This is a genomic window from Pseudomonas zhanjiangensis (assembly GCF_041027545.1).
Lineage (GTDB): Bacteria > Pseudomonadota > Gammaproteobacteria > Pseudomonadales > Pseudomonadaceae > Aquipseudomonas > Aquipseudomonas zhanjiangensis.
The window spans coordinates 1-112510 of sequence record NZ_JBFTEG010000001.1 but is presented as its reverse complement, the minus strand read 5'-3'; the positions used below and the strand labels follow the sequence as shown (position 1 = coordinate 112510).

Genomic DNA, 112510 nt, shown 5'->3' with positions numbered 1-112510 from the left:
CACGGTCAGCGGGATCATCAGGATCAAGAGGATGACGAATGGCACCGAGCGCAGCACGTTGACCAGCAGCGAGAGCACGCCATACAGCGCCTTCTGCTCGAACAGCTGGCGCGGTCCGGTGAGGAACAGCAGCACGCCCAGGGGCAGGCCGAGCAGGATGGTGAACAGCAGCGAGCCGCCGAGCATGCTCAGGGTGTCCAGGCTGGCCTGCCAGATTTCCAGCCAGTCGACGTTGGGAAGCAAGGTATCCATTAGCGCAGCACCTCCAGGTGCACGTCCGCCGCTTCGAAGCGGGCGATGGCGGCGTCCAGGTCGCCGCCGGTCAGGGCCAGGGTCAGCTGGCCGTAGGGGGTGTCCTTGATCCGGTCGATGCGCCCGGCGAGGATGCTGTAGTCCACCCCGGTCTCGCGCGCCACGGTGCCGAGCAGCGGCGCATAGGTGGCCTCGCCCTGGAAGGTCAGGCGCAATATGCGCCCGGCCACATGGGCGAAGTCGTCGCGCCGTTCGTGCTCGTCGACATGCTCGGATTCCTGGACGAAGCGCTGGGTGGTGGCGTGCTGCGGATGCAGGAACACCTCGGCCACCGGCCCCAGCTCGACTATCCGGCCGGCGTCCATCACCGCCACCCGGTCGCAGACCCGACGGATCACGTCCATCTCGTGGGTGATCAGCACGATGGTCAGGCCCAGCTCGCGGTTGATTTCGGCCAGCAGTTGCAGAACGGAGGCGGTGGTCTGCGGGTCGAGGGCGCTGGTGGCCTCGTCGCACAGCAGGATCTTCGGCTCGGTGGCCAGGGCGCGGGCGATGCCGACCCGCTGTTTCTGCCCGCCGGACAGCTGCGCCGGGTACTTCTGCGCATGATCCTGCAGGCCGACCCGGGCCAGCAGGGCGGCGACGCGCTGGTCGATCTCGCGGCGCGGCAGCTGGCCGGCCAGCTTCAGCGGCAGGCCGACGTTGTCGGCGACGGTCTTCGACGACAGCAGGTTGAAGTGCTGGAAGATCATCCCGACCCGCTGGCGGAAACGCCGCAGGCCATCGGCGTCGAGGGCGGTGGCGTCTATGCCGTCGATCTCGATGCGTCCGCCGCTGGGCTCTTCCAGGCGGTTGATCAGGCGCAGCAGGGTGCTCTTGCCGGCGCCGGAGTGGCCGATGATGCCGAACACCTCGCCGCGGGCGATGCGCAGGTCGGTCGGCTGCAGGGCGGGGATGGCGTGTCCGGCAACGCGATACGCCTTGTGGACCTGGTGGAAATTGATCACGGGGTAAACCTTGTGGGTTCGTCGAGCGGCCGGGTAGGCGTGGAGGCTGGCTAGTCTACCCGTCGCTGTTTAGGCCGCAAAAATCTTTGTAGACCTATGGTTATAGCTGAATTGCATTAGTGGTGCCGGCGCCCAGGGGGCTTATCGCCATGGCCAACGCAAACGGCCGGGCTAGCCCGGCCGTCTTGGACCCGGGCCGCGTCACGGCTTGGCTTGCGGGCTGAGCACCAGCTGGGGGTCCTGCTGCGGCTTGATCACCCGCTCCAGCTGCGGGCTGAAGCCGGGGTCGAGGCGCTTGATCCGTGCGTTGAGCAGCGCCGCGACCCACAGATAGTCGCGGGCCTCGCGCACTTCGATGCTGACCGTGCAGCGGAACGTCACTATGTCCTGGGCGACCCGGTCGAGCAGGCTGCGCAGGCGCTCGTTGTCCTGGTTGTCCAGCATCGGCAGCGGCACCCGGCTCTTGGCGGCCGTCGGGTCGATCACCTGGGCCCGGGCGCTGGTCAGCGGCTTGAGCGCTTCCGGCGCTTTCGAAGTCTGAGTGGCCTGGATGGCGGCCGCCTGGTGTTCGGCGGCCTGGCGCAGCTGACGGGCCTGTTCCAGGCGTGCCGCCTCGGCCTGCTCGGCGGCCTGGCGGGCGCGCTCGGCGTTGTCCCGTTCGACCTGACGCGCCTGGGTGATGGCGCCCTCCAGGCCGGTGGTCAGCGCGGGTGCCTGGGGCATCAGGCTGCGCGCCTGGCCCAGGGCCGTGGCCGCGCGGTCGAGGTCGCCGGCGCGTAGGGCCCGCTGGCCCTGCTGCAGATAGGCCTCGGCCAGCTGGCGCTGGTACTGCTCCAGGCGGGTGTCGCCGCTGGTACGCCGTTGCAGGTCGGCGAGCTGCCTTTCGGCCTGCTCCAGCTGGCCGGCGCTCAGGCTCTGATCGAGCTGGCGAAAGGCGCTGACCAGCTCGTCGGTGGGCGGGTTGGCGACCTGCGGCGCGCTCTGGCAGGCGGCCAACAGCAGCGACAGGGCAACGATGGACAGACAACCAGAGGCGAACGACTTCATTGCTGCGAGTCTCGAATTGCGCAAAAAACGCGCAAGTCTACACCGCCGGGCACGGCGGTACCAAACTCGCCGACGACGCTCAGGCCGTGCGCCGTGGCAACGCGAAGCTGAGCAGGAACAGGCTGGCGGCGGACACCACGATCGAGGGCCCGGCCGGGGTGTCCTGAAACCAGGACAGGCTGAGCCCGCCGCAGACCGCCAGGATGCCCAGCAGGCTGGCGCCCAGGGCCATCTGCTCCGGGGTGCGCGCGTGGCGCTGCGCCGCGGCAGCCGGGATGATCAGCAAGGATGTGATCAGCAGTACGCCGACGATCTTCATCGCCACGGCGATCACCACCGCGATCAGCAGCATCAGGCTCAAGCGGATCGCGGCTACCGGCAGGCCCTCGACCCGTGCCAGTTCCTCGTGCACGGTGATCGCCAGCAACGGCCGCCAGAGTATGGCCAGCACCACCAGCACCAGGGCGCTGCCGGCGACGATCCAGGCCAGGTCGCCCGGGCCGACGGCGAGCAGGTCGCCGAACAGGTAGCTCATCAGGTCGATGCGCACGTCCTTCATGAAGCTCAACACCACCAGGCCCAGGGACAGGGTGCTGTGGGCGAGGATGCCCAGCAGGGTGTCGGAGGCCAGCGGCTGGCGGGTCTGCAGGGTCACCAGCAGGGCGGCGAGCAATACGCAGCCGACGGTCACCGCCAGGGTCGGGCTGACGTCCAGCATCAGGCCGAGGGCGACGCCGAGCAGTGCGGCGTGGGACAGGGTATCGCCGAAGTAGGCCATGCGCCGCCATACGACGAAGGAGCCGAGGGGGCCGGCGACCAGGGCCAGGGCCAGGCCGGCGAGCAGGGCGTTGAGCAGGAAATCAGCCATGGTTGCAGCCATCTCCGTGGACATGCGGCTTGAGCGGGCCCTTGATGGTCAGGCCGGCAGAGGCTTCGCTGACCACCGCGCCGTGCAAGTCGTGGGCGTGGTCGTGATGGTGGTGGTAGACCGCCAGGCTGCGGGCGTCCTGGCCGAACAGCTCGACGAAGGCCGGGTCGCCACTGACCTGCTCGGGGTGGCCGGAGCAGCACACGTGACGGTTCAGGCAGACCACCTGGTCGGTGGTACTCATCACCAGGTGCAGGTCGTGGGAGACCATCAGCACGCCGCAGCCGTGGCGGTCGCGCAGGCGGGTGATCAGGCGGTAAAGCTCGGCCTGGCCGGCCACGTCGACGCCCTGCACCGGCTCGTCCAGCACCAGCAGTTCGGGCTCGCGCAGCAGCGCCCGGGCCAGCAGCACGCGCTGCAGTTCACCGCCGGAAATGCCCTGCAGCGGGCTGTCGATTACCTGGCTGGCGCCGACCTCGGCCAGCGCCGCCTGGGCGCTGGCGCGATCGACGCCCGGCACCAGGCGCAAGAAACGCAGCACGCTGAGCGGCAGGGTGGCATCCACATGGAGCTTCTGCGGCATATAGCCGATGCGCAGCCGCGGCTTGCGCCAGACGCTGCCGCTGGTCGGCTTGAGCAGGCCGAGCACGGCGCGCACCAGGGTGGTCTTGCCGGCGCCATTGGGGCCGATCAGGGTGACGATCTCGCCGGGCTTTACGCTCAGACGCACGTCCTGCAGTACGTTCTGCCCGCGAAAGCTGACAGCGATGCCGTCGAGGCGGATCAGGGCATCGCTCATTTCGCCTCCTGGCAGCCGGCGCACAGGCCGACCACTTCGACGGTCTGGCTGTCGACGCTGAAGCCGACCGCCGCGGCCGCCGCGACTATCGCCTGGCTGATGGCCGCCTGTTCCAGCTCGATGGCCGCGTGGCACTGGCGACAGATCAGGAACTGGCCCTGGTGCGCGTGCTCCGGCCGGTTGCAGCCGACGAAGGCGTTGAGCGAGGCGATGCGGTGCACCAGGCCGTTCTCGAGGAGAAAATCCAGGGCGCGGTAGACGGTCGGCGGGGCGGCACGGCGGCCGTCCTCCTCGCTCAGTACGGCGAGGATGTCGTAGGCCCCCAGCGGCTTGTGGCTCTGCCAGACCAGCTCCAGCACCCGTTTGCGCAGGGCGGTCAGGCGTACGCCCTGGCGCGCGCAGATGCTTTCGGCCTCGGCCAGGGCCTGGCTGACGCAGCGGGAGTGGTCGTGGGGACGTGAGGCCAGCGGTGTGAGGATCATGGGCGGCGACGGCTGCGGATAGAGACGTTATTATATTACCTGTTCTCTCCTGCCTGGGTGTTGCCGTGTCCCGTCTTTTTTCGCTAGTTGGCCTGCTCTGTGTCGCTTTTTTCAGCAGTTTTCCCGCCCAGGCCGAGGTGCGGCTGCTGACCAGCATCAAGCCGCTGCAGCTGATCGCCGCGGCGGTGCAGGACGGCCTGGGCGCGCCCGAGGTGCTGCTGCCACCAGGCGCCTCGCCGCACCACTACGCCTTGCGGCCTTCCGACGTGCGCCGGGTGCGCGAGGTCGAGTTGCTGTACTGGGTCGGCGCTGACCTGGAGAGCTTCCTGCCGCGGGTACTGGCGGGGCGTGACAAGCCGAGCGTGGCGGTGCAGGACCTGCCCGGCATGCAGCTGCGCCACTTCGGCGAGGAGCATGACGAGCACGGCGATCACGATGAGCACGAGGAGCATGCTCAGGATGCGATCGAGGAACACGATCACGCTCATCGTCCCGGCAGCCTGGACGCCCACCTCTGGTTGCTGCCGGCCAACGCCCAGGTGATCGCGGCGAAGATGGCCGCCGACCTGGCCGCCGCCGACCCGGCCAATGCGCCGCGCTACCAGGCCAACCTGGCCGCGTTCGGCGAGCGCCTGGCCGCCCTCGACCAGCGCCTGCGGGCGCGCCTGGCCGGGGTGGCCGGCAAGCCGTATTTCGTCTTCCACGAGGCCTACGATTATTTCGAGGCCGCCTATGGCCTGGAGCATGCCGGTGTGTTCAGCCTGGCCGGCGAGGTCCAGCCCGGCGCCCGTCACGTGGCGGCGGTGCGTGAGCGCCTGCGCCAGGCCGGACCGAGCTGCGTGTTCAGCGAGCCGCCGCTGCGTCCACGTCTGGCCGACACCCTGAGCGCCGGCCTGCCGGTGACCCTGGCCGAACTGGATGCTATGGGCGCCGATCTGACGGTGGATGGCGGCGGCTACGAGCGCCTGCTGGAGCGTCTGGCCGATGACCTGGCCGGCTGCCTGGAGAGGCTGTAGCAGCCGCCCCGTCGCCAACGGACAAGCGTCGGGGCGCCACGCTACCTCCAGAGACGCTAAGGTGAAAGACAGGCAAGGGTCTTCTCGCCCCGGCGACGGGAGGTCGGCAGATGGCAAAGGCACGCGAATCGGCTCCGGTATCGGCCGCGGGGTCGGGCATCGCCCTGCAGGCGGCCGCGTTGGACGTGTGGGCGCACAAGTACCGCCTGCGCGACCGCGACGGCAAGCCGCTGGAGGCCAGCCTCGATCACAGCTGGCAGCGTATCGCCCGCGCCCTGGCCGAGGTCGAGGCGCCTCCTCTGCGCGAGCACTGGTACCAGCAGTTCCTCTGGGCGCTGCGCAACGGCGCCATCCCGGCCGGACGCATCGTCGCCAATGCCGGCGCGCAGGCCTGCCGGCCGGCGACTTCGACCATCAACTGCACGGTCTCCGGCACCATCGCCGACTCCATGGAGGACATCCTCGGCAAGCTGGTCGAGGCCGGGTTGACGCTCAAGGCCGGTTGCGGCATCGGCTACGAGTTCTCCACCCTGCGCCCGCGCGGCGCCTCCGTGTCCGGTGCCGGGGCGCAGACCAGCGGGCCGCTGTCGTTCATGGATATCTTCGACAAGATGTGCTTCACCGTCAGCTCCGCCGGCGGCCGCCGTGGGGCGCAGATGGCCACCTTCGACGTCGCCCACCCGGATGTGCGCGAATTCATCGCGGCCAAGCGCGAGGACGGACGCCTGCGCCAGTTCAACCTGAGCCTGCTGGTCGGCGATGACTTCATGCAGGCGGTCGAGGCCGATGACGACTGGCCGCTGCTGTTCCCGGTGCATCCCAAGGAGCGCGCCGCCCTCGACCTGAACGACCCGGAGCAGGTGCGCTGGCGCGACTGGCCGCGGCATGCCGAGGGCTACGTCGTCGGCGCCGACGGCCGGGTCGCCTGCAAGGTCTACGGCAGCCTGCGCGCCCGCGAGCTGTGGGACCAGCTGATGCGCTCGACCTATGACTATGCCGAGCCGGGGTTCATCCTGATCGACCGGGTCAACCAGCAGAACAACAACTGGTGGTGCGAGGACATCCGCGCCACCAACCCCTGCGGCGAGCAGCCGCTGCCGCCCTATGGCGCCTGCCTGCTCGGCTCGCTCAACCTGACCGCCTTCGTCGAGGAGCCGTTCGGCGCCAACGCCCGCTTCGACTGGGACAGGTTCCGCCAGGTGGTGCGCGTCTTCACCCGTCTGCTCGACAACGTGGTGGAGATCAACGGCCTGCCGCTGGCGCCGCAGCGTGAGGAGATCTTCGCCAAGCGCCGCCACGGCATGGGTTTTCTCGGCTTGGGCTCGGCCCTGGCGCTGCTCAAGCTGCGCTACGGCAGCCCGGCGGCCTGCGTGTTCACCGAGCAGGTCGCGCGCGAGATGGCCCTGACCGGCTGGCAGGTGGGCCTGGAGCTGGCCGAGGAGAAAGGCCCGGCGCCGCTGCTGACGCAGGAGTTCGAGGTGACGGCGAAGATGTTGCGCCAGCGCCCGGAACTGGCGGCCGACGGACACAAGGTCGGCGATCGTCTGCCCGGCCGGCTGTTGCACGCCAGGTATTCACGCTACATGCAGCACCTGGCCGAGCACGCGCCCGAGTTGGTGCAGGCGCTGGCCGAAAAGGGCGCGCGCTTCACCCATCACAGCTCCATCGCCCCCACCGGCACCATCAGCCTGAGCCTGGCCAACAACGCCTCCAACGGCATAGAGCCGAGCTTCGCCCAGCAGTATTCGCGCAACCTGATCCGCCCCGGACGCAAGAGCAAGGACCGGGTCGAGGTGTTCAGCTATGAGCTGCTGGCCTACCGCGCGCTGGTCAATCCACGGGCCCGGCCCGGTTCGGACGAGGCGGGCGAGCGCCTGCCGGATTACTTCGTCAGCAGCGAGGACATCAGCCCCAGCGAGCACGTGGACATGCAGGCGGCAGCGCAGAAGTGGGTCGACTCCTCGATCTCCAAGACCGCCAACGTGCCGGCCGATTACCCGTTCGAGGCGTTCAAGGACATCTACCGCTACGCCTGGCGCAAGGGGCTCAAGGGCTGCACCACCTTTCGCTTCAATCCGCAGGTGTTCCAGGGCGTGCTGGTCAAGGACGCGGACCTGAGCCGCACCCGCTATCGCTTCGAGCTGGAGGACGGCAGCCTGGTGGAGCTGCGCGGCGACGAGGAGGTGGAGTACGACGGCCAGGTGCATACCGCCGCCAACCTGTTCGAGGCGCTGAAGGAAGGCTATTACGGCAAGTTCTGAGGCGCGCCGGACCGCTCGGGTAGCGGCCGTCGGCGTGCCGGGGAGAGGCTTATGGTGGTGAAGATCGGGCAGCGCATCAAGGGCTTCGAGGTGGTCGACGAGGTCGCGGCGATGCAGCGCGCGGCCGATGCCGAAGCGCCGGCGCCGGTGCAGATGGACGAGACCCTGCAGCGCCCGGAGACCCTGTTCGGGGTGACCTACAAGATCAACTCGCCGTTGTCCGAGCATGCCCTGTACGTGACCATCAATGACATCCTGCTCAATGCCGGCACGCCCCACGAGCAGCGCCGACCCTTCGAGATCTTCATCAATTCCAAGGGCATGGAGCACTTCCAGTGGATAGTGGCGCTGACCCGAATCATGTCGGCGGTGTTCCGCAAGGGCGGCGACTGCACCTTCCTGGTCGAGGAGCTCAAGGCGGTGTTCGACCCGCGCGGCGGCTACCTCAAGCGCGGTGGCCAGTACATGCCGTCGCTGGTGGCGGAGATCGGCGCGGTGCTGGAGCGCCACCTGAGCGCCATCGGCCTGCTCGCGGGGCATGAGCTGGACGCCCAGCAGCGCCGCCAGCTGGCCGAGAAGTGGGCGGTCTACCAGGCCAGCCAGGATGCGGCGGCGGTCGAGCCGGGGGAAGGCTTTCCCCCCGGCGCGCGGCTGTGCGACAAGTGCCAGACCCAGGCGGTGGTGCACCTGGAAGGCTGTGCCACCTGCCTCAATTGCGGCTATTCCCGTTGCGGCTGAGGCTTACAGGGCGAAGGGCAACGGCAGATCGACCTGCTGGCGCTGTTCCAGGCGGCGCTGGAACTCGGCCGGGTCGTGGATCAGTACTTCCTGGCCGGCGAAGGAGTCGGCGGCGATCAGCCGCGACAGCCAGAAACGTACGCAGGCGATGCGCAGCATGGCCGGCCAGAGTTCGGCCTCGGCCGCCGTGAACGGCCGTAGCGCGGCATAGGCGGCCAGCAATGCCTGGGCGCGGTGCGCGTCGAGGCTGCCGTCGGGCTCCGAGCACCAGTCGTTGAGGGCGATCGCCAGGTCGTAGAGCATCGGCCCCGAGCAGGCGTTGTAGAAGTCGATGACCCCGGCCAGGTGGTTGCCGTCGAACAGCACGTTGTCGCGGAACAGGTCGGCGTGCAGGTTGGCCCGCGGCAGGGCCAGCACCCTGGGCTTGAGCCGGTCGATCTCGGCCAGCGCACCGCGCAGCAGCTCCAGCTGCGCCTCCTCCAGTTGCAGCGCCAGGCTCGGGCCTTCCTTGAGCATCCAGTCCAGGCCGCGGTCGCTCTTGCGTTCGAGGGTCCGCTCGCGGGTGGCCAGGTGCAGGTTCGCCAGCAGGCTGCCGACTTCCGTGCAGTGGTGCGGGTTGGGCCAGGCCACGTGCTTACCGGGCAGGCGCGGCTGCAACAGCGCCGGCTTCTGCGCCAGGCTGCGCAGCGCCTCGCCGCTTTCGGTGCGCAGGGCATAGGGCACCGGCAGACCGGCGTCGTGGAGCACGTCGAGCAGTTCGATGAAGAACGGCAGGTCGTCGCTGGGGCCGCGCTCGATCAGGGTCAGGACGTACTCGCCCTGCTCCAGGCTGATGAAGAAATTGCTGTTCTCGCTACCCGCGGCAATGCCCTGGAAGTCACGCAGGCGACCCAGGCCGTAGGGGGCCAGGAACTCTTCCAGTTCATGGCGTTCGAGAGGAGTGAATACCGACATGTCAGGACCGCCAACTTACCATTTGAAGATTTCCCAGGCTGGAATCAGCATGTCCGGCTGATCCGAACGGACGAAATTGCCGTCGCTGCCGTCGGCGCGCACCAGAAAGTAGGGTTTGCCGATTTTCGGCGTGACCTTGATGGCATAGAGGAAGCCATTGACCCGGTATTCCTCGATTGTCTTGTCGCCCTCCTGGCGGATGGTCACATCCGGGTCGGCGGACACCGGATCTTCGGCCTGCGCCGCGAGCGAACCGATTGCCAGCAGACTGGCCAGCAACAGGCGATTGAGTGTGCGCATGGTAACCTTGTCCCTTTGTCGTCAATGGTGCAGTCATTCTAGCGCTGCCTCCGCCGAAAAGGTTGATTCTGCTCATGAGCCAAGCCCCCCTCGTCCTGGTCGACGGTTCGTCCTACCTGTACCGCGCCTTCCATGCTTTGCCGCCGCTGACCACCTCCAAGGGCTTGCCCACCGGCGCGGTGAAGGGCGTGCTGAACATGCTCAAGAGCCTGCGCAAGCAGTACCCGGACAGCCCCTTCGCGGTGGTGTTCGACGCCAAGGGCGGCACCTTCCGCGACGAGTTGTTCGCCGAGTACAAGGCCAACCGCCCCTCGATGCCGGACGATCTGCGGGTACAGGTCGAGCCGCTGCATGCCAGCGTGCGCGCCCTGGGTTTCCCCCTGCTCTGCGTGGACGGCGTGGAAGCCGATGACGTGATCGGCACCCTGGCCCGGCAGTGCGCCGGCGAGGGCCGCGACGTGGTGATTTCCACCGGCGACAAGGACATGGCCCAGCTGGTTTGCCCGCACGTTACGCTGGTCAACACCATGACCGGAAGCGTCTACGACGTGGATGGCGTGAAAGAGAAATTCGGCGTCGGTCCCGAGCTGATCATCGACTACCTGGCGCTGATGGGCGACAAGGTCGACAACATCCCCGGGGTGCCGGGGGTGGGCGAGAAGACCGCGCTGGGTCTGCTGGTCGGCCTCGGCGGCGGCCTCGACGTGATCTACGCCAACCTCGACAAGGTGCCCGAACTGCCGATCCGCGGCGCCAAGGGCCTGCCGGCCAAGCTCGCCGAACACCGCGAGATGGCCTACCTGTCCTACCAGCTGGCGACCATCAAGCTGGATGTGCCGCTGAATATCGAGATCGACAGCCTGCACCCGGGTGCGGCCGATGTGCCGGCGTTGCTCGAGCTGTACGAAGAGCTGGAGTTCAAGAGCTGGCTGGACGAGCTGCTGCGGCAGAACAAGGGCGTTGCACCCAAGGCGGCGCCCAGTGGCGACCTGTTCGCCGGAGATGCCGCAGCGGCCGAGGGCTCCGCCGAGAGCGAGCCGGTGCCGGCGGAGGGTCGCTACGAGACGCTGCTCGAGCAGGCGCAGTTCGACGCCTGGCTGGACAAGCTGAAGCGGGCCGAGCTGATCGCCTTCGACACCGAGACCACCGGCCTGGATGCGCAGCGCGCGCAGCTGGTCGGCCTGTCCTTCGCGGTCAGTGCCCATGAGGCGGCCTATATCCCGGTGGCCCACTCCTACATGGGCGTGCCGACACAGCTGGACCGCGACCAGGTGCTGGCCGCGCTCAAGCCGATCCTCGAGGATCCGCGCAAGGCCAAGGTCGGCCAGCACGCCAAGTACGACATCAATATCCTGGCCAATGCCTCCACCCCCATCGAGGTCCAGGGCGTGGCCTTCGACACCATGCTCGAGTCCTATGTGCTGGATGCCACCGCCACCCGCCACGACATGGACAGCCTGGCCCTCAAGTACCTCGGCCACAGCACCATCCGCTTCGAGGACATCGCCGGCAAGGGCGCCAAGCAGCTGACCTTCGACCAGATCGCCCTGGACCAGGCCGGGCCCTACGCCGCCGAGGACGCCGACGTGACCCTGCGCCTGCATCAGACCCTGTGGGCCAAGCTCGAGGCCGAGCCGAGCCTGGCCAGGGTCCTGCGCGAGATCGAAATGCCGCTGGTGCCGGTACTGGCGCGCATCGAGCGCCAGGGCGCGCTGGTCGATGCCAAGCTGCTCGGCCAGCAGAGCGTGGAACTGGGCGACAAGCTGGTGGCCCTGGAGCGCCAGGCCTTCGATATCGCCGGGGAGGAGTTCAACCTGGCCTCACCCAAGCAACTCGGGGTGATCCTCTACGACAAGCTCGGTCTGCCGGTGCTCAGCAAGACGGCCAAGGGCCAGGCGTCCACCGCCGAGGCGGTGCTCGCCGAGCTGGCCGAGCAGGACTTCGAGCTGCCCAAGGTGCTGATGCAGTACCGCAGCCTGAGCAAACTCAAGAGCACCTACACCGACCGCCTGCCGGAGCAGATCAACCCGCGCACCGGGCGTATCCACACCAGCTACCACCAGGCGGTGGCGGCTACCGGGCGGCTGTCGTCCAGCGATCCGAACCTGCAGAACATCCCAATCCGCACGGCCGAGGGTCGGCGCATCCGCCAGGCCTTCGTCGCGCCCAGGGGCTACAAGCTGCTGGCGGCCGACTACTCGCAGATCGAGCTGCGCATCATGGCCCACCTGGCCCAGGACGAGGGGCTGCTGGACGCCTTCCGCCACGACCGCGACGTGCACAAGGCCACCGCCGCCGAGGTGTTCGGCGTGGCCCTGGACGAGGTGACCACCGACCAGCGGCGTAGCGCCAAGGCGATCAACTTCGGCCTGATCTATGGCATGAGCGCCTTCGGCCTGGCCAAGCAGATCGGCGTCGAGCGCAAGCAGGCCCAGGCCTATATCGACCGCTACTTCGCTCGTTATCCCGGCGTGCTGGCCTATATGGAGCGTACCCGCGAGCAGGCCGCTGAGCAGGGCTTCGTCGAGACCCTGTTTGGTCGCCGCCTGTACCTGCCGGAAATCAACGCCAAGAACCAGGCCATGCGCAAGGCCGCCGAGCGCACCGCAATCAATGCGCCCATGCAGGGCACGGCGGCGGACATCATCAAGCGCGCCATGATCGCGGTGGATGCCTGGCTGGCTGAGTCCGGGCTGGATGCCAGGGTGATTCTGCAGGTCCACGACGAACTGGTGCTGGAGGTGCGCGAGGACCTGGTCGAGCAGCTGCGCGAGCGGATCAAGCCGCTGATGGGCGGTGCTGCAGCGCTGGATGTGCCCTTGCTGGTCGAGGTCGGGGTGGGCGACAACTGGGACGAGGCGCACTGATTCGCCGGGGCGCCGGCGTGTTTAAAACCTTTTTGCCTCAAAATTATTTATTGATAGCAAATAGTTTTTAGCGACGGCTGAACTTTGCCCGACGGGCGCCAGTCAGAGTCTAGGAATGGCCGAAAAGCCCTTCAGTGCTCCTATGTTGTGTTAAGTGTTGGCAGATATCTGAACCCCGCCCTAGCGGTTCAGAGGCTTAAACCCCGAACTTCTCTCTCCCCATACGAAGTTCGGGGTTTTTTTTGTCTGCCAGAAGCGCTCAGGCCTGCTCGTTCTCCAGCGCTTCGCCCAGTTGCAACCAGTCGGCCAGCACCGCATGGGCCTGTTCGATGCCCTGGCGTTTCGGCGCCGAGAACAGCTGGATGCCGATTCCCTCGCCCCAGCGCTTGCGGATGTCCTGCTGGACCTTCAGCAGCGCGTTCTTAGCCGCGCCGAACGCCAGCTTGTCGGCCTTGGTCAGGAGGATGTGCATGGGCATCTGGCTGGCCACCGACCAGTCCAGCATCAGCTGGTCGAATTCGGTCAGGGGGTGACGGATGTCCATCATCAGGATCAGTCCGCGCAGGCTCTCGCGGCTGCCCAGGTAGGCTTCCAGGTGCTTCTGCCAGTGCTGCTTGAGCGGAATCGGCACCTTGGCATAGCCGTAGCCGGGCAGATCGACCAGGCGGCGCTGCTCGTCCAGCTGAAAGAAGTTGAGCAGCTGGGTACGCCCCGGGGTCTTCGAGGTACGTGCCAGGCTGGCGTGAGTCAGGGTGTTCAAGGCGCTGGACTTGCCGGCGTTGGAGCGCCCGGCGAAGGCCACTTCATGGCCGAGGTCGTCCGGGCACTGGTCGACCTTGGCGGCGCTGATGAGGAAGCTGGCCTGTTGGCACAGGCCGATGATCGGGTTCTTGGCGTGCATCGGGGTATCCGGTGAGGGCGGGCGTGAGGGCTGGGCAGCTAGGCCCTTGCGACATTTGCGCGCATCCTGCCCCGCGCTGGGCAGCGCGGCAAGTAGCGTCGTTTCCGTTTCGGTGGGGCCAGTATATAATGCCGCAGATTTTGTGTGCGCTTTGTCCCATCCGCTGGATGAGTATCTTGGGGACGAATCAGACCTTTGTGTGTGAAGAAGGCAGCGCGTTCCCCTCCCTGATGAGGCTGATCTGATGAATAAAATGCTACTCGCCGCCGCTGTATTGGTTTTCTCCTATAACAGCCAGGCTGCTCAGGATCCGGAAGCAGTGTTCAACCGCGCCTGCGGCGCCTGCCACAACGGGCAGCTGCCGATGGCGCCGAAAAAGGGTGACGCCGCCGCCTGGGAGCCACGTCTGGCCAAGGGTATGGATGTGCTGGTTGCCAATGTGACCAATGGTTTCAATGCGATGCCGCCGCGCGGTTTGTGCATGGACTGTACGGCTGAGGATTACCAAGCCGTCATCGAGTGGATGAGCAAGTAGTCCGGCCCATTTTTCTTTTTACCCTTAGCCGTATTGGATTAGCTGATGAACAAAGTACTCATGACTCTGCTGTTGACGCTGGGCATCACCGGCCTGGCCCATGCCGCTGGCGATGCCGCCGCCGGTGAGGGCAAGGTTGCCGTCTGTGGCGCCTGCCACGGGCCTGACGGCAACAGCCTGGCCCCGAACTTCCCCAAGTTGGCGGGTCAGGGCGAGCGTTACCTGCTCAAGCAGCTGCAGGACATCAAGGCCGGCAACCGCCAGGTCGTGGAAATGACCGGCCTGCTGAACAACCTGAGCGAGCAGGACCTGGCCGATATCGCCGCCTACTATGCCAGCCAGAAGATGAGTGTCGGTGCGGCCGATCCGAAACTGGTCGCCCGTGGTGAGGCGCTGTTCCGTGGCGGCAAGCTGGACGAAGGCATGCCGGCCTGCACCGGTTGCCATGCGCCCAATGGCGCCGGCATCGATGCCGCGGGTTTCCCTCAGCTCGGGGGCCAGCACGCCGCCTATGTGGCCAAGCAGCTGACCGCCTTCCGCGAGGGCGACCGTACCAACGACGGCGACAGCAGAATCATGCGTTCGATCGCCGCCAAGTTGAGCAACAAGGACATCGAGGCGGTCTCCAGCTTCGTTCAGGGCCTGCACTGATTCAAGGTGTAAGACGTTGCAAAGAAAAGGGTGGCTTCGGCCACCCTTTTTCATTTTGTCCGCGGCTACAATGTCCGGAACCCGCCCCTACGCCACCGGTCGAACAGTGGTCTGCGCCCCGTATCGTTCGACTGCCAAGGAGTCCTGCATGCGTAACCTGATTCTTTCCGCCCTGTTTGCGACCGTCAGCCTGTTTGGTGTCACCGCCCATGCCGAGGATTTCGAGGCGGGTAAGCAATACGTCGAGCTGAAGAGCCCGGTGCCGGTGTCCAAGCCCGGTCAGATCGAGGTCGTCGAGCTGTTCTGGTATGGCTGCCCGCACTGCTATCAGTTCGAGTCGACCATCAACCCATGGATCAAGCAGCTGCCCGAGGATGTGAACTTCCTGCGCATCCCGGCGCTGTTCGGTGGGGCCTGGAACGTCCATGGCCAGCTGTTCATCACCCTGCAGAGCATGCAGGTCGAACAGAAGGTGCACGAGGCGGTCTTCGACGCCATCCACAAGCAGGGCAAGAAGCTGGCGACCGCGGAAGAGATGGCCGATTTTCTCGCCGCCGAGGGTGTCGACCGCGGCGAGTTCCTCAAGACCTTCAACTCTTTCGGGGTCAAGAGCCAGATGGAGAAGGCCAAGAAACTGGCCATGGCCTACCAGATCAGTGGCGTGCCGGTGATGATCGTCAACGGCAAGTACCGCTTCGACATCGGCAGTGCCGGTGGCCCGGAGAAGGCCCTGCAGGTGGCCGACTACCTGATCGCCAAGGAACGGGCCGCGCAGTAAGCGCCCCGGGCGTGAACTGACGTGCGCCGTTGGCCAGCCAGCCGCCCCATTGGCCTGTGTGATCCGCAGGTCAATCCGCAGTGCCCCGTTGCCGGCGACTGGCCCAGCGACGGTCGCCTGCGCCTGCTCAGCTTCAATATCCAGGTCGGCATCAGCACCGAGCGCTACCGGCATTACCTGACCCGCGGTTGGCAGCATCTGCTGCCCCATACCGGGCGAGCCAACAATCTGCAGCGTATCGGTGAGGTGCTCGGCGGTTACGACCTGGTGGCCTTGCAGGAGGTCGACGGCGGCAGCCTGCGCTCGGGCTTCGTCAACCAGGTCGAGCACCTCGCGCACCTGGGGGCCTTCCCCTACTGGTACCAGCAACTCAATCGCAACCTCGGGCGCCTGGCCCAGCACAGCAATGGCGTGCTGAGCCGCCTGCGCCCCAGCCTGCTGGAAGATCACCCGCTGCCCGGGCCGCCGGGGCGTGGCGCCATGCTCCTGCGCCTGGGCGAGGGGGCCGACGCCATCGTCGTGGTGATGATGCACCTGGCCCTGGGCGCGCGCACCCGCACCCGCCAGCTGGCCTATGTGCGCGAGCTGATCGGTGGCTACCGGCACCAGGTGCTGATGGGCGACATGAATACCCATGCCGCCGACCTGTTGCAGAGTTCGCCGCTGCGAGACCTGGGGCTGATAGCCCCGCAGATCGAGGCGACCTTTCCCAGCTGGCGCCCGCAGCGCTGCCTCGACCATATCCTCTTGAGCCCCGGCCTGGAGCTGGAGCGCGTGGAGGTGCTGGCCCTACCGATCTCCGATCACCTGCCGGTGGCGGTGGAGATCCGCCTGCCACGCACGCGTGATGACAAGCCGCTGTCGCGGCGCTCCCCCTCGGTTCAGGGCAACCTTGCATGAGCGCGGACGAGCAGCGCTGGAAAGACAAGTACCTGGCCAGCCTCGAGCAGCAGGAGAAGCTCGAGCGGCGCTGGGAAAGTCGTCTCGACCTGTTGCGCCGGGGCCTGGTGCGCAGCAGCCTGGCCGCCGAGGGCGCCGACAAGGCGGTCGATCAGTGCATGCAGGAGTTGCGCGAGACCCTGCGTCGCGGCGACATGGACGCCGGCCTCGCCGCCCTGATCCCGCGCCTGGAGAAGACCCTGCTGGACTCCGAGCAGCGCCGCCAACAGCGGGTCGCCCAGGTGGCCGGCGCCTTGCGCGCGCTGGCCGAGCAGCTGCTGCAACAGCAGGTGCCGCGCGAGGTGCGCAAGGCCCTGAAAAGCTATGCCAAGCAGCTCGACGAGCGCGCCGGCCAGGTGCGCGAGTTGCCTGCCCTGTTAGGTCAGCTGAGCCAGCTGCAGGAGCAGACGCTGGCCGTACTGGAGCGCAACGAGCCGCCAAGGCCTGGCCTGCTGCAACGATTGTTCGCCGGTCGCGACACGCCCTCTTCGGCCGCCGGCCCCGCAACCGAGGGGAGTGCGGCCAGCGAACCGGCGCCTGCAGCCGCGTCGCCGGCGCCGAGCGACGCCTCGCCGGGCGACGCCTCGCCGGACGTCACCACGCGGGTCGATAGCGCCCCCGTCGCTGCCGCAGCGGTCGATAGCGTCGTCGCCACGCCAGGCGGCTCAACCCCGGCGCGCGCCATGCCTGCGGTTCTGGACAGCCTGCCGGTACCTGTCGACCTGTTGCCGGCGAGCGACCAGCCGGGCACGCCGGCGCAGCCGGCTGAAACCGCCGCCGCCCGGGACGACGATCCCGACTACGCCCTGCCCTCCGCACCCGAACCGGGGTACAGCGCGATCGCCGACCATGTCGAGGCAACCCTGCTCGGGCTGCTGGCCGAGCTGCCGTTGCCCGAGTACCACCAGGCCCAGGCCGAGCAGTTGCAGCAGCGCATTGAGGCCGGCTTGAACCTCTATGAGCTGGTGCCGGTGCTGGATGACCTGACGGTCCTGCTGTTGGCCATATCGGATGTCGGCCAGCGCGAGTTCGAGGGCTATCTCAAGCAGCTCAACGAACGCCTGGCGACCTTCCAGGGCAACCTGCAGGAGGCCCACGATGGCTATGCCGACTCCGTCAGTGCCGCGCGGGCGCTGGACAGCGAGTTGCGCCAGCAGGTCGACGGCCTGCAGAGCAGCGTGCAACAGGCGACCGACCTGAGCAGTCTCAAGGGGCTGGTGGAGACTCGTCTGGACGGCCTGCTCGGCACCATGCGCCAGTATCAGCAGCAGCGCGACCGGCGCGAACAGCTGGTGGCCGAGCGTCTGCAGACCCTGGTCGAGCGGGTCGCGAACATGGAGCAGGAAGCCAAGGGCTTTCGCCAGCACCTCGAGGAACAACGGCAGAAGGCGCTTACCGACCCGCTCACGGGGCTGCCCAACCGCGCGGCCTGGAACGAGCGTCTGGACCTGGAGCAGGCGCGCTGGCAGCGCTACGGCGGCGAGTTGCTGCTGGCGGTGCTGGACATCGACCATTTCAAGCGAATCAACGACGACTATGGCCACCTGGCCGGCGACAAGGTGTTGAAGATCATCGCCGCTGAATTGAACAAGCGCCTGCGCAAGACCGATTTCATTGCCCGATTCGGTGGCGAGGAGTTCGTCCTACTGATGCCGGCGACGCCCTTGGCCGGAGGGCTGCAGCTTTTGGAAAGTCTGCGCGAGGGGATCGAGGCCTGCCCTTTCCACTTTCGCGGCAAGCGGGTGGTCATCACCCTGTCCGCGGGTATCGCCGCCTTCGCCGGTGGCGAGCGTAGCGAGCAGACCTTCGAACGCGCCGATCAGGCCCTCTACCGGGCCAAGCGCGGCGGCCGCAACCGGGTCGAGCAGGGCTAGCGGCCGCCTGCCCGCGGCGGCCTCAGGCCGCGCTCTGCAGGTAGGGCCGCCAGGTATCCGGGATCCGCTCCAGGCGCGGGTAGTTGAGCGCCTGTAACTGCAGCTGCGACAGCAGGAAGGGCGTGTGCCGCAGATGCTGCGGCAGGTGGCGCAGCTCCGGCAGCCAGAGGCTGACATAGTCCGCCTCGGGGTCGTACTGGCGGGCCAGGCGCAGGGCATTGAACGTGCCCCGCTGGCGCGGGTCGCAGGCCATTCCGGCGAGGTAGGCCCAGTTGCCCCAGTTGCTCGCCGGGTCATAGTCGATCAGGTGTTCTTCGAACCAGGCGGCGCCGTGCCGCCAGTCCTGCTGCAGGTCGTTGATCAGGTAGCTGGCGACTACCTGGCGGCCGCGGTTGGAGATGAAACCGGTGGCCGCCAGCTCACGCATGTTGGCGTCCACCAGGGGCATGCCGGTGCGTCCCTGGCACCAGGCGCCGAAGCGCTGGTCGAGCTGCTGCGGGGCGCGCGCGGTGGCCTTCAGGCCGCCGGCCTCGAACAGGGCGCTGCCATGGCGCATCAGGGTCCAGCGGAAGAATTCGCGCCAGAGCAGTTGCTGCCAGAACCAGCGGGTCGAATCGTTGCGCTCGTATTGCCCCTCGTGGCGGCGCAGTTCGGCGATGACGCGACGTGGCGACAGGCTGCCGTTGGCCAGCCAGGGCGAGAGCTTTGAGGAATATTCGCTGCCGATCAGGCCGTTGCGGCTGTCCTGGCAGCTGCGCACGGCCTGGCTGTTCCAGAGAAAATCACGCAGGCGCGCCTGGCCCGCCGCCTCGCCACCGGAAAAGGGAAAAGCGCTGTTGGCGACCCCTAGGGGTTCGCCCAGGCCCAGCTGCGACAGGGTCGGCAGGGACTGCAGCAGCGCCGCCGCGCCTTCGGGCAGCGGCGGCAGCATGCCGGGGGCCGGCCGCGGTTGAAACACCAGCAGGCGCTGCTCGACCAGCTGTCTGAACTGGCTGAAGGAGTGAGGTAGGCGCTCCAGGGCACAGGGCAGGTCCTCGTCGGCCAGCAGGTTGTTGCCCTGGGCCCGCAGCAGTGGCAGGCCGGCCAGCTGAAAGGCCACGGCGGCCAGCTGGTGGCGTTGCTGCGGGGCGATCTCGTCCAGGGTCAGCACCTGGTGCAGGGCGAATTGCCGGACCAGCCTGGGAATCAGCTGGTCGGCCGCGCCGGGCAGCACCAGCAAACTCGAGCCGCGCAGGCGCAAGGCGCCGTCCAGCGCCGCCAGGCTCTCCAGCAGGAAGCGGGCACGGTGGACGCCGAGGCGGCGCAGACCGAACTCGCCCAGCTGCAGTTGCCGGGGGTCGAAGATATACACCGGCAGCAGGCACTCGGCGTCCAGTCCGGCCTGCAGTGCCGGGTGGTCGTCGAGGCGCAGGTCCTGTTTAAACCAGAGCAGCGCGCGCATGATGTGATCCGCCTAGGGTCAGGGAAAACTGCCAGGGCCGTTCAGGCTGCGGCCCCATTTCGTGGCCATGCCTGGCCCACTGCGCCGATCCGCTCCCTCTATGGCGCTTTGCCAACAGACGAGTGCTTCTTACAACACTAGACTGTGCCTACCTGTTTCGGAGGCTTGCATGGACATTTTTGGTATCGCCGTACTGATCTTTCTGGTGACCGACCCCTTCGGCAATATCGCCATCTATATCGCCGCGCTGAAGAACGTCGCCCCCGAGCGTCGGCTGTGGGTGGCCGGGCGCGAGCTGCTGTTCGCCCTGGCCCTGCTGCTGCTGTTCCTGACCTTCGGCGACAAGATGCTCAGCGGCCTGGGCCTGTCGCGCGAAGCCACGGCGATCGCCGGCGGGATCATCCTGTTCGTCATCGCCATGCGCCTGATCTTCCCCAGCCCCCAAGGCCTGCTCGGCGACCTGCCCGATGGCGAGCCGATGCTGGTGCCGCTGGCCACGCCGGCGGTCGCCGGTCCCTCTGCCCTGGCGGTGCTGATGACCCTGCGCAACACCCATGAAGGGCCGCTCTGGGAGCTCTACCTGGCGTTGATCCTGGCGTGGGCGGCGACCGCCTTCATCCTCTTGCAGGCCTCGTTCCTGCAACGCTTCCTCGGCACCCGCGGACTGACCGCGGTGGAGCGCCTGATGGGCATGCTGCTGATCATGCTCAGCGTCGACATGTTGCTGGACAACCTTCAAAGCGTGTTGCATATCGCCCCATGAGAGTCTTCTGCCTAGCCCTGTTGTTCGCCCTGCTCGCCGGCTGCGCCGGCCCGCGCATCGATGACTCCTACAGCGCCGCCGGCCAGAGCAGCCGGGTGCAATACATCGTCCTGCATTACACCTCCACCGACCTGGCGCGCTCGCTCAGGCTGCTCAGCGAAGGCGAGGTCAGCAGTCACTACCTGATCGGTGACGGCCCGCCGACCATCTACCGCCTGGTCGATGAAAACCGCCGCGCCTGGCATGCCGGCGACAGCCAGTGGCAGGGGCGTACCTGGCTCAATGGCACCAGCATTGGTATCGAACTGGTCAACCAGGGCTACCGGGATGGCCCCGCGGGGCGTACCTGGCAGCCCTATCCGCCGGAGCAGATCGATGCCCTGATCGTGCTGCTCAAGGACATCATGCAGCGTCACCAGCTGGCCCCCGGCAGCATCCTCGGCCACAGCGACGTGGCGCCGCAGCGCAAGGTCGATCCGGGGCCCTTGTTTCCCTGGCAACGCCTGGCCGAGGCCGGCCTGCTGCCCTGGCCGGATGCCCAGGCGGTGGCGCGGCAGCAGGCGCTGTTCGAGCGCAGCCTGCCGACCGTCGCCTGGTTCCAGGCGCAGCTGGCGCAGCAGGGCTATCTGGTGCCCACCCATGGCGAGCTGGACGAGGCGACCCGCAGGGTGCTGGCGGCCTTCCAGATGAAATTTCGGCCGAGCCGCTACGACGGCCAGCCGGATGCCCAGACCGCCGCCCTGCTGCTGGTGCTGAACAGCCCCTGAGCGATGGGCTATACCTGAAAGACCATAGTGGGGGTGTCTGATCATGGCCCATCCGCTGGCGCGAATGGCTAGAGCGGTTTACCACCCTTGGCCGATGGCCTTGCTGGCCGGCGTGCTGAGCGCCCTGCTGCTGCTGGCGGCCAGCCAGCTGTTCGCCAGCCTGCAGGCGCAGCGCATGGAGAGCGCCGAGATGAATGCCCGCGGCGAGCGCTTCCTGCAGCGTATCGAACAGCTCTTCGGCCAGCTGCGCGAGGGCCTCGACGAGCTCGAAGGGCAACCGCTGCGTGGCTGCGACAGGGCCATGGTGGAGGTCCTGCGCCAGGTCAGTTTCAGCCATCGCTTCATCTACGAGGCGGCGTTCATCGGCGGTCGCCAGCATTGTTCGTCCTGGCCCCGGCAGAGCTCCCTGGATGTGAATCGGCCGCCCGATATCAAGGGCACGCGCCACCAGTACTGGCTCAACACCTCGGCCGAGCGCGACGATGACCTGGCCGCGCTGGTGATCGGCCGCGGCTACTTTCGCGTCTCCACCTCCCGCGGCCATCTGGCCGATGTGGTCGACCTGGAGCCGGGCAGCAGCCTGCTGCTGGTGGGTAAGGACAGCGGCCAGGTCCTGCCGTTGCTCGGGCCGCAGCCGATCTGGCCGCCCAAGGGCTGGCCCTCGCCGGAGGACAGGCCGCTGCTGATCGGCGGCGAACAGTTGGTCTACACCATGCCGCGGCCGGGACAGACCTTCCAGCTGGTGCTGGTCGCCCCCCGTGCCGGCCTGCGCCAACGCATCGACGACATCTGGCAGCCGCTGCTGCCGGCCTGTCTGTTGCTGGCCCTGCTGACCGGCGCCCTGGTGTTTCAGCAGGTACGCCAGCGCCAGTCGCTGACCGGTAGCCTGGCCGGTGCGCTGCGCCGCCGCGAGCTGCACGTGCACTACCAGCCGATCATCGACCTGCAGAGCCGCCGCTGTGTCGGCGCCGAGGCGCTGGTGCGCTGGCAGCGCCCCGATGGCACCCTGACCCACCCGGACCTGTTCATTCCCCTGGCCGAGGCCACCGGGCAGATCCGCCGGGTCACCGACTACGTGCTGGAGGAGGTGCTCGAGCAGTTGGGTGATCTGCTGCGCAGCCATCCGCAGCTGTATATCTCGGTCAACCTGGCGCCCTGCGACGTCAGCCACTCGCGTATCGCCGCGGTGGCCGCGCGCCTGTTGCAGCGCTTCAAGGTGGCCCCGCAGCAGATCGCCTTCGAGATCACCGAGCGCGGCATGGTCGACGTCCAGGCCGCCCGGGAGACCCTGAGCGAGCTGCGTGCCCAGGGCCACAAGGTGCTGATCGACGACTTCGGCACCGGCTATTGCAGCCTGGCCTACCTGCAGGATCTGCCGATCGACTACCTGAAGATCGACAAGACCTTCGTCGACACCCTCGGCCACGATGCGGCCAGCAGCGGGGTGGCGCCGCATATCATCCGCATGGCCCATGCCCTGGAGCTGAAGGTGGTCGCCGAGGGCATCGAGGACGATGCCCAGGCGCGCCTGCTGGCCAGCGAGGGCGCCCACTCCGGCCAGGGCTGGCTGTTCGACCGGGCGCTGACCGCGCAGAAGTTTCGCGAGCGCATGGCGGCTCAGGCCGAGGTGCCTTGATCCGCGCTTGAATACGCCCTGCCCCCTAGCCTCTGCCGGCGCGCTATCATCCGCGCACTGACCTGGGGGGAGAACGAGCATGCTCAACGGCCTGTGGCTGGGATTTTTCGTGGTGGCGGCGGTGGCCGGCCTGTCGCGCTGGCTGGTCGGCGACGATCCGGCGGTGTTCGCCGCCATGGTCGAGAGCCTGTTCGCCATGGCCAAGCTGTCGGTCGAGGTGATGGTCGTGCTGTTCGGCACCCTGACCCTGTGGCTCGGCCTGTTGCGCATCGCCGAAAAAGCCGGCCTGGTCGATGCCCTGGCGCGCCTGCTCGGCCCGCTGTTCGCCCGCCTGATGCCGGAGGTGCCGCGGGGGCACCCGGCCCTCGGCCTGATCACCATGAACTTCGCCGCCAACGGCCTGGGCCTGGACAATGCCGCCACCCCGATCGGCCTCAAGGCCATGCGCGCGCTGCAGGACCTCAACCCCAGCAGCACCACGGCGAGCAATGCGCAGATCCTCTTTCTGGTGCTCAACGCCTCGTCGCTGACCCTGCTGCCGGTGAGCATCTTCATGTACCGGGTGCAGCAGGGCGCGCCCGACCCGACCCTGGTGTTTCTGCCGATCCTGCTGGCGACCAGCGCCTCGACTCTGGTCGGCCTGCTCTCGGTGGCGCTGATGCAGCGCCTGCGCCTGTGGGACCCGGTGGTGCTCGCCTACCTGATCCCCGGCGCCCTGGCCCTGGGCGCCTTCATGGCGCTGCTCGCGGGGATGAGCGCCACCGCTTTGGCGGCGCTGTCCTCGCTGATGGGCAACCTGACCCTGTTCGGCATCATCCTGGCGTTTCTGCTGCTCGGTGCGCTGAAGCGGGTGGCGGTCTACGAGCAGTTCATCGAAGGCGCCAAGGAAGGCTTCGACGTGGCCAAGAGTCTGCTGCCCTACCTGGTGGCGATGCTCTGCGCGATTGGCGTGCTGCGCGCCTCCGGAGCGCTGGAGATCGGCCTGGACGGCATCCGCTGGCTGGTCGAGGCGCTCGGCTGGGACAGCCGCTTCGTCGAGGCGCTGCCCACCGCCCTGGTCAAGCCGTTCTCCGGCAGCGCGGCGCGGGCCATGCTGATCGAGACCATGCAGAGCCAGGGGGTCGACAGCTTCCCGGCCTTGATTGCGGCCACTGTGCAGGGCAGCACCGAGACCACCTTCTACGTGCTGGCGGTGTACTTCGGCTCGGTCGGCATCCAGCGCGTACGCCATGCCGTGGGCTGCGCCCTGCTGGCCGAACTGGCCGGGGTGCTGGCGGCAATCGGGGTGTGCTACTGGTTCTTCGGCTGAGTCGGCATCAGTCGGTCACCCGAAAGCGCAGCACGCCGATCATCTGCCCGGCCTCGGTGACGACCTGTACCTGCCACTGGCCGGTGGCGGCGCGGGGAAAGTTCTGCTTGTGGGTCCAGGCCCGGTAGCCTTGCCCGCGGCCGCCATGAATGGTCAGGGCGATGCGCTCGATCTCGCGGCCGTCCTGGCGCCAGACATGGTAGATGCGCTCGTTCAGCCCCCGTGGCGCGTTGATCGCGGTGAAGGCGAACAAGCCCTGGGCGCGCAACTGGGCCACGCTCAGCTGCTGCAGATCGGAGCCCGGGGCGCGGGTACGCGGATCCAGGCCGGTGCTCAGCGCCACCTGATTCAGCCACAGGGTCGCCGGCGGCACCCAGACCCGCGCCAGCCAGCCGCCGCCGGCCAGCGCCAGGCTCAGGCCGAGCAACAGCAGGCCGCGCCACCAGCGCTGCACGGTGATGATGCCGAGCAGGCTGGGCAGCGACAGCAGCGCCGCGGTTCCCAGGGCCAGGCGGTAGCTCTGCGGGGTGGTCAGCTTGAGGATGATCGGCAGTGCGGTGAGCAGCACGGCGAACAGGGTCAGGCTGTGGTAGGCCAGGTACAGCCAGCGCCGCGGCGCCAGCCAGCGGTAGTACAGCGGGTCGATGATCGAGACCAGCGCGGCCAGCGCCAGCAGGCCGCTGAACAGCGCCTGACCGCTATTCCAGGTGGTGGTGATGAAGAAGAACGGCAGGACGAAGAACAGGCTCTCCTGATGGATCATCTGGGTGGCATAGCGCAGCAAGGGCGGCGGCAGCTCGACGCCCAGCCAGCGCGCGACGCGCTCGCGCAGGAGGTTCTCGAGGATCAGCCACAGCCAGCTGAGCAGCATCACCAGGGCCAGGACCTGGGCCAGTTCGGCCTGGCGCTTGACCAGGATGAAGCTGGCCAGCCCGGAGAAGAAGCCGAACAGCGCCAGCAGGCGTGGGTGGCGCTGGATCAGGGCGAGCAGGCGCAACAGGCAGGCGCGGGCGGAAGCAAGGGTCGGCACGGGTGGGCTCGGGGCGCAGGGGGAGATCCAATGGCAGAGGATACTCCCTTGGCCTGCCCCTCGGGGGCCGGCGCGCCTCAGTGACCGTGGCTGCGCTTGCCGCCCCAGAACTGCTCGGCCAGGCCCTGCAGGCGCTCGGCCAGCGCCGCGACCTGGTCGGCGCTGCCGCGGCTCTGGGTGCTGGCCACCACATTGCTTTCGCCGGCCTGGCGGATACCGCAGAGGTTGCGCTGGATATCGTCGCCAACCGCGCTCTGCTGCTCCACCGCGGCGGCGATCTGCAGGCTCATGTCGCTGATCTGGCTGACCCGCTGGTTGATTCCCTCCAGCGCCTGGGCGGCCTGCAGGGCCTGGGCGACGCTGGCCTCGGCCTGTTGCTGGCTGCGGCTCATGGCGGCCACGGCGTCGCCGGTGCCCTGCTGCAGGTTGTCGATGATGGCGTGAATCTGCGCGGTGGAGTTCTGCGTGCGCGAGGCCAGCGCGCGTACCTCGTCGGCGACCACGGCGAAGCCGCGCCCGGCCTCGCCGGCCCGCGCCGCCTCGATCGCCGCATTGAGGGCCAGCAGGTTGGTCTGTTCGGCGATGCTCTGGATCACCTCCAGCGCCTGATTGATCTCGTGGCTGCGCGCCTCCAGTTGATCGATGACCCGGCTGCTCTGCTGCACCTCATCGGCCAGGGCGGCGATCGACTGGCGGGTCTGTTCGACCAGGCGCAGGCCGCTGTGGGTCTCCAGGTCGGCCTCGCTGGCGGCGCTGGCGCTGAGCTGGGCGTGGCGGGCGACCTCCTGCACGCTGCTGGCCATCTGGTCGATGGCGCTGGCGACCTGATCGGTCTCGCCCTGCTGCTGCACGGTCGCCTGGCTGCTGTTGTCCACCGCGGCCACCAGCTCGCTGGCCTCGCGGCTCAGCTGCCGCGCCGAATCGGCAATCCGCCCGACCACCGAGCCGGCCTCGGCCTGCAGGCTGCGCAGGGCGAAGGCAATCTGGCCGAAGCAGTCATGGCGCCCGGTGTAGAGCAGCTGGCTGAGCGGGTTGTCGGCGATCGCCCGGGCCTGCCGAGTGAGTTCGGCCAGTGGCCGCAGCTGCCAATGCAGCAGCAGCGCCAGCACGGCGGCCAGGGCCAGCGCCCCGCCCAGGGCCGGCAGCATGGGTAGGGCGCCGCTGGCGCCGAGCAGGCTGGCAAGCAGCAGCCCGGGCAGGGCGCACAGCAGGCTCAGACGCTGCGCCAGCTGCAGCCGCGGCGGGCGCAACCGGCGCGGGGCCTGGCCGGCGCGCAGCTGGGCGTACAGCCGTTCGGCGCGCTCGATCTCGCCGGCCTCGGCCCGGGTGCGCACCGACTGGTACTCCACCACCTGGCCGTTGCGCACCACCGGGGTGACATAGGCGCTGACCCAGTAGTGGTCGCCGCTCTTGCAGCGGTTCTTCACCAGGCCCATCCACGAGCGTCCGTCCTTCAGCGTGGCCCACAGCTGGGCGAAGGCCGCCGGCGGCATGTCCGGGTGACGCACGACGTTGTGGTTGTGGCCGAGCAACTCGTCCCGGCTGAATCCGCTGATGGCGACGAAGTCCGGGTTGACGTAGCTCACCGCGCCCTTGAGGTCGGTGGTGGAGAGAATATTGACCTCGGCGCCGACCTCGATGGCTCGGCCCGTGACGGGCAGGTTCAGCTTCATGGCATGGCTCTCGTGGCTAGTGGTTCGGAAGGCGTGGGGACGACGTGGCGTGGCGACTCGAGCAGGCACCAGAGGCCCTCGAAGCAGTCTTCGCCGCTGAACAGGCGCTCCAGTTCGGCCGGTGGTCGTGGTCGACTGAACCAGTAGCCCTGCGCCAGGCGACAGCCCTCGGCGCGCAGGAACTCGAGGTGTTCGATGCGCTCCACGCCCTCGGCCACCACCTGCAGGCCGAGGCTGATGCCCAGGCCGATGATGGCGCGGCTGATCACCCGCGAGTCGTTGTCCTCGGGGGCGGCGCCGATAAAGCTCTTGTCGACCTTGAGGATGTGCAGCGGGAAGCGCTTGAGGTAGCCGAGCGAGGAGTAGCCGGTGCCGAAGTCGTCCAGCGCCAGTTGGATGCCCAGGCTGGCCAGCTCGCGCAGGCAGGCCAGGGTCTGGGCGCTGTCCTCCATCAGCTGGCTCTCGGTGATTTCCAGCACCAGGCTGGCCGGCGGCAGGCCGGTCTCGCGCAGGATGTCGGCCACCCGGGCGGCGAAATCGGCCTGCAGCAGCTGGCGGCTGGACAGGTTGACCGAGCAGCGCAGCTGCTGCTGCCCGGCCAGCTGCCAGTGGCGCACCTGGATGCAGGCCTGGCGCAGCACCCAGGCGCCGACCGCGAGGATCGCCCCGGACTCCTCCAGGCAGGGAATGAACTCCAGCGGCGACACCTCCTGGCCGTCGTGTTGCCAGCGCAGCAGGGCTTCGACCGCCACCAGGTAGGGTTGCTCGCGGTCGAGCTGGCAGATCGGCTGGTAGACCAGGCTGAATTCGCCCCTGTCCAGCGCCCGGCTCAGCGCACCCTGCAGTTCCAGCTGGTGCTGGGCCTGGCTCTGCAGCTCGGCGCTGTAGCGGGCGAACTGGGCCTTGCCGGCCGCCTTGGCGCGGTACAGGGCGAGGTCGGCGGCCTGCAGCGAGTCGAGCCCGGCGTTCTCCTCGCTGAGCGCGGCGATGCCGATGCTGATGCTGACCACCAGCTGGTGGGCCTGCACCTGCAGCGGCGGCAGCAGGCTGTCGAGCATGCGTTGGGCGACCCGCTCGGCATCGGCGATATGCGCCAGGTCGTCGAGCAGAACCACGAATTCGTCGCCGCCGAAGCGGATCAGGTGGTCGCCAGGGCGCAGGCAATGACCCAGGCGCCGGGCCACTTCCACCAGCACCCGGTCGCCGATCTGGTGGCCGAGGCTGTCGTTGATCAGCTTGAAGCGATCCAGGTCGATGAACAGCAGCGCCGCCTCGCGGGCGCCCGGGCGGCGCGAGCGCTGGGCCACCTGGCGCAGCAGCTCGTCCAGGCGGGTGCGGTTGGCCAGGCCGGTGAGCGGATCGTGGCGGGCGGCATGCTGCAGTTGCTCCTGGGCGGCGCGACGTTGACTGATGTCGCTCTGCGAGCCGGCCATGCGCCGCTGCCCGGGAGCGACCTGCTCGGCCACCCCGCGTACCAGCACCCAGAGGTAGCTGCCGTCCTGGCGGCGGATGCGGTATTCGTGGTGCAGCGAGGCCGTGGCGCCCTGCAGGTGCGCCTCGATGGCCCGGCGCAGGCCACCGAGGTCGTCGGGGTGGACCCGGGCGAACCAGCCGGCGCTGCCGCTGCCGAGTTGGTCGCGGTGCAGCTCGAGCATGTCCGCCCAGCGTTCGGAGAGGTACAGCTGGTCATGGTCGATGTGCCAGTCCCAGAGGCCATCGTTGGCGCCGCGCAGGGCGCGGGCGAAGCGCGCCTCGCTGTTTTCCAGGGCCTTGCGCTGGGCGGCGCTGTAGGTGTCCAGGGCCAGGCCGATGTCGAAGAACACCGCCTTGAGCAGGCTGGCGAAGCAGGCGCTGGCCGGGTGCTCGCCGAGCAGGCCGTCGAGCATCTCCTGCAGGTACAGGCGATAGGCGCCCAGGTACCACTTGAGGTCGACGCCGATCTTCTGATGTACCCAGCCGATGCGCAGCCGGTTGAGCACGTAGTCGTGGTCGTGGGGGCCGTGCCAGAGGCGCTGGTAGTAGTCGCTCTGGCTGTGCTTGAGGCGGGTGACGGTGGCCGGATTGCCGAGCACTGCCGCCGTCGCGGGAAAGTCGCCGAGGCGCTGATACAGATGGTCGAGAAAGCGGGCGTGCGCCGGCTGCAGGGCGCGGCCATGCGAGCCCAGGCGCTTGATGTCGGCGTGGCCCCAGTCGAGAAAATCCAGGCGCTGGCAGATTTCCTCCCGATCGAGGCCTATCTGCTGGAGCAATTCTTGGAATTCTTGTTCGTTGCCCATGGCGAGTCCCTTGCGTTTTGCGGCGCAAAAAAAAGCGCCGTGGTCAGCCATTTGCAATAAATGACTGACCACGGCGCTCTGTCTTGCAGGCCCCTACGTCCTGCCCGGCAAAGCCGGTCTTCGCCGAAGCGAAACCCTACTTAAAGTAAGTTTTTACCCGATTGGCTTGGCTCCGACAAGCCTTCCAGAGCCTTTGCCAGGGTTTTGCGCAGCGCCGCCAGCTGGGCCGACTTGAACGCCTGGCGGCTGTGCTCCAGCACCTGCACCGCCTCGCTGAGCAGCGCCTGGACTTCGCCGAGCTGCTGCGGCGGCAGCTCCTGCAGCCAGCGGCACAGGGCGGCCTGGCTGCAGTCGCGGGGCTCCTCGAGCACCTCGCAGCCCGGCACCTGGCTTTCCAGCAGGCGCCTGGCGCGGCAGGTCGATTGTGCGTCGGGCAGGGTCACGAGCAGGCGGGGCTTGGGCATGGCAGTTCCGGTATGGCTAATTGCCATTAAGGCTAGCGCAAGAGCCCGGGGGATCCTTTGACCGGTGTCAGTGTCACGCGCTCGGGCGCCGGCGTAGCGCCAGCAGGCCGAGCAGCACCAGGCCGAGTAGCCCGGCGCCCAGCCAGTAGAGGCCGCTGCCACTGAGCAGGGGGCGTTCGATGCGCACATAGCCGGCCTGCTCGAACAGCAGTCGGGCGGCGCGGTTGGCCTGCTCCAGGCTGACCGCCCGCAGCCCCTCGGCCGGGTCGCTGAAGCGGCCGTCGGCATAGTCGCCGAGGGCATTCCAGTAGTAGTCGGCCAGCTCGCTGTTGCCCTGCACCGCCCAGGCCTGGCGGGCCACGGCCGCCTGCTGGAGGCGGCGGAAACTGGCCGGCTCGAGGCCGTCGCGCAGCAGGTCGCGGGCGAGCCGGTGCATGACCTGCTCGGCCCGCGCCAGGTCGCTGCGCTGGACCTCGGCATTGAGGCTGAAGAAGCTGGCGCTGGCGAACTGGCTGCGCTCGCTCCAGGGCCCGTAGGCCAGGCCGCGCTCGATGCGCAGCTGGCGATAGAGCGCCCAGTCGAGGTAATCGCGCAACAGCTCCCAGGTCTCGTGGTCGTGCTCGCCGACCCAGGGCTCGGGGAGGATCCAGTGCAGGCCGGCGTTGTCGCCGAGCAGCCCGTCGACCAACTGGCGCCGCGCCTTCGCCGGGCCCTGGGCCTCGGCCTGGGGCCGCGGCTGTGGCAGCTCGGCCGCCAGCAGGGCGCCATAGCTGCGTTCGAGGTAGGCCGGCAGACGCGGGTCGAGGTCGCCGACCACGATCAGGGTCATGTTGTTCGGCAGGTACCAGTCTTCGCGCAGGCGTTCGAGCTGGGCCAGGCTCAGATGCTCGACCTCGGCGCGCTCGGCGCAGGCCAGGCCCAGTTCCACGGCCAGCTGCTGGTGGGCTTCGCGGCTGAGGTTCTGCTGGTCGAGCAGGCGCTGCAGGTTGGAGTAGTGGCCGCCATTCTCGCGCTCGACCACGCGTTTGGCGGCGGCGAGCTTGGCCTCGTCCAGTTCGGTGTTGATCAGGCTGGCCAGCAGCAGGTCGAGCACCGCGCGCTGGTTGCTGGCCGGCGCCTCGATGACGTAGGCGGTGTCGCTGCTGCGGGTAAAGGCATTCCACTCGCCGCCGAGGGCCTGCATGCGCGCTTCGAGGCCGGCCTCGCCGCTGGCGTCGATGCCGCTGAACAGCAGGTGCTCGAGCAGGTGCGGCAGCTCGCGGTCGGCGCAGGCGAACTGCTCGGTGCCCACGCCCACCAGCAGGCGGATCGCCACATGGCCGCGCGCGGCCGTGGGCTTGAGCAGCAGCTGCAGGCCGTTCTCCAGCGGGTAGCCCTCGACCTGCAGGTAGTCGGCGGCCGAGACGGGAGCGGCGAGCAGCGCGGTGAGCAACAGACAGCGCGCGATCAGGCGGTACATGCAGGTCTTCCAGGCGGACACCGGCCCAGCATAACCGCTGCGGCTGGCGCTCGCGACGGCGCAGGGCCCCTGTCGCGGCTGCCATCATGAACTAGAGTGCAGTCCATGAGGCCTGGCGTGCCAGCTCGCCGGGCAGGCGCCTGCAACGCCGAGGCGCGTCCTGGCCACCCCTGGCGGAGGAGACAGTCGATGAATGGGCGATTACTTGCATGGATTCTCTTGGCGGCGCTGGCAGGCCCTGCCCTGAACGACGCGGCCGTTGCGGCGCCAGCGCAGATCCGCATCGGTACCGGCGGCCAGACCGGCGTCTACTACGTCGCCGGCCAGGCCATCTGCAGCTTGCTCAAGCGCGACCGGCGTCAGCACGGCATCGATTGCGAGGCGCCGGTCACGGCTGGCGGGGTGGCCAACGTCAACGGCTTGCGTCGCGCTCAGCTGGATTTCGCCCTGATGCAGGCGGACCATCAGTACCAGGCGCTCAACGGCCTGGCGCCGTTCGCCGGCGAAGGGGCGCTGGCCGACCTGCGTTCGCTGTTTTCCCTGCACAGCGAGGTCTTCACCCTGCTGGCCCGGCGCGATGCGCGAATCGCCGGCCTCGATGACCTGCCGGGCAAACGGGTCAATCTGGGCAATCGCGGTTCCGGGCAGCGCGCGACCTTCGCCGAGATCATGCGCCTTAAGGGCTGGAGCGAGGCGACGTTCGCCCTCGCCGCCGACCTCAAGCCGGCCGAGCAGGCCGTCGCCCTGGCCGACGACCGGATAGATGCGATGAGCTACTTCGTCGGCCATCCCAATGGCGCCATCCAGGAAGCCACCCTCCTCACCGATGCCGTGCTGGTGCCGGTGCGCGGTGCGGTCATCGACCAGCTGCTGGCGCAGAAACCCTATTACGGTCCGGCCGAGATTCCCGCCGGCCTGTACCGCGGCAATCCGGACGCGACGCCGTCGTTCGGCGTCAGGGCGGTGCTGGCGACCCGTGCCGGTGCCGATCCGCAGGTGGTCTACCTGCTGGTCAAGGCGGTGTTCGAGCACTTCGAGCGCTTCAAGCGCCTGCATCCGGCCTTCGCCGAGTTGCGCGAGGCGGAGATGATCAGCCGTGGCCTCAGCGCCCCGCTGCACGAGGGCGCCGCGCGCTACTACCGCGAGCGTGGCTGGCTGTAGGCGCTCAGGGCTCCAGTGCCGCCAGCAGGCTGCGCAAGCCGGCATCCAGCGCCTGCAGCTGCTGGGTGTCGAGCGGCGCGAGGATGTTGCGCTCGTTGTCCAGATGCGCCGCCACGGCGCGATCGATCAGCTCCAGCCCGGCCGGGGTCAGTTGCACCAGCAGGCTGCGCGCATCTGCTTGGCTCGGTTGGCGGGTGATCCAGCCGCTGGCCTCCAGGCTCTTCAGGCGGTGGGTCATGGTGCCCGAGGTGACCATCAGGGTGGAGAACAGGGCGGTAGGCGCCAGGCAGTAGGGCGCCCCCGTGCGGCGCAGGGTGGCCAGCACGTCGAAGGCCCAGGCACTCAGGCCGAAGGCCGCGAAGGTTTCCTCCAGGCGTCGTCCGAGCAGGGCGGAACAACGTTTGAGGCGACCGATGCTGGCCATCGGGCTCAGGTCCAAATCCGGGCGTTCCCTGCGCCACTGGTCGAGGATGGCATCCACTGCATCCGGGCGATGATCGCTGTGCATCACTGAACCTCAGTTGTCTTGAATTCAAGATTAATTCGTGTCAGGCTGGAATTATATCTTGAATTGAAGGTAATTGCATGAGCACTCGGCCCGTCCTCGTCGCCTGGCGCGACGCCCTGATGACCGCCCTGGCGCCAGCCATCTGGGGTTCGACCTACATAGTCACCACCGAACTGCTGCCCGCGGATCGGCCGTTCACCGCCGCTTTGCTGCGTACCTTGCCCGCCGGGTTGTTGCTGGTGCTCTACAGCCGGCATCTGCCGCAGCGGCGCGAATGGGCCCGCCTGGCCGTGCTGGCCATGCTCAACATCGGGTTTTTCCAGGCGCTGCTGTTCGTCGCCGCCTACCGGTTGCCCGGCGGCCTGGCCGCGGTGGTCGGGGCGATCCAGCCGTTGCTGGTGATGGGCCTGGTGTGGCTGCTCGACCGGCATCCGCCCGGCCACCTGGCCATCAGCGCCAGCCTGCTCGGGGTCGCCGGCATGGCGGCCCTGCTGCTGTCGCCGGGGACTGTCTGGGACCCGACGGGAATCCTCGCCGCCTTCGTCGGCACCGCCTGCATGGCGGCCGGCACTTACCTGGCGCGGCGCTGGCGCCCGGCCGTGCCGCTGCTGGCCTTTACCGGCTGGCAGCTGCTGGTGGGCGGGCTGCTGCTGGCGCCAGTGGCCTGGCTGGTCGACCCGCCGTTGCCGCCGCTGAATGCCACGCACCTGCTCGGCTACGCCTACCTGTCGCTGTTCGGCGCCCTGCTCGCCTACGTCCTGTGGTTTCGCGGCATCGCTCGCCTGTCGCCGGTGGCGGTGTCCTCGCTGGGATTGCTCAGCCCGTCGATGGCGGTGGTGCTGGGCTGGGCCCTGCTCGGCCAGCGCCTGAGCGGCCTGGCGCTGCTGGGCCTGGTCGGCGTGCTCGGCAGCATCCTGGCGGTGCAGTGGGCGGCGAGCGCCGCGCCGACCGCGCCCAGGGGCCAGGCCGCCGTGAGCTGAAGCCATACCCCTTTCCCACCCTCGCCACAGGAGAATGGCATGTCCCAGAGCATCAAGCAGTTGATCGAAGCGCGCGTCTCGACCGGTCGCTACGCCGCCGAACGCGAGCTGTCAGAGCAGCAGGTCACCGAACTGGTGCGCCTGGCTACCCGTGCGCCATCGGCCTACAACCTGCAGAACTGGACGTTCGTCGCGGTGCGCTCCGCCGCCGCCAAGGCGCGCCTGCAGGCATTGGCCTACGGGCAATCGCAGGTGGTCGATGCGCCGGTCACCTTTATCATCTGCGGCACCCTGGGGGCCTATGAGGGGCTGGCCCGGGCGCTGCAACCGGCGCTGCAGCGCGGCATCCTCGAGCCGGCGCTGGTCGATGGCTGGGTCGCCGCCGCCACCGACGCGCACCGCGGCAACCCGCAACTGCAGCGCGACGAGGCGCTGCGCTCGGCCTCTCTGGCAGCCATGACCCTGATGCTGGCAGCGCAGGGCATGGGCCTGGCGAGCGGGGCCATGAGCGGTTTCGATGCCGCCGGGGTGGCGCGCGAGTTTGGCCTGGGCGCCAACGAATTGCCGGTGATGCTGGTCACTGCCGGCTATCCGGCTGCCGGCAACTGGCCGCAGAAGCCGCGCAAGCCGCTGACCGAGGTGCTCCGTTTCGCCTGAATGGCAGTGCTCAGTGGCTGGCACCCTGCGGCGGGTGGACGCGGGCGAGAATCGCCCGGCTGTCCACCGGCTCGTCGTCGAACGGCAGCGCCTGCAGCGCCTGCGACGTCAGCCGCAGCTGTTTGATATAGCGGCTGCAGTGGGGGCATTTGCGCACGTGCAGGAGCACCGCCAGGCGCGTGCGCCGGCTCAACCGGCGGTCGATGAAGTCCGAGCCCAACTCAGCCATCTGTTCGCAGGTCAGCATTGGCCCACCTCCTCAAAGTGCTCGAGCATGGCATGGATGCGTTGGCGACCGCGGTGCAGCAGCACCCGGACATTGCCCTCGGCCAGCTTCAGGGTCTTGGCGATCTCGCCGAACTCCAGCCCGCCCAGCTCGCGCATGAGCAGCACCGACTGCTGGTCGCGCGGCAGCTTGTGCACATGCCGGCGCAGGCAGCGCGCCAGCTCGGCCTTGCTCAGCAGCGCCTCCGGCGAGTCGCAGTCCCATTGGTTGGGCGGGAGGTTCCAGGCCCCGATGCTGGTGAACCTTGCCGCCAGTGGCGAGCCGTTGTCACCGCCGCCACCGTCCAGCGACAGCTCGCGCCGGTACTTGCGCCTCAGCGCCTGGGCCTCATTCAGGGCGATACGGGCCAGCCAGGTACGCAGCCTGGATTTGCCCTGAAACTTGCCGATGGCGGCAAAGGCCTTGATCCAGGTTTCCTGGGCCACGTCATTGGCCAGGTCGTTGCCGATCAGCGGGGTCGCCATGGCGATCAGGAAACTGTGATGAGCACGGATGGCGGCCTCCAGGGCCGCCGGGTCGCCGCGTTGCATGCCGAGCACCAATTCCTGCTCGTTCATCAATACCTCCTCGGCTGGGTGATGTCAGCGCCGCAGACTCGGGGGCGTCAAAGCTTGGAAGGCGCATAGCGCCTTTTGTTACGCCGCCGGTCCGAAGCGCGCTCACTCGCCAGTTACCTCCTCTGCTTTGAGGGCGCCGGTCTCGCCGGACTCCAGCACCACGTAGGCGCTGCTGCAGAACAGCGAGTTGAGGCGCTTCATGTCGCTGATCAGTTCCAGGTGCAGGGCGCTGGTCTCGATGCTCTGCACCACCTGACGGTGCAGGCGGCCGACATGGGCATGGGCCAGGCGCCGCTCGCGGGCGCGGAAGCGACGCTTTTCGTGCAGCAGCTGGCGGGCACTGGCGGCGTCGCCGGACAGGAACACGTTGAGGCCCAGGCGCAGGTTGGCCATCAGTTGCCCGTGCAGCTCGGCCAGCTCCTCCAGGCCGCTGTCGGAGAAGGCGTGACGCTGGGCGGTCTTCTCGTCCTGCACCTTGCCGAGCATGCGCTCGATGATGTCGCCGGCCTGTTCCAGATTGACCGCCCATTCGAGGATCTCCGCCCAGCGCCGGCTGTCGCGCTCGCTGAGCACGTCGCGCGGCACCTGGGCCAGGTACAGCTTGACCGCGTTGTACAGGGCGTCGACATCGTCATCCAGGCGCCGCAGCTCCTTGCTCAGGGCCGGCTGGTTGCTGCGCAGCACCTCCAGCAGGTGACGCAGCATGGTTTCGATCAGGTCGCCGATGCGCAGGGTCTCGCGCACCGCGTTGGACAGCGCCAGGCTCGGCGTGTCCAGAGCGGTGCGGTCGAGGTGGCGCGGGCGGGCCACGCCATTGTCCTCGGGGCGATCGGGCAGCAGCCAGTTGCAGAAGCGCGCCATCGGCCCGACGCTGGGCAGCATCAGCAGGCAGCGCAGGCTGTTGTAGAGCAGGTGGAAGCCGATCACCAGTTCGCTCGGGCGCCAGTTCAGGCTGTCCAGCCAGTCCACCAGCGGGCTCAGCAGCGGCATCACCAGCAGCAGGCCGATCAGCTTGTAGAGCAGGCTGCCGAGGGCGACCCGGCGCCCGGCCGGGGTCTGCAGGCTGGAGGTGAGAAAGGCCAGCAGACCGCTGCCGATGTTGGCGCCGATCACCAGGCCGATGGCCACCGGCAGGCTGATCAGGCCGGCGCCGGCCAGGGTGGCGGTGAGCAGCACGGCGGCCAGGCTGGAGTAGGAGATCAGGGCGAAGAGCGCGCCGATCAGGGCATCGAGCAGCAGATCGCCGGTCAGCGAGGCGAACAGCACCTTGATCCCGTGGGCCTCGGTGATCGGCGTGGCGGCGGCGACTATCAGCTCCAGCGCCAGCAGCATCAGGCCCAGGCCGATGCCCACGCGGCCGAGCTGGCCGGCACGGCTCTGTCGGCGCGAGAGGAAGAAGATCACCCCGATAAAGATCAGCAGCGGCGACAGCCAGCTCAGGTCGAAGGTCAGCACCCGCGCCATCAGCGCGGTGCCGACGTCGGCGCCGAGCATGATCGCCAGGGCCGGGGTCAGCGCCATCAGGCCCTGGCCGACGAAGGAGGTGACCAGCAGCGCGGTGGCGTTGCTGCTTTGCACCAGGGCGGTCACGCCGATCCCGGCGGCGAAGGCCAGCGGCCGCTTGCTGACGTTGTGGCTGAGCACCTTGCGCAGGTTGGAGCCATACACCCGCAGGATGCCGGTGCGTACTATATGGGTGCCCCAGATCAGCAGGGCGACGGCCGAGAGCAGGTTGAGCAGGGTCAGCATCGTGCATCTCCCTGACAGAGGCGCCCAGGCGCGGGCAACAAGCGGAGTTGGAGCAGGTTGCCCGCGGCGCCGGGCCCGGGTCATTTTTTGGCGGCCCGCGATCGAGTGGTTTTTATCGGGCCTGTCTTAAGCTGTAGTCGCCGATTGGCGTTAGCGCCAGCCTTCCAGGCGCTCGGCGGCAGAGCGGCGGGGCAGGCATGGTGAGCACTGCACCGGGCCGTTCGCCGCGTATGGTCCGGGCGCTGCGCAGGCCAGCCGACGGGCTGATGAGGCGCCGGCCCGATCGCGCTCGCCGCGCTCAGCCGTCGCGCAGCACCTTGATGTCGCCGTCGTCGTGGCCGAAGCCGCGCTCGAGTTTGACCTTGAGGCTTAGGTCGGTGCGCGAGTCGGCGAACTTGAGCGCCTCGGCGAGGGCGATCCGGCCGCCCTCGAGCAGCTGGAACAGGTGCTGGTCGAAGGTCTGCAGGCCCTGCTCCAGGGCGCGCGCGGTGGCCTCGCGCAGGTCGCTCAGCTGGTCGCGCTGGATCAGGTCGCGGATGTAGGGGGTGGCCAGCATCAGTTCTACCGCCGCCACTCGTTTCTGCGCCAGGCCGGGTACCAGGCGCTGGCCGATCACCGCCAGGAGGTTCTGCGCCAGGTCGGCCAGCACCTGGTGGCGCGCCTGCTCGGGAAAGAAGCGGGCGATGCGCTCGATGGCATGGCTGCTGCTGGTGGCGTGCAGGGTGGCCAGGCACAGGTGGCCGGTCTCGGCATAGTGCAGGGCGTGCTGCATGGTCGCCGCATCGCGGATCTCGCCGAGCATGATCACATCCGGCGCCTCGCGCAGCACGTTGCGCAGGGCGTCGGCGAAGCTGTGGGTGTCCAGGCCCACCTCGCGCTGGTCGATGATCGACTTCTGGTGTTTGTGGAGGAACTCGATGGGGTCCTCGATGCAGACGATATGGCCGCTCCTGTGGCGGTTGCGAAAATCCAGCATGGCCGCCAGGGTGGTCGACTTGCCCGAACCGGCCGCACCGACCATGAGGATCAGGCCGCGATCCTGCAGGCTCAGCTTCTCCAGCAGCTTGGGCAGGCCGAGGGTCTGGAAGTCCGGGATATGGCTCTTGATCAGGCGCACCACCATGGCCACCTCGCCGCGCTGGTAGTAGACGTTGACCCGAAAGCGCCCGGCGTTCTGCACGCTCACCGCCAGGTTCATCTCCAGGTCGCGCTCGAACTCCATGATCTGCTTCTGGCTCATCAGCTGGTAGGCCTGGCGTTGCACCTCGCCGGCCTTCAGCGCGCGCTCGCCGAGCGGCTGGCTGCGGCCTTCGAGCTTGATGTGCGGCGGCGCGCCGACGCTGAAGAACAGGTCCGAGCCGCCGCGCTGGTAGAGCGCCTGCAGGTAGGGGAATACATCCAGCGGGTCGTCGTGGGTCGTGTCGTTCATCGGGCCTCCTGGCGTTGTGCCGCATCAGTCTAGCGGGCGGCGCCGCGCACGCCTTGATCCAGGTCGGGCGACAGCGTTTGTCGCCCCGGGACTTGAGACTGGCCGAACTGCTAACCTAGCCCGACTGAACGGATGCGACCGCGCCCCATGCTGACCCTCTACCACGCCCCAGACCTGGAAACCCTCGGCGAGCTGGCCACCACCCTGCTCGCCCAGCCGCTGGCCGACTCCTTCGCCCCGGCGCGGGTGGTGGTGCCCAGCCAGGGCATCGGCCGCTGGCTGACCCTGGAGCTGGCGCGCAAGCAGGGCATCGCCATGCAGCTCGAGGTGCAGCTGCCCTCGGCCTTCGTCTGGGAATTGTCGCGCGCGGTGCTCGGTCAGCTGCCGGAGCAGTCGGCATTCACCCCCGCTACCCTGGCCTGGCGCCTCTACGACTGGCTGTGCGAGCCGGCCCAGCTGGCCCAGGCGCCGCGTCTGGCGCATTACCTGGAGGGTGGCGACGAACGCCGGCGGCTGTCGCTGGCGCTGAAGATCGCCGACGTATTCGACCAATACCTGTTGTATCGCGACGACTGGCTGGCCGCCTGGGAGCGCGACGAGCTGCTCGAACTGGGCCCCGACGAGGCCTGGCAGGCGCTGCTCTGGCGCGAGCTGACCGAGGGCGGCCACCCGCACCGCGCGCGTCTGCTCGACGACCTGCTACAGCGCCTGTACGACGACGCGCCCATCGCCGGCCTGCCCGAACGCCTGCTGGTGTTCGGCATCAGCGCCCTGGCGCCGCATCACATGCGCGTGCTCGACGGCCTGGCGCGGCATACGCAAGTCGTCATTTTCGCCCTCAACCCCTGCCGCGAGGCCTGGGGCGAGATCCGTGACGTCCGCGAGCTGGCCCGGCAATCCGAGCTCGCCCCCGACGACTGGTACCTGGACGTCGGCCACCCCCTGCTGGCCAGCCTCGGCAAGCAGGGCCGGGATTTCTTCGACAGCCTGTTCGCCCTGGCCTCGACCGAGGGCAGCCAGGAGCTGGGCATCTACTCGGAGGATGCCGACCTGCACGATGCCAGCCTGCTACAGGCGCTGCAGAACGACATCCTGCGCCTGCGCACCCGCACGGCGGACGAGCGGCTGGTCTTGCGCGAGGACGACCGTTCGCTGGAGCTGCACGTCGCCCACTCGCCGCTGCGCGAGGTGGAGATCCTCCACGACCAGCTGCTCGCACGCTTCCAGGCCGACCCCACGCTGAGCCCGGACCAGGTGGTGGTGCTGACCCCGGACATCGAGCGCTACGCCCCCTATATCGAGGCGGTTTTTTCATCCAGGAAAGGCGCCCCGCGCGACCGGCAAGCGCCCGCGACCACGCCCTATATCCCGTTCAGCCTGGCCGACCGCAGCCTGCGCGCCGAGGTGCCGCTGATCGAGGCCTTCCTCGACCTGCTGGCCCTGCCCGACAGCCGCTTCAGCGCCGAGGAAGTGCTCGGCTGGCTGGAGCAGCCGGCCCTGGCACGGCGCGCCGGGATCGAGGCCGAGGACTTGCCGCTGCTGCGCGACTGGCTGCGCGAGGCCGGCGTGCGCTGGGGCCGCGACGACGGCCACCGGGCCCAGCTCGGCCTGCCGGCGGACGCCGCCTTCACCTGGCGCCAGGGCCTCGACCGCCTGCTGCTGGGCTTCGCCGCGCCGCCGCAGCTGGCCGGCCTGGCGGCGCCGCTGCTCGGCGACAGCTGGCCGCTGGATGCCCTGGAAGGCGCCCGCGCCCAGCTGCTCGGACGCCTGGCCGGCTTCGTCGAGCGCCTCGCGACGCTGGCGCAGAGCCTGCAACGGCCAAGGCCGCTGGCCGAATGGGCCGAGACCCTGCTGGCGCTGATCGACGCCCTGTTCGACGAGCGCGAGGCCGGCGACAGCCTGTTGCTGCTGTCCAGGGCCTGCGCCGCCCTGGCCGAACAGGCGAGCGCGGCCGGCATCGAGCGGCCGCTGGAGCTGGCGCTGGTGCGCCAGCAGCTGACCACGGCGCTGGAACAGGGCGGCGGCGCCTCGGGCTTTCTCACCGGCGCGGTGACCTTCTGCACCATGGTGCCGATGCGCAGCCTGCCGTTCCGCCTGGTCTGCCTGCTAGGCCTGGACGACGGCGCCCTGCCCCGGCGCACCCCGGCCGCCGGCTTCGACCTGATCGCCCAGCAGCCGCGTCGCGGCGATCGCGCGCGGCGCCTGGACGACCGCTACCTGCTGCTCGAGACCCTGCTCTCGGCGCGCGGCGGCCTGTACCTGAGCTATGTCGGCCGCGACCCGCGCAGCAACGCCGAACTGCCGCCCTCGGTGCTGGTCAGCGAGCTGCTGGACGTGATCGACCTCACCGCGACCCACAGGGAGGTGGGAAGTGCAGCAAGCGGCCGGGAGCCGCTGCTGCCCGTCGTCAGCACTAAGGCAAGTGCCCGGATCACCCATCACCACCCGTTGCAGCCGTTCGCCCCCGGCAACTTCGCCGGGGCGCGCCAGGCCGGCTTCTCCGCGGCCTGGTTCCAGGCGGCCGAGCGCCTCAGCGCGCCGGCGGCGCCACCCGCGCCCTTCGCCACGCCCCTGCCGGCGCCAGGTGGGGACGGGCCGGGCGGCGATCCGCTGTGCCTGGAACCGAGCCAACTGATCCACTGCTTCAAGCACCCGGCGCGCTACCTGCTGGAGCAACGCCTGGGCCTGCGCCTGGCGCAGAGCGAGGAGGCCCTGGCCGGCGACGAGCCCTTCAGCGTCGAATGGACCAGCCAGCACGGCCTGCGCCAGCTGGCCCTGCAGGCGGTCGAGCGCGGCTGGAGCGAGGCCGAGGAACGCGCGGTGGCCGCCGCCTCCGGCTGGCTGCCAGTGGGCGAGCTGGGCCAGGCGCACTGGGGGCAGATCCGCGGGCCGATCCGCGCCTTCGCCCCGACCCTGTTCGACGAACGCCCGCAGGATGCGCCGCAGCCGCTGCTGGTCGACCTGCGCCTGGCCGGCGTGCGCATCCACGGCTGGCTCGACGGCGTCACGGCCAGCGGCCTGATCGACTACCGCCTGCGCGACCTCGGCGCCTGGGAGCTGGCGCCGTTCTGGCTGCGCCACCTGTTGCTCAATTACGCCGCCGGCCCGGGCATCGCCCGCGACAGCCGCCTGCTGTCGCCGCGAAGCGAGTGGCGCCTGGGGCCTTTGGCCGATCCCCTGGCGCTGCTCGAGCCCTGGCTCGAGGCCTACAAGTCGGCGCTCTGCGAACCGCTGCCGCTGCTGGCCAAGTGCAGCCACGGCTTCGCCCGCAAGTGGCGCAAGCCCGGGCGCAAGGAGCCGATCGAGGCGGCGCGGGCCGAGGCGCGGCTGATGTGGCAGGGCAACGACTACCTGACCGGCGAGGGCCAGGACCCCTGGAACGCCCTGGCCTTCCGTGACCGCGATCCGCTCGACGAACGCTTCGAAGCGCTGGCCGAACGGCTCTACGGCCCGGCGCTGGATGCCCTGCAGGGCGAGGAGGACGAGGCATGAACAGCGCCAGCCTGGATCTGCTGCAGGACAGCTTCGCCGGCCGCTCGCTGATCGAGGCCAGCGCCGGCACCGGCAAGACCTGGACCCTCACCGCGCTCTACGCCCGCCTGCTGCTGGAGCAGCAGCTGAGCGTCGGCCAGATTCTGGTGGTGACCTTCACCACCGCGGCCACCGCCGAGCTGCGTGAGCGCATCCGCAAGCGTCTGGCCGAACTGCTGGCGGTCTACGAGCAGGGTCCCGGCAGCGATGAGCTGCTCAACCGCCTGCACGCCCAGTACCCGGATGCGGCCAGCCACCGGCGCCTGCTGCTGGCGGTGCACGGCTTCGACGAGGCGGCCATCTTCACCATCCACGGTTTCTGCCAGCGCGCCCTGCAGGACGCGGCCTTCGAGGCCGGCGGGGACTTCGACAACGAGCTGACCCAGGACGACCGGGAGATTCTCGACGCCCTGCTCGCCGACCTCTGGCGCCATGAGCTGGCCGCCGCCGAGCCGGAATGGGCGGCCTTCCTGGTCCAGCAGAAACTCACTCCCCAGGTCCTGCGCCAGCGCCTGCGCGGCCACCTGGGCAAGCCCTACCTGCGCATCGAGCCGGCACCCGGTGCGCACGCCGAACTGGCCCCGCTGCGCGCCGCCTGGCAGCAGGCCCACGCGGCCTGGCAGGCGCACAGCGGCGCCTGGCTGGAGCAGCTCAGGGCGTTCGACGGCTTCAAGAGCAACATGGTCGACCCGATCAAGCTGGCCGCCTGGCAGCAGGAGCTGGACGGCTACTTCGGCGATGCGGCGGCCCTGTTCGGCAAGGCCGAGGGCCTGCGCCGGCTGTCTCGCGAGGGCCTGCTCAAGGCCAGCAAGAAGGGCGCGGCGGCGCCGGACAGCCCGCTGGCTGAGGCCCTGCAGGCGCTCGTCGAGGCGCTGGAGGCGGCGCAGCCGCAAGCCGAGCAGCGCCTGATCGACCTGCAGGTACGGCTGATCGGCCAGCTCAATCAGCAGCTGCCGCAGCGCAAGGCGGCCCAGCGCCTGCTGGCCTTCGACGATCTGCTCAACCAGCTGCAGCAGGCGCTGTACGGCGAGGGCGGCGAGCACCTGGCGCAGACCCTGTGCCGCCAGTACCCGGTGGCGCTGATCGACGAGTTCCAGGACACCGACCCGGTGCAGTACCAGGTGTTTCGCCGCATCTATCGGGACGCCGGCGACCTGTGCTTCGTCGGCGACCCCAAGCAGGCCATCTACGCCTTCCGCGGCGCCGACCTGGCCACCTACCTGCAGGCCCGCGGCGAAGCGGCGCGCCAATACAGCCTGGCCACCAACCACCGCTCCACCCCCGAGCTGATCGCCGCGCTCAACCAGCTGTTCGACCGGGCCAGGCCCTTCGCCGAACCGGGCCTGGTCTATCCGTCGGTGGGCGCCAGCCAGCGCCCGCGGCCGCGTCTGGTACTGCCCGAGCAGGCCGAGGCGGCGCCGCTGGCGCTGGTCTGGCTGGAGGATGACTACCTGACCAAGGGCCAGGCCGGGACCCTGGCCGCGCGCGACACGGCCCGGCGCATCGCCGCGGTGCTCAGCGCCAGCGGTAATGGCGACGCCTATTTCGAGCAGGCGGACGCGCGCACGCCGATCAGGGGCGGCGACATCGCGGTGCTGGTCGCCAGCCACCGCCAGGCCGCCGAGGTGGCCGCCGAGCTGAGCGCGCGCGGCGTGCCCAGCGTGCGCCGCGGCAAGGAGAACGTCTGGCACAGCGAGGAGGCCGAGGCCCTGGCCGCGGTGCTCGCCGCCTATGCCGAGCCCGGCCGCGAGGGCGCCCTGCGCTATGCCCTGGCCAGCCGCCTGCTGGGGCGCAGCGCCGCCGACCTGGCCGCCTGCCAGGACGACGCGCGGGCCTGGGACGAGGAGCGCGAGGCCGCCGAGCGCTACCACCAGCTGTGGCAGCAGCAGGGCTTCATGCGCGCCTTCCGCGCCTGGCTCGACGAGCAGCAGGTGGCGCCGCGCCTGCTGGCGCTGGTCGATGGCGAACGGCGGCTGACCAACCTGCTGCACCTGGCCGAGCTGCTGCAGAGCGAGAGTCTGCAGCGCCCGGGGCTGGAGCAGCTGCTGGCCTGGTTCAACGACCAGCGCCGCGCCGAGGCCCACGGCGAGGACGCCCTGCTGCGCCTGGAAAGCGATGCCGAGCGGGTGCAGATCGTCACCATCCACACCTCCAAGGGCCTGGAGTACCCGCTGGTGTTCTGCCCCTACCTGTGGGACGGCGCCCTGCTGCGGCAGAGCGAGGACATCAGCTGCCACGCCGACGACGGCACGCCGCTGCTCGACCTCGGCGGCGAGCGGCTCGACCAGCACCGCGAACGCGCCCGCCGGGAACGCTTCGCCGAGAAGCTGCGCCTGGCCTATGTGGCCCTGACCCGCGCCCGCGATCGCCTGTGGCTGCACTGGGGGCCGGTCGACTGCCGGCCGAAGAAGGACGGCAGCCTCGCCGATTCCGGTCTGCACAGCAGCGCCCTGGCCTGGCTGCTGCACGGTCGCCAGTTGCCGGGCGCGGATGCCCTGGACGAACTGGCCGGCCACCTGCAGAGCCTCGACCCGGCCGGCCTGCGCGGCGAAGTCGAGCAGCTGGTGGCCGCCAGCCAGGGCCGCATGGCGCTGCTGCCACCCTATGCGGGCGAGGCCAGCGCCGCTGGTGAGGCCCGCGCGCCGGCGCCGCAGCACCTGGCCCAGCTACAGCGCAGCCTGCACAGCGCCTGGCGCATCGGCAGCTTTTCGGGATTGGCGGCGGGCCTGCACATGGAGGCGCCGGACCGCGACGCCCTGGCCATTCCGGCCGCCAGCGAACCGGGCAGCGGCTTCTTCGCCTTCCCTCGCGGCGCCCGTGCCGGCACCTGCCTGCACGCCATCCTCGAGGACTGGGCGCGGGGCAAGGCCCCGCTGGCCGAACTGGTCGAGCCGGCGCTGAGCGGCCACGGCATCGACGCCGCCGGCTGGACCGAGATCGCCCGCCAGCAGTTGCAGCGGGTCATCGACACCGACCTGGACGGCAACGGCCTGTGCCTGGCCGGCCTGGACCCGGCGCGGCGCCTGCCGGAGCTGGGCTTCACCTTCCCGGTGGCCGGGCTCGACGTGCAGCGCCTGCGCGCCATTCTCGCCGACCCGGTCCATGGCCTGCCGGCGCCGATGCGCGAGGCCGCCGCGCGCCTGGAGTTCGACAGCCTCAAGGGTTTTCTCAAGGGCTTCATCGACCTGACCTTCGAGCATGAAGGGCGCTGGTACATCGCCGACTACAAGTCCAACTGGCTCGGCCCGGATGCCAGCCACTACCAGGGTGAGCGACTGGTCCAGGCATTGGCCTGCGAGCATTACTACCTGCAGTACCTGATCTACCTGGTGGCGCTGCGGCGCTTCCTGCGCCAGCGCCTGGGCGACTTCGACGACAGCCAGCTGGGCGGCGCCTACTACCTGTTCCTGCGCGGCATGCCCGGCGCCGGGGTGTATTTCGCCCGGCCACCCGGAAGCCTGCTCGACGCCCTGGACCGACTGTTCGAGGAGGGCCGCTGATGAATCTGGATAGCCTGCCCCTCGGCCCCCTGGAGCGCGCCCTGCTCGCCAGCCTGCGGCGCCTCGAGCCCAGCGCCGAGCCTCTGGTGCTGGCCTCGGCCGCCCTGCTGTGCGCCGCGCTGGAACAGGGCGACGTCTGTCTGCCGCTGGCGCGCCTGGCCGGCCAGCGACCCTGGCCCGAGCACGACTTCACGCTGCCGCCGCTGGGCGAATGGCGCGAGGGGCTCGAGGCCTCGTCCCTGGTCGGCATGCCGGGTGACTTCGTCCCGCTGATCCTCACGGGCGAGCGCCTCTACCTGGCGCGCTACGAGGCCTACGAACGCCAGCTGGCCGCACAGCTGCTGGCCCGCGCCGGCGATCGCCCGGCGGTCGACGAGACCCGCCTGAGCGAGAGCCTGACGCGGCTGTTCGCCTTCAATGCGTCATCACAAGCGGGACAGCGGCCCGACTGGCAGCGCCTGGCTGCGGCCCAGGCGGTGCGCCGGCGTCTGGCGGTGATCTCCGGTGGCCCCGGCACTGGCAAGACCACCACAGTGGTGCGCCTGCTCGCCGCGCTGCTGGAGCAACGGGGCGGCCATCCGCAAGACGCCGGTCTGGCCATCGGCCTGGCTGCGCCCACCGGCAAGGCGGCGGCGCGCATGGCCGAGGCGATTCGCGGCGCCAAGGCCGCGCTGCCGGTCGAGCAGGCGATCAAGGACGCCCTGCCGGAAGAGGCGCGCACCCTGCACCGCCTGCTCGGCAGCCGCGGCGACACCCCGGCGGTGCGCCATCACGCCGGCAACCCGCTGGCCCTGGATGTGCTGGTGGTGGACGAGGCCTCGATGGTCGACCTGGCGCTGATGGCCAAGCTGGTCGACGCGCTGCCGCCGAGCGCGCGGCTGATCCTGCTCGGCGACAAGGACCAGCTGTGCGCGGTGGAGGCCGGTGCGGTGTTCGCCGAACTGTGCGAGGGACGCGGCTTCGACGCCGCGGCGGCGGCCGAGCTCGAGCGCCTCACTGGTCAGGCCGTGGCGGTGGAGCCACCCTCCTCGGCGCTGGGCGATGCGGTGGTGCTGCTGACCCACAGCCACCGCTTCGCCGGCGACAGTGGCATCGGCGAGCTGGCCCGGCGGATCAACGGCGGCGATGTCGCCGGCACCCGCCAGCTGTTGCAGGAGGGGCGGCCCGACCTGGCGTGGAACGCCCAGCCGACCCCGCAGGATCTGCTCGAACGTTTGGACCAGGGCTACGGGCCCTACCTGGCGGCGGCCAGAGTCGGCGAGCCGGCCGCCGCCTTCGCCGCCTTCAACGCCTTTCGCGCACTCTGCGCCCAGCGCGAAGGCGCCTGGGGCGTGGCCGGGATCAACGAGGCGCTGGAGGCGCGGATCAAGCGCCGCGTCCAGGTCGCCGGGCGCGAGCGCTGGTACGTCGGCCGGCCGGTGATGGTGCGGCAGAACGACTACGCCCTGGGCCTGTTCAACGGCGATATCGGTCTGTGTCTGCAGACCGACCACGGCCTGCGGGTGTTCTTCGAGTCCGAGGACGGCTACCGGCCCTTCGCCCCGGCGCGCCTGCCCAGCCATGACAGCGCCTTCGCCATGACCGTGCACAAGAGCCAGGGTTCGGAGTTTGCCGAGGTGCTGCTGGCGCTGCCCGAGCAGCCCAGCCCGCTGCTGACCCGCAGCCTGTTCTACACCGGCATCACCCGCGCCAAGCGCAAGGTCGAGATCTGGGCGCTGGCGCCGCGCCTGGCCGAGGCGGTGGCGACCCGCGCCGAACGGGCGGCGGGACTGGCCGAGCGCCTGGCCGCGGTGCCTGCGCGACAGGCGCCAGGGCCGGCCAGTGCCAGTACCCAGCTAGGCCTGTTCGACTAGCGGGTGTGGCGCATGCCTACACTGAGCGGTGCACACTGGGGTTCAAGCAAGGGGGGATTGTCGATGCGCAAGCAGGTAGTGGCGGTGTGGCTGGCGAGCCTGTTGCTGGCGAACGGGGCCGCGGCCGAGCCCCTGCGCCTGGTCACCGGCGACGGCTATGCGCCCTTCACCGGCCGCGACCTGCCCGGCGGCGGCCTGCTTACCCAGTTGGTCGAGCAGGCCCTGGCGCAGCAGCGCATCGGCAATCGCCTGGACTGGCGGCCCTGGAATCGTGGCCTGCTGATGACCCGCCAGGCAGAGTACGAGGCCACCTTCCCCTACGTGCCTTCTCCGGCGCTGGCCGAGGACTTCCTGTTTTCCGAGCCGCTGCTGCGGGTCCGGCAGCATCTATTCTCCCTGGCAGGTCAGCGCTATGAAGTCGATGACCTGGCGGCACTGGTCGGCAAGCGCCTGTGCTACCCGCTGGGCTGGCAGCTGCCGGAGGCGATTCAGGTCATGGTCGAGCGGCGTCAACTGACCCGCCATGCGCCCCAGGGGCTGAACGAGTGCGCCCGGCTGCTGCTGCTTGGGCGCGATGACTTCTTCATCGCCAACGGCCCCATAGGCGCCGCGGCCCTGAGAGCCACCGGCAAGCCGGAGACGCTGTTTCGCCGTTCCGCCAGCGGCTTCGCCGAAACCAGCCTGCACCTGCTGGTGTCGCGCCAGCACCCGCGTGCCGAGCAGGTGCTGCAGACCATCAACCGCAGCCTGGCGCAGTTTCGCACTGGCGACGGCTACCAGCGTCTGCTCGGCGCCTACCTCGAGGCCCGCGATTGCCAGAGCGGGCACTGAGTCTAGGACCCGCTCGCCAGCAGCCCCATCACCAGCGGCAGGCTGGCCGCGGCGAGCAGGGTCTGCAGGGTGATGATCCCGGCCATCAGGTGGCTGTCGCCGCCCAGCTGGCGGGTCAGCACGTAGGCGGTGGGCGCCGTCGGCAGGGCGAAGAACAGCACCAGCACGCTGCTCTCCATCGCCGGCAGGCGCAGCCCATAGGCCACCGCCCAGGCCAGCAGCGGCATACCGAGCAGGCGCAACAGGCTGTTGCTGGCCAGCGCCGGCACCTCGCCGCCGAGCTGCTCGGGCTTCAGCGCCGCGCCGACGCAGAGCAGGCCCAGCGGCAGGCTGGCGGCGGCAAGCAGGCCGAGCAGGCGGTCGCTGCCGCCGGGCAGGCCGAGGCCGGAGAGGTTGACCAGGGCGCCGCCGAGGCAGGCGAGGATCAGCGGGTTCTTCAGGATCGGCAGCAGCAGGCTGCGCGCGCTGACCCCGCGCTCGGCGGTCAGCGACCAGACCGACAGCACATTCACCGTCGGCACCATCAGCGCCAGCATCAGTGCCGCCAGGGCCAGACCTTCGCGACCGAACAGGCTGCCCACCGCCGCCAGGCCCAGGTAGGTGTTGAAGCGCAGAGCGCCCTGGCTGAAGGCGCCGAAGCGAGCGGCCGGCCAGCCGCGCAGGCGGCGCAGCAGCAGCAGGGCCAGCCAGGCGAGGCCCAGGCCGAGCATCACCGCCAACGCCAGGCGCGGCAGCGCCGGGTTGTCCAGCGGTGCGTTGGCCAGGCTGCTGAACAGCAGCGCCGGAAACAGGATGAAGTAGTTCAGCCGCTCGGCGCCGGGCCAGAAGGCGTCGTTGGGAAACTCCCGGCGGCGCAGCCAGTAGCCGGCGACGATCAGGGCGAACAATGGCCACAGGGCCAGTAGCAAATCCAGCACGGCAATCTCCGGCTACGAGCGGGGCGGCCATCTTCACCAGCGCCGTGTGGCGATGCAACAGCACAAGCCACTAGGCTGGGGAATATCCGCTCACCGAGGAACCAGCATGAACGACATATATTGCGGCGGCTGCCAGTGCGGCGCGCTGCGTTACCAGTTCCGTGCGCCCCTGCGTGACATCGCCCACTGCCATTGCTCGGTGTGCCGGCGCAGCAGCGGCGGCATCGTCACCACCTGGATCACGGTGCCGCTGACGAGCTTCCGCTGGCTGACCGGCACGCCACGCCAGTACGCTTGCTCGCCGACCTGTACGCGCAGCTTCTGCCCGACCTGCGGGGCCCAGCTCTGTCTGTTCACCAGCCTCAGCCCAGAGACCCTGGACGTCACCGTGGCTACCCTCGATCGGCCGGAACTGGCGCCTGCCGATCGACATATCTGGGTGCAGAGCCGGCTGCCCTGGCTGCACCTGGACGAACACTTGCCCGAGGAACAGCAGGAGGTGCTTTCCTGATCAGCGCCAGAACGGTTTGTCCAGCTCTCTCAGGCGGTCGCTGGGGCTGATTCCGGCGTCTGCCAGCAGATGTTCGTCGAGCTGCGCCAGCTGGCGGCGGGTGCGGGCATTGAGCTGCCAGCGGCGCAAGGCGGCGCGCAATTGGGCGAACCAGTGAACTCGGGGTTGGCGGGTGGTCGGCGAGGTGCCGCTGAGTACCTGCTCCATGGCGATAGGCCTTCCCGCGTGGGCGGGTGTGGGGTATGGGTAGTCATGGTCGCCCATACCTCGCCATGGTTGCAGTCACAGCAAGACGGAATTGTATTGGCACAATTTACGGTTTCTAAAAACTGTGTTGCTCGTCTGCCGAGCAGCTGTACCCCTGGTTGGTAAACCCCCGGGTTCAGAACGACAAAACCCGCCGACGCGGTGCGTGGGCGGGTTTTGCTGGGAGCGGTCCAGGTCCGGCTTGCGCCGTGCCGCTTAGCGCCAGAACGGCTTGCTCAGCTCAGCGTGGCGCTGGGCTTCGCTGATGCCGGCGTCGGCCAGCAGGCGGGCATCCAGGCGCGCCAGTTGACGGCGGCTGGTTCTGCGGCGCTGCCAGGTCAACAGGGCGGCGACCATGCGCAGCGGCAGGTTGCCGGTGGCGCTGGAGGAGTTTTGTTCGAACAGCAGGTCGGAACTGAGTGTACGTTCCATGGTGTGTCATCCTTCCGCTTATGGCGGGTCTAGAGAGTGTTTTGCCTGGTGCCAATATTCCTCCTCTTGCCAACAGTTCAATAGTCACAGCTGAGATAAATTGCAGGGCTATTAGATAGTTTGCTTGGTAACTGTTTTGCTAATTTATTGCTTAACTGTACTGTTGCTAAGTGAAATGGCATGTATGTGGTGCTATGGCAGTTATTTTATCTGGCTTAGTGTCTATAAGCAGTGATTTGCTATAGGTACAGTTGCAAATTGATTGGGACTGTCATCTGACCTGTAGTTCAGCTTTTTTTGCATTTGCCGGTTTCGATAGCGGGCTACTGTTCCGGTCAGCACGGCTCTTTGCGATCGTGCGGCGATAAAAAAAACCCGGCACGAGGGCCGGGTTTTTCAAGCGGGCGAGGGGGGCTCAGTCGACTGCCTTGACCATGTCTTCGATGACCTTCTTGGCGTCGCCGAAGACCATCATGGTCTTGTCCAGGTAGAACAGTTCGTTGTCCAGGCCGGCGTAGCCGCTGGCCATCGAGCGCTTGTTGACGATCACGGTCTTGGCCTTGTAGGCCTCGAGGATCGGCATGCCGGCGATCGGCGACTTCGGATCGTTCTTCGCGGCCGGGTTGACCACGTCGTTGGCGCCGAGCACCAGCACCACATCGGCCTGGCCGAACTCGGAGTTGATGTCCTCCATCTCGAACACCTGCTCGTAGGGTACTTCGGCCTCGGCCAGCAGAACGTTCATGTGCCCCGGCATACGACCCGCCACCGGGTGGATCGCGTACTTCACGGTCACGCCCAGGTGGGTCAGCTTCTCGGCCAGTTCCATCAGCGCGTGCTGGGCACGGGCCACTGCCAGGCCGTAGCCCGGAACGATGATCACGGTGTCGGCGTTGGTCAGCAGGAAGGCGGCGTCGTCGCTGGAGCCGGACTTGACCGGGCGCTGCTCGCCGCTGCCCGCTGCCGGGCCGGCGTCCACCGCGCCGCCGAAGCCGCCGAGGATGACGTTGAAGAACGAGCGGTTCATCGCCTTGCACATGATGTAGGAGAGGATCGCACCCGAGGAGCCGACCAGCGAACCGGCGATGATCAGCATCGAGTTGTTCAGCGAGAAGCCGATACCGGCCGCCGCCCAGCCCGAGTAGCTGTTGAGCATCGACACCACCACCGGCATGTCGGCGCCACCGATCGGGATGATGATCAGCACGCCGATGACGAACGCCAGGGCCACCAGCAGGGCGAAGGCGCCGATGTTGCCGGTAAAGGTGAACACCAGGCCGAGGCCGATGATCGCCAGGCCGACCGCCAGGTTGAACAGGTGCTGGCCGGCGAACTGTACCGGTGCGCCTTGGAACAGGCGGAACTTGTACTTGCCCGACAGCTTGCCGAAGGCGATCACCGAGCCGGAGAAGGTGATGGCACCGATGGCCGCGCCGAGGAACAGTTCCAGGCGGTTGCCGGCCGGAATCGCATCGCCGAGGCTGGCAACGATGCCCAGCGACTGCGGCTCGACCACCGCGGCGATGGCGATGAACACCGCGGCCAGACCGATCATGCTGTGCATGAAGGCCACCAGCTCGGGCATCTTGGTCATTTCCACACGCTTGGCCATGATCGAGCCGGCGGTGCCGCCGACCAGCAGGCCGAGCAGCACATAGCCGACGCCGGCGCTGGCGCCCATTTGCTCGCTCAGCTTGTAGATCAGGCCGACCGTGGTGACGATGGCGATGGCCATGCCGATCATGCCGAACAGGTTGCCGCGGCGCGAGCTGGTCGGGTGCGACAGGCCCTTGAGCGCCTGGATAAAGCAGATCGAGGCGACGAGGTAGAGAACAGTGATCAGGTTCATGCTCATGGTCAGTGCTTCTCCACAGCGGCTTTCGGCGCTTTCTTCTTGAACATTTCCAGCATGCGCCGGGTGACCAGGAAGCCGCCGAACACGTTGACCGCGGCCAGGGCCACGGCCAGGGTGCCCATGGTCTTGCCCAGCGGGGTGACGGTGAGGGCGGCGGCCAGCATGGCGCCGACGATGACGATCGCGGAAATCGCGTTGGTCACCGCCATCAGCGGCGTGTGCAGGGCCGGGGTGACATTCCACACCACGTGGTAGCCGACGTAGATCGCCAGCACGAAGATGATCAGGTTGTAGATGCCGTCGGAAATCAGATCCATGTCCGTCGCTCCCCTTAGCCGTTGGTACGGACGACTTGGCCGTCGCGGCACATCAGGCACGCGGCGACGATGTCGTCTTCGAGGTTGAGGTGGAACTGGCCATCCTTGTCGATGACCAGCTTGAGGAAGTCCAGCAAGTTGCGCGCATACAGCGCCGAGGCGTCGGCCGGTACCATTGCTGCCAGGTTGCTGTGGCCGACGATGGTCACGCCGTGCTGGATCACCACCTGCTCGGCGACCGTCAGCGGGCAGTTGCCGCCCTGGGCGGCAGCCAGGTCGATGACCACCGAGCCGGGCTTCATTTCCTTGACGGTTTCTTCTTTCAGCAGTACCGGTGCCTTGCGGCCCGGAATCAGCGCGGTGGTGATGACGATATCGGCCTGCTTGGCGCGCTCGTGCACCGCCTTGGCCTGGCGCTCCATCCACGACTGCGGCATCGGCCGGGCATAGCCGCCGACGCCCTGGGCGCATTCGCGTTCTTCATCGGTCTCGAAGGGCACGTCGACGAACTTGGCGCCGAGCGACTCGATCTGCTCCTTCACCGCCGGACGCACGTCGGAGGCCTCGATCACCGCGCCCAGGCGCTTGGCCGTGGCGATGGCCTGCAGGCCGGCCACTCCGGCGCCGAGAATCAGCACGCGGGCGGCCTTCACCGTACCGGCGGCAGTCATCAGCATGGGCATGAAGCGCGGGTAGTGATTGGCCGCCAGCATCACCGCCTTGTAGCCGGCGATGTTGGCCTGCGAGCTGAGTACGTCCAGGCTCTGCGCGCGGGAGGTGCGCGGCGCGGCCTCGAGGGCGAAGGCGGTGATGCCACGGGCGTTCATCCGCGCGATGGTCTCGTTGCTGAACGGGTTGAGCATGCCCACCAGCACCGCGCCGGTCTTCATGTGCGCCAGTTCGGCTTCGCTTGGGGCCACCACCTTGAGCACCAGGTCGGCGCCGAAGGCCGCCGCGTCGCTGCCAATGGACGCACCGACCGCCTGGTAGGCCGCATCCGGAATGCTGGCGCTGACGCCGGCTCCGCTCTGCACGGTGACCTGGTGGCCTTGGCCCACCAGCTTCTTGATGGTCTCAGGCGTCGCGGCAACCCGCGTCTCGCCGGCATGGGTTTCGAGAGGAACACCGATGTGCACGTCAAATCTCCTGCGTGATCGTTGTCTTTTTTAGTGAACCGGCGCACTGCGGGTGGCACGCTGGCGAAGGGCTGATCAGCACAAACCCACCCTAGCAGATGCTATGGAACAGGCGGGGGGCGGCATTTTGCAGGCGAAGCATAAGCCGTTCAAGCTGTTATGGAGCAAAACCTTGCGACTACTACAAGTCACTCCGCGACCTCTGGACCATTTATCTGGAAAGAAGCCCGTGGGCTTTGGCTTGGCGCCTCTGCGGCGGCGATTTTCCCTGCGCCGAGGATCGGCGCTATGAATGGCCGGCCATCAGAACCGCTCTGCCTGCGGTAATTTGTCGCACAGCGCCGCAGGCCGAGGCCTGCAGCCATTTTCATGTGCAATAAAATGGACGCTTTCGGATGCGTTCGGGGAAGAATCTGTAGTCGTCAATATTCTTGACTACTGGGTCAGCTTGGTTGGTCTTGACCGCTTGCAACTAGGCGTCGCGCCAAGTTCGCTAGGGCGCGATTGGGCATCGGGCGAACGACGGTTTACTTCGCCTGCTGTCGTTTATTCCAGATCGTTGGCCTGGGCATAGCGCCGGGCCTCAGTAACCAGCCAGTCGCGAAAGCTCTGCAGGGCGGCCGACTCCACCTTGCGCTCGGGGATCACCAGGTAATAGGCCTTGTCGCTGTGACAGGCATGCTCGAAAGCCAGGACCAGGCGCCCTTCGGCCAGCTCGCGCTGGATCAGAAACGGCGGAATCAGGGCGATGCCCATCTCGTGCATGGCGGCCTGGGCGAGCATGGAGAACAGCTCGTAGCGCGGGCCGCCCAGGTCGCGGGCGACGTTCATGCCCAGTGAGTTGAACCACTGGCGCCAGGCATAGGGGCGGGTGGTCTGCTGCAGCAGCGGCAGGCCGGCGATCTGCTCGGCGCTCAGCTGGGTGCGTTCGCCGAGCAGGGCCGGGCTGCATACCGGCATCGAGTTCTCGCGCATCAGCGGGTGCGCGACCGTGCCCGACCAGTCGCCGTCGCCGAAATAGATGGCGGCGTCGAAGTCGGTGTCGGCGAACAGGAAGGGTCGGGTGCGGTTGGTCAGGTTGACCGTGACCTGCGGGTGCAGGCGCTGGAACTCCTTGAGCCGTGGCAGCAGCCATTGGGTGGCGAAGGTCGGCACTACCGCCAGTTCGATGTTCATCGCGCCCTGCTGGCCCATCACCGCCAGGGTGTCGCGCTCCACCGCGTCCAGCTGCGCGGCGACCCGGCGCGCATAGGACAGGCCGGCCTCGGTCAGCTTGACCCCGCGTCGCGAGCGGCGGAACAGTTCGACGTTGAGAAACTCCTCGAGGCTGGCGATCTGCCGGCAGACCGCGCTCTGGGTCAGCGCCAGCTCCTCGGCCGCACGGGTGAAGCTCTGGTGGCGGGCGGCCGACTCGAAGGCGACGAGGGCGGCGGTGCTGGGGATCTTGCGGCGCATAATGCGTCAGCCTCACGGATAAGCGGGGTTTGTGCGGTGCAACGCTATCTCGAAGTGAGCTAACTGCACAATAGCGTGCGAAATCCTCGTTTGCCCAGCGCGCCAGGGCGGCCTAGGATCAACCCATAGTCCGCTGGGCGCGGTCGCGCAGCAGCACTGCGCCGAAGTCGGCCCTTCATTGTCTTAACTCGAGGTTCTCAGCATGGCCAAGGCAAGCTTCAACTGGATAGACCCGCTGCTGCTCGACCAGCAACTGACCGAAGAAGAGCGCATGGTCCGCGACAGCGCCCAGCAGTTCGCCGCCGACAAGCTGGCCCCACGGGTGCTGGAAGCCTTCCGCCTCGAGCAGACCGACCCGGCGATCTTCCGCGAGATGGGCGAAACCGGCCTGCTCGGCGCCACCATTCCCGAAGCCTATGGCGGCAGCGGCCTGAACTACGTGAGCTACGGCCTGATCGCCCGCGAGGTCGAGCGCATCGATTCCGGCTACCGCTCGATGATGAGCGTGCAGTCGTCGCTGGTGATGGTGCCCATCTTCGAATTCGGCAACGAGGCGACCAAGCAGAAGTACCTACCGAAACTCGCGTCAGGCGAATATATCGGCTGCTTCGGCCTGACCGAGCCGAACCACGGCTCCGACCCGGGCGGTATGGTCAGCCGGGCCAAGAAAGTCGATGGCGGCTACCGCCTGTCCGGCAGCAAGATGTGGATCACCAACAGTCCGATTGCCGATGTGTTCGTGGTCTGGGCCAAGGACGACGCCGGCGAGATCCGCGGCTTCGTCCTGGAGAAGGGCTGGGAGGGCCTGAGCGCGCCGGCGATCCACGGCAAGGTTGGCCTGCGCGCCTCGATCACCGGCGAGATCGTCATGGACAACGTGTTCTGCCCGGAAGAGAACGCCTTCCCCGAGGTGCGCGGCCTCAAGGGTCCGTTCACCTGCCTCAACTCCGCCCGCTACGGCATCAGCTGGGGCGCCCTGGGCGCCGCCGAGTTCTGCTGGCACACCGCGCGCCAGTACTGCCTGGACCGCCAGCAGTTCGGCCGGCCGCTGGCCGCCAACCAGCTGATCCAGAAGAAGCTGGCCGACATGCAGACCGAGATCACCCTCGCCCTGCAGGGCTGCCTGCGCCTGGGGCGGATGAAGGACGAAGGCAGCGCCGCGGTGGAAATCACCTCGATCATGAAGCGCAACAGCTGCGGCAAGTCGCTGGACATCGCCCGCCTGGCCCGCGACATGCTCGGCGGCAACGGCATCAGCGACGAGTTCGGCGTGGCCCGCCACCTGGTCAACCTGGAAGTGGTGAATACCTACGAGGGTACCCACGACGTCCATGCGCTGATCCTCGGCCGCGCCCAGACCGGCATCCAGGCCTTCTACTGAACCCAGTCGCGTCGACGGGCGGGTAGCCAGGCTACCCGCCCGTTTCAATTTTCGCCCCCGGGCGGCCAGACCACCCGCACGCTGATCTTGATCGAGGAAGGCCATGATGCCGCAGACGCTCAGCCGTGCCGTGACGCGCAGCACGGCCAGTGAAGTGCGCCGCCATGCTCTGGCGGGCGGGCAGTCGTCCTATGCGCCCTGCCATATCTTTCCCAGTGCCGATGGCGCCTTCTTCCTGGCGGTGAGCAACGATTACCAGTTTGCCGAGCTGAGCGCCCTGGCCGGGCAACCGCAGTGGGCAGCCGACCCGCGTTTCGCCAGCCAGCGGGCGCGCTGCCGGCACCACGAGGAACTGGTCGCCCTGCTGCGCCGGCACACCGTGGCCCACCTGACCGAGGAATGGCTGGCCGCCCTGCGCTGGGTCGGCGTGCCCTGCGTGGCACTGGCGCCCTGCCAGCCCGGCGGCTGACGGCCGCCGCCCGGATCCCCATCACGCGCATCCCGTGGATTGCGCACCGTGTCTAGTTCCCGAGGTTTTCCCCCATGCATCCCGAGCTTTCCACCGCCAGCGAGGCCCTGGCCTGGCTGCAGGCCAACGACATCCGCCGGGTCGAACTGGTGTTCGCCGACCTGACCAGCGTGGCCCGCGGCAAGGTTCTCAGCCACGCCAGCTTCGCCGAGACCCTGGGGGCGAAGATGCCCTCGCTGCTGCTCGGCCTGACGGTTACCGGCGGCGAGCCGAAGGCGGTATTCGACCGCATCTTCCCGCCGACCTTCCCGGACATGGCCATGCGCCCGGACTGGTGCACCCTGGTGCGCGACCCGCTGGCGGCGGTGCCGACCGCGACCATCCTCTGCGACCTGGAGGCGAGCTTCACCGCCGCCGACGGTCACTGCCAGTACCAGGTGGCCGAGCTGTCCCCGCGCCAGCTGCTCAAGCGGGTGCTGGCGCGCCTGCAGGCAGCCGGCTACCGCGCCCGGGTCGCCCCCGAGCTGGAGTTCTTCCTGGTCCATCCGCAGCGCGGCGCCGATGGCGGCCTGCAGGCGGCCCACGGCATGTCCGGCAGCGCGGCGCATATCGAGAGCAGCCACGACCTGGCCTCGGCGGAGACCGCCAGCACCTTCGCGCCCTTGTTCGACGAGCTGTGGGCCGCCTGCGAAGCCCAGGGCATCCCGATCACCGGCTATGGCCACGAGTCGGCGCTGGGCCAGTACGAGGTCAACTTCGCCCCCGGCGAGCCGCTGGCCCAGGCCGATGCGGTGTTCCGCTTCAAGCGCCTGGCGCGGGAAGTGGCGCGCCGCCACGGCTGCTACGCGACCTTCATGGCCAAGCCCTACCTGCACGAGCCGGGCACCGGCCTGCACTGGCACATCAGCCTGGCCGACGAGGCCGGCGGCAACCCCTTCAGCGCCGCCGACGGCGCGCCCGACCCGCGCCTGCGCCACTTCATCGGCGGCTGGCAGGCCTCGGCCCGTGGCGCCATGGCAATACTCGCGCCCTACGCCCACTCCTATGTGCGCCTGCAGCGCCCGGACGCCTCGCCGGCCAGCGTCGAGTGGGGCTACGACAACCGCACCGCGGCCTTCCGCGTGCCGCACTCGGACGCGGCCAACCGCCGGGTCGAACACCGCCTGCCGGGCGGCGACGCCAACCCCTACCTGAGCCTGGCGCTGATGCTCGGCGCCGGCCTGGCCGGGATGCAGCAGGCGATCGAGCCGGGGCCGGAGGTCAGCGACCGCCCGGCGCAGTCCGCCCGTGGCGCGCTGCCGCTGGACCTGGCCGAGGCGCTGGCCGAGCTGCAGCGCTGCCCGATCCTCGGCGAAGCCTTGGGCGCGCCCTTCATCGAGCTGTACAGCCTGATCAAGCAGCATGAACTGACCGAGCAGGCCGCCGACGCGGATTTCGCCATCAAGCACCTGCTGGCCAGAAGCTAACCCGGCGCTGGCCGCCGGCCAGCCGCCCATCACGAATCGGAGGCGCCATGAACGCTCGCTTCAGCAACCCGCAAACCCAACAGTGGCAGGCCATGAGCCGCGACCATCACCTGGCCCCGTTCAGCGACTACCAGCAGCTCAGCGACGCCGGCCCGCGCATCATCGTGCGCGGCGACGGCGTCTACGTCTGGGACAGCGAGGGTAACCAGATCCTCGACGGCATGGCCGGCCTCTGGTGCGCCGCCATCGGCTACGGCCGCCATGAGCTGGCCGACGCCGCCAGCGCGCAGATGAAGGAGTTGCCGTTCTACAACACCTTCTTCATGACCGCCCACCCGCCGGTGCTGGAGCTGGCCAGGACCCTCGCCGAGATCGCCCCCGCCGGCCTCAACCAGGTGTTCTTCACCGGCTCCGGCTCCGAGGGCAACGACACCATGCTGCGCATGGTCCGCCACTACTGGGCGATCAAGGGCCAGCCCGAGAAGAAGGTGATCATCGGCCGGGTCAACGGCTACCACGGCTCCACCCTGGCCGGCGCCAGCCTCGGCGGCATGCGGGGCATGCACGACCAGGGCGGGCTGATCCCGGACATCGTGCACATCCCGCAGCCCTACTGGTACGGCGAGGGCGGCGACATGAGCCCGGACGCGTTCGGCATCTGGGCCGCCGAGCAGCTGGAGCAGAAAATCCTCGAGATCGGGGTCGACAAGGTCGCGGCCTTCATCGCCGAGCCGATCCAGGGCGCCGGCGGGGTGATCATCCCGCCGGAAAGCTACTGGCCGAAGGTCCGCGAGATCCTCGCCAGGTACGACATCCTGTTCGTCGCCGACGAGGTGATCTGCGGCTTCGGCCGCACCGGCGAATGGTTCGGCAGCGACTACTACGGCAACAGCCCGGACCTGATGACCATCGCCAAGGGCCTGACCTCGGGCTACATCCCCATGGGCGGCCTGCTGGTCAGCGACAAGGTGGCGGCGGTGCTCAAGCAGGGCGGCGACTTCAACCACGGCTTCACCTACTCCGGGCACCCGGTGGCGGCGGCGGTGGCGCTGGAGAACATCCGCATCCTGCGCGAGGAGGAGATCATCGAGCGGGTCCGCGAGCAGACCGGCCCCTACCTGCAGCAGCGCCTGCGCGAACTGCTCGACCATCCGCTGGTCGGCGAGGTGCGCGGCCTCGGCATGCTCGGCGCCATCGAGCTGGTCAAGGACAAGGCCAGCCGCGGGCGCTACGTCGGCAAGGGCGCCGGCATGATCTGCCGCGGCCACTGCTTCAACAACGGCCTGGTCATGCGCGCCGTGGGCGATACCATGATCATCGCGCCGCCGCTGGTGATCAGCGAGGTCGAGATCGACGAGCTGGTGAGCAAGGCACGTCTGTGCCTGGACCTGACCCTGCAGGACCTGCAGGGCTAACCGCCGCCAGCCGATCCGTTCCAGCCGCCAGCCCGGTTGCCTACTCCACGCATCCAGGGCTGGCGGAGTCTTTGCGGTGTCTTTACTTTTACCTTCAACTCCCGCAGCACAGGAATCCCTTAATGGCATTGAGCATCTGCATTCTCGAAACCGACAACATCCGCCCCGAGCTGGTCGAGCAGTACCACGGCTATGGGCGCATGTTTCAGCAGCTGTTCGCCCAGCAGCCGATCGCCGCCGAGTTCGAGGTCTTCAATGTGGTGCAGGGGCAGTACCCGGAGGAGGGGCGGCGCTTCGACGCCTACCTGATCACCGGCAGCAAGTACGACTCCTTCGGCAGCGAGCCCTGGATCCAGACCCTGCGCGAGTATGTGCTGGCGCGCTATGCCGCCGGCGACAAGCTGCTCGGCATCTGCTTCGGCCACCAGTTGCTGGCCCTGCTCCTGGGTGGCCAGACCGAGCGCGCGGCGCAGGGCTGGGGCCTGGGCGTGCAGCAGTACCAGGTGCGCGAACAGCGCGACTGGATGCAGCCGCCGGCCGAGGCGCTGTCGCTGCTGATCGTCCATCAGGATCAGGTGACCCGGGCGCCGGCCGATGCCACCGTGCTGGCCAGCAATGACTTCTGCCCGATCGCGGCCTACTGCATTGGCGACCAGGTACTGTGCTGGCAGGGCCACCCGGAGTTCGTAGCCGGCTATTCGCGGGCGGTCCTCGACGGGGGCCTCGAGCGCTGGGGCGGGTCGCTCTACCAGCAGGCCATGGCCAGCCTGGAGCAGCCGCACCAGGGCACCGTGGTCGCCGAGTGGATGATGCGTTTCGTCGCCCAGGGCTCGGCGCAGGCGGCCTGACCAGGTCCACTCCGGCCTGAACAAGAACGCGCGTCGCGCGACCCGGGCCGATCAGCCGGGTCAGCGCGACGCGCGTTTTTTCTCGGATGGATTCAGGCCGCCGAAGGAGCGGCCTTGGCCTTGGCGAAGCTCGGCAGGGCCAGCAGCTGGCTGCTCAGCTGGTCGACGATATGGGCGCCGATCGGCAGCGCCGAGGTGGCCGCCGGCGAGGGCGCGTTGCACACGTGCAGGCTGCGGCGGCTGTGGCGGAAGAGGAAATCGTCGATCAGCCGGCCATCATCCGACACCGCCTGGGCGCGCACCCCGGCCGGGTAGGGCTCGAGGTCGTCGAGCTGGACGCTCGGGCAGTACTTGCGCACCTGCTGCAGGTAGCCGCGCTTGAACAGCGAGTTCTTCAGCTCGCCCAGGCCCGGGCGCAGGTTGGCCCAGAGCACCTTGCGGATGCCCGGGTCGGCAAGCATCTGCCAGCTGTCGGCCAGGGAGATGTCGCGCCGGCGGTAGCCCTCACGCTTGAACGCCAGCACCGCGTTGGGCCCGACCGTGACGCTGCCGTCGATCATCCGGGTCAGGTGCACGCCGAGGAACGGCATGCTCGGGTCGGGGATCGGGTAGATCAAGTGGTTGACGATCCGGTTGTGCTTGGCGGGCAGGCGGAAGTACTCGCCGCGGAACGGGCAGATGCTGAAGCCGGGGTCGATGCCCAGCATGCGCACCACCCGGTCGGCCATCAGGCCGGCGCAGCTGATCAGGAAACGCCCGGCGAATTCACCGGCGGCGGTCTGCAGCCGCACTTCCTGGGCATTCTCCTGCAATCCCTCGACCTGGGCGCCGTAGCGGATCTCGCCGCCGCCGCGGACGAACTCGCCGGCCATGGCGGCGGCGACTGCGGCGTAGTCGACGATGCCGCTGGACGGCACCAGGATGGCGCCGAGGCCGCGGATGTTCGGCTCGCGCTCGCGCAGCTGCCCGGCGCTCAGCCAGTGGCGCTCGATGCCGTTGGCCGCGGTGCGCTGCCACAGCGCCTGCATGCGCTGCATCTCCAGTTCGCTGGTGGCCACCAGCAGCTTGCCGGGTACCTGGTAGGCGATGCCCTGCTGGTCGCAGAAGGCCTTGGTCGCCTGGTTGCCGGCCAGGCAGAAGCGCGCCTTGAGGCTGCCCGGGGTGTAGTACACGCCGGCGTGGATCACCCCGCTGTTGTGGCCGGTCTGGTGCTGGGCCGGGGCGGATTCCTTTTCCAGCAGCAGCATGCGGCTGTCGGGGTAGGCGCGCTGCAGTTGCATGGCGGTGGACATGCCGAGAATGCCGCCGCCGATAATGATGAAGTCGTACACCGGGTTACCTCTGGGTAAGCGCAGGAAGTCTGTGCGGTCATGGCGCCAGCGGCCGCAGCCGCTGCCGCCTGGTGGGTCACTGGCGCGGCTGGCGCAGCACCTTGGCGTGGGTGAAGTAGCCGCGCTGGCGCATCAGCTCGCGGCGCAGGCCCGGGTGGGCGGTGAAGCGGTCGCGGCCGTGCAGCCAGAAGTGGTTGTTGATCAGCAGGAAGCTGCCCACCGGCACGGGAATCGACAGCTTGTGCGGGCTGCCTTCCAGCGACTGGCTGAGGTCGGCCAGCCAGTTGCCCTCCTCGAAATCCCTGGGCTGCACGAACTGGTCGATGTAGCTGATGATCGGCCGGCCTTCGACGTCGTTGTCGAACACCGGGTGGTACAGGTCGCGGTCGACCCGCTTGCTCGGCGGCGCGCTCCAGCGCAGCTGGCGGCGGGCCAGCGGGTGGGCGTTGAAGCGCTCCAGCTCCTCCCAGTCGTCCAGGTGCAGCAGCAGCGAGTTGCCGCCCTGCATGTGCTGCTCGTCGATCTTCATCATCAGCACGTAGTCGGTGTCCTGCTCGACGAAGGTGCCATCGGTGTGCAGTTCCATCACCCGGTGCGGCTGGCGCAGGTAGCTGTCGGACTGGTCGACGTTCTGTACCACGAAGCGCGCGTAGTACTGGCCGCTCATGGCATCGAAGTTGGAACGGCCGAACAGGTGGGCCACGGCGGTGGCCAGCTTGACCATGTCGTCGGCCTGCTCGACCCGGTCCAGGCCCTCGGCGCTGATCAGCAGGGCGCCGCTGGCACGGTCCATCAGGGTGTTGATCAGCAGCGGCTGCAGGCTGCCGGCGCACAGCTCATCGAGAATCCGGGCCAGGCGAAAGCGCAGGAACGACTTGTATTCCAGGGCCTGCACCGGCCACTCGCTGGCGGCGGCGAGGAAGGCCTGCAGCGTCTCGCGGGGGAAGTCCAGCTGCAGCAGGCGCGGCGACTGGCGGCTGGGCGCCAGGCTGAAGCCGCTGGGGGCTTGCGGGGCTGGAACGGCAAGGTGCTTGAGGGCGACGTAGGTGCTCATGGGGGCTCCAGGTGAGTGGCGGGGTGAGAAGCTGTCAGTGTCGACGTAAATAAAAAATATCGACATTTTGCAGAGGTGTCAAAATTGTTCCCGTGATGGCTTGGTACGGCATCGCCCAGGTGTTTCGGTATGATTGGCGCGGACCTGTGCAAGGACGGTGTGATGGAAGCTCCCGGCTCCCGAGAAAATCTGGCGATTCGCGGTTACGAACTGCTCAAGCGCGACATCATTCGCGGCGTCTTCGCGCCCGGCGAAAAACTCCTGATGAGCGCCCTCAAGACCCGCTACCAGCTGGGTGTCGGCCCGCTGCGCGAGGCGCTGTCGCAGTTGGTGGCCGAGCGCCTGGTGGTGGCCATCAGTCAGCGCGGCTTTCGCGTCGCGCCCATGTCGCTGAGCGAGCTGGCCGACATCTACGACGCCCGCGCCCACCTGGAGGCGATGATCGTCGGCCTGGCGATCGCCCGCGGCGACGATGCCTGGGAGGCCCAGGTCGTCGCCAGCGCCCACACCCTGGCCAAGGTCGCCCAGGTCAAGGACGCAGAGGAGATGCTCAGCGTCTGGGATGCCCGGCATCAGGCGTTCCACGCGGCGATCGCCGCCGGCTGCGGTTCGCAGCACCTGCTGCAGGTGCGCGCCGCGCTGTTCGACCAGGCCGAGCGCTATCGCCACCTGTGGCTGCAGCAGACGGTGTTCTCGGCGGCGGCGCTGGAGGCCAAGCGCCAGGAGCACGCGGTGCTGCTCGAGGCGATCCTGCGGCGCGACGGGGCGCGTGCCAGCGAGCTGATGCGCGAGCACCTGCTGGGCCCGGTGAGCATCATCGGCGAGCTGCTGCAGGCGAGTCAGGCCCGCGTCGACTAAGCGGTTTGCGCACAGCAGACAGAAGAAATTACCCGCACCAGTGCGAGTTCCCCTTCCCTGGAGTGAGGCTTTGGCACAGCAGCGTGCGAAATCCTCGTTTGCCGGGGCCCCGCCAGGCTCCTAGGATGAACGCACGCGTGTGGCTGCACGCGGCCATCTTCTGGAGTTGAAGCTATGTCCGGCGCCCTGTCGCATATCCGCGTTCTCGACCTGTCCCGCGTGCTCGCCGGCCCCTGGGCCGGGCAGATCCTCGCCGACCTCGGCGCCGAGGTGATCAAGGTCGAGCGCCCCGGCTCAGGCGACGACACCCGCCACTGGGGCCCGCCCTACGTCAAGGATGCCGATGGCAACGACTCGCGCGAGGCCGCCTATTTCCAGAGCGCCAACCGCAACAAGCAATCGGTCACCCTGGACTTCACCCAGGCCGAAGGCCAGCGCCTGATCCGCGAGCTGGTGACCAAGTGCGACGTGCTGCTGGAGAACTTCAAGGTCGGCGGCCTGGCCGCCTACGGCCTCGACTACGCCTCGCTGAAGGCGCTCAATCCGCGCCTGGTGTACTGCTCGATCACCGGCTTCGGCCAGAACGGGCCCTACGCGAAGAGGGCAGGGTACGACTTCATGATCCAGGGCCTGGGTGGGCTGATGAGCCTGACCGGGCGCCCGGAAGGCGAGGAGGGCGCCGGTCCGGTGAAGGTCGGCGTGGCCCTGACCGATATCCTCACCGGCCTGTACGCCACCGTCGGCGTGCTGGCCGCGCTCAACCAGCGCGAGCAGTCGGGCCTCGGCCAGCATATCGACGTGGCCCTGCTCGACGTGCAGGTCGCCTGCCTGGCCAACCAGGCGATGAACTACCTGACCACCGGGGTGGCGCCCAAGCGCCTGGGCAACGCCCACCCGAACATCGTGCCCTACCAGGATTTCCCCTCGGCCGATGGCGATTTCATCATCGCCGTGGGCAACGACGGACAGTTCCGCAAGCTTTGCGAGGTTGCCGGCCTTCCGGCTTTGGCCGACGACCCGCGTTTTTCCACCAACAAGGCGCGGGTCACCTACCGCGCCGAGCTGATCCCGCTGCTGCGCCAGGCCACGGTGTTCAAGACCACCGCCGAATGGATCGCCCTGCTGGAGGCGGCCGGGGTGCCGTGCGGGCCGATCAACGACCTGGCCCAGGTGTTCGAGGACCCGCAGGTCAAGGCCCGCGGCCTGCGCATCGAGCTGCCCAACGGCCTGGGCAGCATTACGCCGCTGGTGGCCAGCCCGCTGCGCCTGTCGGCGACCCCGGTGGAGTACCGCAACGCCCCGCCGCTGCTCGGCGAACACACCGAGCAGGTGCTGCACCAGCACCTGGGGCTGAGCGCCGAGCAGATCGCCGCCTTGCGTGAGGCCGGGGTGCTCTGAGGGTTCAGGCCGGGCTGCAGCAACCCGCCCAGCCCAGCGGGCGCAGACGACTCTGCGCGTTCAGGCGCAGCACATAGCCGAGCTTGAGCAGGGCCGGACCGAGCACGGTCAGGCTGTGGGCGCCGACCAGGGTCGGCACGCCAAGCTGTTGTTCCAGGCCATAGGCCCCCAGCACGCCCAGCAGCAGGCCGGCGGCTCCCGCAGCCAGCACCCGGTTGGCCAGGCGCAGCAGGCGTTGTGGGCAGTCGAACAGGTTCATGGTGGCTCTCCTTCGGTGGCGGCCGGCCCGCTGCCAGGCGGCGGGCCGGCCGGTCTCAGGCCTCCAGCGCGCTGGCGGGGCCGAAGAACTCGTAGTGGCTCTGCTGCTCGGGCACGCCGAGTTCGCGCAGGTGCCGCTTGACCTGGGCCATGAACGGCTTGGGCCCGAGGAAATAGGCGTCCAGATCGCGCTCGCCGGGCAGCCACTCGGCCAGGCGCTCCTGGGTGAGCAGGCCGGTGGCGTGGGCCTGGTCATGGTCGCGTGGCTCGCTGTAGCAGTAGTAGTGACGCAGCCGGGGGTTGGCCTCGGCCTGCGCCTGCACCCAGTCGCGGAAGGCGTGCACGCCGGCATGCCGGGCGCAGTGGATGAAGTGGATGTCGCGGCCGCTGTCCTGCGCCGCCTCGAGCATGCTCAGGGCGGGGGTGATGCCGACCCCGGCGCTGATCAGCACCAGCGGCTTGTTCGATTCGCGCAGGACGAAGTCGCCGGCCGGCGGGAACAGTTCCAGGCGGTCGCCGACCTGAAGCCGGTCATGCAGGTAGTTGGACACCTTGCCGCCGCTCTCGCGCTTGACGCTGATGCGGTACTCGCGACCGTTGCCGCGGGCCGACAGCGAATAGTTGCGGCGCACCTCCTGGCCGTCCAGGGTCAGGCGCAGGCCGATGTACTGGCCCGGCTGGAAGTCGAGCAGGGCGCCGCCGTCTTCCGGCTGCAGGTGCAGGGAGGTGATCTCCTCGCTCTCGGCGACCTTGTTCGCCACGCGGAACCAGCGCGCGCCGCGCCAGCCGCCGGGGGCACTGGCCGCAACCGCGTAGGCGCTCTCTTCGGCGTCGATCAGGATCTGCGCCAGCTGGCCGTAGGCGGCGGCCCAGGCCTCGATGATCTCGTCGGTGGCGACATCGGCGCCGAGCACCTCGCGGATCGCCCGCAGCAGGCAGCCGCCGACGATCGGGTAATGCTCGGGGAGGATCTGCAGCGACACATGCTTGCTGACGATCTGTCCGACCAGCGGGCCGAGGGCTTCGAGCTGATCGATGTGGCGGGCATACATCAGCACGCCGTTGGCCAGGGCGCGCTGCTGGTCGCCGCTGGCCTGGTGGGCCTGGTTGAACAGCGGACGCACCTCGGGGTGCTCGCTCAGCATGATGCCGTAGAAGTGCCGGGTCAGGGCTTCGCCGCCGCTTTCCAGGAGTGGGACTGTGGCTTTGATCAAGGCGCGGTGGTGAGCAGAGAGCATGGCGAGGTTCCTGATGAGTCATTGTTTGAGTGTGTTCGGTCCAGGCGGCAGCCGTGGCCCATCTATGCCCATCAGGATCCGTGCCATAATTTTTATTGCTTAAAATCAAATACTTACAATATAGATGGTCATAATGACCAAGGGTCGATTCGGGTCCTTATGACCATCTGTTGTCTTTATGACCAATTCTGCCCAGGGCCGGCCGTTGCCGGTGGCCGGGTGTCGGCTCGAGCGGGGGATCTTGGCGCGGCCTTGATGCATATCAATGCCCCCGGCCAATGCGCCCACTAGCGTGAAGCCAGCACCTGATCGGTACAGGAAGGGAGCGCCATGCAACAGAAGCGATCGAGCCCCGCATCGGCAGGCGGCAGTGACCAGGGCGAACCGCGGGCCTCGGCCCGGGCGCTGAAGGCACCCGCAACCCGGCGCGCCCTGGATGCCACCAGCCTGTACCTGAGCGAGATCGGTTATGCCCCGCTGCTCGGCGCCGAGGAGGAGTTGGCGGTGGCGCGCCTGGCGCGCGACGGCGATGCTAAGGGGCGCCAGCGCCTGATCGAGAGCAACCTGCGCCTGGTGGTGAGGATCGCCCGGCGCTACGTGAATCGAGGCCTGAGCCTGCTCGACCTGATCGAGGAGGGCAACCTCGGGCTGATCCATGCGGTGGGCAAGTTCGATCCGGACTACGGCTGTCGCTTCTCCACCTATGCCACCTGGTGGATCCGCCAGCACATCGAGTGGGCGATCATGAGCCAGAGCCGCACCATTCGCCTGCCGGTGCACGTGGTCAAGCGCCTCAACGGCTACCTGCAGGCCGCCCGTGAGCTGACCCGCAAGCTGGATCACCCGCCGACCACCCGTGAAATCGCCGCCTTGCTGGAATTGCCGCAGGAGGAGGTCGAGAAGATCGAGCGGATCAATGCGCGAATCACTTCGAGCGACAGCCAGATCGATGGCGCGGCCAGAAGCCTGCTGGACGGCCTCAGCTACGAGAGCCAGGAGGATCCCTGCGAGTTGCTCGGGGAGGACGAGCTGCCCCGCTGCATCGACCGCTGGTTGCAGGACCTGAGCGATCGTCAGTGCGAGGTGCTGGTGCGCCATTTCGGCCTGCGCGGCCAGGATCGCTGCACCCTCGAGGCGCTGGGCCGGGAGTTCGGCGTGACCCGCGAGCGGGTCCGGCAGATTCAGCTGGAGGCGCTCAAGCAGCTGCGGCGCATCCTGCAGCGTGACGGCCACTCCAGCGACACCCTGCTGGAGTGAGGCGCTCGAATCGACTGCGGTAATCGGCCCCGGGGTTTAACGGGCGCCGCCCTAATCGCCAATTCATTCAACCCTCCAGCCTGCTTCCCCAATACTAAAGGCACGTGCACAGGCCAGGACGGCAGTGTCGACCCATCCCCGCCAGCCGTTGGAGGTGCCCGATGCGCCCTGTCTTGCGCTCGTTGTCTGCCTGTCTGCTTCTGTTCATCGTTCTGCTGCCGATGGCGGCGGTCGAGGCCAAGGGGCCGCCGGGCGGGGTGGGGGGCAAGCCGGGGGGAGAGGCGAAAGTCGATCATACCGATGCCCAGAGCTCGCCGATCCAGCTGGGCACCTCCGGCGGCAATGCCGGTGATCTGGCCAATGGTTACTGTTGTGGCGGCACGCTGGGCTCGCTGATCGTGATCGGTGGCCAGTCGTTCATCCTCAGCAATGCCCACGTATTTGCCGGCGACTGGGTGGCCGGCGGCAACGGCATCCAGAGCCAGCCTGGCGATGTCATCATCCAGCCCGGCCTGATCGACAACGCCTGCAACGCCGCTGGCGCCGCCCAGAACGTGGCGAGCTTGTATGCCTGGAGCAATCTGCTGAGCAGCACGGACAACGTCGATGCGGCCATCGCCTCGGTGGCGCCGGGCATGGTGGCGGCCGATGGCAGCATCCTCGAAATAGGTCCGCTGTCGACCAGCACGCTGGCGGCCGAACTGGACATGGCGGTGAAGAAGAGCGGGCGTACCAGCGGCCTGACCCAGGGAACGGTGGCGGTACTGGATGCCACCGTGACGGTCGGTTACAGCGACGAATGCGCGGGCGCCAGTTTCGACAAGACCTTCACCAACCAGATCGTGGTGACCCCGGGCAAGTTCCTCAGCGCCGGCGATTCGGGCTCGCTGATGGTCGAAGATGTCGCCGACCTGCCGCGAGCGGTGGGGTTGCTGTTTGCCGGCAGTCGGCGCGTGGCGGTGGCCAATCCGATCGACGAGGTGCTGACGTATTTCGGTGCGCAGATGGTGGGCGGCGGGCTGGCTGCCGCCGAGGGCATCGCCGTCGAATCGGGCCGGGGCGCATTGCGGGCGGTGCAGCAACGGGCATCGGCGGCGCTGTTGCGGGTGCCGGGTGCACAGGGGCACGGCATCGGCCTGAGCGAGCGTCGACCCGGCGAGTTGGCGATCAAGCTGCTGGTCGAGCGAATCGATCGCAGCGCCATCGAGGCGGCGCCAAGGGAGATCGATGGGGTGGCGGTGGAGCTGATGGAAGTCGGCCGGATCCGCGCCTACTGACAGGCAAGCCCCTAGCCCGCGGGTGGCCAGGGGCTTGTGCTGTTTCTGCGCGCTGCAGCAGGCTCGCCCGGGCCGGGCGAGCCAGGCAGGTTACAGGCCCAGGTGCTGCTTGACCGCGGCGACGCCGTCCTGGCCGTCATAGGTGGTGACGCCGGCCAGCCACTTGTCCAAGGCTTGCGGGTTGGCCTTGATCCAGTTCTTCGCCACCTCGACCGGATCCTGCTTCTCCAGCACCTTCTCCATCAGCTGGCTTTCGATTTCGACGCTGAACTGCAGGTTGTCCAGCAGCTTGCCGACGTTGGGGCAGCGCGCCTGGTAGTCGGTCGGCACCACGGTATAGACCTTGGCCGCGCCGTAGTCGGGACCGAACACGTCGTCGCCACCGTCCAGGTAGGTGATGTCGAACTGGGTGTTCATCGGGTGCGGTGCCCAGCCGAGGAACACCACCGGCTGCTTCTTCTTCACCGCGCGCTGCACCTGGACCAGCATGCCGGCCTCGCTCGACTCGACCATGCGGAAGCCGCCCATGCCGAACTGGTCGCCCTTGATCATCTGCTCGATCAGCAGGTTACCGTCGTTACCCGGCTCGATGCCGTAGATCTTGCCACCCAGCTGGTCCTTGAACTTGGCGATGTCCTGAAAGCTCTTCAGGCCCGCTTCGGCGGCGTAGGTCGGCACGGCCAGGGTGTACTTGGCGCCTTCCAGGTTCGGCGTGGGCAGGACCTTGACCCCGCCTTCCTTGATGAAGGGCTCGATCACCGCGTCCATCGAGGGCGCCCAGTAGCCGAGGAACACGTCGATCTGGCTCTTCTGTACGCCGGTGAAGGCGATCGGCACCGAGGCGAGGATCTTGCGCGGCTGGTAGCCCAGGCCTTCGCTCAGGGTCATGGCCACGCCGGTGGTGGCGGCGATGTCGGCCCAGCCGATCTCGGCGAAACGCACCTGTTTGCAGCTTTCCGGCTCCTGGGCCCAGGCGGCTTGCGCCATGGCACAGGACAGCAGGCTGACCCCGACGATTTTCTTCAACTTCTTCTTCATTTTTGACTCCTTGGTGAATGAAAAATGTGAGGCGGGTGTTTACGAACGTTGAAACCTGGCGCTGACCCAGCTTATAAGGCTGCTGCGGGGCTCGGTGCGCTTGGTGCCAAAGCTTTCGGTGATGCGGTCGAGAATGATCGCCAGCAGCACCACGGCCATGCCGCTCTCGAAGCCCAGGCCGATGTCCAGGCGCTGGATGCTCGCCAGCACGTCGTTGCCCAGGCCGCCGGCGCCGACCATGGAGGCGATGATCACCATCGACAGGGCCATCATGATGGTCTGGTTGACCCCGGCCATGATCGAGGGCATGGCGTTGGGCAGCTGCACCTTGAACAGCAGCTGCGCCTTGCTGCAGCCGAACGACTGGCCGGCTTCGACGATTTCCTTGTTGACCTGGCGGATGCCCAGGTTGGTCAGGCGCACGGCCGGCGGCATGGCGAAGATCACCGTGGCGATGATCCCCGGCACCCGGCCGAGACCGAACAGCATGGCCGCCGGGATCAGGTAGACGAACGCAGGCATGGTCTGCATGAAGTCGAGGACCGGCCGGATGAGCATGGCCACACGCTCGCTGCGAGCGGCCCAGATGCCCAGGGGGATACCCAGCAGCAGGCTGATCAGGGTGGCCGAGAAGGTCAGGCCGAGGGTCACCACGGTCTGTTCCCAAAAGCCGGTCATGACGATGAGGATGAAGGACACCGCGGTGAAGGCGGCAAAGCGGGCGCCGATGCGCCACAGGCCGAGGCCGACGAAGATGGCGATCAGCAGCCAGGCCGGCGGCAGCATCAGCAGGTTCTCGATGCCCTCGGAGAAGCCACTGACCAGGCTGCCGATGCTGTCGAAGCCGCCGCTGTAGTTGTCCAGCAGGTGCTGGACCACGTCGTTGACCCAGCTGCCCAGGTCGAGTTTCTTGTCGCTCATGTCATTCTCCCTGCAGGCGGTTGAGGAGGCGGCCCTTGCTGATGGCGCCGCTGTAGAAACCGTTGGCGTCGACCACCGGGATGGGGCCCTCGTTGATCACCAGACGCTCGATCACCTGCTCCAGGGGCAGGTCCTCGGGCACCGGTTCGATCTGCTTGAGCACCTCCTTGCCGAGCTTGATCGGCGTGCCGCCTTCGGTCATCAGGGCGATCTTCTCCAGGCTGATCGAGCCGTAGAAGCGCTTGTCCTGGTCGAGGACGAAGGCGTAGTGCTTGTCCTGGGCCTGCAGCTCCTGGCACACGGTCAGGGCGCAGGGGGCCACGCCGTTGTGCACATAGATCGGCACGCTGTCGGCCTTGAGCTGGCCGGCGGTGAGGTAGCGGTTGGTGTCGACGGTGTCGAAGAAGTTGCGCACGTAGTCGTTGACCGGGTTGTCCACCAGTTCCTGGGGGGTGCCCAGCTGGACCAGCTTGCCGCCTTCCATGATGGCGATGCGCGAGCCGATGCGCATGGCTTCCTCGATGTCGTGGGAGACGAAGATGATGGTGCGGCGATGGGTCTTCTGCAGCTCCAGCAGCAGGTCCTGCATCTCGCGGCGCTTGAGCGGGTCGAGGGCGGAGAAGGCCTCGTCCATGATCATGATCGAGGGGTCGACGGCCAGGGCGCGGGCCAGGCCGACGCGCTGCTGCATGCCGCCGGAGAGTTCGTGGGGGTGCTTCTTGGCGAAGGTGTCCAGGCCGACCTGCTTGAGTACTTCCATGGCGCGCTTCTCGCGCTCCTTGCGCCCGACGCCGGCCACTTCCAGGCCGAAGGCGGCGTTGTCCAGCACGGTGCGCGAGGGCATCAGGGCGAAAGACTGGAAGACCATGCTCATGTCGCGCCGGCGCAGGTCGATCAGCTCGGCATTGGACATCTTGGCGACGTTCTGGCCGTCGATGAACACATCGCCGGCGCTGGGATCGACCAGGCGGTTGATCAGGCGGATCAGGGTGGACTTGCCGGAACCGGACAGGCCCATGAGGACGAAGATCTCACCCTCCTCGACGCTGAAGGACACGTCGCTGACGCCGATCACCGCGCCCTTCTCGGCCAGGATCTTGTCCTTGCTCCAGCCTTCCTTGAGCAATGCGATGGCTTCTTGTGGCTGTGGGCCGAAAACCTTGTAGAGGTTCTTGACCACGATTTTTCCAGATTGCATTGGAATGATTCCCCTTTATTAGACATCCAGATCAGCTGCAGGAAGCCTGGTGCACGCAAGGCGCCCGACAGCTGACGTCGACTGTTCTTGCCTGTGTGGGTGAGCATGGTTCCGGAGCGTGGAGAGCGTCTTGCGTGCTGGCGTGTGGGCTCATTCGGACAGGTTCGCGGGGTCGCACGCCGGGTCTGGGGCGTCACCTGGAGGTGCTGTCGAATCAACCTTGTAGTGCCGTACTGCAAACCGCTTTCCAAACCCTCTGGCAGTGTTACGAAGCCAATCCTTTGGGGCTTCACCGCTCGTCCTGAGCGGTGCGTACTTCCGAAATTTCTTGTTGGGCCGACCTCCGATGGGGGGCGTCGGCGCTTATCTATTCTTCGGTCCGGAGCGGTGGTGGCTCCGGTCTGCCACCCTGGTTGGGGCGACAGCGACTGGGGTTGCGGGAGCTCTGCTGCGTTGTTGGCAGAGCTCCAAGCCACGGGTTCAGCGTTGTGAGGTACCCCGCACCGGGGCGCCGCCCGCCACGTAGTAGGGCGCATTGCTGCGCGGCAGCGGGGTGCGCCCGCGAATTTTGTCGGCGATCTTCTCGGCCATCATGATGGTTGGCGCGTTGAGGTTGCCGGTGGTGATCAGCGGCATGATCGAGGCGTCGACCACCCGCAGGCCCTGCAGGCCATGCACCCGGCCCTGGCCGTCGACCACCGCCATGTCGTCCTCGCCCATCTTGCAGGAGCAGGAGGGGTGGAAGGCGGTTTCGGCATGCTCGCGGATGAACGCGTCCAGCTCGGCGTCGCTCTGCACCTCCTTGCCCGGGCTGAGTTCGCGGCCGCGGTAGGGGTCGAGGGCCGCCTGCGCCATGATCTCGCGGGTGATGCGGATGCCGTCGCGAAACTCCTGCCAGTCCTGCTCGTAGGCCATGTAGTTGAACAGGATGCTCGGGTGCTGGCGCGGGTCCTTCGACTTGGCGCGCACGCGGCCGCGGCTGGGCGAGCGCATGGAGCCCATGTGGGCCTGGAAGCCGTGCTCGCGCACCGCGTTGCTGCCGTTGTAATTGATCGCCACCGGCAGGAAGTGGTACTGGATATTCGGCCACTCGAACTCGGGACGGGTGCGGATGAAGCCGCCGGCCTCGAACTGGTTGCTGGCGCCGATGCCCTTGCCGAGGAACATCCACTCGGCACCGATCTTCGGCTGGTTCCACCACTGCAGGGCCGGGTACAGCGACACCGGCTGCTTGCAGGCGTACTGCAGGTACAGCTCCAGGTGGTCCTGGAGGTTCTCGCCGACGCCCGGCAGGTCGTGCACCACGGGGATGTCCAGCTCGCGCAGCAGCGCGGCGGGGCCGACCCCGGAGCGCTGCAGGATCTGCGGCGAGGCGATGGCGCCACTGCACAGCAGCACCTCGCGGCGGGCGTGGACGCGGGTCGGGGTGCTGCTCTCACCGAGCAGGTAGTCGACGCCGATGGCGCGCTTGCCGTCGAACAGGATGCGGTCGGTCAGGGCGTGGGTGACGATGGTCAGGTTGGGGCGCTCGCGGGCTTGGTCCAGATAGCCGCGGGCGGTGCTGGCGCGCCGGCCCTTGGGGGTCACGGTGCGGTCCATGGGGCCGAAGCCTTCCTGCTGGTAGCCGTTGAGGTCGTCGGTGCGCGGGTAGCCGGCCTGCACGCCGGCCTCGACCATGGCGTGGAACAGCGGGTTGTTGCCGTTCTTCGGGGTGCACACGCTCACCGGTCCATCGCCGCCGTGATAGGCGTTGGGGCCGATGTCGCGGGTTTCGGCCTTGCGGAAGTAGGGCAGGCAGTCCAGGTAGGTCCAGTCTTCCAGGCCCTTGGCCTTGGCCCAGCCGTCGTAGTCCATGGCGTTGCCGCGGATGTAGCACATGCCGTTGATCAGCGAGGAGCCGCCCAGGCCCTTGCCGCGTCCGCACTCCATGCGGCGGTTGTTCATGTGCGGCTCCGGGTCGGTTTCGTAGGCCCAGTTATAGCGGCGGCCCTGCAGCGGGTAGGCCAGCGCCGCGGGCATCTGGGTACGGAAATCCAGGCGGTGGTCGGGGCCGCCGGCCTCCAGCAGCAGTACGCTGACGTCCTTGTCCTCGGTCAGGCGGGTGGCCAGCACGTTACCGGCCGAACCGGCGCCGATGATGATGTAGTCGAATTCTTGGGACATGGGGCCTTCCTGCGTAGGGTGGATCAGCCGAAGCCGTATCCACCATGGCGGATGTGGGGTTGAGCGGTGGATTGCGCCGCCGCGCGGCTAATCCACCCTGCGGCCGAGATCAGAACACCGAGCTGTAGCCGCCCAGTTCCACCTGCACCGACTTGATCCTGGTGTAGTGGGCCAGGGTGGTCAGGCCGTTTTCGCGGCCGACGCCGGACTGCTTGTAGCCGCCGACCGGCATCTCCGCCGGCGACTCGCCCCAGGTATTGATCCAGCAGATGCCGGCTTCCAGCTGGTGGATCACCCGGTGCGCGCGGGCCAGGTCACGGGTGACCACGCCGGCGGCCAGGCCGTAGTCGGTGTCGTTGGCGCGGCGGATCACTTCCTCTTCGCTGTCGTAGACCAGGATGCTCATCACCGGGCCGAAGATCTCCTCGCGCACGATGGTCATGCCATCGCTGCAGTCGGTGAACACCGTGGGGGCCACGTAGGCGCCCTTGGCATAGTCGCCCTCGGTCACCCGCGAACCGCCGATCAGCAGGCGTGCGCCTTCCTCACGGCCCTTGGCAATGTAGCCGAGCACGCTTTCCATGTGACCGAGGCTGGTCAGCGGGCCGAAGTTGGTGGCCTCGTCCAGCGGGTCGCCGAGGCGGATGCGCTGGACCCTTTCCAGCACCTTGGCCTCGAAGCGCGCCTGCAGCATGCGCGGCACGAACACCCGGGTGCCGTTGGTGCAGACCTGGCCGGAGCTGTAGAAGTTGGCCATCACCGCGATATCGGCGGCGCGGTCGAGGTCGGCGTCCTCGAAGACGATCAGCGGCGACTTGCCGCCCAGCTCCATGGTGACTTCCTTGAGCGAGGAGCTGGAAGCGCTGGCCATGACCTTCTTGCCGGTGGCGGTGCCGCCGGTGAAGGAGATCTTCTCGATCTGCGGGTGCTCGGTCAGCCATTGGCCGACCTCGCGGCCGCTGCCGGTGAGGACGTTGAACACGCCGTCGGGCAGGCCGGCCTCGGTGTATATCTCGGCGAGCTTGAGGGTGGTCAGCGAGGTGACCTCGCTGGGCTTGAAGATCATCGCGTTGCCGGCGGCCAGGGCCGGTGCGGATTTCCACAGGGCGATCTGGATCGGGTAGTTCCAGGCGCCGATGCCGGCGACCACGCCCAGCGGCTCGCGGCGGGTGTAGACGAAGGAGCTGTCGCGCAGCGGAATCTGCTCGCCCTCGATCGCCGGCACCAGGCCGGCGTAGTACTCGAGCACGTCGGCGCCGGTGACGATGTCGACATAGCGGGTCTCCGACAGCGGCTTGCCGGTGTCGAGGGTTTCCAGCTCGGCCAGCTCGTCGTTGCGCTCGCGGAGGATATCCACCGCCTTGCGCAGGATGCGCGAGCGCTGCATGGCGGTCATCGCCGCCCAGACCTTCTGCCCTTCCACGGCGCTGGCGACCGCACGTTCGACGTCGGCCTGGCTGGCACGCTGCACGTTGGCCAGCACTTCGCCGGTGGCCGGATTGATCGATTCGAACGTGCTGCCACTGCTGGCCTCAACGTAGCGACCGCCGATGTAGAGCTTCTGTTCGTCGAATCGGGGCATGCTGGAGTCCTCTTAATCAATGTCGTCTACGTCAGGCTGGCGGGGGCGTTGTCGGGCCTTGGCCAGGTGAGCCGGTCGAGCATCGCGATGCTGCTGGGGCCGGGAAAGTAAAAACCAGCCTACGTTATTTTTATTGAACGATCAAACAACAAAACAATCGGGAGCGACAAAGGCTGATCTGAGCGCGACAGAATTCGCGCGGATGGTGGCTGCTGGAAGAGGATAGTCGTTGTAGCCGGGGCGCCCGGTTGCTGCTTGGGCGCCGTGGAGGAGAGGCTGTCTTGGGGAGGGAGGCGGCGTGCTGCGGACTCAGGCGGCCTTGGCCAGTTGCAGGTCGAGGTAGTCGTAGGCCAGGCGAATCGCTTGCTGGGTGTCGAAGCTGCGCCCGGACAGCGCGCCGCGTAGCCACAGGCCGTCGATCAGGGCCGCCAGGCCGCGGGCCGCGGCGCGGGCCTGCGGCTGGGGCAGGGCCCGGCGGAACTGGCCGCAGAGATTGGAATACAGGCGGTGGTCGTTGATCCGTTGCAGGCGGCGCAGCGAGGGGTGGTGCATGCTGGCCGCCCAGAACGCCAGCCAGGTCTTCATGGCCGGACCGCTGACCTGCGTTTCATCGAAGTTGCTGTCAATGATGGCCTGCAACTGTGCCCGTGGACTGTCGTCCTCGATCGCCGCGCGGCGCGCCCGCGAGGCCTGGCTCAGGGCCTGCATCAGGTGGCGCATGGTGGCTTCGAGCAGACCGTTCTTGTCACGGAAGTAGTGACTGATAATGCCGTTGGACACCCCGGCGAGGCGGGCAATGTAGGCGATGCTGGCATCGCTCATGCCGACCTGGTCGACGGCTTCGAGGGTGGCCGCGATCAATTGCGAGCGGCGAATCGGCTGCATACCGACCTTGGGCATCTGTGTCTCCGGCTTGGTGCTGGTGTTCGAAGGCCGCAGTCTAGGCCGATTTTTATTGAACGAGCAATCAATTATCGCGGTGGCGCCCGCTTTGTCCGGCGCCGCGCGATTACAGCCAGCGGCGAACTCGGCGCCTGTAGTCCGCGAAGGGGGCGCCGAACTTGGCTTCCAGCGCGCGTTCTTCGGGGCCGATCTGGAACCGGTTCATGTAGGCGATAAACGCCGGTACCAGGGCCAGTGCCAGGAGGTGGGACAACCAGAGGGCGAAGCCGAGCAGGAACAGGGCGAAGCCCAGATACATGGGATTGCGGCTGATGCCATAGACGCCGTTGTCGACGATGGTGCGACTGCTCTGGGGGCGGGTCGGGTCGACCGTGGTCTGGGCCCGGCGAAAGGCCAGCACGCCCAGCGCGGCGACAACCGCGCCGGCCAGCATCAGGAGGCTGGCGATGGCCTGGGCGGCGGGCACGGCGATGCGCAGCTGCGGCAACCAGTGGTCAAGGCCGAGGGCGAGGCAGGCAAAGCCGAGCAGCAGGGCCAGTGGTGGGATTCGCAGTTCAAGCCAGGTCATCGGCTGGGCTCCTCTCGGGATTCAGTGCTTGGACGCCGGCCGTGATGGGCACGAACGGCGGCGATATAGAAGCAGTGCGCAGCCGGCAATGGCAAGCTCCACGGCGAACGACCAGTGGACGATGAAGTTCAACCACCAGGGCTGATACAGCGCCGGCACGCTGAAAAGGGCGTAGGGCTGGTCGATGAATGGCGCGAGCCACCAGATATCCCCGACCAGGCTGTCCAGTAGCAGGTGCAGGATGCCGCCCAGGCCGAACAGCCAGGCGAGGACGGCGCCTCGGCTGTGCGGTGCCAGGTAGCGCCAGATCAGGGCGGCAGCACAGAGCGCCAGCCAGCACAGGGGCCAATGGCTCGGGTACTGGTGGTGATGGGTCTGCCGTTGATCCACCAGGTAGAAGTAGGCCATGTCGAAATCGGGCGCCAACGCACCGAGAATCCCGGCGCTCATCAACCAGGGCAAGGGCACCTGGTGGAGGCGTTTGGCCAGGGCGACCGTGAGCAGGTAGCCGGAAGGCAGATGGGCGATAAACATCGGGCAGGCTCACGAAGTGTTGGACCGGCAAGATGCTAGCAGAGCCTGGGTTGTCTCGGATCGAGTGGGGGTAGGCGGCTGTCGAGTGCCACTGGCGGACAAAGAAAAAGCGGGCCGAGGCCCGCTTTTCCTAGATGGCGAAAGTGCTGCTTATTGCAGCCACTCGGCCACGCGTTCCGGGTGGGCGGCAACCCAGTCCTTGGCGGCTTGCTCCGGCTTGGCGCCGTCGCGGATGGCCAGCATCACCGAGCCGATTTCCTCGCTGGACCAGTTGAACTTCTTGAGGAAGGCCACGGCTTCTGGCGCCTTGTCCTTGAAGCTCGGGTGAACCACGGAGTCGACGTGTTCGGCCTCACCATAGACGCCTTTCGGATCTTCGAGGAAGCGCAGCTTCCACTTGGCGAACATCCAGTGCGGCACCCAGCCAGGGACCACGATGGCTTCCTTCTTCTTCTCGGCGCGGGCCAGGGCGGTGGCCATGGCCGGGCCGGAGCTCGGCATCAGCTTGAAGTCGAGACTGTACTTCTCGATGGCTTCCTCGGTGCGGCGCATGATGCCGGCGCCGGCATCGATGCCGGTGATCTTGCCGTCATAGGCGTCCTTGGTCTTGTTCAGGTCTTCGATGCTCTTGGCTTCGACGTAGTCCGGCACCACCAGGCCAATCTTGGCGTCGTTGTAGTTGGTGCCCAGCACTTCCAGCTGATCCTTGAACTTGGCGTAGTACTCGCCGTGGGTGACCGGCAGCCAGGCGGAGAGCAGGCCGTCGATATCGCCGCGGGCCACGCCCTGCCACATGATGGCCGGCTCCAGGGGCTTGAGTTCGACGTCGTAGCCGAGCTTGCTTTCCATGATTTCGGCGGCCAGGTAGCTGGTGGCGACGCTGTCGTCCCAGCCGTTGACGAAGCCGAAGGTGAGGGTGGGTTTGTCAGCGGCCATGGCGCTGGACATGCCCAGGGCCAGTGCGGCGACGCCGACGCCTTGGAGGACGAGGTTCTTCAGTTTGCGCATAGATGTTGCTCCATCGGTGTGAGTAGCAGTTCATCGGTATTGCGGGCTCGTCCGACCGAGGCCGAGCGAGCCGGTGGGGTTAAAGTCCTAGGTGCTTCTTCACTGCGGCGACGCCGTCCTGGCCATCATAGGTGGTGACCCCGGCCAGCCACTGGTCCAGGGCTTGCGGGTTGGCCTTGATCCAGTTCTTCGCCACCTCGAGCGGGTCTTCCTTCTCCAGGACCTTCTCCATCAGCTGGCTTTCGATCTCGACGCTGAACTGCAGGTTGTCCAGCAGCTTGCCGACGTTGGGGCAGCGCGCCTGGTAGTCGGCCGGGACCACGGTGTAGACCTTGGCCGCGCCATAGTCGGGACCGAACACATCGTCGCCTCCGGCCAGGTAGGTGATGTCGAACTGGGTGTTCATCGGGTGCGGTGCCCAGCCGAGGAACACCACCGGCTGCTGCTTCTTCACCGCGCGCTGCACCTGCACCAGCATGCCGGCCTCGCTCGACTCGACCATGCGGAAGCCGCCGAGGCCGAACTGGTCGCCCTTGATCATCTGCTCGATCAGCAGGTTGCCGTCGTTACCCGGCTCGATGCCGTAGATCTTGCCGCCCAGTTCCTTCTTGAACTTGGCGATGTCCTGAAAGCTCTTCAGGCCCGCTTCGGCGGCGTAGGTCGGCACGGCCAGGGTGTACTTGGCGCCTTCCAGGTTCGGCGTGGGCAGGACCTTGACCCCGCCTTCCTTGATGAAGGGCTCGATCACCGCGTCCATCGAGGGTGCCCAGTAGCCGAGGAACACGTCGATCTGACCCTTCTGTACGCCGGTGAAGGCGATCGGCACCGAGGCCAGGATCTTGCGCGGCTGGTAGCCCAGGCCTTCGCTCAGGGTCATGGCCACGCCGGTGGTGGCGGCGATGTCGGCCCAGCCGATCTCGGCAAAACGCACCTGTTTGCAGCTCTGTGGCTCCTGAGCCCAGGCGCCCTGGGCCAGGGCGCAGGACAGCAGACCGATCCCAGCCATTGCCTTCAACTTGTTCATCTATGACTCCCTGTGTGAATGAAGAATGTGAGGCGATTTACGAGCGCTGAAACCTCGCACTGACCCAGCTGATCAGGCTGCCACGAGCTTCGGTGCGCTTGGTGCCAAAGCTTTCGGTGATGCGGTCGAGGATGATCGCCAGCAGCACCACGGCCATGCCACTCTCGAAGCCTAGCCCGATATCCAGGCGCTGGATGCTCGCCAGCACGTCGTTGCCCAGGCCGCCGGCGCCGACCATCGAGGCGATGATCACCATCGACAGGGCCATCATGATGGTCTGGTTGACCCCGGCCATGATCGAGGGCATGGCATTGGGCAGCTGCACCTTGAACAGCAGCTGGGCCTTGCTGCAGCCGAACGACTGGCCGGCCTCGACGATTTCCTTGTTGACCTGGCGGATGCCCAGGTTGGTCAGGCGCACGGCCGGCGGCATGGCGAAGATCACCGTGGCGATGATCCCCGGTACCCGGCCGAGGCCGAACAGCATGGCCGCCGGGATCAGGTAGACGAACGCAGGCATGGTCTGCATGAAGTCGAGGACCGGCCGGATGACCATCGCCACACGCTCGCTGCGTGCCGCCCAGATGCCCAGGGGGATACCCAGCAGCAGGCTGATCAGGGTGGAGGAGAAGGTCAGGCCGAGGGTCACCACGGTCTGTTCCCAGAAGCCGGTCATGACGATGAGGATGAAGGACACCGCGGTGAAGGCGGCGAAGCGGGCGCCGATGCGCCACAGGCCGAGGCCGACGAAGATGGCGATCAGCAGCCAGGCCGGCGGCAGCATCAGTATGGCTTCGACCGCTTCGGAGAAGCCGCTGACCACGCTGCCGATGCTGTCGAAACCGGCGCTGTAGTTGTCCAGCAGGTGCTGGACCACGTCGTTGACCCAGCTGCCCAGGTCGAGTTTCTTGTCGCTCATGTCATTCTCCCTGCATGCGGGTCAGCAGGCGGCCCTTGCTGATGGCGCCGCTGTAATGGCCGTTCTGGTCGATCACCGGGATGGGACCCTCGTTGATCACCAGACGCTCGATCACCTGCTCCAGGGGCAGGTCCTCCGGCACCGGGTCGATTTGTTTCAGAACGTCGAAGTCGAGTCCGCAGGACTGACCGCCTTCGACCATCAGGGCGATCTTCTCCAGGCTGATGGAGCCGCGGAAACGGTTGTCTTCATCGATGACGAAGGCGTAGTGCTTGTCCTGCGCCTGCAGCTCCTTGCACACGCTGGCGGCGTCGGGGGCCACGCCGTTGTGCACATAGAGCGGCACGCTGTCGGCCTTGAGCTGGCCGGCGGTGAGGTAGCGGTTGGTATCGACGGTGTCGAAGAAGTTGCGCACGTAGTCGTTGGCCGGGTTGTCCACCAGTTCCTGCGGGGTGCCGACCTGGATCAGCTTGCCGCCTTCCATGATGCCGATGCGCGTACCGATGCGCATGGCTTCCTCGATATCGTGGGAGACGAAGATGATGGTGCGGCGATGGGTCTTCTGCAGCTCCAGCAGCAGGTCCTGCATCTCGCGGCGCTTGAGCGGGTCGAGGGCGGAGAAGGCCTCGTCCATGATCATGATCGAAGGGTCGACGGCCAGGGCGCGGGCCAGGCCGACGCGCTGCTGCATGCCGCCGGAGAGTTCGTGGGGGTGTTTCTTGGCGAAGGTGTCCAAGCCGACCTGCGTGAGCACTTCCATGGCGCGCTTCTCGCGCTCCTTGCGCCCGACGCCGGCCACTTCCAGGCCGAAGGCGGCGTTGTCCAGCACGGTGCGCGAGGGCATCAGGGCGAAGGACTGGAAGACCATGCTCATGTCGCGGCGACGCAGGTCGACGAGTTCGGCATTGGACATCTTGGCGACGTTCTGGCCGTCGATGAAGACATCGCCGGCGCTGGGTTCGATCAGGCGGTTGATCAGGCGGATCAGGGTCGACTTGCCGGAACCGGACAGGCCCATGAGGACGAAGATCTCACCCTCCTCGACGCTGAAGGACACGTCGCTGACGCCGATCACCGCGCCCTTCTCGGCAAGGATCTTGTCCTTGCTCCAGCCTTCCTTGAGTAACTCGATGGCTTCTTGTGGCTGTGGGCCGAAAACCTTGTAGAGGTTCTTGACCACGATTTTTCCAGACTGCATTGGGATGGTTCCCCTTCAGTAGACATCCAGATCAGCTACATGGAACCCAGCGCATAGCGCAAAGCGCACGTCGGGTGATGTCGACTGTTCTTGCCTGTGTGGGTGTGCATGGTTCCGGAGTGTGGAGAGCGTTCTGTGCGTCGGCTCGGCAGGCTGGTTCAGGCAGGCTCGCGGTAGCGCACGCCGGGTCGTTGGAGCCGGGGGCGTCATCCTGAGGTGCTGTCGAATCCATCTTGTCTTGCCGTCTTGCAAACCGCTTTCCAAACCCTCTGGCAGTGTTTCGAAGCCCAATCCTTTGGGGGTTCACATCTCGATCCGAGATGCGCGTACATCCGAAATTTCTTGTTGGGCCGACGCCCGATGGGGGGAGTCAGCGCTTATATAATCTTCGGTCCGGAGCGGTGGTGGCTCCAGTCTGTCGCCCTGGTTTGGGCTGACAGCGACGAAATCGGCTGACTCAACGATATAGCCTTCCGGCTAGGGCAATTATCAGTTTGCGACGCCGACGTGTTGGGTGGCGACACGCCATCGCGCTGAAGAACCTTAACAGATTCTTTTTGCCCTTGGCCAAGGCTGGGGGCCGCAGTGGGCCTGGTTTGCAGCCTTGGTTTCCGGGCATGGCAGCGTATGCCGGGGGCTGTGGCGGATTCGTAACGAAATGAAATTCAGGGCTACTGATCGCTGGCCAGCGACTGATTTGCCGGCTTTCCGTCGAATCGAGTGACGCCTTCTAGCCACTGCGCGCGCACCTCGGGGTTGGCTTTGAGCCAGGCCTTGGCTTCGCGTCTGGGCGTGGTATTGGGATTGAGAATAGCCTCCATCAGGTCGTTTTCCATGCTCAGGCTGAAACGCAGATTCTTGAACAGCCGACCGAGGTTCGGACACTCGCTGGCGAAGCCCTTGCGCACCGTGGTGTAGACGGTGGCGCCGCCCAGGTTGGGGCCGAAGTAGTCGTCGCCGCCGGTCAGGTAGCGCATGTCCAGTTGGTTATTCATCGGGTGCGGTTCCCAGCCGAGAAACACCGCCCATTTATTCAGGTGATCGGCCCGTTTGACGTGCAGGATCATGTCCGACTCGCTGGACTCCACCAGGTGGAAGCCGGCAAGGCCGAAGGTATTCTTGTCGATCATCTGCTGGATCATCTGGTTGCCGCTGTTGCCGGGCTCTATGCCGTAGATCTTGCCGCCCAGCTCCTTCTTGAACTTGGCGATGTCGGCGAAGTCCTTGAGCCCTGCGTCGTAGGCCGCCTGGTTGACCGCCAGGGTATATTTGGCCCCCTCGAGGTTGACCGCCAGCAGTTCGACCGTGCCATCGTCCAGGTAGGGGCGGATGTCCTTTTCCGAGCTGGGCAACCAGGTGTCGAGGAACACATCGATCTCGTTGTCGTGCAGAGCCTTGAAGGTCTCCGGCACGGACAGGCGCTTGACCTTGGTGCGATAGCCCAGGTCGCTGAGCAGCAGGCGGGTCACCGCGTTGGTGGTGATCAGGTCGGTCCAGCCAACATCTGCCAGGCGCACCCGCTTGCAGGAGGCAGGCTCCGCTGCCTGCACCAGCAGTGGGGCGCTCAGGGCGAGCGCCAGTAGGCAGTTCTTGTGCATTTTCATAGGCGTTTCCATTTACCGGGGGTCTGACCCGCCCAGCCACGCTGAAACGGGGTGAGAGGCCATGGGCAAGGCTAGATGAACGGCTATCGGCCTGAGCATGGGCGCCCGATCATCGCGCCAGAGTTCGCCGGTTGCCTACGTGCGGGGTCGCAACTGGTTAGCTGGTGTCGCAATTGGCCCTGTTGCCGCAAATGGGTACCCAGGCGGTTTCGCGGCGGGCAATTGGCCGTGAGCCAGCCGGTTTGGCGGATTTGGACATGATCGAGTCGGTGTGGGACCTCTGCATATCGAGGAAATCTCGATGATGGCGACGATAAAAATGCACCCCGTGCAGGAGATTGTCGTGGCTATTAGCGTGTTCGATTTGTTCAAGATTGGTATTGGCCCCTCCAGTTCGCATACCGTCGGCCCCATGCGCGCGGCGGCGCTGTTTGTCGGCGCGCTGCGTGAGCGTCATCTGCTCGAGCAGGTACGGCGTGTGGAAGTGCGGCTGTACGGATCTCTGTCGGCCACCGGCGTCGGTCACGGCAGCGACAGCGCGGTGATCATGGGCCTGATGGGCGAGTGGCCGGACAGTATCGATCCGGTACAGATCGGCCCGCGTATCGAGGCGCTGCGCAGCAGCGGCACGCTGCAACTGGACGGCCGTGTGGCAATCGCCTTCGATTGGGCGCGCGACATGCTGCTGCTCGACGAGAACCTGCCGTATCACCCCAATGCCATGACCCTGATCGCCGAAGGCGAGAGCGGTGAGCTGCACAGCGATACCTACTACTCGGTCGGGGGCGGCTTCGTCGTCGACGCCGAGCAGGCGGCTGCCGGCCAGCTGGATCAGGACCACACCGCGCTGCCCTACGATTTCTCCAGCGCCGCCGAGCTGCTCAGCCTGTGCAAGCAGCACGGCCTGCGCGTTTCCGAACTGATGCTGGAAAACGAGAAGGCCTGGCGCAGCGAGGCGGAAATCCGCAGCGGCCTGATGCGCCTGTGGCAGGCCATGCGCGAGTGCGTCGACAACGGCCTCAAGCACGAGGGCATCCTGCCCGGCGGGCTCCAGGTCAAGCGCCGCGCCGCCAAGCTGCACCGCAGTCTGCAGGAAATGAGCAAGCCCAACGTGATCGGCTCGACCCTGAGCGGCATGGAATGGGTCAACCTGTTCGCCCTGGCGGTGAACGAGGAAAACGCCGCCGGCGGGCGCATGGTGACGGCGCCGACCAATGGCGCGGCCGGGATCATTCCGGCGGTGCTGCACTACTACGTGCGCTTCAGCCCGGCGGTGAGCGAGGCCAACGTGGTCGACTACCTGCTGGCTGCCGCCGCGATCGGCATCCTGTGCAAGAAGAACGCCTCGATTTCCGGCGCCGAGGTCGGCTGTCAGGGTGAGGTCGGTTCGGCCTGCGCCATGGCCGCGGCCGGCCTGGCGGAAATCCTCGGGGCCAGCCCGGAGCAGGTCGAGAATGCGGCCGAGATCGGCCTGGAGCACAACCTGGGACTGACCTGCGACCCGGTTGGCGGGCTGGTCCAGGTACCCTGCATCGAGCGCAACGCGATCGCCGCGGTGAAGGCGATCAACGCCGCACAGATGGCCCTGCGCGGTGACGGCGAGCATTTCATCTCGCTCGACCGGGTGATCCGCACCATGCGTGATACCGGCGCCGACATGCACGACAAGTACAAGGAAACCTCGCGCGGTGGGCTCGCCGTCAGCGCGATCGAATGCTGAGTGACGGGCCGCTCCCGGACTGAGGGGCGAGGGCAGGCCAAGGCCTGCCCTGTTCCGGCGCGCCAGCGTCGCAAAGCAGGGCGTCGCAGGGAGAACTGTTTGGTCGTTTTCTGACCAGTGGTCTGTTACCCCCCTCGATTTCCGCCCGTAGCAGGGTGACAATTGGTCGCACAGGCGCTGCTACCGAAATGCTCAGTCGCCGTCTCAGCCAGTCAATGGCGTCGTCCATGGAACACTCTTGTCGCTTATGGAAATGCCGCACACTGGGCATCTCGGATCGGTCAGCTATCTTAATTGGATGATCAATTAATTTAGGCACGGCTTTTGCCTAGGGAGATGCAGCTGATCTGGGGCTATGGTTAACCAGAATGAAAATAAAGAGCCGCGTGCTGCAACGAAGGCTCAAGATACCGTGCTTAGCGTGAGGAACTCTCTGATGTCGCAGTCCAACCAAGGGCCCCAGGTCCAGAACCGTGTTCCCCAGTCCATCGGTTTTCTGCTGTTGGACAACTTCACCCTGATTTCCTTGGCCTCGGCGATCGAGCCCTTGCGCATGGCCAACCAGCTGTCCGGCAATGAACTCTACCGCTGGCACACCCTGACCCAGAACGGCTTGCCGGTGTGCGCCAGCGACGGCCTGCAGATCACTCCGGATGCCGGCCTGGACGATGCCCCGGCCATGGATGTGGTGATCGTCTGTGGTGGCGTGGATATCCAGCACAGCGTTTCCCGCGAGCACCTGCACTGGCTGCAGGTCCAGGCCCGCCACGGCCGCCAGCTGGGCGCCGTCTGTACCGGCAGCTGGGCGCTGGCCAAGGCCGGCTTGCTCGATGGCCACGACTGCAGCGTGCACTGGGAGTTCCTCGCGGCGATGCAGGAAGCCTTCCCGCGCGCGGCGGTCACCACCCGCCTGTTCTCCATCGATCGCAGCCGCTGCACCTCTTCGGGCGGCACCGCGCCCATGGACATGATGCTGCACCTGATCGGTCGCGAGCATGGTCGCGAGCTGGCCGCAGCGATTTCCGAGATGTTCATCTACGAGCGCATCCGCAACGAGCAGGATCACCAGCGCGTGCCGCTCAAGCACATGCTCGGCACCAACCAGCCGAAGCTGCAGGAAATCGTCGCCCTGATGGAAGCCAACCTGGAAGAGCCGATCGATCTCGACGAGCTGGCCACCTACGTCGACGTGTCGCGCCGTCAGCTCGAGCGCCTGTTCCAGAAGTACCTGCATTGCTCGCCGTCGCGCTACTACCTCAAGCTGCGCCTGATTCGCGCGCGTCAGCTGCTCAAGCAGACCTCGATGTCGATCATCGAGGTGGCCTCGGTCTGCGGCTTCGTGTCGACCCCGCATTTTTCCAAGTGCTACCGCGAATATTTCGGCATTCCGCCGCGCGACGAGCGCGCCGGACAGACGTCGACCACCGTGGTAGGTCTGGTGCCCATGCCGGAAGACCTGATGCGGCCATCGCTGTCCCCGGCCACCAGCACGGCGCTGAGCCGGGCCAAAGGCGAATCCACCTTCGCCAGCGTCAAGGTCTACCCGCACCGTTCGCAGTAAGCGGCCGGCCAAAGAAAAGGGGCGCCTCGGGCGCCCCTTTTTTGTACCCGGCTGGGATCAGCGCGGTACCAGCGCCGGCAGCAGACGGCGGGAAATCGCCTCGCGTACGGCGGGCAGCAGGGTGGCATTGCCACCGAGCAACTCTTCCACCAGCTTGCGCAGGGCCTTGGCCCGTTCCGGGTCGAGGCCGCTGACGGCGTACTCGCAGGCTTGCTCGGCGCTGGCCCCGGCAGGGATTGACAGCCCGAGCGCCACCAGGCGATCGCGGAAGTCGTCTTGGTCGATCAGGTCGGCATGCATCATGGTGCGGAGTCTCCCTCAATTAACGACGTAGGATGGGTTCGCCGCGCTGCGGGTCACCCATCGCATCGCCGGCATGGGTATCGCTCTGCTCAACCCATGCTACGCATTGGTCGCCGCGGCTAGCGCAGCACCCCTTCTTCGATCAGCAGCTTGAAGATAGCCTCGGCGCCCTGCTCTGGCGAGACATCCTTGAGCACCTGGCCGCCGCCGCCGGAGGCCTTGGCGGTGGCCGCCTTCATCCGCTCGGCACCACTCTTGGCCTTGATCACCTTGAGCCGCTTGGGGCGCGGGCGCGCCGGTTGCAGCTGAGCTTCGGCGAGCAGGCTGTCCTCGACCACGGCCACGTCCTCGGCCACCAGCTGGCCACGTCGTGCCGGGCCATAGGCGCTCTGACGGGCGGCGGGGGCGGCGTTGTCGACGCTGGCGAGAAACGGCAGGCGCACCTTGAGCCGGCGGCGCTGGCCGCGCGGCAGCGCCTGCAGCACTTCGGCCACGCCGTTGTCGACCTTTTCCACCTCGGCCAGGCCGACCACCAGTGGCCAGCCCAGCTGTTCGGCCAGGAGGAAGGGCAGCATGCCCGAGCCTTCGCCAGTTTCCGCCTGGCTGCCGGTCAGCACCAGCTGCGCGCCGGAATCCTTCAGGTAGTTACTCAGCAGGGGCAGGGCATCGCCCTGCTTGGGCTGCTCGAGCACGGTCATCTCGCTCAGGCCCATGCCCAGGTAGGCGCGCAGGGCTTCTTCGTGCGGGTCGCCGGCGTGCAGTACCTGCAGTTGGTCGCCGGCCAGGCGCAGGCCGAGTTCGACCGCGCGGGCATCCTGCTCGGCGCGACGGGCGCGGCCGGAGGTCGGGTGGGCCCCGACCGAGACCAGGCTGATGATATTCAGGGACTTAGGCTGCATCGCGTGCGCCTCCTTGACGGTACTCGGTGGCCAGCTTGATCAGGGCGGCGAGGATCTCGGCGGAGTCGCCGATCACCGACAGGTCGGCGCGCTTGATCATGTCGCAGCCCGGGTCCATGTTGACCGCCACCACCTTGTCGCAGGCACCGATGCCTTGCAGGTGCTGGATGGCGCCGGAGATGCCGACGGCCAGGTAGACCCGTGCGGTGACCCAGGTGCCAGTGGCGCCCACCTGGCGGTTGCGCGGCATGAAACCGTCGTCCACAGCCACCCGCGACGCGCCTTCGGTGGCCCCGAGGGCCTCGGCTGCCTGGTGGAACTGGGCCCAGTCCTTGACCCCGTTGCCGCCGGAGAGGATGAACTCGGCTTCGGCCATGGGGATCAGGGCCGGGTTGACCGCCACCGCGCCGAGGTCTTCGATGCGTGGCAGGCAGCGGGCGATCTTGTCTTCCAGCTGCAGCGGACGCACCTCGTGGCGGGTGTCGCTGACCGGATCGGCGCATTCGACGGCGGCCAGGATCAGCCGCGGCGCGCTGCGCAGCAGGTCTTGCTGGCCGGCGCCGGCGCGACCGATGCACTGGCCATCGGCGACCTGCCAGACCCGCGTGGCCGGGCGCTCGCCGAGCTTGGCGGCCAGCCGGCGGCCGAGCTCGCCACCGCCGGTGCGGCTGTCCGGCAGCAGCCAGTGGCGCGGCGCCAACTGGCTCTCCACCGCGCTCAGGGCCAACACCCGTTGCTCGGGGGCATAGCCGTCGAAGACCTCGCCTTCGATGTGCAGCAGGCGGTCGACGCCGGCGGTATCGAAGGCGGTTTCCTTGTAGTCGCCGAACACCACGGCGACCACGGCGCCGTCGCTACCGGCCAGCTTGTTGGCCAGGCCGAGCAGGTCCTTGTCGTGGCTGCTCAGGCGACCACCGACCATGTCCGGCACCACCACGATGTGGAAGGCCGGTTGCTCGACCACGTGCAGCGGCAGCTGGACCACCGCGCTGGCGGCCGAGCGCTTGCCGGCGCCGCCTTGCTGGGCGCCACTGCGGTCGATGCGCTTGATCCCGTTGGGGCCGATGAAGCCGACCGCGTGGGGGTTCTTGCGGATGACGCCGTTGGGCCCCATCCAGCTGCTTTCGACTTTCTGCATGGCCGCATGCAGCGGATGCAGGCGGTTGCGGGCGATCCATTCGGCCCGCGGATCGCGGCGGATGATGTCGCTCATCAATGCACCTCCAGGGCTTCACGCTTGGGCGGCGTAGGGTTCTTGGGCTGCGCCGAGGGCTCGATCAGCACGTCGGCGACCAGTTCGGCGATGTCCTTGATCTGCGGCCGTGGCTCGACCACGCCTTCGAGCATCGCGGTGCACTGCGGGCAGCCCACGGCCACCAGCTCGGCACCGGTTTCCTTGATGTCGACCATGCGCATGTCGGGAATCCGCTGCTTGCCGGGGATGTCGGTGATCGGTGCACCGCCACCGCCGCCGCAGCAGCGCGAGCGGAAGCCGGAACGCTCCATCTCCTTGACCTCGATGCCGATGGCCTTGAGCACGCTGCGCGGGGCTTCGTACTCGCCGTTGTAGCGGCCCAGGTAGCAGGGGTCGTGATAGGTCACGCTGCCGCCCTTGTGCTGGCCCAGGCTGAGTTTCTGTCCGCTGATCAGCTCTTCCATGTAGGTGCTGTGGTGCAGGACCTGATACTGGCCGCCGAGCGCCCCGTATTCGTTCTTCAGCACGTGGAAGCTGTGCGGATCGCAGGACACGATCTTGTTGAAACGGTACTTGGCCAGGGTGGCGATGTTGCGCTTGGCCAGGGTCTGGAAGGTCGCCTCATCGCCCAGGCGGCGGGCCACGTCACCGCTGTCGCGCTCTTCCAGGCCGAGCACGGCGAAGTCGACATTGGCCGCCTTCAGCACCTTGACGAAGGCTCTCAAGGTTCTTTGATTGCGCATGTCGAAGGCGCCGTCGCCGACCCAGAACAGCACGTCGGTTTCCTTCTTGTCGCTGAGCAACGGCAGGTTGAGGTCCGCCGCCCAGTTCAGCCGGCCGCCGGGGGCGAAGCCGCCGGGGTTGTCGGTGGCGATCAGGTTGTCCAGCACCTCGGCGCCCTTGTTCGGGGTCGCGCCCTTTTCCAGGGTGAGGTGGCGGCGCATGTCGACGATGGCGTCGACGTGCTCGATCATCATCGGGCACTCCTCGACGCAGGCACGGCAGGTGGTGCAGGACCACAGGGTGTCGGCCTCGACCAGGGCCTTGCCCTGCAGGTTGACGATCGGCTGGTGCGGGCCGCCGCCGTGTTCGCCCAGGGGAATGCCCGGGTAGGGGCTGCCGGCAAACTTGGCGTCGGTACCACCGGCCAGGCCGATGACCATGTCCTGGATCAGTTTCTTCGGGTTCAGCGGCTGGCCGGCAGCGAAAGCCGGGCACATCGCCTCGCACTTGCCGCACTGCACGCAGGCGTCGAAGCCGAGCAGCTGGTTCCAGGTGAAGTCGGTGGGCTTTTCCACCCCCAGCGGGGCGTTGCGATCATCCAGGTCGAGGGCCTTGAGGCCGGTCGAGCGACCGCCGCCGAAGCGCTCGGCGCGGCGGTGCCAGGCCAGGTGCAGGGCGCCGGCGAAGGCGTGCTTCATCGGCCCGCCCCAGGTCATGCCGAAGAACAGCTCGGACACGCCCCAGGCCACGCCGACCGCGAGCAGCAGCGCCAGCAGCCAGCCGCCGAAGCCTTCCGGGAGGATGCCGGCGACCGGCAGGGTGGCGATGAAGAAGCTTGCCGCGAACATCAGCAGGCTCTTCGGCAGGCGCATCCACGGGCCCTTCGACAGGCGTGCCGGGGGATTCAGGCGGCGCTTGGCGACGAACAGGGCGCCGACGAACATCAGCACGGTGGCCGCCAGCAGGGCGAAGCCGAGCAGGCGGTTATGCAGGCCGAAGCCGTGGACCAGGATCGCCAGCGCGGCGGCCAGGACGAAACCGCCGGCAGTGGCCACGTGGGTCTTGGACATGTACTTGTCGCGCTCGACCACATGGTGCAGGTCGACCAGGTAGCGGCGCGGCATGGCCAGCAGGCCGCCGAGCCAGTCGACCTTGGCCGGCCGGCCACGGCGCCACATGAGGAATCGCTTGCCGGCGCCGAGCACGGCCAGGCCGAGTGCGGCAAACAGCAGAATGGGAAGAATGGTGTTCAACATCGTTTGGTCTCCTTGTAGGGACCGGCCAAGCTGCGCAGAAACCGTAAGATGGGTTAGCCGCGTGGCGGCGTAACCCATCGTTAGGCGTTACGGGCGCTGCCTGTCGGCAGCGCGAGTGGGGCGGCCTCGCGGCCGGCCCACCCTGGGGGGCTTTAGAAGTCCTTGCACAGACGCAGGGCGTCGTAGATCGCCGCGTGGGTGTTGCGCTGGGCCACGCAGTCGCCGATGCGGAACAGCAGGTAGCCGTCGCCGGCCTCGCTCAGGCACGGTTGCGGCTTGATCGCAAACAGCGCCTCGACGTCGATCTGGCCCTTGTTGCGCGAGCCTTCCTTGAGAGCGTAGTAGAGGGTCTCGTCCGGACGAACGCCGTTCTCCACCACCACCTGGTCGACCACCCGCTCTTCCTTGGCGCCGGTGTACTCGTTCTCCAGTACCGCCACCAGCTTGTCACCCTCGCGGTAGACCTTTTCCAGCATCAGGTCGCCGGTCATGATCACTTCTTTCGGGTACATGCTGCGGTAGTAGGTGGGGAAGGTGGTACCGCCCATCGCCACGCCCGGCTTGATGTCGTCGGTGACGATCTCCACCTGGCTGCCCTTGTCGGCCATGAAGTCGGCCACCGACATGCCGGTGAACTCGCAGATGGTGTCGTACACCAGCACGTTCTTGCCGGGCGCGACCTTGCCATCGAGCACGTCCCAGCTGCTCACCACCAGGCCTTCGTCGGCGCCCCAGTGCTCGTTCTGCTCCAGGTACGGATGACCGCCGTTGGCCAGCACGATGATGTCCGCGCGCATGTCCTGGATGGTCGCCACGTCCGCGCCGGTGCTCAGGCGCAGGTCGACGTTCAGGCGCGCCAGTTCCAGCTGGTACCAGCGGGTGATACCGGCGATCTGGTCACGCTGCGGCGCCTTGGACGCCGTGGTGATCTGCCCGCCGAGCTGGTCCTTCTTCTCGAACAGGGTCACGTCGTGGCCACGTTCGGCCGCCACGCGGGCCGCCTCCATGCCGGCCGGGCCGCCACCGACTACCACCACCTTGCGCTTGGGCCCGGTGGATTTCTCGATGATGTGCGGCACGCCCATGTATTCACGGGAGGTCGCGGCGTTCTGGATGCACAGTACGTCCAGGCCCTGATACTGGCGGTCGATGCAGTAGTTGGCGCCGACGCACTGCTTGATCTGGTCGACCTGGCCCATCTTGATCTTGGCGATCAGGTGCGGGTCGGCGATGTGCGCGCGGGTCATGCCGACCATGTCGACGTAGCCGCCCTCGAGAATACGGGTGGCCTGGTTCGGGTCCTTGATGTTCTGCGCGTGCAGCACCGGGACCTTGACCACTTCCTTGATGCCGGCCGCCAGGTGCAGGAAGGGCTCCGGCGGGTAGCTCATGTTGGGGATGACGTTGGCCAGGGTGTTGTGGGTGTCGCAGCCCGAACCCACCACGCCGATGAAGTCGATCATGCCGGTGGCGTCGTAGTACGCGGCGATCTGCTTCATGTCGTCGTGGGACAGACCGTCCGGGTGGAACTCGTCACCGCAGATACGCATGCCCACGCAGAAGTCGTCGCCGACTTCCTTGCGCACGGCCTTGAGCACTTCCAGGCCGAACTTCATGCGGCCCTCGAAGGTGCCGCCCCATTCGTCGGTACGCTTGTTGACTCGCGGCGACCAGAACTGGTCGATCATGTGCTGGTGCACGGCCGACAGCTCGATGCCGTCCAGGCCACCTTCCTTGGCCCGGCGCGCGGCCTGGGCGTAGTTGCCGATCACCCGCCAGATTTCCTCGACCTCGATGGTCTTGCAGGTGGCGCGGTGTACCGGTTCACGGATGCCGGACGGCGACATCAGGGTTGGCCAGTTGAAGCCGTCCCAACGCGAGCGACGGCCCATGTGGGTAATCTGGATCATGATCTTGGCGCCATGCTTGTGCATGGCGTCGGCCAGATTCTGGAAGTGCGGGATGATGCGGTCGGTCGACAGGTTGACCGAGGCCCACCACTCCTGCGGGCTGTCGATGGCTACCACCGAGGAGCCGCCGCAGATGGCCAGGCCGATGCCGCCCTTGGCCTTCTCTTCGTAATACTTGACGTAACGGTCGGTGGTCATGCCGCCGTCGGTCGCGTAGACCTCGGCATGGGCAGTGGACAGCACGCGGTTACGGATGGTCAGTTTGCCGATCTGAATCGGCTGGAACATTGCTTCGAAGGCCATGACGGGTTCCTCGACTTAGAGCGGCTTGACGATGAAGAGGCCGTGGTCGTGGCCTTCTTCCGAAGCGCCGTAGACCTGCTCGGCGACGGTACGGATCGGGCTGCCCTGGGCGGCCAGGATCTGATCCATGGCGCCGGCGAACCAGCCGGTGAACATGTAGTCGACCTTGCGACCGCACTTGCCATAAACGTAGACGAAGGCCGAGTGGTCCAGGCGAATCTTGGCGGTGCCGGCCTCGACGTCGATCTCCTCGATGCTGAACAGGCCCCAGCCGCGCTGCGACAGACGCTTCATGTAGTGCTCGTAGACCGCCACGCCGGACAGGCCATGGCACTCGGCTTCCTTCTCGCACCAGTGCCAGGCGGACTTGTAGCCGGCCTTGTAGAGGATCTCGGCATAGCGCTCGGCGCCCAGCTCTTCCTCGATGCCGATGTGGTTGTTGACGAAGAAGTGGCGCGGTACATAGAGCATCGGCAGGGCGTCGGTGGTCCAGACGCCGGTTTCGCTGTCGACTTCGATAGGCATTTCGGGTGCGTGTTTTGCCATGATCTTCAAACTCCAGAATTCGGTGGTCTAGCACCCTCTGCCTGAGGCAGAGGGGCGGGAATGTGAGGGAGAGGGCTTATTCGCCCCAGACGTCCTTGAGTACGCGTACCCAGTTTTCGCCCATGATCTTGCGCACGGTGCGCTCGGGCATGCCGCGCTTGAGCAGGGTTTCGGTCAGGTTGGGGAATTCGCCGACGGTGCGGATGCCCAGCGGGTTGACGATCTTGCCGAAGTTGGTCAGGCGACGGGCGTAGCCCTTGTCATGGGTCAGGTATTCGAAGAATTCCTTGCCGTGACCCTGGGTGAAGTCGGTGCCGATGCCGATGGCGTCCTCGCCGACGATGTTCATCACGTACTCGATGGCCTCGGCGTAGTCGTCGATGGTCGAGTCGATGCCCTTGGCCAGGAAGGGGGCGAACATGGTCACGCCGACGAAACCGCCGTGGTCGGCGATGAACTTCAGTTCCTCGTCGGACTTGTTGCGCGGGTGCTCCTTGAGGCCCGACGGCAGGCAGTGCGAGTAGCACACCGGCTTCTTCGACTCGAGGATGACTTCCTCGCTGGTCTTGCTGCCGACGTGCGACAGGTCGCACATGATGCCGACCCGGTTCATCTCGGCGACGATCTCGCGGCCGAAGCCGGACAGGCCGCCGTCGCGCTCATAGCAGCCGGTGCCGATCAGGTTCTGGGTGTTGTAGCACATCTGCACGATGCCCACGCCGAGCTGCTTGAAGATCTCCACGTAGCCGATCTGGTCTTCGAACGCGTGGGCGTTCTGAAAGCCGAACAGGATGCCGGTCTTGCCCAGCTCCTTGGCCTTGCGGATGTCGGCGGTGGTGCGCACCGGCATCACCAGGTCGCTGTTCTCGCGGATCAGTTTCTGGCTGGCGGCGATGCTGTTGACGGTGGCCTGGAAACCTTCCCAGACCGAGACGGTGCAGTTGGCCGCGGTCAGGCCGCCCTTGCGCATGTCTTCGAACAGTTCGCGGTTCCACTTGGCAATGATCAGGCCATCGATAACGATGCTGTCGGCGTGCACTTCGGCTGGGCTCATCAGGCGGTCCCCTTTAGTCTGCTGTCGCCAAACCCGGTGTTGGCGCTTGGGGGGAGCATATCCCTGGGGGGCAGGGCGACCCGGTGCAAAAACGACCGGGGTATTGCCGAAAGCGTCAATGGCCGGTCGTGAACGGATAAGCCGTCGGCAGCGACCGCCGCCAGCGCCGCCGCGGGATTCGGCGGCGTGCCGGCCGGTGCGAGCGCGGCCCTGCTGGCGCGATCAGCCGACGGCCGACTGTTCGTGGCGATCCTGGCTGGGGCAGGTGGCGAAACGGGCGCGGTAGCAGCGGGAGAAATACGAGGACGACTCGAAGCCACAGGCCAGGCCGACCTCGAGCACGCTCATGTCGGTCTGGCGCAGCAGCTGGCGCGCCTTGTCCAGGCGCAGGTTGAGGTAGAAGCCCGAAGGGGTCTCGTCCAGGTGATGGCGGAACAGGCGCTCCAGTTGCCGCGGGGTGACCTTGACCAGGTCGGCCAGGGCCTGGGAACTGAGCGGCTGCTCGCTGTGGCGTTCCATCTCGCCGATCACCTGCACCAGCTTCTTGTTGTGCAGGTCATAGCGGCTGGCGATCTGCATGCGCTGGTGATCCTGCCGCGAACGGATGCGACTGAGCACGAACTGTTCGGAAACCTCCAGGGCCAGCTGCTCGCCATGCTTGCGCCCGATCAGGGTCAGCATCAGGTCCAGGGTGGCGGTGCCGCCGGCGCTGGTGATGCGCCGGCCGTCGATTTCGAACAGCTCCTGGGTCACCGTCAGGCGTGGATAGCGCTCCTTGAACGCCTCTATCGCCTCCCAGTGCAGGGTCAGGCACTGGTCGCCGAACAGCCCGGCCTCGGCCAGCACGAAGCTGCCGGTGTCGATGCCGCCGAGCAGCCCGGCCTCGCGGTCGGCCCGGCGCAACCAGGCGCCCAGGCGCGCATTGAAGTGCAGCAGCGGCTCGTAGCCGGCCACCACGAACAAGCTGTCGCCGGCCGCCGGCAGTTCCAGGGCGCTGTCGACATTCAGCGACATGCCGTTGCTCGCCTGCACCGCGTCGCCGTCCTGGCTGAGCAGGCGCCAGGCGAAGGCATCGCGGCAGAAGCGGTTGGCCGCCCGCAGCGGTTCGATGGCCGACATCAGGCCCATCATGGAAAAGCCGGGTAGCAGAAGAAACTGGAACGTCTGGGGCATGGCCGCGCTTTCGCAAAGTTCACGACCTTACTAGAAGCCAGTTTGCTCAATGGAGCAAGCGCAAGAGTCGTTATGGTTCAACAGGTAGTCGTTCTAGTGCGTTTTCTCCCCATCCTTGCTGCGTACTGTTAGGCACATCGGGTGCACTTGGGCCCGACCACGGGACGGGGCGCCGCGCTCCGGAAGAATGACAAGTAGATCCGTAACGCCACACGAGGGCACATTGATGAAAGGTCTCAAGGTAATCGCCGGTTGCTGTTTGCTCACGCTGTTCAGTTCGTCGCTGATGGCCGCCGAGCAGGCCAGCTGCCAGAAGGCGCGCATCGGTCTGGTCGGCTGGACCGACGTGGTCGCCACCACGGCCGTGGCCGCCACCCTGCTCGAAGGCCTGGGCTATGAAACCACCCAGACCCAGGCCTCGCAGCAGATCATCTTCTCCGGCATCGGCAAGAAGCAGGTCGACTTCTTCCTCGGCTACTGGAAGCCGCTGATGGACGACAACATCAAGCCGTTCCAGGACAAGGGCGACGTCAAGGTCCTCGCCGAGCCGGGCCTGGCCGATGGCATCTCCAGCCTGGCGGTGCCCAGCTACCTGGCCGAGGCCGGCCTGAAAACCTATGCCGACATCGCCAAGTTCCGCGACCAGCTGGACGGCAAGATCTACGGCATCGACCCGGGCACCGGGGCCAACACCACCATCCAGAAGATGATCGACAGCAACCAGTTCGGTCTCGGTGGATTCAAGCTGGTCGAGTCCAGCGAGGCGGCCATGCTCGCCGCGGTCACCCGTGCGGTGAAGGCCAAGAAGCCGGTGGTGTTCTTCGGCTGGAAGCCGCACCCGATGAACATCAAGATGGACCTGACCTACCTGACCGGTAGCGAGGATGTGTTCGGCCCCGACGAAGGTCTGGCCACCGTGTGGACCGTCACCGCCCCCGACTATGCCCAGCGCTGCCCGAACGTCGGCCGCCTGCTCGATAACCTGACCTTCAGCGCCGCCCAGGAAAGCCAGCTGATGGAGCCGATCATGGCCCGCGAAGACGCCAAGGCCGTGGCGCGCCAGTGGCTGAAGGACAACCCGCAGGACCTCAGCCGGCTGCTGGCCGGGGTGACCACCGTCGATGGCAAGGACGGCCTCGCCGCCGTGCAGGCCAGCCTCGAGTAACCCGGGCAGCCCACGCCCCGACTCCCTCAACAACCGCCGTGCCGTGCGCCCCAGCCGGGCGTACGGCCCCCACTCGCCCCGAATAAGGATGCAGCCCCCATGAACTATGAAGTCATCGTCACCTGTGCAGTCACCGGCGCCGGCGACACCGTTGGCCGCCACCCCGCCATCCCGGTCACGCCTAAGCAGATCGCCGACGCCGCCATCGAGGCGGCCAAGGCAGGCGCCACCGTCGCCCACTGCCATGTGCGTGACCCCAAGACCGGTAAGGGTAGTCGCGATATCGAGCTGTACCGCGAGGTGGTCGAGCGCATCCGTGAGAGCGACACCGACGTGATCATCAACCTCACCGCCGGTATGGGCGGCGACCTAGAAATCGGCCCGGGCGAGCAGCCGATGGAGTTCGGCCACGGCTCGGATCTGGTCGGCCCGCTGACCCGTCTGGCCCATATCGAGGAGTTGCGCCCGGAGATCTGCACCCTGGACTGCGGCACCCTGAACTTCGGCGACGGCGATTACATCTACGTCGCCACCCCGGCGCAGCTGCGCGCCGGTGCCAAGCGGATCACCGAACTGGGGGTGAAGGCCGAGCTGGAAATCTTCGACACCGGTCACCTGTGGTTCGCCAAGCAGATGATGAAGGAAGGCCTGCTCGACGATCCGATCTTCCAGATCTGTCTGGGCATCCCCTGGGGCGCACCAGCCGACACCACCACCATGAAGGCCATGGCCGACAACCTGCCGGCTGGCGCCACCTGGGCCGGCTTCGGTATCGGCCGCATGCAGATGCCGATGGTCGCCCAGGCCATGCTGCTCGGCGGCCACGTGCGAGTCGGCCTGGAAGACAATATCTGGCTGGACAAGGGCGTACCCGCCACCAACGGCAGCCTGGTTCAGCGCGCCGTCGAGATCGTCCAGCGTATGGGCGGACGCGTCCTGACCCCGGCCGAGGGCCGCGCCAAGATGGGCCTCAAGCCGCGCGGCTGAAGCCAGTCAGTGGCCCGGATGCAATCCGGGCCAGATCCAATTGCCAGCCCCGGATGCATCCGGGCTACCCAAGCAGGAGCCATCATGGCCTTTGTCACCGAATTGAAAACCTTCGCCGCCCTCGGCACCGGCGTGATCGGCGCCGGCTGGATCGCCCGCGCCCTGGCCCATGGCCTCGACGTCGTGGCCTGGGACCCGGCGCCCGGCGCAGAAGCGGCTCTGCGCGCGCGCATCGCCAACGCCTGGCCGGCTCTGCAAAGCCAGGGTCTGGCGCCCGGCGCCTCGCCCGAGCGCCTGCGCTTCGTTGCCACCATCGAGGAGTGCGTGAAGGACGCCGACTTCATCCAGGAAAGCGCACCGGAGCGCCTCGAGCTCAAGTGCGAACTGCACGCCAAGATCAGCGCCGCCGCACGGCCCAACGTGCTGATCGGCTCGAGCACCTCGGGTCTGCTGCCCAGCGAGTTCTATGCCGACGCCGTGCACCCCGAGCGCTGCGTGGTCGGCCATCCGTTCAACCCAGTCTATTTGCTGCCGCTGGTGGAAGTGGTCGGCGGCGCGAAAACCGCGCCGGAGGCGGTGCAGACCGCGATTCAGGTCTATGAGTCGCTGGGCATGCGCCCGCTGCACGTGCGCAAGGAGGTGCCGGGCTTCATCGCCGACCGCCTGCTCGAGGCGCTGTGGCGCGAGTCGCTGCACCTGGTCAACGACGGCGTGGCCACCACCGGCGAGATCGACGATGCGATCCGCTTCGGCGCCGGCCTGCGCTGGTCGTTCATGGGCAGTTTCCTGACCTATACCCTGGCAGGCGGCGATGCCGGCATGCGTCACTTCATGTCCCAGTTCGGCCCGGCGCTGAAGCTGCCCTGGACCTACCTGGAGGCCCCGGAGCTGACCGACCAGTTGATCGACAGTGTGGTCGAGGGCACCGCGGTGCAGCAGGGCCAGCGCAGCATCGCCGAGCTGGAGCGCTACCGTGACGACTGCCTGATGGCGGTGATGGAAGCGATCAGGCAAACCAAGGCCAAGCACGGCTTCGACTTCGCCGACTGACGTCCAGTCTGGCCCGTCTGAACCGGGCGGGCCAGGCCCCGAGCGCGGCGGCACTCCCGCCAATCGATAGCCGGCGGGGCGGCGAGCCGCCCCGCTGCAGGAGAACAACCGATGTCCAGTGCGCAACCTCTGACCACCTACCGGACCGATATCCAGCCCGAGTGGGTGGACTACAACGGCCACCTGCGTGATGCCTTCTACCTGCTGATCTTCAGCTATGCCACCGATGCCCTGATGGACCATCTGGGCCTGGACGAGGCGGGGCGCGCGCGCTGCGGCCACACCTTGTACACCCTGGAGTGCCACCTCAACTACCTGGCCGAGGTCAAGCTCGGCGCCGAGGTCGAGGTGCGCACCCAGCTGCTGGGTCATGACCTCAAGCGCCTGCACGTTCACCACGGCCTCTACTACCCCGGCGGCGATGAACTGCTCGCCGCCAACGAACAGATGCTGATGAACATCGACAGTGCCAGCGGCCGCTCGGCGCCGTTTGACCAGCAGGTGCTGCAGCGGGTCCTGGCGCTGAGCGAGGCCCAGCGAGGCCTCACGGCGCCGCTCCACGTCGGCCGGGTCATCGGCCTGCCCCCGGCCAAGGCCTAGCGCCTAAACAGGAGGCCGGGATGGCCTCACGCGTTTACACCGAGCCCGAACAACAATAATGCGGGTAAGCACCCCGCCAGGAGACCGCCATGAACGCCCTAGACCCCTCCCTCGAAGCCGCGCCCATCGCCGATTGGCGCAGCTACCCGATCAGTGCCGACCTGGCCGCTGTCAGTGCCACCCACGACAGCCTGGAGATTAGCTGGAGCGATGGTCGGGTCAGCCCCTTCCATCACCAGTGGCTGCGCGACAACTGCGCCTGCAGCCAGTGCGTCTATGGCGTGACCCGCGAGCAGCTGCTGGAAATCGTCGATGTGCCGGAGGAGCTCAGTCCGCAGCGCACCCGCATCGACGAGCAGGGCCACTTGTTGGTCGATTGGCAGGACGGTCACCACAGCCGCTTCCACCCCGGCTGGCTGCGCGCCCATGCCTACGACGAGGCCTCGCGGGCCGAGCGCCGTGCGCAGCGGCCACAATCCCGGCTGTGGGGCGCCGAGCTGGCCGAGCAGCTGCCGCAGTTCGACTATCAGGCGGTGCTCGAGGACGACGGCGCCCTGCTGCACTGGTTGCTGGCGGTGCGCGATGTCGGCCTGACCCAACTGCTCGGGGTGCCGGCCAGCGCCGGCGCCCTGCAACAGCTCGGCAAACGCATCTCCTTCATTCGCGAAAGCAATTTCGGCGTGCTGTTCGATGTGCAGTCCAAGGCCGATGCCGACAGCAATGCCTATACCTCTTTCAACCTGCCGATGCACACCGACCTGCCGACCCGCGAGCTGCAGCCGGGTCTGCAGTTCCTGCATTGCCTGGTCAACGATGCCCGGGGTGGCGAGAGCATCTTCGTCGACGGCTTCGCCATCGCCGAGGCGCTGCACCAGGAGGCGCCCGAGCTGTTCCATATCCTCTGCACCACGCCGGTGGAGTTCCGCAACAAGAGCCGCACCAGCGACTACCGCTGCCTGGCGCCGATCATCGCCCTGGATGCCCATGGCCTGGTCAGCGAGGTGCGCATGGCCAACTTCCTGCGCGGCCCCTTCGATGCCCCGGCCGAGCGCATGCCGGAGCTGTACCGCGCCTATCGGCGGTTCATCGCCATGACCCGCGAGCCGCGCTTCCGCGTGCAGCGCCGCTTGCAGGCCGGGCAGCTGTGGTGCTTCGACAACCGGCGCACCCTGCACGCGCGCAGCGAATTCGACCCGGCCAGCGGCGCCCGGCACTTCCAGGGCTGCTACGTGGATCGCGACGAGCTGCTCTCGCGCATTCACGTATTGCAGCGCTAGCCCCACGGCCGACTGAAGCGCGGCCCGGCGTTCCGGCGGCCCGGCGTTCCGGCGCCCGGCGCGCCTGTCCGCGCCTGCGCGCAAGGCGCCGGCGGCTGGCGGGCGTACACACCACGACAACCAACCGATACCCGAAGGTGGGAGAACAAGAAAATGTCCAATAGTAGGGAACAATTCGCTGGCGCCCCTGGCACCAGCGTGTTCAAGGAAGAGTTGCTGAGCCAGGCGGGCCTGTTCAAGGGCATGCACAAAGGCATGACGATCGTCTCGGCGGTGATGGTGCTGGCATTCGTGCTGTTTGCCGGCATCAATACCGAGCTGGCCGGCAAGCTGTTCGGCGCCACGCGCGGCTGGATCGAGAATGTGTTCGGCTGGTACTACCTGGTGGCCATGGTGTTCTTCATCCTGGTCTGCTTCACCCTGGTGTTTACCCGCTACGGCAGCGTGCGCCTGGGCGACGATGCCAGTCGCCCCGACTTCAGCAACTTCGCCTGGTTCTCCATGCTGTTTTCCGCGGGAATCGGCATCGGCATCCTGTTCTTCGGGGTGGCCGAACCTATCTTCTACCTGGATAACAGCGGCGCCTTCGGTTACCCGAACAACCCCTACGCCGACATGGCCGGTGCCACCGAGATCGGTCATGCGCGGGCAGTGGATGCCCTGCGGGTCACCTACTTCCACTGGGGCATCCATGGGTGGGCGGTGTACGCCATCGTCGGCCTGGCCCTGGCCTATTTCGCCTACCGCAAGAAGCTGCCGCTGGCCCTGCGCTCTTCGCTGCACCCCTTCATCGGTGATCGCATCTATGGCCCCATAGGTCATGCGGTCGACCTGCTGGGGGTGCTGGGCTGCGTGTTCGGCATCGCCACCTCGCTGGGCCTGGGCGTCAGCCAGATGGCCGTGGGCCTGGAACGCCTGGTGGGTATCGATCCGGGGACCACCACGCAGCTGTTGCTGATCGGCCTGATCTCGATCGTCTCGATCCTCTCCGCACTCTCGGGCGTGGGCCGCGGCATCAAGATCATTTCCGAATGGAACATCATCATTTCCGCCCTGGTGGTGGCCTTCTTCCTGTTCGGCGGGCCAACCGCCTGGCTGGTCGGCCTGTTCGCCGAGTCGCTGGGCGACTACCTGGGCAACTTCATGCAGATGGGCCTGTGGTTCCCCACCGAGGAGGGGCCGGCGGCCTGGCAGAACGGCTGGACCGTGTTCTACTGGGGCTGGTGGCTGGCGTGGGCTCCCTTTGTCGGCCTGTTCATCGCACGCATCTCCCGCGGCCGCACCCTGCGCGAGTTCGTCATCGGCGTGCTCTGCGTGCCGACCTTCATCATCTTCGTCTGGCTGGGCATCTTCGGCGGCTCGGCGCTGTATCAGGAGTTGAATGCGGCGGGCGGTGCCGGCACGGGCGAACTGATCCAGCTGGTCAACGCCTGGAACCTGCCGGCGGCGCTGTTCAGTGCGGCGGACGGGATCGCCGGCGACGGTCTGGTGGGCTGGGTGCTGTCGGCGATGCTGGTGTTTCTGCTGCTCAGCTGGTTCGTCACCTCGTCGGACTCCGGCACCCTGGTGTTGACCACCATACTGTCGCTGGGCAACCAGGAGCCGCCGAAGATCTTCCGCATCTTCTGGGGCACCGTGATCGGTTTCGTCGCCGCGGTGCTGCTGGTCGCGGGCGGACTCAATGCCTTGCAGACAGCCAATATCGCCGCCGCACTGCCGCTGAGCCTGGTGATCTTCCTGATGACCTTCGGGGTGCTCAAGTCGCTGATCATGGATTCGGCTGAAGTGGCGGTGACCCCGCCTCTGGCCGCGCCGCAGGGGGACAACGTCTAAGCGTTTTCGCTGGCAAGCGCCATCACAGGGGCTGCCTCAGGGCGGCCCCTGTCGTTTCCGTGCTGCTGGCACGGTAATCAGCCGGGGCTGCGTGATGGCGGTGGCGGCGAGAGCTGCCTGGTGAAAGGGTGCTGTCGTCCCGTCGGCTGCTGCCAGGGAACGGATGAAAGATGGCGGACGGATGCGTTGCGCAGGGTTCAGGCGGGAGACGGTTCGGCGCGGGGCCGCGACAGGAGGAACTGCACAAAGCACGAAGGGGAGCCGGAGCTCCCCTTCAAAGTGTCGTAGCGTGCTTTGTTTTTTTTGTTGAACGATTTGTTGTTGTTTTTATCGCTCCAAATCGCTGCATCGGATCCCATCGGGATCAAGGCAAACGTATTTTTTTGGACCCTGGTCCGGCCATCGTCACTGGGTGATCCAACCTACCAATCCGCTACCTTGAGGTAGTTTTATTGTTATTGGCCTGGTCGCGGGGCAAACCCCGAATAGCACAGCCTCTCCAAAAAAATCAGTTTGCTACTCGCCTGTACTCTTGTTGTTGTTGTGCCAGCGTCGAGTTGCTCGTTGCTTTTGGATTCTTGTTTTTGTGCGGAAATATAGAGCATAGCTCGTGCCAGTTTTTAAATATCCTTATAGATCAGTGGCTTATGTTTTGGCGTGGGTTGGCCGTTGAGCATTTTGTTGCCGTTTGTGTTGCGGTACTACCCGTTTCCGTTACCCGGGCGGGGCAAGGTAACACCCACGCGAGCGGTCGGGAGCGCACGCCACCGGCGCAAGGGATAGTCGCGCAGGGGCGGCGGGCGGCTCGCCCGGCGCATAAAGAAAGGGGAGCCAAGCGGCTCCCCCAGGACTGCAGCCGCCCCGCGTGGGGGCGGCTTTGGTCAGGCATACGACTCAGGCGGCACTGAACAGCTTGTGCGGGTCCATGACGAATTTCTTCGGCACGCCGGCATCGAACTCGTGATAGCCCTTCGGTGCGTCGTCCAGGCTGATCACCTCGACACCGACCACTTCGGCGATGTTGATGCGGTCCCACATGATCGCCTGCATCAGCGCACGGTTGTACTTCATTACCGGGGTCTGGCCGGTGTGGAAGCTGTGCGACTTGGCCCAGCCGAGGCCGAAGCGGATGCTCAGTGCACCTTTCTTGGCTGCGGCGTCTACTGCACCTGGATCGTCGGTGACGTACAGGCCGGGAATACCGATCTTGCCGGCAACGCGGACTACGCCCATCAGCGAGTTGAGTACGGTGGCCGGAGCCTCGTGCTGGACGCCTTCATGGCCATGGCCGCGTGCCTCGAAGCCCACGCAGTCGATGGCGCAATCGACTTCCGGCTCGCCCAGCAGGTTGGCGATCTGCTCGTGCAGCGGGATGTCCTGGGACAGGTCGGCAATCTCGAAGCCCTGGGCCTTGGCATGGATCAGGCGCACCGGGTTGACGTCACCGACGATGACCACCGCGGCACCGAGCAGGCGTGCGGAAGCCGCGGCGGCCAGACCAACCGGGCCTGCACCGGCGACATACACGGTGCTGCCCGGGCCTACGCCGGCGGTGACGGCGCCGTGGTAGCCGGTCGGCAGGATGTCGGACAGGCAGGTCAGGTCGCGGATCTTCTCCATCGCCTTGTCGCGATCCGGCAGCTTGAGCAGGTTGAAGTCGGCATACGGCACCATCACGTATTCGGCCTGACCCCCGGTCCAGTCACCCATGTCGACGTAGCCATAGGCACCGCCGGCGCGAGCCGGGTTGACGGTCAGGCACACGCCGGTGTGCTGTTCCTTGCAGCTGCGGCAACGGCCGCAGGCGACGTTGAACGGTACCGATACCAGATCGCCGATCTCCAGGTGCTCGACGTCGGGACCCTTCTCGATCACCTCACCGGTGATTTCGTGGCCCAGCACCAGGCCGACCTGGGCGGTGGTACGACCACGCACCATGTGCTGGTCGGAGCCGCAGATATTGGTGGATACCACCTTGAGGATTACGGCATGGCCGATGCGCTTGCCGCGCGGATCCTGCATTTTCGGATAGTCGATCTTCTGTACTTCGACCTTGCCTGCGCCGAGGTAGACGACACCACGATTACCGGACATTGGATATTCTCCTTTGTTGTTGTGGATACAAAGGCGCGGCCACAACGGCCACGCGGCCTTGCAGTGGAGCTTGGGTCTGTGTTGCCGGAGTGACCGCGCAGAGGCAGTGCGGTAATTCCACTCCGGTATTGCAATGGCGCCGGGATACGCCGACGAGCGGCGAGCCCGGCGCACGAACTACGCGTGCAGCACTACGGTGCGGTTGGCATTGAGGAACACCCGCCGCTCGAGGTGATAGCCGATCGCCTTGGCCAGGGTCTGGCACTCGATGTCGCGGCCCTTGGCGACCAGATCCTCCGGATAGTGCGCATGGTCCACCGTCTCGACGCCCTGGGCGATGATCGGGCCCTCGTCGAGGTCGTTGTTGATGTAGTGGGCCGTGGCGCCGACCAGCTTGACGCCCTTCTGGTACGCCTGGTGGTAGGGCTTGGCCCCCTTGAATCCGGGCAGCAGCGAGTGGTGGATATTGATCGCCCAGCCATCCAGCTTGCGGCACAGCTCCGGCGACAGCACCTGCATGTAGCGGGCGAGCACTACCAGCTCGGCGCCGGTGTCCTCGATCACCTGCAACACCTTGCGCTCCTGCGCCGACTTGTCGTTGGGATCGAGGGGGAAGTGGTGGTAGGGAATGTCGTGCCAGCGCGCTAACGGCTCCAGATCCGGGTGGTTGGAGACCACCGCCACCACGTCCATGCCCAGTTGGCCGATGCGCTGGCGGTAGAGCAGGTCGTTGAGGCAGTGATCGGCCTTGCTGACCATCAGCACCACCTTGGCCCGATATCCCGGCGGGGTCAGCTCGGTGTCCATCTGGAAGGGCGCCAGGCGCTCGTCCAGGCCGGCGCGGAACGCCTGCTCGTCGAAATCCCCCGGTTGGCGGAACTCGACGCGAATGAAGAAGCGCGACGACAGGCGATCATCGAACGAGTGGTGTTCGGTGACATAGCAGCGCTGCTCGAACAGAAAGCGCGTCACCGCATCCACGGTACCGAGCACGCTCGGGCAGTGGGCGGTGAGAATCCAGGTATCGGGGGTGCGGCTCATATCGGTTTCCCGCTGCTATAGGTCGATGCAGGCACCCGTGGCAGCGGCCGGGCAGCATCAGGCTGCGCGACCGCTCCCTCAGAGGCTATCCTCAGGCCTTGATCGCCAGACCGAATTCGGCGCTGGCATCCTGCAGCCACAGCCAGATGTAGTCGGCGAAGCTGCGGCGCACCAGCAGCTCCCAGCTCTCCTCGCCGGTGCGACGAATCACCAGTTGCGACTTGGCGAACGCCGTGCCGACCGCCTTGCCCACCGGGAAGTTGCTCGGGTGGACGTCGTAGGGGGTCGACTTCATCAGCACTTCACGGGCCTTGGGGCCGCTCAGCTCGACGATGGTCTGGCCACCGCTGACGTTGACCACCGAGATGTGCTGGCCGCTCAGAGCTTCGCGCAGCTTCTGCTCGGTGGCGAATTCCTCGCCACTGGGCACGATCAGCAGCCACTCGTCCGGCCCCAGCCACTGCAGCGAGGTCTCGCCCTTGGCCACCAGGGTCAGGGCCACCGGCAGCTCGAGGCCCAGGGCCTTGTGCACGCCGCCGGCGAAGCTGGCGTCGTCGGCGTCGCCGCGCAGGATCAGGTGACCGAGCAGCTTCTTCTCGCGCAGGGTCACCCCGGCGCCGCTCTTGCCCTTGCGCGCCAGCTCGTCGAGGCCGGCGTGGAACAGTGGCGACTCGGCACGGCCGCTGTCGGGGCGTTGCTTGTAGACATTCACGTTAGACATTCTGGCGATCCCCTTTCGGGTCATAGAACACGGGGCTGACGATTTCGGCTTCGATCACGCTGCCATCCACCAAGGGTGCGAACACGCGCTCGCCCATCCGCTTGAGGCCGCCCTTGACCAGGGCCATGGCGAAGGAGTAGTTCATCGCCGCGCTCATGTAGCTGGAGGTGACGTGGCCGACCATGGTCATCGGAATCGACTGCTTCGGATCGAACACCAGCTGCGCGCCTTCCGGCAGCACCTTGTTCGGGTCCACGGGCTTGAGGCCGACCAGCTGCTTACGGTTTTCCTTGAGGCAGTCCTCGCGGTTCATGCCACGCCAGCCGATCCAGGAGAACGGCTTGGTGCGACCGACGCACCAGCCCATGCCCAGGTCGTCCGGAGTCACCGAGCCATCGGTGTCCTGGCCGACGATGATGAAGCCCTTCTCGGCACGCAGCACGTGCATGGTCTCGGTGCCGTACGGGGTCAGGCCGTGCTTCTTGCCCGCCTCGACGATCTTTTCCCAGACAGCCAGGGCGTAGTCGGCCTGGATGTTGACCTCGTAGCTCAGCTCACCGGTGAAGGAGATGCGGAACACACGGGCCGGCACGCCGCCGACGTTGCCTTCCTTCCAGGTCATGAACGGGAAGGCGTCCTTGTCCAGGTCGATATCGGTCACTTCCGCCAGCAGCTTGCGGCTGTTGGGGCCGGACAGGGTCATGGTCGCCCAGTGGTCGGTAACCGAGGTGAAGTACACCTTCAGCTCCGGCCACTCGGTCTGGTGGTAGATCTCCAGCCATTCCATGATCCGTGCGGCGCCACCGGTGGTGGTGGTCATCAGGAAGTGGTTGTCGGCCAGGCAGGCGGTCACGCCGTCGTCCATGACCATGCCGTCTTCCTTGCACATCAGGCCGTAGCGGGCCTTGCCCACGTCCAGCTTGGTCCAGGCGTTGGTGTACACGCGGTTGAGGAACTCGCGCGCATCCGGGCCCTGGATGTCGATCTTGCCCAGGGTCGAGGCGTCGAGGATGCCCACCGCGTTGCGCACGGCCAGGCACTCGCGCGCCACGGCGGCGTGCAGGTCTTCACCCTTCTTGGGGAAGTACCAGGGACGCTTCCACTGGCCGACGTCCTCGAACTCGGCGCCGTTCTCCAGGTGCCACTTGTGCATCGCGGTGTAGCGCTTGGGATCGAACAGCGCGCCGCAGTTGCGCCCGGCCAGGGCGCCGAAGGTCACCGGCGTGTAGTTCGGGCGGAACATGGTGGTGCCCATCTGCGCAATGCTCACGCCCAGCGAGCGCGCGGCGATGGCCAGGCCGTTGATGTTGCCCAGCTTGCCCTGGTCGGTACCGAAGCCCAGTGCGGTATAGCGCTTGACGTGCTCGACCGACTCGAAGCCCTCGCGGGTGGCCAGCTCGATGCCGGCGGCGGTGACGTCGTTCTGCTGGTCGACGAACTGCTTCGGCGCGCGCGCCGTGCCCTTGTCGTGAGGCACCTGGAACAGCGCAACGGCGGGTTCCTCGGTGCGCTTCTCGGTCTTCGGCACGGTGCCTTCGGCGGCCTTGTAGCCGGTCTCGGACGCGGCCTGAGCACCGGCTTCGAAGCCGTCGGCGAGGCTGTCGCCGAGGGCGAAGATGCCGTTCACGGCACCGGCGCACAGGCGCTTCTGGAAGCCTTCACCGGGAACGAAGGCGAGGATGTCTTCCTTCCAGATCGGCTTGCCACCCAGGTGCGAGGCCAGGTGTACGACCGGGCTGTAACCGCCGGAGCTGGCGATCAGGTCGCAGTCGAGCACTTCGCCCGGGCTGGTGACCTTGTGCTTGCTCAGGTCGACGGCGCAGATCCGCGCACCGGTGACGCGCTTGCTGCCACGGGCTTCGACCACGGCGCTGCCGGTGAGGACGCGCACGCCACGCTTGCGCGCTTCTTCGACCCAGGTGCCGCGCGGATTGCTGCGCGCATCGGCGACCGCGACGACCTGCAGGCCGGCATCCAGCCAGTCGAGGACCACGCGGTAGGCATAGTCGTTGTTGGTCGACAGCACCAGCTTGCGGCCCGGCGCGACGCCATAGCGGCGCACATAGGTGGAGACCGCATCGGCCAGCATGTTGCCCGGCACGTCGTTGTTCGAGTAGACCAGCGGCCGCTCGTGGGCGCCGGTGGCCAGGACCACGCGCTTGGCCCGCACGCGGTGCATGCGCTGACGCACCTGGCCCATGGGCGCGACTTCACCGAGGTGGTCGGTCAGGCGCTGGTGAATGGTCAGGAAGTTGTGGTCGTGGTAGCCGTTCACGGTGGAGCGCGGCAGCAGGGTCACTTCCGGCATCTTCTCCAGTTCGGCGATGGCCTTGGCGGCCCAGTCGGACGCGGGCTTGCCGTCGAGGGTCTCGCGGGTGCTGAGCAGGCTGCCACCGAACTCTTCCTGTTCGTCGGCGAGAATCACCCGCGCGCCGCTACGACCGGCGGCCAGGGCCGCGGCCAGACCGGCAGGGCCGGCACCGACCACCAGCACGTCGCAGTGCTGGTTCATGTAGTCGTAGCTGTCCGGGTCGTTTTCCTTCGGTGCACGACCTAAACCTGCGGCCTTACGAATGTACTTCTCGTAGGTCAGCCAGAGGTTCTGCGGGTACATGAAGGTCTTGTAGTAGAAGCCGGGCGGCATCATGCCACCACCGACCTTGCCGAGAATCCCCATCAGGTCGGTGTTTACGTTCGGCCAGCCGGCCACGCTGTTGGCAACCAGGCCGGCATACAGCGCCTGCTGGGTGGCGCGCACGTTGGGCACCTGGGCCGCTTCGGTGGAACCGATCTGCAGCACGGCATTGGGCTCCTCGGCACCGGCGGCGACGATACCGCGCGGACGCGAGTACTTGAAGCTGCGACCGACCACGTCGATGCCGTTGGCCAGCAGGGCGGCGGCCAGGGTGTCACCGGCGAAACCCTGGTAGGTCTGACCGTTGAAGCTGAAGTTCAGGGGCTGGCTGCGGTCGACGCGGCCGCCCTGGGAAAGACGATTGACCTGGCTCATGCCGTTACTCCTTGGTCGACAGCCTTTTTCGCGGCGACGCTGTCCTCAGTGACGCTGGGACGTTCGCCGATCTTGTAGGTTTCGAGGATTTCGTAGCTCACCGTGTGACGGGTGACGTTGAAGTACTGGCGGCAGCCCGCCGCGTGGATCCACAGTTCGTGGTGGATGCCGCGTGGGTTGTCGCGGAAGAACAGGTACTCGCCCCATTCCTCGTCGGTGCAGGCGTTCGGGTCCAGCGGGCGCGCGATGTGCGCCTGGCCGCCGGCGTGATATTCCTCTTCGGAGCGCAGCTCGCCACAGTGAGGGCAGAAAATATGCAGCATGATCGGTACCTCCAGAAAACCTTCCTCCCTCTGCCATTGGCAGAGGGGGCCAATATCAGTGTGCGACCCCGGCCGCGCCGTGTTCGTCGATCAGGGCGCCGGTGTAGAAGCGGTCCATGGAGAAGGGCTTGGCCAGCGGGTGCATCTCGCCCTTGGCCAGGCTCGCCGCGAACACGTGGCCGGAACCCGGAGTCGCCTTGAAGCCGCCGGTGCCCCAACCGCAGTTGAAGAACAGGTTCTTCACCGGGGTCTTGCTGATGATCGGACAGGCGTCTGGACAGGTGTCGACGATGCCGCCCCACTGGCGGTTCATGCGCACCCGCGAGAGGATCGGGAACATCTCGACGATGGCCTGCAGGGTGTGTTCGATGGTCGGGTAGGAACCGCGCTGACCATAGCCGTTGTAGCCGTCGATGCCGGCGCCGATGACCAGGTCGCCCTTGTCCGACTGGCTGATATAGCCGTGCACGGCGTTGGACATGATCACGGTGTCGATGATCGGCTTGATCGGCTCGGACACCAGGGCCTGCAGCGGGTGCGATTCCAGCGGCAGGCGGAAACCGGCCTGCTTGGCCATGTGCCCGGAGTTACCGGCGGTAACCACGCCGACGCGCTTGCCACCGATGAAGCCCTTGGTGGTCTCGACGCCGATGACCGCACCGTTTTCCTTGCGGAAACCGATCACTTCGGTCTGCTGGATCAGGTCCACGCCCAGGGCGTCGGCGGCGCGGGCATAGCCCCAGGCCACGGCATCGTGACGGGCCACGCCGCCGCGGCGCTGCAGGGAGGCGCCGAGGATCGGATAACGGGTGTTCTTCGAGCAGTCCAGGTAGGGGATCATGTCCGCGACCTGCTGGGTGTTGAGTACTTCGCCATCGACGCCGTTGAGGCGGTTGGCGCTGACCCGGCGCTCGATATCGCGCATGTCCTGCAGGGTGTGGCCGAGGTTGAACACGCCGCGCTGGGAGAACATGACGTTGTAGTTGATGTCCTGGGACAGGCCTTCCCACAGCTTCATGGCATGCTCATAGAGCTGCGCCGACTCGTCCCACAGGTAGTTGGAACGGACGATGGTGGTGTTGCGCGCGGTGTTGCCACCGCCCAGGTAGCCTTTTTCGATGACCGCGACGTTCTTCACGCCGAACTCTTTGGCCAGGTAGTAGGCGGTCGCCAGACCGTGGCCGCCACCGCCGACGATGATAACGTCGTAGACCGGCTTGGGCGTCGGGTTGCGCCACATGCGCTGCCAGTTCTCGTGGTGGCTGAAGGAGTGCTTGAGCAGGCCGAAGCCGGAATAACGTTGCATCAGTGGGTACTCCTGATACGTGAAAACTTAACCATGGATGGCCTGTTCAGCCTGTGCGGGGTGGTGGGCCCACCCCGCGATCCTTCTTGCGTGATCAGCGATAGACGGGGTAGTCCGCGCACAGCCCGGCAGCCAGCTTGGCGACCTGCGCCTCGACGTCGGCATCGCCGAGGTGGTCGAGGACGTCGCAGATCCAGCCGGCCAGGTCGATGCACTGGGTTTCCTTGAAGCCACGGGTGGTGACCGCCGGGGTGCCGATGCGCAGGCCGGAGGTGACGAACGGCGACTGCGGGTCGTTCGGCACGGAGTTCTTGTTGACGGTAATACCGACGCGACCCAGGGCGGCGTCGGCGTCCTTGCCGGTGATGCCCTGCTTGATCAGGCTGACCAGGAACAGGTGGTTGTCGGTGCCGCCGGAGACCACGTCGTAGCCGCGATCGATGAACACCTTGGCCATGGCCTGGGCGTTCTTGATCACCTGGGCCTGGTAGTCCTTGAACTCGGGCTCCAGGGCTTCCTTGAAGCACACCGCCTTGGCCGCGATCACGTGCA

The 112510-nt window shown here is 67.2% G+C and carries 96 protein-coding genes and 2 pseudogenes (1 of these 98 cut by a window edge); 38 read left to right on the top strand and 60 right to left on the bottom strand.

Translation table 11 applies throughout. From position 1 onward, the window contains the following. The 6 genes from AB5S05_RS00485 to zur all read right to left on the bottom strand — a co-directional run. Nucleotides 1-252 carry the beginning of a methionine ABC transporter permease gene (locus AB5S05_RS00485; RefSeq protein WP_369285436.1) on the bottom strand. It extends 414 nt beyond the left edge of the window, so only the first 252 of its 666 coding nucleotides appear in the window; its start codon is at nt 250-252; its stop codon lies off the left edge, out of view. Continuing rightward, nucleotides 252-1259: a methionine ABC transporter ATP-binding protein gene (locus AB5S05_RS00480; protein ID WP_369285435.1), complete on the bottom strand. Its 1008-nt coding sequence runs from the start codon at nt 1257-1259 to the stop codon at nt 252-254. Before AB5S05_RS00480 ends, AB5S05_RS00485 begins: the two co-directional genes overlap by 1 nt. 201 nt (nt 1260-1460) lie before the next feature. Then, nucleotides 1461-2306 carry a PA5502 family lipoprotein gene (locus tag AB5S05_RS00475; protein ID WP_369285434.1) on the bottom strand — a complete coding sequence of 282 codons (846 nt, stop codon included), beginning with the start codon at nt 2304-2306 and terminating at the stop codon, nt 1461-1463. A 79-nt stretch (nt 2307-2385) separates the two neighbouring features. Continuing rightward, a complete protein-coding gene (znuB, locus tag AB5S05_RS00470; protein WP_369285433.1) occupies nt 2386-3174 on the bottom strand; it encodes a zinc ABC transporter permease subunit ZnuB in 789 nt (262 codons plus the stop codon). Further along, entirely contained in the window at nt 3167-3973 is an 807-nt protein-coding gene (gene znuC / locus AB5S05_RS00465; protein ID WP_369285432.1) for a zinc ABC transporter ATP-binding protein ZnuC, read from the bottom strand. Before znuC ends, znuB begins: the two co-directional genes overlap by 8 nt. Continuing rightward, entirely contained in the window at nt 3970-4455 is a 486-nt protein-coding gene (zur, locus tag AB5S05_RS00460; RefSeq protein ID WP_369285431.1) for a zinc uptake transcriptional repressor Zur, read from the bottom strand. Before zur ends, znuC begins: the two co-directional genes overlap by 4 nt. A 65-nt stretch (nt 4456-4520) precedes the next feature. Here zur and znuA point away from each other — a divergent pair, with 65 nt between their 5' ends. From znuA to AB5S05_RS00445, 3 genes are all read left to right on the top strand, one after another. Next, nucleotides 4521-5471, top strand: a complete 951-nt coding sequence (znuA, locus tag AB5S05_RS00455; RefSeq protein WP_369285430.1) for a zinc ABC transporter substrate-binding protein ZnuA — start codon at nt 4521-4523, stop codon at nt 5469-5471. Between the two features lie 110 nt (nt 5472-5581). Then, the gene (locus tag AB5S05_RS00450; RefSeq protein ID WP_369285429.1) at nt 5582-7732 is read left to right on the top strand and encodes an adenosylcobalamin-dependent ribonucleoside-diphosphate reductase; all 2151 of its coding nucleotides are present in this window, start codon (nt 5582-5584) and stop codon (nt 7730-7732) included. A 51-nt stretch (nt 7733-7783) separates the two neighbouring features. Then, nucleotides 7784-8470, top strand: a complete 687-nt coding sequence (locus AB5S05_RS00445) for a TSCPD domain-containing protein (protein ID WP_369285428.1) — start codon at nt 7784-7786, stop codon at nt 8468-8470. A 3-nt stretch (nt 8471-8473) separates the two neighbouring features. On the opposite strand, the gene AB5S05_RS00440 is transcribed toward AB5S05_RS00445, so the two are convergent. Continuing rightward, the gene (locus AB5S05_RS00440) at nt 8474-9424 is read right to left on the bottom strand and encodes a homoserine kinase (protein ID WP_369285427.1); all 951 of its coding nucleotides are present in this window, start codon (nt 9422-9424) and stop codon (nt 8474-8476) included. A 15-nt stretch (nt 9425-9439) separates the two neighbouring features. Next, on the bottom strand, nt 9440-9724 hold the full coding sequence (locus AB5S05_RS00435; protein ID WP_369285426.1) for a DUF2782 domain-containing protein: 285 nt from the start codon (nt 9722-9724) through the stop codon (nt 9440-9442). Nucleotides 9725-9798: 74 nt separating this feature from the next. Between AB5S05_RS00435 and polA the strand changes: the two genes are divergently transcribed. Beyond that, nucleotides 9799-12591, top strand: a complete 2793-nt coding sequence (gene polA, locus AB5S05_RS00430; RefSeq protein WP_369285425.1) for a DNA polymerase I — start codon at nt 9799-9801, stop codon at nt 12589-12591. Nucleotides 12592-12850: 259 nt separating this feature from the next. Here polA and yihA read toward each other — a convergent pair whose 3' ends face one another. Continuing rightward, on the bottom strand, nt 12851-13492 hold the full coding sequence (gene yihA / locus AB5S05_RS00425) for a ribosome biogenesis GTP-binding protein YihA/YsxC (RefSeq protein ID WP_369285424.1): 642 nt from the start codon (nt 13490-13492) through the stop codon (nt 12851-12853). A 244-nt stretch (nt 13493-13736) separates the two neighbouring features. Here yihA and AB5S05_RS00420 point away from each other — a divergent pair, with 244 nt between their 5' ends. The 5 genes from AB5S05_RS00420 to AB5S05_RS00400 all read left to right on the top strand — a co-directional run bounded on the left by AB5S05_RS00420 (nt 13737) and on the right by AB5S05_RS00400 (nt 18269). Next, nucleotides 13737-14027, top strand: coding sequence for a c-type cytochrome (locus AB5S05_RS00420; protein ID WP_369285423.1), 291 nt, complete (start codon nt 13737-13739; stop codon nt 14025-14027). 45 nt (nt 14028-14072) lie between these two features. Then, on the top strand, nt 14073-14678 hold the full coding sequence (locus tag AB5S05_RS00415; RefSeq protein WP_369285422.1) for a c-type cytochrome: 606 nt from the start codon (nt 14073-14075) through the stop codon (nt 14676-14678). 148 nt (nt 14679-14826) lie between these two features. After that, nucleotides 14827-15456, top strand: coding sequence for a thiol:disulfide interchange protein DsbA/DsbL (locus AB5S05_RS00410; RefSeq protein ID WP_369285421.1), 630 nt, complete (start codon nt 14827-14829; stop codon nt 15454-15456). 21 nt (nt 15457-15477) lie between these two features. Continuing rightward, on the top strand, nt 15478-16356 hold the full coding sequence (locus AB5S05_RS00405; RefSeq protein ID WP_369285420.1) for an endonuclease/exonuclease/phosphatase family protein: 879 nt from the start codon (nt 15478-15480) through the stop codon (nt 16354-16356). Continuing rightward, on the top strand, nt 16353-18269 hold the full coding sequence (locus tag AB5S05_RS00400; protein WP_369285419.1) for a GGDEF domain-containing protein: 1917 nt from the start codon (nt 16353-16355) through the stop codon (nt 18267-18269). Before AB5S05_RS00405 ends, AB5S05_RS00400 begins: the two co-directional genes overlap by 4 nt. Nucleotides 18270-18291: 22 nt before the next feature. On the opposite strand, the gene AB5S05_RS00395 is transcribed toward AB5S05_RS00400, so the two are convergent. Then, a complete protein-coding gene (locus AB5S05_RS00395) occupies nt 18292-19710 on the bottom strand; it encodes a DASH family cryptochrome (RefSeq protein WP_369285418.1) in 1419 nt (472 codons plus the stop codon). 169 nt (nt 19711-19879) lie between these two features. On the opposite strand from AB5S05_RS00395, the gene AB5S05_RS00390 reads away from it, so the two are divergent. The 4 genes from AB5S05_RS00390 to AB5S05_RS00375 all read left to right on the top strand — a co-directional run bounded on the left by AB5S05_RS00390 (nt 19880) and on the right by AB5S05_RS00375 (nt 24185). Next, nucleotides 19880-20473, top strand: a complete 594-nt coding sequence (locus AB5S05_RS00390; RefSeq protein ID WP_369285417.1) for a MarC family protein — start codon at nt 19880-19882, stop codon at nt 20471-20473. Then, the gene (locus AB5S05_RS00385) at nt 20470-21240 is read left to right on the top strand and encodes an N-acetylmuramoyl-L-alanine amidase (protein ID WP_369285416.1); all 771 of its coding nucleotides are present in this window, start codon (nt 20470-20472) and stop codon (nt 21238-21240) included. Before AB5S05_RS00390 ends, AB5S05_RS00385 begins: the two co-directional genes overlap by 4 nt. 43 nt (nt 21241-21283) lie before the next feature. Beyond that, on the top strand, nt 21284-22876 hold the full coding sequence (locus tag AB5S05_RS00380; protein ID WP_369285415.1) for an EAL domain-containing protein: 1593 nt from the start codon (nt 21284-21286) through the stop codon (nt 22874-22876). Between the two features lie 79 nt (nt 22877-22955). Then, nucleotides 22956-24185, top strand: a complete 1230-nt coding sequence (locus tag AB5S05_RS00375) for a nucleoside recognition domain-containing protein (RefSeq protein WP_369285414.1) — start codon at nt 22956-22958, stop codon at nt 24183-24185. Nucleotides 24186-24192: 7 nt separating this feature from the next. Here the strand turns inward: AB5S05_RS00375 and AB5S05_RS00370 are convergent, their stop codons facing one another. From AB5S05_RS00370 to AB5S05_RS00350, 6 genes and pseudogenes are all read right to left on the bottom strand, one after another. Next, nucleotides 24193-25215 carry a DUF5924 family protein gene (locus tag AB5S05_RS00370; protein ID WP_369285413.1) on the bottom strand — a complete coding sequence of 341 codons (1023 nt, stop codon included), beginning with the start codon at nt 25213-25215 and terminating at the stop codon, nt 24193-24195. A gap of 77 nt (nt 25216-25292) precedes the next feature. Continuing rightward, nucleotides 25293-25850 (bottom strand): annotated as a pseudogene (locus tag AB5S05_RS22085) (methyl-accepting chemotaxis protein); the annotation flags it as partial. A gap of 330 nt (nt 25851-26180) precedes the next feature. Next, a pseudogene (locus AB5S05_RS22080) lies at nt 26181-26888 on the bottom strand (PAS domain-containing protein); the annotation flags it as partial. Beyond that, nucleotides 26885-29164 (bottom strand): putative bifunctional diguanylate cyclase/phosphodiesterase, encoded by a 2280-nt coding sequence (locus AB5S05_RS00360; RefSeq protein ID WP_369285411.1) that lies wholly within the window; start codon nt 29162-29164, stop codon nt 26885-26887. The gene AB5S05_RS00360 and the pseudogene AB5S05_RS22080, both read right to left, overlap by 4 nt. Nucleotides 29165-29304: 140 nt before the next feature. Continuing rightward, nucleotides 29305-29628, bottom strand: coding sequence for a hypothetical protein (locus AB5S05_RS00355; RefSeq protein WP_369285410.1), 324 nt, complete (start codon nt 29626-29628; stop codon nt 29305-29307). Nucleotides 29629-29701: 73 nt separating this feature from the next. Next, nucleotides 29702-31087 carry a M16 family metallopeptidase gene (locus AB5S05_RS00350; protein ID WP_369285409.1) on the bottom strand — a complete coding sequence of 462 codons (1386 nt, stop codon included), beginning with the start codon at nt 31085-31087 and terminating at the stop codon, nt 29702-29704. 189 nt (nt 31088-31276) lie between these two features. Here AB5S05_RS00350 and AB5S05_RS00345 point away from each other — a divergent pair, with 189 nt between their 5' ends. Beyond that, a complete protein-coding gene (locus tag AB5S05_RS00345; RefSeq protein ID WP_369285408.1) occupies nt 31277-32248 on the top strand; it encodes a TAXI family TRAP transporter solute-binding subunit in 972 nt (323 codons plus the stop codon). A 4-nt stretch (nt 32249-32252) separates the two neighbouring features. Here AB5S05_RS00345 and AB5S05_RS00340 read toward each other — a convergent pair whose 3' ends face one another. Beyond that, on the bottom strand, nt 32253-32756 hold the full coding sequence (locus AB5S05_RS00340) for a MarR family winged helix-turn-helix transcriptional regulator (RefSeq protein ID WP_369285407.1): 504 nt from the start codon (nt 32754-32756) through the stop codon (nt 32253-32255). A gap of 77 nt (nt 32757-32833) precedes the next feature. Here AB5S05_RS00340 and AB5S05_RS00335 point away from each other — a divergent pair, with 77 nt between their 5' ends. Beyond that, nucleotides 32834-33736, top strand: a complete 903-nt coding sequence (locus AB5S05_RS00335; protein WP_369285406.1) for an EamA family transporter — start codon at nt 32834-32836, stop codon at nt 33734-33736. A 39-nt stretch (nt 33737-33775) separates the two neighbouring features. Continuing rightward, a complete protein-coding gene (locus tag AB5S05_RS00330; RefSeq protein ID WP_369285405.1) occupies nt 33776-34393 on the top strand; it encodes a nitroreductase family protein in 618 nt (205 codons plus the stop codon). 10 nt (nt 34394-34403) lie between these two features. Here the strand turns inward: AB5S05_RS00330 and AB5S05_RS00325 are convergent, their stop codons facing one another. From AB5S05_RS00325 to AB5S05_RS00310, 4 genes are all read right to left on the bottom strand, one after another. Beyond that, entirely contained in the window at nt 34404-34640 is a 237-nt protein-coding gene (locus AB5S05_RS00325) for an anti-sigma factor family protein (RefSeq protein ID WP_369285404.1), read from the bottom strand. Then, a complete protein-coding gene (locus AB5S05_RS00320) occupies nt 34634-35236 on the bottom strand; it encodes an RNA polymerase sigma factor (RefSeq protein WP_369285403.1) in 603 nt (200 codons plus the stop codon). The genes AB5S05_RS00325 and AB5S05_RS00320 overlap by 7 nt, the downstream gene beginning before the upstream one ends. A 102-nt stretch (nt 35237-35338) precedes the next feature. Next, on the bottom strand, nt 35339-36985 hold the full coding sequence (locus AB5S05_RS00315; protein WP_369285402.1) for a Na/Pi cotransporter family protein: 1647 nt from the start codon (nt 36983-36985) through the stop codon (nt 35339-35341). Nucleotides 36986-37283: 298 nt separating this feature from the next. Beyond that, nucleotides 37284-38414, bottom strand: coding sequence for a PilT/PilU family type 4a pilus ATPase (locus AB5S05_RS00310; protein ID WP_369285401.1), 1131 nt, complete (start codon nt 38412-38414; stop codon nt 37284-37286). 147 nt (nt 38415-38561) lie between these two features. Between AB5S05_RS00310 and recC the strand changes: the two genes are divergently transcribed. From recC to AB5S05_RS00290, 4 genes are all read left to right on the top strand, one after another. Next, complete coding sequence (recC, locus tag AB5S05_RS00305; RefSeq protein WP_369285400.1) at nt 38562-41906, top strand: exodeoxyribonuclease V subunit gamma; 3345 nt, start codon at nt 38562-38564, stop codon at nt 41904-41906. Beyond that, a complete protein-coding gene (recB, locus tag AB5S05_RS00300; protein ID WP_369285399.1) occupies nt 41903-45445 on the top strand; it encodes an exodeoxyribonuclease V subunit beta in 3543 nt (1180 codons plus the stop codon). The genes recC and recB overlap by 4 nt, the downstream gene beginning before the upstream one ends. Beyond that, nucleotides 45445-47298 carry an exodeoxyribonuclease V subunit alpha gene (gene recD, locus AB5S05_RS00295; protein WP_369285398.1) on the top strand — a complete coding sequence of 618 codons (1854 nt, stop codon included), beginning with the start codon at nt 45445-45447 and terminating at the stop codon, nt 47296-47298. Before recB ends, recD begins: the two co-directional genes overlap by 1 nt. A 63-nt stretch (nt 47299-47361) precedes the next feature. Continuing rightward, entirely contained in the window at nt 47362-48129 is a 768-nt protein-coding gene (locus AB5S05_RS00290) for a substrate-binding periplasmic protein (protein ID WP_369285397.1), read from the top strand. Nucleotides 48130-48131: 2 nt separating this feature from the next. On the opposite strand, the gene AB5S05_RS00285 is transcribed toward AB5S05_RS00290, so the two are convergent. Next, complete coding sequence (locus AB5S05_RS00285; protein ID WP_369285396.1) at nt 48132-49046, bottom strand: AEC family transporter; 915 nt, start codon at nt 49044-49046, stop codon at nt 48132-48134. A 106-nt stretch (nt 49047-49152) separates the two neighbouring features. On the opposite strand from AB5S05_RS00285, the gene AB5S05_RS00280 reads away from it, so the two are divergent. Continuing rightward, the gene (locus AB5S05_RS00280; protein WP_369285395.1) at nt 49153-49557 is read left to right on the top strand and encodes a GFA family protein; all 405 of its coding nucleotides are present in this window, start codon (nt 49153-49155) and stop codon (nt 49555-49557) included. Here the strand turns inward: AB5S05_RS00280 and AB5S05_RS00275 are convergent, their stop codons facing one another. From AB5S05_RS00275 to AB5S05_RS00250, 6 genes are all read right to left on the bottom strand, one after another. Next, on the bottom strand, nt 49558-49764 hold the full coding sequence (locus AB5S05_RS00275; protein WP_369285393.1) for a DUF1127 domain-containing protein: 207 nt from the start codon (nt 49762-49764) through the stop codon (nt 49558-49560). 255 nt (nt 49765-50019) lie between these two features. Further along, nucleotides 50020-50235: a DUF1127 domain-containing protein gene (locus AB5S05_RS00270; RefSeq protein ID WP_369285392.1), complete on the bottom strand. Its 216-nt coding sequence runs from the start codon at nt 50233-50235 to the stop codon at nt 50020-50022. 415 nt (nt 50236-50650) lie between these two features. Continuing rightward, nucleotides 50651-52090, bottom strand: a complete 1440-nt coding sequence (locus tag AB5S05_RS00265; RefSeq protein ID WP_369285391.1) for an NAD(P)(+) transhydrogenase (Re/Si-specific) subunit beta — start codon at nt 52088-52090, stop codon at nt 50651-50653. A gap of 2 nt (nt 52091-52092) precedes the next feature. Beyond that, entirely contained in the window at nt 52093-52407 is a 315-nt protein-coding gene (locus AB5S05_RS00260; RefSeq protein WP_369285390.1) for an NAD(P) transhydrogenase subunit alpha part 2, read from the bottom strand. Between the two features lie 14 nt (nt 52408-52421). Beyond that, nucleotides 52422-53543, bottom strand: a complete 1122-nt coding sequence (locus AB5S05_RS00255; RefSeq protein ID WP_369285389.1) for a Re/Si-specific NAD(P)(+) transhydrogenase subunit alpha — start codon at nt 53541-53543, stop codon at nt 52422-52424. A gap of 546 nt (nt 53544-54089) precedes the next feature. Next, nucleotides 54090-54998, bottom strand: a complete 909-nt coding sequence (locus AB5S05_RS00250) for a LysR family transcriptional regulator (RefSeq protein WP_369285388.1) — start codon at nt 54996-54998, stop codon at nt 54090-54092. Nucleotides 54999-55200: 202 nt separating this feature from the next. Between AB5S05_RS00250 and AB5S05_RS00245 the strand changes: the two genes are divergently transcribed. The 5 genes from AB5S05_RS00245 to AB5S05_RS00225 all read left to right on the top strand — a co-directional run bounded on the left by AB5S05_RS00245 (nt 55201) and on the right by AB5S05_RS00225 (nt 60577). Further along, nucleotides 55201-56379 (top strand): acyl-CoA dehydrogenase, encoded by a 1179-nt coding sequence (locus tag AB5S05_RS00245; RefSeq protein WP_369285387.1) that lies wholly within the window; start codon nt 55201-55203, stop codon nt 56377-56379. Between the two features lie 106 nt (nt 56380-56485). Further along, entirely contained in the window at nt 56486-56848 is a 363-nt protein-coding gene (locus AB5S05_RS00240; RefSeq protein WP_369285386.1) for a CoA transferase, read from the top strand. A gap of 74 nt (nt 56849-56922) precedes the next feature. Then, on the top strand, nt 56923-58314 hold the full coding sequence (locus AB5S05_RS00235) for a glutamine synthetase family protein (RefSeq protein ID WP_369285385.1): 1392 nt from the start codon (nt 56923-56925) through the stop codon (nt 58312-58314). Between the two features lie 47 nt (nt 58315-58361). Further along, nucleotides 58362-59729: an aspartate aminotransferase family protein gene (locus AB5S05_RS00230; protein ID WP_369285384.1), complete on the top strand. Its 1368-nt coding sequence runs from the start codon at nt 58362-58364 to the stop codon at nt 59727-59729. Nucleotides 59730-59851: 122 nt separating this feature from the next. After that, nucleotides 59852-60577 carry an amidotransferase gene (locus tag AB5S05_RS00225; protein ID WP_369285383.1) on the top strand — a complete coding sequence of 242 codons (726 nt, stop codon included), beginning with the start codon at nt 59852-59854 and terminating at the stop codon, nt 60575-60577. A gap of 92 nt (nt 60578-60669) precedes the next feature. On the opposite strand, the gene lhgD is transcribed toward AB5S05_RS00225, so the two are convergent. Next, nucleotides 60670-61908, bottom strand: a complete 1239-nt coding sequence (lhgD, locus tag AB5S05_RS00220; RefSeq protein ID WP_369285382.1) for an L-2-hydroxyglutarate dehydrogenase — start codon at nt 61906-61908, stop codon at nt 60670-60672. A 76-nt stretch (nt 61909-61984) separates the two neighbouring features. Further along, nucleotides 61985-62962 (bottom strand): glutarate dioxygenase GlaH, encoded by a 978-nt coding sequence (glaH, locus tag AB5S05_RS00215; RefSeq protein WP_369285381.1) that lies wholly within the window; start codon nt 62960-62962, stop codon nt 61985-61987. 162 nt (nt 62963-63124) lie between these two features. On the opposite strand from glaH, the gene csiR reads away from it, so the two are divergent. Then, complete coding sequence (csiR, locus tag AB5S05_RS00210; protein WP_369285837.1) at nt 63125-63820, top strand: DNA-binding transcriptional regulator CsiR; 696 nt, start codon at nt 63125-63127, stop codon at nt 63818-63820. Between the two features lie 174 nt (nt 63821-63994). Next, entirely contained in the window at nt 63995-65218 is a 1224-nt protein-coding gene (locus AB5S05_RS00205; protein WP_369285380.1) for a CaiB/BaiF CoA transferase family protein, read from the top strand. 4 nt (nt 65219-65222) lie between these two features. Here the strand turns inward: AB5S05_RS00205 and AB5S05_RS00200 are convergent, their stop codons facing one another. Together AB5S05_RS00200 and hmpA are read right to left on the bottom strand one after the other, a co-directional pair. Beyond that, entirely contained in the window at nt 65223-65477 is a 255-nt protein-coding gene (locus AB5S05_RS00200; protein WP_369285379.1) for a transmembrane sensor/regulator PpyR, read from the bottom strand. Between the two features lie 55 nt (nt 65478-65532). Continuing rightward, the gene (gene hmpA, locus AB5S05_RS00195; protein ID WP_369285378.1) at nt 65533-66714 is read right to left on the bottom strand and encodes an NO-inducible flavohemoprotein; all 1182 of its coding nucleotides are present in this window, start codon (nt 66712-66714) and stop codon (nt 65533-65535) included. Between the two features lie 330 nt (nt 66715-67044). Between hmpA and rpoS the strand changes: the two genes are divergently transcribed. Then, complete coding sequence (gene rpoS / locus AB5S05_RS00190; protein WP_369285377.1) at nt 67045-67971, top strand: RNA polymerase sigma factor RpoS; 927 nt, start codon at nt 67045-67047, stop codon at nt 67969-67971. Between the two features lie 161 nt (nt 67972-68132). Next, complete coding sequence (locus AB5S05_RS00185) at nt 68133-69248, top strand: chymotrypsin family serine protease (protein WP_369285376.1); 1116 nt, start codon at nt 68133-68135, stop codon at nt 69246-69248. A gap of 90 nt (nt 69249-69338) precedes the next feature. Here the strand turns inward: AB5S05_RS00185 and AB5S05_RS00180 are convergent, their stop codons facing one another. From AB5S05_RS00180 to choX (AB5S05_RS00120), 13 genes are all read right to left on the bottom strand, one after another. Beyond that, a complete protein-coding gene (locus AB5S05_RS00180; RefSeq protein ID WP_369285375.1) occupies nt 69339-70286 on the bottom strand; it encodes a choline ABC transporter substrate-binding protein in 948 nt (315 codons plus the stop codon). A gap of 39 nt (nt 70287-70325) precedes the next feature. Next, the gene (locus AB5S05_RS00175; protein WP_369285374.1) at nt 70326-71207 is read right to left on the bottom strand and encodes an ABC transporter permease; all 882 of its coding nucleotides are present in this window, start codon (nt 71205-71207) and stop codon (nt 70326-70328) included. A 1-nt stretch (nt 71208) separates the two neighbouring features. Beyond that, nucleotides 71209-72405 carry a quaternary amine ABC transporter ATP-binding protein gene (locus AB5S05_RS00170; RefSeq protein WP_369285373.1) on the bottom strand — a complete coding sequence of 399 codons (1197 nt, stop codon included), beginning with the start codon at nt 72403-72405 and terminating at the stop codon, nt 71209-71211. 480 nt (nt 72406-72885) lie between these two features. Next, nucleotides 72886-74568 (bottom strand): choline dehydrogenase, encoded by a 1683-nt coding sequence (gene betA / locus AB5S05_RS00165; protein ID WP_369285372.1) that lies wholly within the window; start codon nt 74566-74568, stop codon nt 72886-72888. Nucleotides 74569-74677: 109 nt separating this feature from the next. Continuing rightward, the gene (gene betB / locus AB5S05_RS00160; protein WP_369285371.1) at nt 74678-76150 is read right to left on the bottom strand and encodes a betaine-aldehyde dehydrogenase; all 1473 of its coding nucleotides are present in this window, start codon (nt 76148-76150) and stop codon (nt 74678-74680) included. Nucleotides 76151-76459: 309 nt separating this feature from the next. Continuing rightward, on the bottom strand, nt 76460-77050 hold the full coding sequence (betI, locus tag AB5S05_RS00155) for a transcriptional regulator BetI (RefSeq protein WP_369285370.1): 591 nt from the start codon (nt 77048-77050) through the stop codon (nt 76460-76462). Nucleotides 77051-77159: 109 nt separating this feature from the next. Beyond that, on the bottom strand, nt 77160-77621 hold the full coding sequence (locus AB5S05_RS00150; RefSeq protein WP_369285369.1) for a methyltransferase family protein: 462 nt from the start codon (nt 77619-77621) through the stop codon (nt 77160-77162). 21 nt (nt 77622-77642) lie between these two features. Further along, nucleotides 77643-78155, bottom strand: a complete 513-nt coding sequence (locus tag AB5S05_RS00145) for a metal-dependent hydrolase (RefSeq protein ID WP_369285368.1) — start codon at nt 78153-78155, stop codon at nt 77643-77645. A gap of 150 nt (nt 78156-78305) precedes the next feature. Continuing rightward, nucleotides 78306-79163, bottom strand: coding sequence for a glycine betaine ABC transporter substrate-binding protein (locus AB5S05_RS00140; protein ID WP_369285367.1), 858 nt, complete (start codon nt 79161-79163; stop codon nt 78306-78308). Nucleotides 79164-79242: 79 nt separating this feature from the next. Beyond that, on the bottom strand, nt 79243-80187 hold the full coding sequence (locus AB5S05_RS00135; protein ID WP_369285366.1) for a choline ABC transporter substrate-binding protein: 945 nt from the start codon (nt 80185-80187) through the stop codon (nt 79243-79245). Between the two features lie 37 nt (nt 80188-80224). Beyond that, nucleotides 80225-81106 (bottom strand): ABC transporter permease, encoded by an 882-nt coding sequence (locus tag AB5S05_RS00130; protein WP_369285365.1) that lies wholly within the window; start codon nt 81104-81106, stop codon nt 80225-80227. A 1-nt stretch (nt 81107) separates the two neighbouring features. Further along, on the bottom strand, nt 81108-82304 hold the full coding sequence (locus AB5S05_RS00125) for a quaternary amine ABC transporter ATP-binding protein (RefSeq protein ID WP_369285364.1): 1197 nt from the start codon (nt 82302-82304) through the stop codon (nt 81108-81110). Between the two features lie 671 nt (nt 82305-82975). Further along, nucleotides 82976-83908, bottom strand: a complete 933-nt coding sequence (choX, locus tag AB5S05_RS00120; RefSeq protein ID WP_369285363.1) for a choline ABC transporter substrate-binding protein — start codon at nt 83906-83908, stop codon at nt 82976-82978. Between the two features lie 343 nt (nt 83909-84251). Between choX (AB5S05_RS00120) and AB5S05_RS00115 the strand changes: the two genes are divergently transcribed. Together AB5S05_RS00115 and gbdR are read left to right on the top strand one after the other, a co-directional pair. After that, nucleotides 84252-85628 (top strand): L-serine ammonia-lyase, encoded by a 1377-nt coding sequence (locus tag AB5S05_RS00115; protein WP_369285362.1) that lies wholly within the window; start codon nt 84252-84254, stop codon nt 85626-85628. 436 nt (nt 85629-86064) lie between these two features. Next, nucleotides 86065-87189, top strand: coding sequence for a choline metabolism transcriptional regulator GbdR (gene gbdR, locus AB5S05_RS00110; protein ID WP_369285361.1), 1125 nt, complete (start codon nt 86065-86067; stop codon nt 87187-87189). Nucleotides 87190-87246: 57 nt separating this feature from the next. Here gbdR and AB5S05_RS00105 read toward each other — a convergent pair whose 3' ends face one another. From AB5S05_RS00105 to AB5S05_RS00070, 8 genes are all read right to left on the bottom strand, one after another. After that, complete coding sequence (locus AB5S05_RS00105; protein ID WP_369285360.1) at nt 87247-87492, bottom strand: hypothetical protein; 246 nt, start codon at nt 87490-87492, stop codon at nt 87247-87249. A gap of 119 nt (nt 87493-87611) precedes the next feature. Beyond that, entirely contained in the window at nt 87612-88391 is a 780-nt protein-coding gene (gene etfB, locus AB5S05_RS00100) for an electron transfer flavoprotein subunit beta (protein WP_369285359.1), read from the bottom strand. Next, nucleotides 88381-89604 (bottom strand): electron transfer flavoprotein subunit alpha, encoded by a 1224-nt coding sequence (gene etfA, locus AB5S05_RS00095; protein WP_369285357.1) that lies wholly within the window; start codon nt 89602-89604, stop codon nt 88381-88383. Before etfA ends, etfB begins: the two co-directional genes overlap by 11 nt. Further along, complete coding sequence (dgcB, locus tag AB5S05_RS00090) at nt 89604-91565, bottom strand: dimethylglycine demethylation protein DgcB (protein WP_369285356.1); 1962 nt, start codon at nt 91563-91565, stop codon at nt 89604-89606. Before dgcB ends, etfA begins: the two co-directional genes overlap by 1 nt. A gap of 152 nt (nt 91566-91717) precedes the next feature. Then, entirely contained in the window at nt 91718-93778 is a 2061-nt protein-coding gene (gene dgcA / locus AB5S05_RS00085) for a dimethylglycine demethylation protein DgcA (RefSeq protein ID WP_369285355.1), read from the bottom strand. Between the two features lie 15 nt (nt 93779-93793). Further along, a complete protein-coding gene (locus tag AB5S05_RS00080; RefSeq protein ID WP_369285354.1) occupies nt 93794-94324 on the bottom strand; it encodes a DUF5943 domain-containing protein in 531 nt (176 codons plus the stop codon). A 76-nt stretch (nt 94325-94400) separates the two neighbouring features. After that, nucleotides 94401-95378: a dipeptidase gene (locus tag AB5S05_RS00075; RefSeq protein WP_369285353.1), complete on the bottom strand. Its 978-nt coding sequence runs from the start codon at nt 95376-95378 to the stop codon at nt 94401-94403. Nucleotides 95379-95600: 222 nt separating this feature from the next. After that, on the bottom strand, nt 95601-96551 hold the full coding sequence (locus tag AB5S05_RS00070; protein ID WP_369285352.1) for a GlxA family transcriptional regulator: 951 nt from the start codon (nt 96549-96551) through the stop codon (nt 95601-95603). A 226-nt stretch (nt 96552-96777) separates the two neighbouring features. Between AB5S05_RS00070 and choX (AB5S05_RS00065) the strand changes: the two genes are divergently transcribed. The 6 genes from choX (AB5S05_RS00065) (at nt 96778) to AB5S05_RS00040 (ending at nt 103463) form a co-directional block, all read left to right on the top strand. Then, nucleotides 96778-97716: a choline ABC transporter substrate-binding protein gene (gene choX, locus AB5S05_RS00065; RefSeq protein ID WP_369285351.1), complete on the top strand. Its 939-nt coding sequence runs from the start codon at nt 96778-96780 to the stop codon at nt 97714-97716. Between the two features lie 99 nt (nt 97717-97815). Continuing rightward, nucleotides 97816-98703, top strand: a complete 888-nt coding sequence (cdhC, locus tag AB5S05_RS00060) for a 3-dehydrocarnitine:acetyl-CoA trimethylamine transferase CdhC (protein WP_369285350.1) — start codon at nt 97816-97818, stop codon at nt 98701-98703. 84 nt (nt 98704-98787) lie between these two features. Next, entirely contained in the window at nt 98788-99753 is a 966-nt protein-coding gene (locus AB5S05_RS00055) for an L-carnitine dehydrogenase (protein ID WP_369285349.1), read from the top strand. Between the two features lie 111 nt (nt 99754-99864). Then, nucleotides 99865-100353 carry a thioesterase family protein gene (locus AB5S05_RS00050; protein WP_369285348.1) on the top strand — a complete coding sequence of 163 codons (489 nt, stop codon included), beginning with the start codon at nt 99865-99867 and terminating at the stop codon, nt 100351-100353. Between the two features lie 89 nt (nt 100354-100442). Continuing rightward, on the top strand, nt 100443-101630 hold the full coding sequence (locus AB5S05_RS00045) for a gamma-butyrobetaine dioxygenase (RefSeq protein WP_369285347.1): 1188 nt from the start codon (nt 100443-100445) through the stop codon (nt 101628-101630). A gap of 153 nt (nt 101631-101783) precedes the next feature. Continuing rightward, nucleotides 101784-103463: a BCCT family transporter gene (locus AB5S05_RS00040; protein WP_369285346.1), complete on the top strand. Its 1680-nt coding sequence runs from the start codon at nt 101784-101786 to the stop codon at nt 103461-103463. A gap of 894 nt (nt 103464-104357) precedes the next feature. On the opposite strand, the gene fdhA is transcribed toward AB5S05_RS00040, so the two are convergent. The 7 genes from fdhA to AB5S05_RS00005 all read right to left on the bottom strand — a co-directional run. Continuing rightward, nucleotides 104358-105557 (bottom strand): formaldehyde dehydrogenase, glutathione-independent, encoded by a 1200-nt coding sequence (fdhA, locus tag AB5S05_RS00035; protein WP_369285345.1) that lies wholly within the window; start codon nt 105555-105557, stop codon nt 104358-104360. 177 nt (nt 105558-105734) lie between these two features. Further along, nucleotides 105735-106598 (bottom strand): formyltetrahydrofolate deformylase, encoded by an 864-nt coding sequence (purU, locus tag AB5S05_RS00030; RefSeq protein WP_369285344.1) that lies wholly within the window; start codon nt 106596-106598, stop codon nt 105735-105737. A 91-nt stretch (nt 106599-106689) separates the two neighbouring features. Next, the gene (locus AB5S05_RS00025) at nt 106690-107319 is read right to left on the bottom strand and encodes a sarcosine oxidase subunit gamma (protein ID WP_369285343.1); all 630 of its coding nucleotides are present in this window, start codon (nt 107317-107319) and stop codon (nt 106690-106692) included. Continuing rightward, on the bottom strand, nt 107312-110329 hold the full coding sequence (locus tag AB5S05_RS00020) for a sarcosine oxidase subunit alpha (RefSeq protein WP_369285342.1): 3018 nt from the start codon (nt 110327-110329) through the stop codon (nt 107312-107314). Before AB5S05_RS00020 ends, AB5S05_RS00025 begins: the two co-directional genes overlap by 8 nt. Then, nucleotides 110326-110652: a sarcosine oxidase subunit delta gene (locus AB5S05_RS00015; protein WP_369285341.1), complete on the bottom strand. Its 327-nt coding sequence runs from the start codon at nt 110650-110652 to the stop codon at nt 110326-110328. Before AB5S05_RS00015 ends, AB5S05_RS00020 begins: the two co-directional genes overlap by 4 nt. Before the next feature lie 55 nt (nt 110653-110707). After that, the gene (locus AB5S05_RS00010; protein ID WP_369285340.1) at nt 110708-111958 is read right to left on the bottom strand and encodes a sarcosine oxidase subunit beta family protein; all 1251 of its coding nucleotides are present in this window, start codon (nt 111956-111958) and stop codon (nt 110708-110710) included. A gap of 94 nt (nt 111959-112052) precedes the next feature. Then, nucleotides 112053-112510: PLP-dependent aminotransferase family protein (locus AB5S05_RS00005; protein WP_500179403.1), on the bottom strand; the 458-nt coding region annotated here is incomplete at its 5' end.

What these genes read in the sequence shown, in the direction of transcription:
- AB5S05_RS00475 (WP_369285434.1), bottom strand. Translation starts at nt 2,306, where the DNA reads ATGAAGTCGTTCGCCTCTGGTTGTCTGTCCATCGTTGCCCTGTCGCTG.
- znuB (WP_369285433.1), bottom strand. Translation starts at nt 3,174, where the DNA reads ATGGCTGATTTCCTGCTCAACGCCCTGCTCGCCGGCCTGGCCCTGGCC.
- znuC (WP_369285432.1), bottom strand. Translation starts at nt 3,973, where the DNA reads ATGAGCGATGCCCTGATCCGCCTCGACGGCATCGCTGTCAGCTTTCGC.
- zur (WP_369285431.1), bottom strand. Translation starts at nt 4,455, where the DNA reads ATGATCCTCACACCGCTGGCCTCACGTCCCCACGACCACTCCCGCTGC.
- AB5S05_RS00450 (WP_369285429.1), top strand. Translation starts at nt 5,582, where the DNA reads ATGGCAAAGGCACGCGAATCGGCTCCGGTATCGGCCGCGGGGTCGGGC.
- AB5S05_RS00445 (WP_369285428.1), top strand. Translation starts at nt 7,784, where the DNA reads ATGGTGGTGAAGATCGGGCAGCGCATCAAGGGCTTCGAGGTGGTCGAC.
- AB5S05_RS00440 (WP_369285427.1), bottom strand. Translation starts at nt 9,424, where the DNA reads ATGTCGGTATTCACTCCTCTCGAACGCCATGAACTGGAAGAGTTCCTG.
- AB5S05_RS00435 (WP_369285426.1), bottom strand. Translation starts at nt 9,724, where the DNA reads ATGCGCACACTCAATCGCCTGTTGCTGGCCAGTCTGCTGGCAATCGGT.
- polA (WP_369285425.1), top strand. Translation starts at nt 9,799, where the DNA reads ATGAGCCAAGCCCCCCTCGTCCTGGTCGACGGTTCGTCCTACCTGTAC.
- yihA (WP_369285424.1), bottom strand. Translation starts at nt 13,492, where the DNA reads ATGCACGCCAAGAACCCGATCATCGGCCTGTGCCAACAGGCCAGCTTC.
- AB5S05_RS00420 (WP_369285423.1), top strand. Translation starts at nt 13,737, where the DNA reads ATGAATAAAATGCTACTCGCCGCCGCTGTATTGGTTTTCTCCTATAAC.
- AB5S05_RS00415 (WP_369285422.1), top strand. Translation starts at nt 14,073, where the DNA reads ATGAACAAAGTACTCATGACTCTGCTGTTGACGCTGGGCATCACCGGC.
- AB5S05_RS00410 (WP_369285421.1), top strand. Translation starts at nt 14,827, where the DNA reads ATGCGTAACCTGATTCTTTCCGCCCTGTTTGCGACCGTCAGCCTGTTT.
- AB5S05_RS00400 (WP_369285419.1), top strand. Translation starts at nt 16,353, where the DNA reads ATGAGCGCGGACGAGCAGCGCTGGAAAGACAAGTACCTGGCCAGCCTC.
- AB5S05_RS00395 (WP_369285418.1), bottom strand. Translation starts at nt 19,710, where the DNA reads ATGCGCGCGCTGCTCTGGTTTAAACAGGACCTGCGCCTCGACGACCAC.
- AB5S05_RS00390 (WP_369285417.1), top strand. Translation starts at nt 19,880, where the DNA reads ATGGACATTTTTGGTATCGCCGTACTGATCTTTCTGGTGACCGACCCC.
- AB5S05_RS00385 (WP_369285416.1), top strand. Translation starts at nt 20,470, where the DNA reads ATGAGAGTCTTCTGCCTAGCCCTGTTGTTCGCCCTGCTCGCCGGCTGC.
- AB5S05_RS00380 (WP_369285415.1), top strand. Translation starts at nt 21,284, where the DNA reads ATGGCCCATCCGCTGGCGCGAATGGCTAGAGCGGTTTACCACCCTTGG.
- AB5S05_RS00375 (WP_369285414.1), top strand. Translation starts at nt 22,956, where the DNA reads ATGCTCAACGGCCTGTGGCTGGGATTTTTCGTGGTGGCGGCGGTGGCC.
- AB5S05_RS00360 (WP_369285411.1), bottom strand. Translation starts at nt 29,164, where the DNA reads ATGGGCAACGAACAAGAATTCCAAGAATTGCTCCAGCAGATAGGCCTC.
- AB5S05_RS00355 (WP_369285410.1), bottom strand. Translation starts at nt 29,628, where the DNA reads ATGCCCAAGCCCCGCCTGCTCGTGACCCTGCCCGACGCACAATCGACC.
- AB5S05_RS00350 (WP_369285409.1), bottom strand. Translation starts at nt 31,087, where the DNA reads ATGTACCGCCTGATCGCGCGCTGTCTGTTGCTCACCGCGCTGCTCGCC.
- AB5S05_RS00345 (WP_369285408.1), top strand. Translation starts at nt 31,277, where the DNA reads ATGAATGGGCGATTACTTGCATGGATTCTCTTGGCGGCGCTGGCAGGC.
- AB5S05_RS00340 (WP_369285407.1), bottom strand. Translation starts at nt 32,756, where the DNA reads ATGCACAGCGATCATCGCCCGGATGCAGTGGATGCCATCCTCGACCAG.
- AB5S05_RS00335 (WP_369285406.1), top strand. Translation starts at nt 32,834, where the DNA reads ATGAGCACTCGGCCCGTCCTCGTCGCCTGGCGCGACGCCCTGATGACC.
- AB5S05_RS00330 (WP_369285405.1), top strand. Translation starts at nt 33,776, where the DNA reads ATGTCCCAGAGCATCAAGCAGTTGATCGAAGCGCGCGTCTCGACCGGT.
- AB5S05_RS00325 (WP_369285404.1), bottom strand. Translation starts at nt 34,640, where the DNA reads ATGCTGACCTGCGAACAGATGGCTGAGTTGGGCTCGGACTTCATCGAC.
- AB5S05_RS00320 (WP_369285403.1), bottom strand. Translation starts at nt 35,236, where the DNA reads ATGAACGAGCAGGAATTGGTGCTCGGCATGCAACGCGGCGACCCGGCG.
- AB5S05_RS00315 (WP_369285402.1), bottom strand. Translation starts at nt 36,985, where the DNA reads ATGCTGACCCTGCTCAACCTGCTCTCGGCCGTCGCCCTGCTGATCTGG.
- AB5S05_RS00310 (WP_369285401.1), bottom strand. Translation starts at nt 38,414, where the DNA reads ATGAACGACACGACCCACGACGACCCGCTGGATGTATTCCCCTACCTG.
- recC (WP_369285400.1), top strand. Translation starts at nt 38,562, where the DNA reads ATGCTGACCCTCTACCACGCCCCAGACCTGGAAACCCTCGGCGAGCTG.
- recB (WP_369285399.1), top strand. Translation starts at nt 41,903, where the DNA reads ATGAACAGCGCCAGCCTGGATCTGCTGCAGGACAGCTTCGCCGGCCGC.
- recD (WP_369285398.1), top strand. Translation starts at nt 45,445, where the DNA reads ATGAATCTGGATAGCCTGCCCCTCGGCCCCCTGGAGCGCGCCCTGCTC.
- AB5S05_RS00290 (WP_369285397.1), top strand. Translation starts at nt 47,362, where the DNA reads ATGCGCAAGCAGGTAGTGGCGGTGTGGCTGGCGAGCCTGTTGCTGGCG.
- AB5S05_RS00280 (WP_369285395.1), top strand. Translation starts at nt 49,153, where the DNA reads ATGAACGACATATATTGCGGCGGCTGCCAGTGCGGCGCGCTGCGTTAC.
- AB5S05_RS00275 (WP_369285393.1), bottom strand. Translation starts at nt 49,764, where the DNA reads ATGGAGCAGGTACTCAGCGGCACCTCGCCGACCACCCGCCAACCCCGA.
- AB5S05_RS00270 (WP_369285392.1), bottom strand. Translation starts at nt 50,235, where the DNA reads ATGGAACGTACACTCAGTTCCGACCTGCTGTTCGAACAAAACTCCTCC.
- AB5S05_RS00265 (WP_369285391.1), bottom strand. Translation starts at nt 52,090, where the DNA reads ATGAGCATGAACCTGATCACTGTTCTCTACCTCGTCGCCTCGATCTGC.
- AB5S05_RS00260 (WP_369285390.1), bottom strand. Translation starts at nt 52,407, where the DNA reads ATGGATCTGATTTCCGACGGCATCTACAACCTGATCATCTTCGTGCTG.
- AB5S05_RS00250 (WP_369285388.1), bottom strand. Translation starts at nt 54,998, where the DNA reads ATGCGCCGCAAGATCCCCAGCACCGCCGCCCTCGTCGCCTTCGAGTCG.
- AB5S05_RS00245 (WP_369285387.1), top strand. Translation starts at nt 55,201, where the DNA reads ATGGCCAAGGCAAGCTTCAACTGGATAGACCCGCTGCTGCTCGACCAG.
- AB5S05_RS00240 (WP_369285386.1), top strand. Translation starts at nt 56,486, where the DNA reads ATGCCGCAGACGCTCAGCCGTGCCGTGACGCGCAGCACGGCCAGTGAA.
- AB5S05_RS00235 (WP_369285385.1), top strand. Translation starts at nt 56,923, where the DNA reads ATGCATCCCGAGCTTTCCACCGCCAGCGAGGCCCTGGCCTGGCTGCAG.
- AB5S05_RS00230 (WP_369285384.1), top strand. Translation starts at nt 58,362, where the DNA reads ATGAACGCTCGCTTCAGCAACCCGCAAACCCAACAGTGGCAGGCCATG.
- AB5S05_RS00225 (WP_369285383.1), top strand. Translation starts at nt 59,852, where the DNA reads ATGGCATTGAGCATCTGCATTCTCGAAACCGACAACATCCGCCCCGAG.
- glaH (WP_369285381.1), bottom strand. Translation starts at nt 62,962, where the DNA reads ATGAGCACCTACGTCGCCCTCAAGCACCTTGCCGTTCCAGCCCCGCAA.
- csiR (WP_369285837.1), top strand. Translation starts at nt 63,125, where the DNA reads ATGGAAGCTCCCGGCTCCCGAGAAAATCTGGCGATTCGCGGTTACGAA.
- AB5S05_RS00205 (WP_369285380.1), top strand. Translation starts at nt 63,995, where the DNA reads ATGTCCGGCGCCCTGTCGCATATCCGCGTTCTCGACCTGTCCCGCGTG.
- AB5S05_RS00200 (WP_369285379.1), bottom strand. Translation starts at nt 65,477, where the DNA reads ATGAACCTGTTCGACTGCCCACAACGCCTGCTGCGCCTGGCCAACCGG.
- hmpA (WP_369285378.1), bottom strand. Translation starts at nt 66,714, where the DNA reads ATGCTCTCTGCTCACCACCGCGCCTTGATCAAAGCCACAGTCCCACTC.
- rpoS (WP_369285377.1), top strand. Translation starts at nt 67,045, where the DNA reads ATGCAACAGAAGCGATCGAGCCCCGCATCGGCAGGCGGCAGTGACCAG.
- AB5S05_RS00185 (WP_369285376.1), top strand. Translation starts at nt 68,133, where the DNA reads ATGCGCCCTGTCTTGCGCTCGTTGTCTGCCTGTCTGCTTCTGTTCATC.
- AB5S05_RS00180 (WP_369285375.1), bottom strand. Translation starts at nt 70,286, where the DNA reads ATGAAGAAGAAGTTGAAGAAAATCGTCGGGGTCAGCCTGCTGTCCTGT.
- AB5S05_RS00175 (WP_369285374.1), bottom strand. Translation starts at nt 71,207, where the DNA reads ATGAGCGACAAGAAACTCGACCTGGGCAGCTGGGTCAACGACGTGGTC.
- AB5S05_RS00170 (WP_369285373.1), bottom strand. Translation starts at nt 72,405, where the DNA reads ATGCAATCTGGAAAAATCGTGGTCAAGAACCTCTACAAGGTTTTCGGC.
- betA (WP_369285372.1), bottom strand. Translation starts at nt 74,568, where the DNA reads ATGTCCCAAGAATTCGACTACATCATCATCGGCGCCGGTTCGGCCGGT.
- betB (WP_369285371.1), bottom strand. Translation starts at nt 76,150, where the DNA reads ATGCCCCGATTCGACGAACAGAAGCTCTACATCGGCGGTCGCTACGTT.
- betI (WP_369285370.1), bottom strand. Translation starts at nt 77,050, where the DNA reads ATGCCCAAGGTCGGTATGCAGCCGATTCGCCGCTCGCAATTGATCGCG.
- AB5S05_RS00150 (WP_369285369.1), bottom strand. Translation starts at nt 77,621, where the DNA reads ATGACCTGGCTTGAACTGCGAATCCCACCACTGGCCCTGCTGCTCGGC.
- AB5S05_RS00145 (WP_369285368.1), bottom strand. Translation starts at nt 78,155, where the DNA reads ATGTTTATCGCCCATCTGCCTTCCGGCTACCTGCTCACGGTCGCCCTG.
- AB5S05_RS00140 (WP_369285367.1), bottom strand. Translation starts at nt 79,163, where the DNA reads ATGCGCAAACTGAAGAACCTCGTCCTCCAAGGCGTCGGCGTCGCCGCA.
- AB5S05_RS00135 (WP_369285366.1), bottom strand. Translation starts at nt 80,187, where the DNA reads ATGAACAAGTTGAAGGCAATGGCTGGGATCGGTCTGCTGTCCTGCGCC.
- AB5S05_RS00130 (WP_369285365.1), bottom strand. Translation starts at nt 81,106, where the DNA reads ATGAGCGACAAGAAACTCGACCTGGGCAGCTGGGTCAACGACGTGGTC.
- AB5S05_RS00125 (WP_369285364.1), bottom strand. Translation starts at nt 82,304, where the DNA reads ATGCAGTCTGGAAAAATCGTGGTCAAGAACCTCTACAAGGTTTTCGGC.
- choX (WP_369285363.1), bottom strand. Translation starts at nt 83,908, where the DNA reads ATGAAAATGCACAAGAACTGCCTACTGGCGCTCGCCCTGAGCGCCCCA.
- gbdR (WP_369285361.1), top strand. Translation starts at nt 86,065, where the DNA reads ATGTCGCAGTCCAACCAAGGGCCCCAGGTCCAGAACCGTGTTCCCCAG.
- AB5S05_RS00105 (WP_369285360.1), bottom strand. Translation starts at nt 87,492, where the DNA reads ATGATGCATGCCGACCTGATCGACCAAGACGACTTCCGCGATCGCCTG.
- etfB (WP_369285359.1), bottom strand. Translation starts at nt 88,391, where the DNA reads ATGCAGCCTAAGTCCCTGAATATCATCAGCCTGGTCTCGGTCGGGGCC.
- etfA (WP_369285357.1), bottom strand. Translation starts at nt 89,604, where the DNA reads ATGAGCGACATCATCCGCCGCGATCCGCGGGCCGAATGGATCGCCCGC.
- dgcB (WP_369285356.1), bottom strand. Translation starts at nt 91,565, where the DNA reads ATGTTGAACACCATTCTTCCCATTCTGCTGTTTGCCGCACTCGGCCTG.
- dgcA (WP_369285355.1), bottom strand. Translation starts at nt 93,778, where the DNA reads ATGGCCTTCGAAGCAATGTTCCAGCCGATTCAGATCGGCAAACTGACC.
- AB5S05_RS00080 (WP_369285354.1), bottom strand. Translation starts at nt 94,324, where the DNA reads ATGGCAAAACACGCACCCGAAATGCCTATCGAAGTCGACAGCGAAACC.
- AB5S05_RS00075 (WP_369285353.1), bottom strand. Translation starts at nt 95,378, where the DNA reads ATGAGCCCAGCCGAAGTGCACGCCGACAGCATCGTTATCGATGGCCTG.
- AB5S05_RS00070 (WP_369285352.1), bottom strand. Translation starts at nt 96,551, where the DNA reads ATGCCCCAGACGTTCCAGTTTCTTCTGCTACCCGGCTTTTCCATGATG.
- choX (WP_369285351.1), top strand. Translation starts at nt 96,778, where the DNA reads ATGAAAGGTCTCAAGGTAATCGCCGGTTGCTGTTTGCTCACGCTGTTC.
- cdhC (WP_369285350.1), top strand. Translation starts at nt 97,816, where the DNA reads ATGAACTATGAAGTCATCGTCACCTGTGCAGTCACCGGCGCCGGCGAC.
- AB5S05_RS00055 (WP_369285349.1), top strand. Translation starts at nt 98,788, where the DNA reads ATGGCCTTTGTCACCGAATTGAAAACCTTCGCCGCCCTCGGCACCGGC.
- AB5S05_RS00050 (WP_369285348.1), top strand. Translation starts at nt 99,865, where the DNA reads ATGTCCAGTGCGCAACCTCTGACCACCTACCGGACCGATATCCAGCCC.
- AB5S05_RS00045 (WP_369285347.1), top strand. Translation starts at nt 100,443, where the DNA reads ATGAACGCCCTAGACCCCTCCCTCGAAGCCGCGCCCATCGCCGATTGG.
- AB5S05_RS00040 (WP_369285346.1), top strand. Translation starts at nt 101,784, where the DNA reads ATGTCCAATAGTAGGGAACAATTCGCTGGCGCCCCTGGCACCAGCGTG.
- fdhA (WP_369285345.1), bottom strand. Translation starts at nt 105,557, where the DNA reads ATGTCCGGTAATCGTGGTGTCGTCTACCTCGGCGCAGGCAAGGTCGAA.
- purU (WP_369285344.1), bottom strand. Translation starts at nt 106,598, where the DNA reads ATGAGCCGCACCCCCGATACCTGGATTCTCACCGCCCACTGCCCGAGC.
- AB5S05_RS00025 (WP_369285343.1), bottom strand. Translation starts at nt 107,319, where the DNA reads ATGTCTAACGTGAATGTCTACAAGCAACGCCCCGACAGCGGCCGTGCC.
- AB5S05_RS00020 (WP_369285342.1), bottom strand. Translation starts at nt 110,329, where the DNA reads ATGAGCCAGGTCAATCGTCTTTCCCAGGGCGGCCGCGTCGACCGCAGC.
- AB5S05_RS00015 (WP_369285341.1), bottom strand. Translation starts at nt 110,652, where the DNA reads ATGCTGCATATTTTCTGCCCTCACTGTGGCGAGCTGCGCTCCGAAGAG.
- AB5S05_RS00010 (WP_369285340.1), bottom strand. Translation starts at nt 111,958, where the DNA reads ATGCAACGTTATTCCGGCTTCGGCCTGCTCAAGCACTCCTTCAGCCAC.